This is a genomic window from Streptomonospora nanhaiensis (assembly GCF_026642255.1).
In the GTDB taxonomy this organism is placed as follows: Bacteria; Actinomycetota; Actinomycetes; order Streptosporangiales; family Streptosporangiaceae; genus Nocardiopsis; species Nocardiopsis tropica.
The window spans coordinates 6,627,061-6,738,984 of record NZ_CP113264.1 but is presented as its reverse complement, the minus strand read 5'-3'; the positions used below and the strand labels follow the sequence as shown (position 1 = coordinate 6,738,984).

104 protein-coding genes, 2 tRNA genes and 2 pseudogenes (2 of these 108 cut by a window edge) are annotated in these 111,924 nt (G+C 73.8%); 57 read left to right on the top strand and 51 right to left on the bottom strand.

Annotated elements, in window-relative coordinates; translation table 11 throughout:
* Both OUQ99_RS29115 and OUQ99_RS29110 read right to left on the bottom strand, forming a co-directional pair.
* Positions 1 to 374 carry the 5' end (the start) of a helix-turn-helix domain-containing protein gene (locus OUQ99_RS29115; protein ID WP_267946955.1) on the bottom strand. Its footprint begins 466 nt before the window's first position, so the window shows 374 of its 840 coding nt (coding positions 1–374); it begins with the start codon at positions 372 to 374; its stop codon lies off the left edge, out of view.
* A complete protein-coding gene (locus OUQ99_RS29110; RefSeq protein WP_267946954.1) occupies positions 371 to 820 on the bottom strand; it encodes a hypothetical protein in 450 nt (149 codons plus the stop codon). The genes OUQ99_RS29115 and OUQ99_RS29110 overlap by 4 nt, the downstream gene beginning before the upstream one ends.
* Positions 821 to 1,029: 209 nt before the next feature.
* Here OUQ99_RS29110 and OUQ99_RS29105 point away from each other — a divergent pair, with 209 nt between their 5' ends.
* Positions 1,030 to 2,448: a DUF418 domain-containing protein gene (locus OUQ99_RS29105; RefSeq protein WP_431061468.1), complete on the top strand. Its 1,419-nt coding sequence runs from the start codon at positions 1,030 to 1,032 to the stop codon at positions 2,446 to 2,448.
* Between the two features lie 80 nt (positions 2,449 to 2,528).
* On the opposite strand, the gene OUQ99_RS29100 is transcribed toward OUQ99_RS29105, so the two are convergent.
* Both OUQ99_RS29100 and OUQ99_RS29095 read right to left on the bottom strand, forming a co-directional pair.
* Entirely contained in the window at positions 2,529 to 2,813 is a 285-nt protein-coding gene (locus tag OUQ99_RS29100) for a MoaD/ThiS family protein (RefSeq protein ID WP_267946953.1), read from the bottom strand.
* 1 nt (position 2,814) lies between these two features.
* Positions 2,815 to 3,918 (bottom strand): WD40/YVTN/BNR-like repeat-containing protein, encoded by a 1,104-nt coding sequence (locus OUQ99_RS29095; protein WP_267946952.1) that lies wholly within the window; start codon positions 3,916 to 3,918, stop codon positions 2,815 to 2,817.
* Between the two features lie 444 nt (positions 3,919 to 4,362).
* Between OUQ99_RS29095 and OUQ99_RS29090 the strand changes: the two genes are divergently transcribed.
* From OUQ99_RS29090 to OUQ99_RS29080, 3 genes are all read left to right on the top strand, one after another.
* Positions 4,363 to 4,968, top strand: coding sequence for a TetR family transcriptional regulator (locus OUQ99_RS29090; RefSeq protein ID WP_267946951.1), 606 nt, complete (start codon positions 4,363 to 4,365; stop codon positions 4,966 to 4,968).
* Positions 4,969 to 5,277: 309 nt separating this feature from the next.
* Positions 5,278 to 5,478, top strand: coding sequence for an acyl-CoA dehydrogenase family protein (locus OUQ99_RS29085; protein WP_267946950.1), 201 nt, complete (start codon positions 5,278 to 5,280; stop codon positions 5,476 to 5,478).
* A complete protein-coding gene (locus tag OUQ99_RS29080) occupies positions 5,478 to 6,542 on the top strand; it encodes an enoyl-CoA hydratase/isomerase family protein (RefSeq protein WP_267946949.1) in 1,065 nt (354 codons plus the stop codon). Before OUQ99_RS29085 ends, OUQ99_RS29080 begins: the two co-directional genes overlap by 1 nt.
* A 72-nt stretch (positions 6,543 to 6,614) precedes the next feature.
* Here OUQ99_RS29080 and OUQ99_RS29075 read toward each other — a convergent pair whose 3' ends face one another.
* The 5 genes and pseudogenes from OUQ99_RS29075 to OUQ99_RS29055 all read right to left on the bottom strand — a co-directional run bounded on the left by OUQ99_RS29075 (position 6,615) and on the right by OUQ99_RS29055 (position 8,219).
* Entirely contained in the window at positions 6,615 to 6,809 is a 195-nt protein-coding gene (locus OUQ99_RS29075; RefSeq protein WP_267946948.1) for a hypothetical protein, read from the bottom strand.
* Positions 6,810 to 7,048: 239 nt separating this feature from the next.
* Positions 7,049 to 7,210: pseudogene (locus tag OUQ99_RS29070) on the bottom strand (BldC family transcriptional regulator); the annotation flags it as partial.
* A gap of 174 nt (positions 7,211 to 7,384) precedes the next feature.
* On the bottom strand, positions 7,385 to 7,624 hold the full coding sequence (locus OUQ99_RS29065) for a hypothetical protein (RefSeq protein WP_267946947.1): 240 nt from the start codon (positions 7,622 to 7,624) through the stop codon (positions 7,385 to 7,387).
* Positions 7,621 to 8,025 (bottom strand): hypothetical protein, encoded by a 405-nt coding sequence (locus OUQ99_RS29060; RefSeq protein ID WP_267946946.1) that lies wholly within the window; start codon positions 8,023 to 8,025, stop codon positions 7,621 to 7,623. Before OUQ99_RS29060 ends, OUQ99_RS29065 begins: the two co-directional genes overlap by 4 nt.
* Complete coding sequence (locus OUQ99_RS29055; protein ID WP_267946945.1) at positions 8,022 to 8,219, bottom strand: hypothetical protein; 198 nt, start codon at positions 8,217 to 8,219, stop codon at positions 8,022 to 8,024. The genes OUQ99_RS29060 and OUQ99_RS29055 overlap by 4 nt, the downstream gene beginning before the upstream one ends.
* A 184-nt stretch (positions 8,220 to 8,403) precedes the next feature.
* On the opposite strand from OUQ99_RS29055, the gene OUQ99_RS29050 reads away from it, so the two are divergent.
* The 3 genes from OUQ99_RS29050 (at position 8,404) to OUQ99_RS29040 (ending at position 10,031) form a co-directional block, all read left to right on the top strand.
* Entirely contained in the window at positions 8,404 to 9,255 is an 852-nt protein-coding gene (locus OUQ99_RS29050; RefSeq protein WP_267946944.1) for a helix-turn-helix domain-containing protein, read from the top strand.
* A gap of 11 nt (positions 9,256 to 9,266) precedes the next feature.
* Positions 9,267 to 9,461, top strand: a complete 195-nt coding sequence (locus tag OUQ99_RS29045) for a DUF397 domain-containing protein (RefSeq protein ID WP_267946943.1) — start codon at positions 9,267 to 9,269, stop codon at positions 9,459 to 9,461.
* Between the two features lie 375 nt (positions 9,462 to 9,836).
* The gene (locus OUQ99_RS29040; RefSeq protein WP_267946942.1) at positions 9,837 to 10,031 is read left to right on the top strand and encodes a DUF397 domain-containing protein; all 195 of its coding nucleotides are present in this window, start codon (positions 9,837 to 9,839) and stop codon (positions 10,029 to 10,031) included.
* Positions 10,032 to 10,097: 66 nt separating this feature from the next.
* Here OUQ99_RS29040 and OUQ99_RS29035 read toward each other — a convergent pair whose 3' ends face one another.
* Both OUQ99_RS29035 and OUQ99_RS29030 read right to left on the bottom strand, forming a co-directional pair.
* Positions 10,098 to 11,609: an MFS transporter gene (locus OUQ99_RS29035; RefSeq protein WP_267946941.1), complete on the bottom strand. Its 1,512-nt coding sequence runs from the start codon at positions 11,607 to 11,609 to the stop codon at positions 10,098 to 10,100.
* Positions 11,610 to 12,084: 475 nt separating this feature from the next.
* Complete coding sequence (locus tag OUQ99_RS29030) at positions 12,085 to 13,338, bottom strand: DUF418 domain-containing protein (protein WP_267946940.1); 1,254 nt, start codon at positions 13,336 to 13,338, stop codon at positions 12,085 to 12,087.
* 138 nt (positions 13,339 to 13,476) lie between these two features.
* On the opposite strand from OUQ99_RS29030, the gene OUQ99_RS29025 reads away from it, so the two are divergent.
* Positions 13,477 to 14,229 (top strand): TetR/AcrR family transcriptional regulator, encoded by a 753-nt coding sequence (locus tag OUQ99_RS29025; RefSeq protein ID WP_267946939.1) that lies wholly within the window; start codon positions 13,477 to 13,479, stop codon positions 14,227 to 14,229.
* Positions 14,230 to 14,337: 108 nt separating this feature from the next.
* Here OUQ99_RS29025 and fabG read toward each other — a convergent pair whose 3' ends face one another.
* Positions 14,338 to 15,102 carry a 3-oxoacyl-ACP reductase FabG gene (gene fabG / locus OUQ99_RS29020; RefSeq protein ID WP_267946938.1) on the bottom strand — a complete coding sequence of 255 codons (765 nt, stop codon included), beginning with the start codon at positions 15,100 to 15,102 and terminating at the stop codon, positions 14,338 to 14,340.
* A 454-nt stretch (positions 15,103 to 15,556) separates the two neighbouring features.
* On the bottom strand, positions 15,557 to 16,735 hold the full coding sequence (locus OUQ99_RS29015) for a beta-1,3-glucanase family protein (RefSeq protein ID WP_267946937.1): 1,179 nt from the start codon (positions 16,733 to 16,735) through the stop codon (positions 15,557 to 15,559).
* A gap of 341 nt (positions 16,736 to 17,076) precedes the next feature.
* Between OUQ99_RS29015 and OUQ99_RS29010 the strand changes: the two genes are divergently transcribed.
* On the top strand, positions 17,077 to 17,613 hold the full coding sequence (locus OUQ99_RS29010; RefSeq protein ID WP_267946936.1) for a hypothetical protein: 537 nt from the start codon (positions 17,077 to 17,079) through the stop codon (positions 17,611 to 17,613).
* 110 nt (positions 17,614 to 17,723) lie between these two features.
* On the opposite strand, the gene prpB is transcribed toward OUQ99_RS29010, so the two are convergent.
* Entirely contained in the window at positions 17,724 to 18,617 is an 894-nt protein-coding gene (prpB, locus tag OUQ99_RS29005; protein ID WP_267946935.1) for a methylisocitrate lyase, read from the bottom strand.
* Between the two features lie 303 nt (positions 18,618 to 18,920).
* On the opposite strand from prpB, the gene OUQ99_RS29000 reads away from it, so the two are divergent.
* Positions 18,921 to 19,286, top strand: coding sequence for a hypothetical protein (locus tag OUQ99_RS29000; RefSeq protein WP_267946934.1), 366 nt, complete (start codon positions 18,921 to 18,923; stop codon positions 19,284 to 19,286).
* 273 nt (positions 19,287 to 19,559) lie between these two features.
* Here OUQ99_RS29000 and OUQ99_RS28995 read toward each other — a convergent pair whose 3' ends face one another.
* Entirely contained in the window at positions 19,560 to 21,137 is a 1,578-nt protein-coding gene (locus OUQ99_RS28995) for a serine/threonine-protein kinase (protein WP_267946933.1), read from the bottom strand.
* Entirely contained in the window at positions 21,134 to 22,882 is a 1,749-nt protein-coding gene (locus OUQ99_RS28990; protein WP_267946932.1) for a serine/threonine-protein kinase, read from the bottom strand. The genes OUQ99_RS28995 and OUQ99_RS28990 overlap by 4 nt, the downstream gene beginning before the upstream one ends.
* 201 nt (positions 22,883 to 23,083) lie before the next feature.
* Between OUQ99_RS28990 and OUQ99_RS28985 the strand changes: the two genes are divergently transcribed.
* Positions 23,084 to 24,049: an ABC transporter ATP-binding protein gene (locus OUQ99_RS28985; RefSeq protein WP_267946931.1), complete on the top strand. Its 966-nt coding sequence runs from the start codon at positions 23,084 to 23,086 to the stop codon at positions 24,047 to 24,049.
* Positions 24,050 to 24,054: 5 nt separating this feature from the next.
* The gene (locus tag OUQ99_RS28980) at positions 24,055 to 24,831 is read left to right on the top strand and encodes an ABC transporter (protein ID WP_267946930.1); all 777 of its coding nucleotides are present in this window, start codon (positions 24,055 to 24,057) and stop codon (positions 24,829 to 24,831) included.
* A 4-nt stretch (positions 24,832 to 24,835) separates the two neighbouring features.
* Here OUQ99_RS28980 and OUQ99_RS28975 read toward each other — a convergent pair whose 3' ends face one another.
* The 4 genes from OUQ99_RS28975 to OUQ99_RS28960 form a co-directional block, all read right to left on the bottom strand.
* Positions 24,836 to 25,453, bottom strand: a complete 618-nt coding sequence (locus OUQ99_RS28975; protein ID WP_267946929.1) for a response regulator transcription factor — start codon at positions 25,451 to 25,453, stop codon at positions 24,836 to 24,838.
* Positions 25,450 to 26,775: a sensor histidine kinase gene (locus tag OUQ99_RS28970; RefSeq protein ID WP_267946928.1), complete on the bottom strand. Its 1,326-nt coding sequence runs from the start codon at positions 26,773 to 26,775 to the stop codon at positions 25,450 to 25,452. The genes OUQ99_RS28975 and OUQ99_RS28970 overlap by 4 nt, the downstream gene beginning before the upstream one ends.
* A 70-nt stretch (positions 26,776 to 26,845) precedes the next feature.
* Complete coding sequence (locus OUQ99_RS28965) at positions 26,846 to 27,487, bottom strand: TetR/AcrR family transcriptional regulator (protein ID WP_267946927.1); 642 nt, start codon at positions 27,485 to 27,487, stop codon at positions 26,846 to 26,848.
* Between the two features lie 379 nt (positions 27,488 to 27,866).
* On the bottom strand, positions 27,867 to 28,358 hold the full coding sequence (locus OUQ99_RS28960) for a GreA/GreB family elongation factor (RefSeq protein ID WP_267946926.1): 492 nt from the start codon (positions 28,356 to 28,358) through the stop codon (positions 27,867 to 27,869).
* A 201-nt stretch (positions 28,359 to 28,559) separates the two neighbouring features.
* On the opposite strand from OUQ99_RS28960, the gene OUQ99_RS28955 reads away from it, so the two are divergent.
* Positions 28,560 to 30,200 (top strand): PucR family transcriptional regulator, encoded by a 1,641-nt coding sequence (locus OUQ99_RS28955; RefSeq protein WP_267946925.1) that lies wholly within the window; start codon positions 28,560 to 28,562, stop codon positions 30,198 to 30,200.
* 240 nt (positions 30,201 to 30,440) lie between these two features.
* Here the strand turns inward: OUQ99_RS28955 and OUQ99_RS28950 are convergent, their stop codons facing one another.
* Complete coding sequence (locus OUQ99_RS28950; RefSeq protein ID WP_267946924.1) at positions 30,441 to 31,586, bottom strand: hypothetical protein; 1,146 nt, start codon at positions 31,584 to 31,586, stop codon at positions 30,441 to 30,443.
* A 343-nt stretch (positions 31,587 to 31,929) separates the two neighbouring features.
* Here OUQ99_RS28950 and OUQ99_RS28945 point away from each other — a divergent pair, with 343 nt between their 5' ends.
* From OUQ99_RS28945 to OUQ99_RS28935, 3 genes are all read left to right on the top strand, one after another.
* Complete coding sequence (locus OUQ99_RS28945) at positions 31,930 to 33,279, top strand: GAF domain-containing protein (RefSeq protein ID WP_267946923.1); 1,350 nt, start codon at positions 31,930 to 31,932, stop codon at positions 33,277 to 33,279.
* 124 nt (positions 33,280 to 33,403) lie between these two features.
* A complete protein-coding gene (exaC, locus tag OUQ99_RS28940) occupies positions 33,404 to 34,927 on the top strand; it encodes an acetaldehyde dehydrogenase ExaC (protein ID WP_267946922.1) in 1,524 nt (507 codons plus the stop codon).
* Positions 34,927 to 35,322 (top strand): DUF779 domain-containing protein, encoded by a 396-nt coding sequence (locus OUQ99_RS28935; RefSeq protein WP_267946921.1) that lies wholly within the window; start codon positions 34,927 to 34,929, stop codon positions 35,320 to 35,322. Before exaC ends, OUQ99_RS28935 begins: the two co-directional genes overlap by 1 nt.
* Before the next feature lie 138 nt (positions 35,323 to 35,460).
* Here the strand turns inward: OUQ99_RS28935 and mnhG are convergent, their stop codons facing one another.
* From mnhG to OUQ99_RS28905, 6 genes are read right to left on the bottom strand one after another with little or no spacing between them, the layout of a single operon-like run.
* Positions 35,461 to 35,868, bottom strand: coding sequence for a monovalent cation/H(+) antiporter subunit G (gene mnhG / locus OUQ99_RS28930; protein WP_267946920.1), 408 nt, complete (start codon positions 35,866 to 35,868; stop codon positions 35,461 to 35,463).
* A complete protein-coding gene (locus OUQ99_RS28925; protein ID WP_267946919.1) occupies positions 35,865 to 36,191 on the bottom strand; it encodes a monovalent cation/H+ antiporter complex subunit F in 327 nt (108 codons plus the stop codon). The genes mnhG and OUQ99_RS28925 overlap by 4 nt, the downstream gene beginning before the upstream one ends.
* Positions 36,188 to 36,802, bottom strand: coding sequence for a Na+/H+ antiporter subunit E (locus tag OUQ99_RS28920; RefSeq protein ID WP_267946918.1), 615 nt, complete (start codon positions 36,800 to 36,802; stop codon positions 36,188 to 36,190). Before OUQ99_RS28920 ends, OUQ99_RS28925 begins: the two co-directional genes overlap by 4 nt.
* Positions 36,799 to 38,457 (bottom strand): Na+/H+ antiporter subunit D, encoded by a 1,659-nt coding sequence (locus tag OUQ99_RS28915; protein WP_267946917.1) that lies wholly within the window; start codon positions 38,455 to 38,457, stop codon positions 36,799 to 36,801. Before OUQ99_RS28915 ends, OUQ99_RS28920 begins: the two co-directional genes overlap by 4 nt.
* A gap of 2 nt (positions 38,458 to 38,459) precedes the next feature.
* Entirely contained in the window at positions 38,460 to 39,290 is an 831-nt protein-coding gene (locus tag OUQ99_RS28910) for a Na(+)/H(+) antiporter subunit C (RefSeq protein WP_267946916.1), read from the bottom strand.
* A complete protein-coding gene (locus OUQ99_RS28905; protein WP_267950548.1) occupies positions 39,287 to 42,238 on the bottom strand; it encodes a Na+/H+ antiporter subunit A in 2,952 nt (983 codons plus the stop codon). The genes OUQ99_RS28910 and OUQ99_RS28905 overlap by 4 nt, the downstream gene beginning before the upstream one ends.
* A 248-nt stretch (positions 42,239 to 42,486) precedes the next feature.
* Between OUQ99_RS28905 and OUQ99_RS28900 the strand changes: the two genes are divergently transcribed.
* Positions 42,487 to 42,963, top strand: a complete 477-nt coding sequence (locus OUQ99_RS28900) for a MarR family winged helix-turn-helix transcriptional regulator (RefSeq protein WP_267946915.1) — start codon at positions 42,487 to 42,489, stop codon at positions 42,961 to 42,963.
* A 76-nt stretch (positions 42,964 to 43,039) separates the two neighbouring features.
* Here the strand turns inward: OUQ99_RS28900 and OUQ99_RS28895 are convergent, their stop codons facing one another.
* Both OUQ99_RS28895 and OUQ99_RS28890 read right to left on the bottom strand, forming a co-directional pair.
* On the bottom strand, positions 43,040 to 43,441 hold the full coding sequence (locus OUQ99_RS28895) for a DMT family transporter (RefSeq protein WP_267946914.1): 402 nt from the start codon (positions 43,439 to 43,441) through the stop codon (positions 43,040 to 43,042).
* A complete protein-coding gene (locus OUQ99_RS28890; RefSeq protein ID WP_267946913.1) occupies positions 43,438 to 44,196 on the bottom strand; it encodes an SDR family NAD(P)-dependent oxidoreductase in 759 nt (252 codons plus the stop codon). The genes OUQ99_RS28895 and OUQ99_RS28890 overlap by 4 nt, the downstream gene beginning before the upstream one ends.
* 159 nt (positions 44,197 to 44,355) lie before the next feature.
* Here OUQ99_RS28890 and OUQ99_RS28885 point away from each other — a divergent pair, with 159 nt between their 5' ends.
* Together OUQ99_RS28885 and OUQ99_RS28880 are read left to right on the top strand one after the other, a co-directional pair.
* On the top strand, positions 44,356 to 44,973 hold the full coding sequence (locus OUQ99_RS28885) for a TetR/AcrR family transcriptional regulator (RefSeq protein WP_267946912.1): 618 nt from the start codon (positions 44,356 to 44,358) through the stop codon (positions 44,971 to 44,973).
* Positions 44,974 to 45,154: 181 nt separating this feature from the next.
* Positions 45,155 to 45,556: a helix-turn-helix domain-containing protein gene (locus tag OUQ99_RS28880; protein ID WP_276567175.1), complete on the top strand. Its 402-nt coding sequence runs from the start codon at positions 45,155 to 45,157 to the stop codon at positions 45,554 to 45,556.
* Between the two features lie 201 nt (positions 45,557 to 45,757).
* Here the strand turns inward: OUQ99_RS28880 and OUQ99_RS28875 are convergent, their stop codons facing one another.
* Both OUQ99_RS28875 and OUQ99_RS28870 read right to left on the bottom strand, forming a co-directional pair.
* Entirely contained in the window at positions 45,758 to 46,378 is a 621-nt protein-coding gene (locus OUQ99_RS28875; RefSeq protein ID WP_267946911.1) for an ATP-dependent Clp protease proteolytic subunit, read from the bottom strand.
* The gene (locus tag OUQ99_RS28870) at positions 46,375 to 47,040 is read right to left on the bottom strand and encodes a ClpP family protease (RefSeq protein ID WP_267946910.1); all 666 of its coding nucleotides are present in this window, start codon (positions 47,038 to 47,040) and stop codon (positions 46,375 to 46,377) included. Before OUQ99_RS28870 ends, OUQ99_RS28875 begins: the two co-directional genes overlap by 4 nt.
* Before the next feature lie 461 nt (positions 47,041 to 47,501).
* Here OUQ99_RS28870 and OUQ99_RS28865 point away from each other — a divergent pair, with 461 nt between their 5' ends.
* The 3 genes from OUQ99_RS28865 (at position 47,502) to OUQ99_RS28855 (ending at position 52,894) form a co-directional block, all read left to right on the top strand.
* Positions 47,502 to 50,681 (top strand): BTAD domain-containing putative transcriptional regulator, encoded by a 3,180-nt coding sequence (locus tag OUQ99_RS28865; protein WP_267946909.1) that lies wholly within the window; start codon positions 47,502 to 47,504, stop codon positions 50,679 to 50,681.
* A 498-nt stretch (positions 50,682 to 51,179) separates the two neighbouring features.
* Complete coding sequence (locus tag OUQ99_RS28860) at positions 51,180 to 52,421, top strand: hypothetical protein (protein WP_267946908.1); 1,242 nt, start codon at positions 51,180 to 51,182, stop codon at positions 52,419 to 52,421.
* A complete protein-coding gene (locus OUQ99_RS28855) occupies positions 52,409 to 52,894 on the top strand; it encodes a hypothetical protein (RefSeq protein ID WP_267946907.1) in 486 nt (161 codons plus the stop codon). Before OUQ99_RS28860 ends, OUQ99_RS28855 begins: the two co-directional genes overlap by 13 nt.
* Here OUQ99_RS28855 and OUQ99_RS28850 read toward each other — a convergent pair.
* The gene (locus OUQ99_RS28850; RefSeq protein ID WP_267946906.1) at positions 52,797 to 54,950 is read right to left on the bottom strand and encodes an ATP-binding protein; all 2,154 of its coding nucleotides are present in this window, start codon (positions 54,948 to 54,950) and stop codon (positions 52,797 to 52,799) included. The two genes, OUQ99_RS28855 and OUQ99_RS28850, sit on opposite strands and share 98 nt — an antisense overlap.
* Positions 54,951 to 55,188: 238 nt before the next feature.
* On the opposite strand from OUQ99_RS28850, the gene OUQ99_RS28845 reads away from it, so the two are divergent.
* Positions 55,189 to 55,452, top strand: a complete 264-nt coding sequence (locus OUQ99_RS28845; RefSeq protein ID WP_267946905.1) for a GlsB/YeaQ/YmgE family stress response membrane protein — start codon at positions 55,189 to 55,191, stop codon at positions 55,450 to 55,452.
* A gap of 86 nt (positions 55,453 to 55,538) precedes the next feature.
* On the opposite strand, the gene OUQ99_RS28840 is transcribed toward OUQ99_RS28845, so the two are convergent.
* The 5 genes from OUQ99_RS28840 to OUQ99_RS28820 all read right to left on the bottom strand — a co-directional run bounded on the left by OUQ99_RS28840 (position 55,539) and on the right by OUQ99_RS28820 (position 60,741).
* On the bottom strand, positions 55,539 to 56,450 hold the full coding sequence (locus OUQ99_RS28840; RefSeq protein ID WP_267946904.1) for a Gfo/Idh/MocA family protein: 912 nt from the start codon (positions 56,448 to 56,450) through the stop codon (positions 55,539 to 55,541).
* 98 nt (positions 56,451 to 56,548) lie between these two features.
* The gene (gene galK, locus OUQ99_RS28835; protein WP_267946903.1) at positions 56,549 to 57,685 is read right to left on the bottom strand and encodes a galactokinase; all 1,137 of its coding nucleotides are present in this window, start codon (positions 57,683 to 57,685) and stop codon (positions 56,549 to 56,551) included.
* Positions 57,686 to 57,794: 109 nt separating this feature from the next.
* A complete protein-coding gene (gene galE / locus OUQ99_RS28830; protein WP_267946902.1) occupies positions 57,795 to 58,754 on the bottom strand; it encodes a UDP-glucose 4-epimerase GalE in 960 nt (319 codons plus the stop codon).
* Positions 58,751 to 59,836, bottom strand: coding sequence for a galactose-1-phosphate uridylyltransferase (galT, locus tag OUQ99_RS28825; protein WP_267950546.1), 1,086 nt, complete (start codon positions 59,834 to 59,836; stop codon positions 58,751 to 58,753). The genes galE and galT overlap by 4 nt, the downstream gene beginning before the upstream one ends.
* Before the next feature lie 110 nt (positions 59,837 to 59,946).
* Positions 59,947 to 60,741 (bottom strand): DeoR/GlpR family DNA-binding transcription regulator, encoded by a 795-nt coding sequence (locus OUQ99_RS28820; RefSeq protein ID WP_267946901.1) that lies wholly within the window; start codon positions 60,739 to 60,741, stop codon positions 59,947 to 59,949.
* Positions 60,742 to 60,934: 193 nt separating this feature from the next.
* On the opposite strand from OUQ99_RS28820, the gene OUQ99_RS28815 reads away from it, so the two are divergent.
* The 6 genes from OUQ99_RS28815 (at position 60,935) to OUQ99_RS28790 (ending at position 70,539) form a co-directional block, all read left to right on the top strand.
* Positions 60,935 to 62,233, top strand: a complete 1,299-nt coding sequence (locus tag OUQ99_RS28815) for an ABC transporter substrate-binding protein (RefSeq protein ID WP_267946900.1) — start codon at positions 60,935 to 60,937, stop codon at positions 62,231 to 62,233.
* A gap of 22 nt (positions 62,234 to 62,255) precedes the next feature.
* Positions 62,256 to 63,245 carry a carbohydrate ABC transporter permease gene (locus OUQ99_RS28810; protein WP_267946899.1) on the top strand — a complete coding sequence of 330 codons (990 nt, stop codon included), beginning with the start codon at positions 62,256 to 62,258 and terminating at the stop codon, positions 63,243 to 63,245.
* Positions 63,242 to 64,162, top strand: a complete 921-nt coding sequence (locus OUQ99_RS28805) for a carbohydrate ABC transporter permease (protein ID WP_378554925.1) — start codon at positions 63,242 to 63,244, stop codon at positions 64,160 to 64,162. The genes OUQ99_RS28810 and OUQ99_RS28805 overlap by 4 nt, the downstream gene beginning before the upstream one ends.
* Positions 64,159 to 66,333 (top strand): alpha-galactosidase, encoded by a 2,175-nt coding sequence (locus OUQ99_RS28800; RefSeq protein WP_267946898.1) that lies wholly within the window; start codon positions 64,159 to 64,161, stop codon positions 66,331 to 66,333. The genes OUQ99_RS28805 and OUQ99_RS28800 overlap by 4 nt, the downstream gene beginning before the upstream one ends.
* Before the next feature lies 1 nt (position 66,334).
* The gene (locus OUQ99_RS28795; protein WP_267946897.1) at positions 66,335 to 69,274 is read left to right on the top strand and encodes a glycoside hydrolase family 2 TIM barrel-domain containing protein; all 2,940 of its coding nucleotides are present in this window, start codon (positions 66,335 to 66,337) and stop codon (positions 69,272 to 69,274) included.
* 200 nt (positions 69,275 to 69,474) lie between these two features.
* Positions 69,475 to 70,539, top strand: a complete 1,065-nt coding sequence (locus tag OUQ99_RS28790; protein WP_267946896.1) for a ferric reductase-like transmembrane domain-containing protein — start codon at positions 69,475 to 69,477, stop codon at positions 70,537 to 70,539.
* 228 nt (positions 70,540 to 70,767) lie between these two features.
* Here OUQ99_RS28790 and OUQ99_RS28785 read toward each other — a convergent pair whose 3' ends face one another.
* Positions 70,768 to 70,962: a CsbD family protein gene (locus OUQ99_RS28785; RefSeq protein WP_267946895.1), complete on the bottom strand. Its 195-nt coding sequence runs from the start codon at positions 70,960 to 70,962 to the stop codon at positions 70,768 to 70,770.
* A gap of 134 nt (positions 70,963 to 71,096) precedes the next feature.
* Positions 71,097 to 71,897, bottom strand: coding sequence for a bifunctional hydroxymethylpyrimidine kinase/phosphomethylpyrimidine kinase (gene thiD, locus OUQ99_RS28780; RefSeq protein WP_267946894.1), 801 nt, complete (start codon positions 71,895 to 71,897; stop codon positions 71,097 to 71,099).
* A gap of 244 nt (positions 71,898 to 72,141) precedes the next feature.
* Here thiD and OUQ99_RS28775 point away from each other — a divergent pair, with 244 nt between their 5' ends.
* Positions 72,142 to 72,756 carry a TetR/AcrR family transcriptional regulator gene (locus OUQ99_RS28775; RefSeq protein ID WP_267946893.1) on the top strand — a complete coding sequence of 205 codons (615 nt, stop codon included), beginning with the start codon at positions 72,142 to 72,144 and terminating at the stop codon, positions 72,754 to 72,756.
* A 31-nt stretch (positions 72,757 to 72,787) separates the two neighbouring features.
* Complete coding sequence (locus OUQ99_RS28770; RefSeq protein ID WP_267946892.1) at positions 72,788 to 73,996, top strand: DUF418 domain-containing protein; 1,209 nt, start codon at positions 72,788 to 72,790, stop codon at positions 73,994 to 73,996.
* Between the two features lie 111 nt (positions 73,997 to 74,107).
* Here the strand turns inward: OUQ99_RS28770 and OUQ99_RS28765 are convergent, their stop codons facing one another.
* From OUQ99_RS28765 to OUQ99_RS28740, 6 genes are all read right to left on the bottom strand, one after another.
* Entirely contained in the window at positions 74,108 to 74,590 is a 483-nt protein-coding gene (locus OUQ99_RS28765; protein WP_267946891.1) for an SRPBCC family protein, read from the bottom strand.
* Positions 74,587 to 74,847, bottom strand: a complete 261-nt coding sequence (locus OUQ99_RS28760) for an acyl carrier protein (protein WP_267946890.1) — start codon at positions 74,845 to 74,847, stop codon at positions 74,587 to 74,589. The genes OUQ99_RS28765 and OUQ99_RS28760 overlap by 4 nt, the downstream gene beginning before the upstream one ends.
* A 21-nt stretch (positions 74,848 to 74,868) precedes the next feature.
* Positions 74,869 to 76,080: a beta-ketoacyl synthase N-terminal-like domain-containing protein gene (locus tag OUQ99_RS28755; protein WP_267946889.1), complete on the bottom strand. Its 1,212-nt coding sequence runs from the start codon at positions 76,078 to 76,080 to the stop codon at positions 74,869 to 74,871.
* 9 nt (positions 76,081 to 76,089) lie between these two features.
* Positions 76,090 to 77,346: a beta-ketoacyl-[acyl-carrier-protein] synthase family protein gene (locus tag OUQ99_RS28750; RefSeq protein ID WP_267946888.1), complete on the bottom strand. Its 1,257-nt coding sequence runs from the start codon at positions 77,344 to 77,346 to the stop codon at positions 76,090 to 76,092.
* Between the two features lie 693 nt (positions 77,347 to 78,039).
* On the bottom strand, positions 78,040 to 78,642 hold the full coding sequence (locus OUQ99_RS28745) for a response regulator transcription factor (RefSeq protein ID WP_267946887.1): 603 nt from the start codon (positions 78,640 to 78,642) through the stop codon (positions 78,040 to 78,042).
* Entirely contained in the window at positions 78,639 to 79,796 is a 1,158-nt protein-coding gene (locus OUQ99_RS28740) for a sensor histidine kinase (RefSeq protein ID WP_267946886.1), read from the bottom strand. Before OUQ99_RS28740 ends, OUQ99_RS28745 begins: the two co-directional genes overlap by 4 nt.
* Positions 79,797 to 80,108: 312 nt before the next feature.
* Here OUQ99_RS28740 and OUQ99_RS28735 point away from each other — a divergent pair, with 312 nt between their 5' ends.
* Positions 80,109 to 81,263 (top strand): sensor histidine kinase, encoded by a 1,155-nt coding sequence (locus OUQ99_RS28735; protein WP_267946885.1) that lies wholly within the window; start codon positions 80,109 to 80,111, stop codon positions 81,261 to 81,263.
* The gene (locus tag OUQ99_RS28730; RefSeq protein WP_267946884.1) at positions 81,260 to 81,919 is read left to right on the top strand and encodes a response regulator; all 660 of its coding nucleotides are present in this window, start codon (positions 81,260 to 81,262) and stop codon (positions 81,917 to 81,919) included. Before OUQ99_RS28735 ends, OUQ99_RS28730 begins: the two co-directional genes overlap by 4 nt.
* Before the next feature lie 79 nt (positions 81,920 to 81,998).
* Here the strand turns inward: OUQ99_RS28730 and OUQ99_RS28725 are convergent.
* A tRNA-Leu gene (locus OUQ99_RS28725) sits at positions 81,999 to 82,083 on the bottom strand.
* 143 nt (positions 82,084 to 82,226) lie between these two features.
* Between OUQ99_RS28725 and OUQ99_RS28720 the strand changes: the two genes are divergently transcribed.
* The 6 genes from OUQ99_RS28720 to tmk all read left to right on the top strand — a co-directional run bounded on the left by OUQ99_RS28720 (position 82,227) and on the right by tmk (position 93,285).
* Positions 82,227 to 83,549 (top strand): M20/M25/M40 family metallo-hydrolase, encoded by a 1,323-nt coding sequence (locus tag OUQ99_RS28720; RefSeq protein ID WP_267946883.1) that lies wholly within the window; start codon positions 82,227 to 82,229, stop codon positions 83,547 to 83,549.
* A gap of 225 nt (positions 83,550 to 83,774) precedes the next feature.
* Positions 83,775 to 84,812, top strand: coding sequence for a hypothetical protein (locus OUQ99_RS28715; RefSeq protein WP_267946882.1), 1,038 nt, complete (start codon positions 83,775 to 83,777; stop codon positions 84,810 to 84,812).
* A gap of 160 nt (positions 84,813 to 84,972) precedes the next feature.
* Positions 84,973 to 85,698, top strand: a complete 726-nt coding sequence (locus OUQ99_RS28710) for a chaplin family protein (RefSeq protein WP_267946881.1) — start codon at positions 84,973 to 84,975, stop codon at positions 85,696 to 85,698.
* A 347-nt stretch (positions 85,699 to 86,045) separates the two neighbouring features.
* On the top strand, positions 86,046 to 87,434 hold the full coding sequence (locus OUQ99_RS28705) for a hypothetical protein (RefSeq protein ID WP_267946880.1): 1,389 nt from the start codon (positions 86,046 to 86,048) through the stop codon (positions 87,432 to 87,434).
* A 637-nt stretch (positions 87,435 to 88,071) separates the two neighbouring features.
* Entirely contained in the window at positions 88,072 to 90,915 is a 2,844-nt protein-coding gene (gene topA, locus OUQ99_RS28700; RefSeq protein ID WP_267946879.1) for a type I DNA topoisomerase, read from the top strand.
* A gap of 270 nt (positions 90,916 to 91,185) precedes the next feature.
* Positions 91,186 to 93,285, top strand: coding sequence for a dTMP kinase (gene tmk / locus OUQ99_RS28695; protein ID WP_267946878.1), 2,100 nt, complete (start codon positions 91,186 to 91,188; stop codon positions 93,283 to 93,285).
* Positions 93,286 to 93,430: 145 nt separating this feature from the next.
* Here tmk and OUQ99_RS28690 read toward each other — a convergent pair whose 3' ends face one another.
* The gene (locus OUQ99_RS28690) at positions 93,431 to 93,688 is read right to left on the bottom strand and encodes a hypothetical protein (protein WP_267946877.1); all 258 of its coding nucleotides are present in this window, start codon (positions 93,686 to 93,688) and stop codon (positions 93,431 to 93,433) included.
* A gap of 217 nt (positions 93,689 to 93,905) precedes the next feature.
* Here OUQ99_RS28690 and OUQ99_RS28685 point away from each other — a divergent pair, with 217 nt between their 5' ends.
* The 4 genes from OUQ99_RS28685 (at position 93,906) to OUQ99_RS28670 (ending at position 97,749) form a co-directional block, all read left to right on the top strand.
* Positions 93,906 to 95,087 carry a DNA polymerase III subunit delta' gene (locus OUQ99_RS28685; RefSeq protein WP_267946876.1) on the top strand — a complete coding sequence of 394 codons (1,182 nt, stop codon included), beginning with the start codon at positions 93,906 to 93,908 and terminating at the stop codon, positions 95,085 to 95,087.
* 255 nt (positions 95,088 to 95,342) lie between these two features.
* Entirely contained in the window at positions 95,343 to 96,899 is a 1,557-nt protein-coding gene (locus OUQ99_RS28680; RefSeq protein WP_431061463.1) for an alpha/beta hydrolase, read from the top strand.
* A gap of 142 nt (positions 96,900 to 97,041) precedes the next feature.
* A tRNA-Thr gene (locus tag OUQ99_RS28675) sits at positions 97,042 to 97,117 on the top strand.
* A 272-nt stretch (positions 97,118 to 97,389) separates the two neighbouring features.
* Complete coding sequence (locus OUQ99_RS28670; RefSeq protein WP_267946875.1) at positions 97,390 to 97,749, top strand: hypothetical protein; 360 nt, start codon at positions 97,390 to 97,392, stop codon at positions 97,747 to 97,749.
* A 231-nt stretch (positions 97,750 to 97,980) separates the two neighbouring features.
* Here the strand turns inward: OUQ99_RS28670 and OUQ99_RS28665 are convergent, their stop codons facing one another.
* Both OUQ99_RS28665 and OUQ99_RS28660 read right to left on the bottom strand, forming a co-directional pair.
* Positions 97,981 to 98,136, bottom strand: coding sequence for a hypothetical protein (locus tag OUQ99_RS28665; protein WP_267946874.1), 156 nt, complete (start codon positions 98,134 to 98,136; stop codon positions 97,981 to 97,983).
* A gap of 84 nt (positions 98,137 to 98,220) precedes the next feature.
* The gene (locus OUQ99_RS28660; RefSeq protein WP_267946873.1) at positions 98,221 to 99,054 is read right to left on the bottom strand and encodes an exonuclease domain-containing protein; all 834 of its coding nucleotides are present in this window, start codon (positions 99,052 to 99,054) and stop codon (positions 98,221 to 98,223) included.
* Positions 99,055 to 99,204: 150 nt separating this feature from the next.
* Here OUQ99_RS28660 and OUQ99_RS28655 point away from each other — a divergent pair, with 150 nt between their 5' ends.
* A complete protein-coding gene (locus tag OUQ99_RS28655; RefSeq protein WP_267946872.1) occupies positions 99,205 to 99,423 on the top strand; it encodes a hypothetical protein in 219 nt (72 codons plus the stop codon).
* Positions 99,424 to 99,460: 37 nt separating this feature from the next.
* Positions 99,461 to 99,850, top strand: a complete 390-nt coding sequence (locus OUQ99_RS28650; RefSeq protein ID WP_267946871.1) for a hypothetical protein — start codon at positions 99,461 to 99,463, stop codon at positions 99,848 to 99,850.
* 85 nt (positions 99,851 to 99,935) lie between these two features.
* Here OUQ99_RS28650 and OUQ99_RS28645 read toward each other — a convergent pair whose 3' ends face one another.
* Entirely contained in the window at positions 99,936 to 100,541 is a 606-nt protein-coding gene (locus OUQ99_RS28645; protein WP_267946870.1) for a hypothetical protein, read from the bottom strand.
* Positions 100,542 to 101,085: 544 nt separating this feature from the next.
* Here OUQ99_RS28645 and OUQ99_RS28640 point away from each other — a divergent pair.
* Both OUQ99_RS28640 and OUQ99_RS28635 read left to right on the top strand, forming a co-directional pair.
* Positions 101,086 to 101,322, top strand: a complete 237-nt coding sequence (locus tag OUQ99_RS28640; RefSeq protein WP_267946869.1) for a hypothetical protein — start codon at positions 101,086 to 101,088, stop codon at positions 101,320 to 101,322.
* Positions 101,323 to 101,431: 109 nt separating this feature from the next.
* Positions 101,432 to 102,019, top strand: a complete 588-nt coding sequence (locus OUQ99_RS28635) for a sigma-70 family RNA polymerase sigma factor (RefSeq protein WP_267946868.1) — start codon at positions 101,432 to 101,434, stop codon at positions 102,017 to 102,019.
* A 164-nt stretch (positions 102,020 to 102,183) separates the two neighbouring features.
* Here OUQ99_RS28635 and OUQ99_RS28630 read toward each other — a convergent pair whose 3' ends face one another.
* The gene (locus tag OUQ99_RS28630) at positions 102,184 to 102,714 is read right to left on the bottom strand and encodes an inorganic diphosphatase (RefSeq protein WP_267946867.1); all 531 of its coding nucleotides are present in this window, start codon (positions 102,712 to 102,714) and stop codon (positions 102,184 to 102,186) included.
* A 76-nt stretch (positions 102,715 to 102,790) separates the two neighbouring features.
* On the opposite strand from OUQ99_RS28630, the gene dacB reads away from it, so the two are divergent.
* The 10 genes and pseudogenes from dacB to folK form a co-directional block, all read left to right on the top strand.
* The gene (gene dacB, locus OUQ99_RS28625; protein ID WP_267946866.1) at positions 102,791 to 104,161 is read left to right on the top strand and encodes a D-alanyl-D-alanine carboxypeptidase/D-alanyl-D-alanine endopeptidase; all 1,371 of its coding nucleotides are present in this window, start codon (positions 102,791 to 102,793) and stop codon (positions 104,159 to 104,161) included.
* Between the two features lie 140 nt (positions 104,162 to 104,301).
* Entirely contained in the window at positions 104,302 to 105,384 is a 1,083-nt protein-coding gene (locus OUQ99_RS28620; protein WP_267950543.1) for a zinc-dependent metalloprotease, read from the top strand.
* On the top strand, positions 105,381 to 106,397 hold the full coding sequence (tilS, locus tag OUQ99_RS28615) for a tRNA lysidine(34) synthetase TilS (protein WP_267946865.1): 1,017 nt from the start codon (positions 105,381 to 105,383) through the stop codon (positions 106,395 to 106,397). Before OUQ99_RS28620 ends, tilS begins: the two co-directional genes overlap by 4 nt.
* A gap of 139 nt (positions 106,398 to 106,536) precedes the next feature.
* Entirely contained in the window at positions 106,537 to 107,091 is a 555-nt protein-coding gene (hpt, locus tag OUQ99_RS28610; protein WP_267946864.1) for a hypoxanthine phosphoribosyltransferase, read from the top strand.
* A 261-nt stretch (positions 107,092 to 107,352) separates the two neighbouring features.
* Positions 107,353 to 109,359, top strand: a complete 2,007-nt coding sequence (gene ftsH / locus OUQ99_RS28605) for an ATP-dependent zinc metalloprotease FtsH (protein WP_267946863.1) — start codon at positions 107,353 to 107,355, stop codon at positions 109,357 to 109,359.
* Positions 109,356 to 109,955 carry a GTP cyclohydrolase I FolE gene (gene folE, locus OUQ99_RS28600; RefSeq protein WP_267946862.1) on the top strand — a complete coding sequence of 200 codons (600 nt, stop codon included), beginning with the start codon at positions 109,356 to 109,358 and terminating at the stop codon, positions 109,953 to 109,955. The genes ftsH and folE overlap by 4 nt, the downstream gene beginning before the upstream one ends.
* Before the next feature lie 104 nt (positions 109,956 to 110,059).
* On the top strand, positions 110,060 to 110,965 hold the full coding sequence (gene folP, locus OUQ99_RS28595) for a dihydropteroate synthase (protein ID WP_267946861.1): 906 nt from the start codon (positions 110,060 to 110,062) through the stop codon (positions 110,963 to 110,965).
* Positions 110,962 to 111,402, top strand: coding sequence for a nuclear transport factor 2 family protein (locus OUQ99_RS28590; RefSeq protein WP_267946860.1), 441 nt, complete (start codon positions 110,962 to 110,964; stop codon positions 111,400 to 111,402). The genes folP and OUQ99_RS28590 overlap by 4 nt, the downstream gene beginning before the upstream one ends.
* Positions 111,399 to 111,764 (top strand): annotated as a pseudogene (gene folB, locus OUQ99_RS28585) (dihydroneopterin aldolase); the annotation flags it as partial. The gene OUQ99_RS28590 and the pseudogene folB, both read left to right, overlap by 4 nt.
* A gap of 68 nt (positions 111,765 to 111,832) precedes the next feature.
* On the top strand, positions 111,833 to 111,924 hold the 5' portion of the coding sequence (gene folK / locus OUQ99_RS28580; RefSeq protein ID WP_267946858.1) for a 2-amino-4-hydroxy-6-hydroxymethyldihydropteridine diphosphokinase. The gene runs 445 nt beyond the window's last position; the window shows 92 of its 537 coding nt (coding positions 1–92); its start codon is at positions 111,833 to 111,835; the stop codon falls past the right edge of the window.

The following is a 111,924-nucleotide window of genomic DNA, read 5'->3' as shown; positions in this document are numbered from 1 at the left end:
GCCTCCAGGAGGTTCCAGCGGGAGTCCACGACGACCGCCGGGTAGGGGTCGTGCCCGGCAAGGACCGCCCTCAGGGCGCCGCGCAGGGGCTCCAGCCCGGGGCCGTCGGGGGCGGCCTCGGGGAAGACGGGCGCGAACCCGGCCGCCAGCAGGAGCCGGTTGCGTTCGCGCAGCGGGATCTCCAGGGCCTCGCTCAGGAGGAGCACCATGTCCCGGCTGGGCCGGGAGCGACCGGTCTCCACGAAGCTCAGGTGCCGGGTGGAGACGTCGGCCTCGATGGACAGGTCCAGCTGGCTGATCCGGCGCCGCTGCCGCCACCCGCGGAGCAGGGCGCCGATCGGCTGGGGCCCCGGTACGGCCGTGTCGGTGGTCACGCGTCACCCTTCGAGTCACGGCGCAGGAGGACCGCTTCGGCGACGGTGATGCCCGCCACCGCCGCCGCCTGGGCCAGCACGAATGCTACCCCGAGGGCCGTGGGACCGGCCAGGGCGATGACGGCGGCGCTTCCGGCCACCCAAGCGGCGTTCACGGCGATGACCGCGCGTACACGGGACGGAACGATCGGGGCGGTTGCGGCTCCGAACCACAGAAGGGCGGCGAAGACCAGCAGGAACAGGCCCGAACCGAGCAGGAGGGGGACGGGCAGGCCGAGCGGCGCGGCCAGGAGGGCGGCCCCGGCCGTCAGGAGCAGGCCGGCGCCCGCGCAGGTCACCGCGTCCAGCCGCACGGCGAGGGCGACGCGGTGTCCGGGCCGGGCGGCTGCCCCGTCGGCCGGGCCGGAGGTTCCGGGGGTGCGGGTGCCGGAGAGGTGGGCGGTCATGGGATCTCCTTCGTCGGTGTCGCTGCCGGTCGTCCGGCACGCCCCAAGGGTCCCGCCGGACGGTGCGCGCTGTCGATGACGTCGGAGGTAACGGCCGGAGCCCTCGGCCGAAAGGAGGAGGGGGCCGGGGACGCCGTTCGGCTGTTCGGTCGATGTGCGGGGGAGGGGCCCGGAGCGAGTCTGGAGGTCCGCACACGAGGGGAGCAGACGTGACCGACGTACAGCCGGGCGCCGCCGCGGGGCCGGGGCCGTATCCGCAGCGGGGCCGGTGTCCGGGGGACGCGCCGCAGCCGGAGCGGGCCTCCGCGTCCGGGTACGCGGAGGGGGCCGCGCCCGCGTCGGCCGCCGCACCGCGTCCGGGGCTCGGGGAGCGGAAGGGGCCGGACGGTCGGGCGGGGGACGCGTCGACGCAGGAGGCGCCCCGGCGCGTGGCCTTCCTGGACGTCGCCCGCGCGCTCGCGATGATCGGCGTGGTGCTGATGAACGCGCCCTTCGTCGTGTTCTCGGCGGAGATGGCGGGGGAGCGCGACCGCTCGACCCTGACCTCCCTCGTGGACACCGGGCTGAGCCTGCTGCTGAGCGGCAAGGCGCGGGCGGTGCTGATGGTCCTGATCGGGGTCGGGGCGGTGCTGGCCTGGCGCTCCGCGGTCCGGCGCGGCGGGCGTCCGGCGGCCGTGATGGCGCGCCGCTACGCCGTGCTGGGCCTGCTGTTCGGGGTGCCGCACCTGCTGGTGTTCGACGGCGACATCCTCACCCACTACGCCCTGGCGGCGCTCCTGCTGGTCCCCCTCATGCCGCTGCTGACCGGCGGCTCCCGCGTGCGCCCCCTCGCGGCGGCCCTCGTGCTGTTCGCGGCGGCGCCGTTCGCCGAACTCCTCCTCCACTCCCTGCTGCCCTCGCACAGCTGGACGACGCTGGTCGTCCAGGTGCCGCAGACCCTGGGGTTCTTCTGCGTGGGCGCGTGGCTGGCCCGGCGCCCCGAACTCGCGCCGGGAGCCGAGGGCCTCCCGTCGCGCCTGCCGGTGGTCATGCTGTGGACCGGGCTGGCCCTCGAGGTGCTCGGGTACGGCGCCATGTTCGCCGCCGACGTGTTCTTCCCGATGGAGATGGGCGCCGACGGCGTCCCGGTGCTCGGGGACGACGGCATGCCGGTCGTCCGGCCGGGGTCGTCGCTGCTGGTGTCCCTCGCGTCCACGCTGATGGGCGGGGGCGGCGCGCTGTTCTACCTGGGCCTGGTGTGGTGGCTCGTACGCCGGGGCCGGACGGCGGCCCGCGTGCTGGGTGCCCTCGCCCCGCTCGGCCGGATGACCCTCACGGTGTACCTGGCCAGCACGGCGGTGTTCCTGGCGGTGATGGGGCCGCTGGAGGGCGAGATCCCGCTGCTGGCGCAGTACGGCGTGGCGTTGGCGTTCTTCGTCGCGGCGGCGGCCTTCGCGCGGGTGTGGAGCGGCTGGCTGCGGCTCGGCCCCCTGGAGTGGCTGTGGCGGAGCCTGACGTACCTGCGGCCGATGCCGATGCGCCGCTCCGGTCCCGTGCCCGTGCCGGGGCCGGTACCGGGGCAGCACGGTGCGGGCGGACCCTCTGGGCCCCCTGTATCAAGCGAACCGCAGGCGGACGCCCACCGGTAGGGGCGACCGCGCACCTGTGGACGGCCGGCCCGGCCCCCGCCCCGCCCGGGGCGGGGGCCGGACGGCGTCCGGTGCCGGGGTCAGCCGCCCGCCACGGACGGGAGCACCCGCACGTTCGCGCCGTCGGGGACCGGCGCCGCCAGCCCTCCCGCGCCGCGGCACTCGTCGCCGTCCACGAACACGTTGACGTACCGGCGCAGCTCCCCGCGCTCGTCGCGGATGCGCCGGTCCAGGCCCGGGTGCAGGGCGGTGAGCGCGTCCAGGACCCCGCCCAGCGGGGTGCCGTCCGCGACCTCGACCGGGACGTGGGCGGCGCCGTCGGCGTCGGCCCGGAGCAGCCCCGGCAGGTGCACCGTCACACGCATGTCAGACCTCCGCCGCGCGGACGCACAGGACGTCGGGCAGGTGCGCCGCCACCTGTTCCCAGCTGTCCCCGTCGTCGGTGGAGGCGTAGACGTCGCCGGAGCGGGTGCCGAAGTAGAAGCCCGGCACGTCGGCGCCGTCGGTGCAGGCGCCGTCGCGCAGCACGATTCCGAAGTAGGGGTCCTGCGGCAGCCCCCGGACCGCCGGGCGCCAGCTCCCGCCCCCGTCGTCGGTCCGGTACACCGACAGCCGGTCGCCCGGTGTCAGGTGCACCTCCTGGCTGACCACCGGGAAGTTGAACGCGCTGAGCGGACGGTGCGGGTGGGCGACCACGGCGAACCCGAAGTCGGTGGGCAGCCCCTCCTCCACCGCTGTCCACCCCTCGCCGGCGGGGTCGGCGCTGCGGTACACGCCGTGGTGGTTCTGGGCGTACATCGACCCGTCCGGGGCGACGGCCACCTTGTGCACGCACTGGCCGAACTCGGGCTCCTCCTCGGGCAGGAAGACCGCCGAGATGCCCCGGTTGGCCGGGTTCCAGCTCGCGCCCCCGTCGCGTGTCTGGTAGACACCTCCGGTGGACATGGCCACCGTGATCGCGTCGGGTGAGCGGTCGCCCGCGCCGAGCACGCCGGGCAGGACCGTGTGGATGGCCGCGCCGCCCGCGCCCGGGAACCACTCGGCCCGGTGCGGGTGGTCCCACAGCGCCCGCACCAGCTCGAAGCTCAGGCCGCCGTCGGTGGAACGGAAGAGCGCGTGCGGCTCGACCCCCGCGTACACGGTGCCGGGGTCGTCGCCGAAGGCGAACTGCCAGGCGCGGACGAAGGACGCGTCGGTGTCCTCCGGGAAGGCGATGGGCGCGGACGCGGGCTCGTGCCAGGTGCGGCCGAGGTCGTCGCTGTACCAGACGCTGGGGCCGAAGTGCGAGCTCTCCGCCCCCGCCAGGAGGCGGCCGGTGTGCGGGTCGACGCCGACCGCGTACACCGCGCTCATGCTGGCGTAGTCCGCGGCGTCGATCCGGTGGGGGCCCTCCACCTCCCAGCGCCGACGATCCTCGCTCCGGGCCGTGAAGAGGCCCTTGCGTGTGCCGATGAGCAGCAGATATGCCATGACCAACTCCAGGAACCGATCGATGACTCCACTGTGGCACAAGGGTGTGACAATCCGTGAGGAGACGTGGCCGTGGCGGGTTCCGGACAGGGGAGGGAGTCAATGGTTAGGAACCTGAACGATTTACCGCCGGTGTTTAATGAGTTCCAACCGGAAATGGTTCGCCCCTCGGCGGCATAACCGCCCTGAGAGGGGAACCACTTTCCTGGCGGTGTTCCGTCCCCAGTGGAAGGCGGGTGTCAGACCGAGACTCCTCTGCAATAAAATTCCGGGCCAACCGGTGCACCCGTGCGGATCCGGCCTGTGCCCGCACGGTTGCGTTCCTCGTGAACAACAGGCCAGACGACTTCCCGCTCCCCGGTTCTCACTGTGCGTTTCAGGACTACCGTCCCAATGGTCCCGCGTACCAGGGAGAACCAGGTTCCCACTCGATAGGGTCGCCTCATGCAACACCCCCCGGACACGCTCCACGCCCGCAAACGGCGTAAGGCCCGAGCCATGATCGTGTCAGCCGCCTTCCAACTCTTCGCCGAACACGGATTCGACAACGTCACGGTCGCCTCGATCGCGGAGCGCGCGGAGGTGGGTCGCACCACCTTCTTCCGGTACTTCGGCGACAAGCAGCAGGTGCTGTTCGCCGACGACGACGCCGAGGTCGACCGCATGTGCGCCTACGTGCGGGAGAAGGCCACGCAGCCGATCGGCGACGACCTGCACACCGCGGTGGGCCTGCTCCGGGAGGCCAACGCGGCCACCCGGCCGCACGCCGCGCTGTCCCCCGCCCACTCCGCGGTCCTGGTGCGGCTGCTCGCGGAGAGCACCGAACTGCGCTCCCGCTACCTCCTCACCCAGCACCAGCGGGCCGTCCGGCTGGCCGGGGCCCTGGTGGAGGCGGGCACGCCCGAGAACGTCGCCGTGCTCGCCGCCCACACCGCCATGGCCTGCGAGCTGACCGCCATGCGCCTCTCCGAGACCCCGGAGGCGTTCGGTCCCCGTCTGGACGAGGCCCACCTGCTGCTGCGCGACATCGGAAGGCAGGCGGCCTCCTGAAACGGGGGCTGCCCCTCCGCAGAGCGGGCCCCGGGCCGGCGGTCGCCCGCCGTGCCCGTGCACGGGACGGGTGAGCCGTCCGACGAGCACCACCGTGACGGCCGGGCCCACCGTCCCGACCGGCGCGTGGGGGGCGCGTAGCGCGTCCTCCTGCCCCGGGACGCCGCGAGCGCCGTCACGAGCAGTCCGCCCGCCGCCATGCCCACGGCCCCGGCCCTCCCGGCCGACCGTGCGCATGGCGGCGTCGTTCTTCCCGGTCGCGCCGGGCCCGGTCACCCCGGGCCCCGTGTCCCGGCGCGGCTGTGCGCCGTGGCCGGACGGTTCGCCGCCGGGGCCCGGGCCGAGTCCACGGCCGCGGACCGGGCCCTCCCGCCGCGCGGGGGCCGCGGTTGCCCCACCGGGTACGGCACCGGGAGGATCGTCCTCGACCTGCGGGTGCACCGAACCCTGGAAGGGACCAACGAGACCATGAACCCGATCACCGCCCGCGGCCTGACGGGGGCCGCCTGATGTCCGCCGCCGGAGCCGCCGGGGACACGGTCCTGTCGCGGGTGGAGGGCCGCCTCGGCCGCCTCACGCTCAACCGCCCCCGCGCCATCAACGCCCTCGACCACGCCATGGTGAACACCCTCCGGAGCGCCCTCGCAGCCTGGGAGGACGACGACGCGGTCTCCGCCGTCCTGATCGACGGCGCCGGGGAGCGCGGCCTGTGCGCGGGCGGCGACGTCCGCGCCATCCGCGCCAGCGCCCTCGACGGGGACCTGCGCGCCGCGGCCTTCTGGCGTGACGAGTACCTGCTCAACGCGCACATCGCCCGCTATGCCAAGCCCTACGCCGCGTTCATGGACGGCGTGGTGATGGGCGGCGGCGTGGGGGTGTCCGCGCACGGGTCCGTCCGGATCGTCACCGAGCGCACGGTCCTCGGGATGCCCGAGACCACGATCGGTTTCGTGCCCGACGTGGGCGGCACGTACCTGCTGTCCCGGGCGCCGGGGGAGACCGGCACCCACCTGGCCCTCACCGCCGGGTCGGTCGGCGCGGGCGACGCCCTGTACCTGGGCCTGGCCGACCACTTCGTGCCCTCCGACCGGCTGCCGGGCCTGGCCGCCGCGCTCGCGGACGCGGCCTCCGCCGGGGACGCCGCCGAAGTGGTGGGCCGGTTCGCCGAGGCCGCGCCCGACTCCGAACTGCGCGGCCGGAGGCACTGGATCGACTCCTGCTACGCGGCCGACACCGCGGAGGAGGTCGTGGAGCGGCTGCGCGCCCACGGCGACCCGGAGGCGGCGCGGGCCGCCGCGACCGTCCTCGCCAAGTCGCCCACCGCCGTGAAGGTCACTCTGGCGGCGCTGCGCCGCGCCCGGGAGCTGCCGGGGCTGGAGGCGGTCCTGGAACAGGAGTACCGGGTCTCCTGCGCGGCCCTGGCCTCGCCCGACGTGGCGGAGGGCGTCCGCGCGCAGGTGGTCGACAAGGACCGCTCGCCCAAGTGGGTGCCGGACACCCTGGAGGCCGTCTCCGACGAGGACGTCGCCCGCCACTTCGTCCCCGCGCCGGACGGCCCGCTCGGCCTGGCCTAGCCCGGGTCGGGGGCGAACCCGGACCGTTCCGCTCTCCCGGCCGGGAGAGCGGAACGGCCGTGTCCTGCGGGGTCAGAGGCGTCGGCCCTCGCACCGGCAGGACGGCCAGGGCTGGGAGCAGTCCCGGCAGAACTCCTTCGGCGGGTCCGAGGTGTCCGTCCGGCCGAAGGGTTCCAGCAGCGGCCCTCCGAACTGCTGGGACAGGACCGGGTGCGGCCAGGGGCACCAGGACACGGTGACGGCGGTGTCCTGTCCGAGGGGGACCACGCACACGCAGGCGGGCCAGGGCTGTAGACAGTTCGGGCAGATCTTGTCCATGGCGCTTTCCAGGGCTGGTGGATCCGGAGACGTGGAGCGGTTCGTCCGGGCGGGCGTCACCGGTTCCCGTGGAGTGTGCCGATCAGGTCGGCGATGTGCCCGGCCTCGGCCGTCGCGCCGGTTTCGAGGGCGAGGGCGTGGACCTTCTCCAGGGCGCGGACGACCTCGCCGCCGGCAGGTTCGGTGTTGAGCACCTCGGTGATCTGGCTCCTGGGGTAGCGGCGGTGACCGCCCAGGGTGCGGAGGGAGGTGAGGCGGCCGTCCTTCTCCCAGCGTGTGACGGTCTTGGGGTCCACGCGGAACAGGCGGGCGACCTCGCCGGGCGTGAGGAGTTCCTCGGCGGTGTCCATGAGGGGCTGTACGGGGGTCATCGGTCGTTTCTCCAGCTCGAAGCGTATGCGTAGGCGGATGTTGCGGCGAAGTCGAGGGTGGTCGCGGAAGTAGGACGAGCGGGTGCGGACCGGGGCCGCCGGGCTGTCGCCCGGTGGCCCCGTGCCCTGCGTCCGGCTCGGGTTCCCGGGGCGCTACCCGTCCTCGCGGGCCCGGGTGCTGTCCTCGCGGCTGCTGTCGCCGTTGCCCCAGCGGACGCCGTCCATGGTGGCGGGGACCCGGTGCCCGGCGGCCCGGAGGGCGTTCTCCCAGCGCAGTTCCAGGGCGATCAGCTCGCCCTGGCGGTCGTAGGCGGCCTGCTCCTCGGGGGTGAGCGGGGCGTCGTCGGCGCAGATGCGGGCGGGGCCCCGTCGGGGCGGTCGCTGTCGGTTCACGGGGCGCCTCCCGTGTCGGTGACGTCGAGGACCCGGTACGCGGAGTGTGTGGAAGACGCGGAAGGCGTTGAGGGCGCGGAGGACGCGGAGCGGGCGCGGGGCCGGTCGGGCGGCCGGGAGTGCTTCTGAAGGCTCGCCTCCAGCTGGGCCGGGGTGGGTTCGACCTCGGTGCGCCAGTGGACGTCGTCGCGGTGGGCGGTGGCGATCCACATGCGGCCGGTCCAGATGATGCGGTGGGTGCGGCCCCAGGTTTCCTGGAGGCGGGCGAGGACCGTGCTCGGGGGTTCCCAGGTGCGGGCCTGGTGGTCCATGTGGTCGCCCTCGTGGCCCGCCTCGATGACGCAGCAGCGCGGGATGCCGTTCCGGTCGAGGGAGGTCTCGGCGCAGTGCGGGGGCATCATGACGCCCTCACCTCCAGCCGGTGGAGGCCGTCCAGGACCGCGTTCAGGATGTCGTGCGGCGTCAGGGCGTAGGGCACGAAGCCGGCGGGGGCGTAGGCCCGGACCCGGGCCGCCCGCCGTGGGCGTCGGCGGCGCATGGCCTCCGAGGCGATGTAGCGGGCGGCCACCAGGGCCGAGGGGTTCAGGTAGCGCACAGGGCGCCTCCTTCATCGGGGTGCCGCTGGATGAGGGCGGCTCGGATGAATGCCCTCCTATGATGAACTTAGGAATCTAAAGTTTGCAAGAGCATGACAGGAATCCGATTCCAAGATTCCGAAAGATGCCTGATTGAGAAGTTCTGCCATACGATCGGCACGACCACCCCAGGGGAGAGGCCCGATGACCAGGAGAATCAGCCCCACCGTGCGCCGTCGGCGCCTGTCCGCAGTGCTGCGCCACCTTCGGCATGAGCAGGGCAAGACCCTGGAGGTCGTCACCGACGATCTGGAATGGTCGCGCGGTCGCCTTGCGCACATGGAGGGCAACAAGTGGATCCGCCCCGACCTGGGCAACATCCGCCAGCTGCTCGACTACTACGAGGTGGCCGAGAACGCCGAGCGCGAAGCGATCCTGAACCTGGCCAGACAGTCGAGAGAACGCGGCTGGTGGACCAAGTTCAAGGACGTGTTCGGCACGGACAGTCTGGTCGGCTTCGAGTCCGAGGCGTCCGTGGTCTCCACTTGGCAGCCCGTGGTGGTGCCTGGCCTACTCCAAACAGAGGAGTACGCCGCAGCCAGCGCTCGCGCGTCTCTTGCCAGACCGGCCGCCGAGGTAGATCGAATCGTCGAAGCCCGCATGGCTCGGCAGGAGGTCTTGACCGGCGACCAGCCACCGACCGTCTGGGCCGTGGTCGATGAATCGGTACTTCGCCGTCTGCCAGAGGGGAAGGTCGCCAGCAGCCAGCTTCATCGGCTCATCGACCTCTCGGAAGACCCGGACAACCACGTCACAATCCAGGTGCTTCCGTTCACCGCTGGACTTCATCCTGGTATCAGCGGTCCGTTCGTCCTGCTCGACTTCCAGGACGACCTCGACGGACCACTGGTGTTCCTGGAGTCCCGCACCGATGGCCTGTTCTTGGAGGAGCACGAAGAGGTCGATGAGTACCGGGTGGTCTTCGGCCACCTCCAGGTGACCGCTCTGTCCCAGGCAGACTCTCTCCGCATGATGAAGAAGATGATCACCGACTAGGAAGTCACACCATGCATTCATCCACCGAACTGACCTTCCGCAAGTCCAGCTACAGCAGCACCGCCCGTGACTGTGTCGAGGTCGCCGACCTGGAGGCCGGCGCAGCCGTCCGTGACACTCAGAACCGCCACCTGGGCCATCTGACGATCGCCGACACACATGCGTGGCAGGCCCTGCTCGCCGTCGCCCGCCGCGACCAGGCGTAGACGCGACGCAAGAAGGCCCCGACCGTCGCGGTCGGGGCCTTCTACGCATTCATCCACGGACCACCCTACCCCGGTGGACTCATGCCCGGAAAGTACGCCTTGCTGTCCCCGCCACTCGTTCCCGATCGGGCAGGTGACCGGTTCCGACCAGTTCTGAAGTCTGGACGATCAACGGCCTCGGTAGAAGCCGGGGCCGTCCTACGTCCCGGTGGCGGGCGAGGAACCTGGTTTTGCTCCAGGGGCTGTGGAAGGACGTGCCTCGGCCGCCTGGTGACAGGAAGGGCACCAGTAGGTGCCTGGTTTCCGACGTTCTCCCGCCGTACTCTGCCGAGTAGAGGCCACCGAGCAGCCTCGATTGACTGGAGGACACCGATGATGGCCGCCAGCACTCCCCACCTGATGTTCCGCAAGTCCAGCTACTCCGGCGCGCGCACCGAGAACTGCGTGGAATTCGCTGACGTAGGGGAGGGGACCGCCGTAGTCCGCGACTCCCAGAACCCTGCGGACGGGCACTTCCTCCTGTCCGGCCGTGAGTGGGGAGCGCTCCTCGGCGCCGTCCGCCACGGGTAGGCCCGAGACGCCGACCAGGCCCCGCGCAACACTCGCGTCGCCGAGTGTCTTTCGCCGTCTCCGGGCCTACCCGGGAACCACGTCGCCCTCCCTCCCGGCGGCGTCCCGCTCCCCTCCAGGAGCCTTCCGACGCCGGGCCAGCAGCACGGCCACACCGGCTGTGGCGGCCAGCGACAGAGCCGCGACACCCCAGGAGGCGATGTCCCAGGCCGCCGTGAGGTGTTCGGCCAGTGCCCCGGACCCGGGGCCCGTCAGGTCACCGGCGGTCGCACGTGCGGCGACCTCGACCGATCCGGTGCGGGCGGCGACGACGCTGGTCAGCACGGCCCCGAAGACGGCGATGACCAGGGCCTCGGCGCCGCCGCGCAGAGTGTTGAGGAAGCCCGCCGCCATACCCGCCTTGGCGGAGGGGACCAGAGTCATCGCCTGGCCGTCGGTGATGCCGAACGACAGGCCCATGCCGGTGCCTATCAGGGCCAAGGGCAGGGCCAGCGCCAGTGGGCCGACCTGCGGATGGAGGACGGTGAGCAGGCCGTTCCCCCCGGCGACGAACAGCAGAGCGAGGATGATCAGCCCCCGGGGCGGAACGCCCCTGGTGATGAGCCACCCGCCCAGGAGCGGGGTCACCAGGACCGGTGCCGTGAGCATGAGCATCATCAGGCCGGCGGTCTGGGCGCCCACCCCCTGGACCCCTTGGAGGTAGGTCGGCAGGAAGACCAGCACGCCGAGGAACCCGACCGACGTGGTCAGCGTGGCCAGGCACCACGCCATGAACGGGCCGTTGCGCACCAGGGCCAGGTCGAGCACCGGTTGTGCCACCCGGCGTTCGATGAGGAGGAAGAGCACGAGCAGCACCGCCCCGGCGCCCAGGGCGCCGAGCGCCTCCGGGCTCGTCCAGCCCGCCTCCGGCGCCTCGATGACCGCGAACATCACCAGGGCCAGACCGGCGATGAAGGTCGTCGCCCCGGCCCAGTCGACGCGCGGCCGGTCGGAGGCGCGCGACTCGGTGATGAACAGCGAGCCGACCAGGATGAGCAGGCCGACCGCGGCGTAGACGAGGAACGCCGCCCGCCAGCCCACGGCCCCAACCAGCAGCCCCGACAGGGTCGGGCCGACGGCGATGCCGACCCCGGCCATGGTGCCCATGGCCGCGAAGGCACGGGTTCGCGCGGCCCCCTCGAAGAAGGTCGCCAGCAGCGCTCCGCCGCTGGCCATGATCGCGGCACCGCCGACACCGGCGGCCAGGCGGGCGGCGTCGAGGACGAGGACGTCACCGACCAGGGCGCCGACCGCGTTGCCCGCCGCGAAGACGATCGCCCCGGCGGCGAACAGCAGCCGCCTTCCGAACAGGTCGGCGAGGGAGCCGCAGACGAGGGTGAACGCGGCGAAGGTGAGGTTGTACCCGGCCACCACCCAGTGGAGCGGAGCGCCGGAGGCCCCCAGGTCCGAGCCGATGCTCGGGACGGCCACCGCCGTTCCGGAGATCGACATGGCCACGACCAGCACACCCGTCATGACGACGGCCAACAGCACTCCGGGTCGGGTCGCCCCCTGGGGCGGATCACTTGTCGTACGCACGTCTTTCTCCTCTGTGTCGGTGGACGTGGTCGACATTCTTGAACTTCAACTTAAGTTGAGGTCAAGGGGCGCCGGTCGGGACCCGGACCGGGGTGGGGAGCAGGTTTGCTGCGGCACCGGGGTGCGTGGTGACGGGGCCCGCCGTGACCGCCCTGTCCGGGGATCAGCCACTCCCGGACAGGGCGGTTGCGCAGCTCAGAGCAGGGGCCCGCCCCCGCCCCCTCCCCCCGATGATCTTGTACTTATAGCGAGGTTGGGCGTCGAGAACGTCTATAAGTACAAGATCATCGGGGGTGGGGCCTCTAGATCATCGGGGGAGGGGGCTCTTGGGTCGCACCGGCCGCGGTTCCCGCCCGGTGCGGCCGGCACGCCCCTCGGACGGGTCGGGGCCGGTCGGGGTCGCCTCCTCCTCACGGGTCCCCAGCCCTCACTGCGTCGGGTCGGCAGGCAGGCTGCGGGAACTCGGCGGAAGGGCTCAGGCGGTCTTCCGCGAGCGGCCGTAGGTGAGCCTCCGGAGCAGGACCTCGGCCGGGCCGCGCAGGGAGCGGCGCCGCATCAGGTCGGCGCCGACGACGCTGACGAGCCAGACCACCACCGCGCACCCGACGGCGAAGAGGGTCGGCTCCTCGAACCGGGCGCCGAGCGCCAACGTGTACGGCGACGCCAGGACCACCCACACGACCGACTGGAACAGGTAGCCGCTCAGCGAGCGCTGGCCGAGCGCGGCCAGCGCGCCGACGACGGCGCTGTTCCCACGGGGCCTCCCCGCCCTCGACAGCGCCAGGGAGAGCAGCCCGAACAGCGAGACGTAGCCGATGCCGCCGAACACCCCGGACACCTGGTGCAGCAGCTGGACCCACGTCGCGGCGAACGCGTCGGCGTGCAGCACACCCGCGTTGGCCAGGCCCATAGGCAGCCCGCCCGCGACACCGACGGCGAAACCGCCGACGACGCCCGTCCACAATGTCCGGCGGTGGTCCCCGGGAGCCTCCAGCACGCGGTTCCGGGCCGCCCACGCGCCGAACCAGACCGGCAGCAGGTACCCGGCCACGATGAGCCCGGTGTGCACCGGCCACTCGTTCAGCCGTGCGAGGACGGAGGCCGCGTAGGTCACGGCGTCCAGGGAGGACGCCTCCTCCGGGACCGGTACCGGCGCCGGTTCCCCGGAACCGTTGGCGACGGCCCAGGCGACCAGGCCGCCGAGGCCCACGACGTACACCAGCAGCACGCCCCCGATCCACCGGAGGGCGCGGTACACGCGGTCGCTGCGGCGCAGCAGCACGAGTGTGAACAGCAGGCCCAGCACGCCGTACGCCCCGAGGATCTCGCCGGAGAAGAGCAGTGTCCCGTGCACCAGCCCGAAGGCGACCAGCCAGCCGTTGCGGCGCAGCAGAATCGCGCGCGTCGCCCGGGGGGAGCCGGTGGCGGCGTCCTGCCGTCGCGCGACCTGGACCAGCCCGTAGCCGAACATGATCGCGAACATCGGGATCGCGCGTGCGTCCACCAGCGTGGACATGGCGATCTCGAAGGCACGTTCGGCGACCCCCGTCGCCTGACCGGCGCCGTGTGCGGAGACGAAGAAGAGGCCGGTCGCGTGGGCCAGCGCGATGAGCAGGAGCATGGCGCCGCGTGCGAGGTCGGGGGCGAGCGCGCGTTCGGAGTCCTTCGTCGGCCCCCGGGACGGGGGCGGGGCGGGGGAGGGGGTCGGCGTGGCGCGGGTGTCGGTCATCGAGGGGGCTCCAGGGGGCGTTGAATTGAGTACTTAATACACTGTACGACGTACAGAGTACATCGTTCTATCCTCGGGGCAAGACCGGGACGCCGATCGCCCTGCGGGCGGCGGACCGGGGGAGAGAACGGAGACGCCATGGCGGAGGGACCGGCACTGCCCCCTGTGGTGGCGCGGATGTGGGGACGCGACCCCGTGTCCCGCCACGGGCCGCGCCCGAGCCTGAGCCTGGAGGGCATCACGGCCGCGGCGATCGGGATCGCCGACGCCGAGGGGCTGGCCGGGGTGCGGATGAGCAGCGTCGCCCGCAGCATGGGCGTGGCGACGATGTCGCTGTACCGCTACGTGGGCAGCAAGGAGGAGCTGCTGGTCGCCATGGCCGACGCGGCGGCGCCCGACCCCCCGGAACCGGAGGGGACGGGCTGGCGGGACCACCTCACGGTCTGGACCCGCGCCCACCGGGACTTCCTGCTCGACCGGCCGTGGCTGCTGCACATCACGCGCTTCGCCCCGCCCATGGGGCCGAGGTCCCTGCTCTGGCTCGACCGGGGACTGGCCGCGCTGGACGGCACGGGGCTGGGCGCGGGGGAGAGGATGAACGTCGTCAGCACCCTCACGGGCTACGCCGTCAGCCACGCGGGCCTGGCGCTGGGCGCGGGCGGGCCGGAGCCGCCGGGGGAGGAAGAGGCCGCCGGACTGGCGGAGTACGGCGCGATCCTCACCGAGGTCCTCGATCCCGAGACCTACCCCGCGCTGGCGGCGGCCGTCGGGGAGGACGCCTTCGGCGACGGTGACGAGTGGATCGACGACGGCGACTTCGGCTTCGGGCTCGGCCTGCTCCTCGACGGCGTGGAGGCGCTCATCGCCGCTCGCCGCACGGCGCGTTCCTAGGCGGTTCGCACGCTCCGGAACCGCGTCCAGGGGCAGGGGCCGATCAGGGGCGTGACCGCGGCCGGGCGCGAGGCCCGGCCGCGGTCCCCCGGTTCGGGGCGTGTGGCGTCAGTCCGAGCCGAGGGCCCGGCCGAAGGCCTGGCCGTCCTCGGGCAGCACCTGGCCCCCGTCCACCACGAGGGACTGGCCGGTGATGAAGGAGGCCCCGGCGCTCGCCAGGAACACGCAGGCCGCGGCGATGTCCTCGACCTCGCCGACGCGTCCGACCGGGATGGCCGCGCGCATGCGCTCGAGGTAGTCCGGGCCCATGTCGTCCAGGCCCTCGGTGCGCACGTTGCCGGGGAGCACGGCGTTGACGGTGATGCCGCGGGGCGCCAGCTCCAGGGCGGCGCTGCGCATGAACCCCAGCTGGGCGGCCTTGGTGGCCCCGTAGTGGGACCAGCCCGCGTACCCGGTCAGCGGCCCCGTGATGGAGGACGTGATCACCACCCGCCCCCGGCCGGAAGCCGTCAGGGCCTCCACCGCGGCCTGCACCATCAGCACGGTGCCCTTGACGTTGGTGTCGAGGACCCGGTCGAGCTCGTCCTCGCCCATCGACACCAGCGGCGAGGAGGGGAAGATCCCGGCGTTGGCGCAGAGCACGTCCAGGCCGCCGCTTGCCTCCACGACCTCCTCCACCACGCGGGCGCAGTCGGCGGCCCTGGCCACGTCCCCGACCGCCCACCGCGCTCCCGGGACGCCTTCGGCGGCCTCACGGGTCCTGGCCTCGTCGCGGCCCATGATCACCACCCGGTCCCCGGCCTCCGCGAACCCCTTGGCGATGCCGAGCCCGATGCCCTTGGTACCGCCGGTCACCAGAACTGTTCTGCTCACAGCCGTCTCCCGCCATCCCGTTGGTCACTCACTACCCTCCCGGTGCTCTCGGACGGTGCCGTCCCGCCCACCCCGCCCCGTACTTCCCGGGCGTGCCACCGGGCCCGTCCACGATCCCCCCTCCGGCCGGCGCGGTGGCGGTCGGCCCCCGGGTTCCGTGCCCACAGGATCCGGTTTCCGGAACCGGGTGGGGAAGGAGCGGGCGCGGGGCCGTGTCCGGAGCAAGGGGACGCCCCCGTGCCCGGCGGCACGGGGGCGTCCCCGGTCCCGGCCCACCGCGCCGCCGCGACCCGGCCCCGCGCCCCACACGCGGAACGGGCCCCGGCGACGGCCGGTGGGCCGGGCGTCGGAAGGGCTCGCCCCCGGGCCGGGCACGGGGCCGCCGCGGGCGGCTTCCCGGATCCGATCCCGGCCCGGGAGCCGCCCGCGTGCGCGGGCGGTGCGAGCCTCGGCGTCAGAACGCCGTGAGGGTGATCTCGAACGCGGAGGGCCCGTGGTCCTGGATGTAGGACGCGAAGTCCTCCACGTCGTCGAAGGCGAACCCGTAGGCCTTGCCGTCCACGGTGTTCGCGTGGAAGACGGCGGCGTAGTGGTTGGCGATCTCCGACTGGTAGAAGCCGGCCGGGTCGTCGGTCGGCTGCTGCGCGGCGGTCAGCAGGGTCGCCCTGTTGAACGCCGCGCCCAGGATGGCGGCGACGGGCCCGGTGATCCCGTCGTTGGGGGCGGCCAGGTTGCCGTCGCAGAAGAGGACGTCCCTGGTCGAGGGCCGGGAGATCGGCGCGACGCCCCCGTCGAAGACCAGCTGCTCGCCCTGCACACGGCCGGTGAAGGTCCCGGCGTTCGTGGTGACCGTCAGGTCGGTGGACGCGTAGTGCGACCAGACCTGGTCGATGTAGGGGTCGAAGTAGTCCGAGGGGAACAGCCCCTGGTCGAGGGCGTGCCCGGGGGCGATCACCCGCAGGTCGTCGTAGACCAGCGACGAGAAGACCGGGTCCGCCGAGAGCGTCTCGAACACGGCGGCCCGCCCGCCCGGCTCGAACGTGCCGGTGGTCTGGTCGGCGTCGCCCGTCAGCCGGATGCCGATGGGCACGCTGAACTGGTCGACCATGCTGGTGTTGCAGAACATCCCGGCGTCGTTGTGGGTGAACTCGACCGAGTCGTGCAGCACGTCGAAGCCGTGGTCGCTCTCCACCCAGCCGGCGGGGAGCTGGAGCGCGGGCGTTCCGTCTCCCCCGATGACGATGCGGATGCCGAGCTTGCCGCCGAGCGCGAGGTAGATGCGCCCCGACATGTAGGGGAGCGTCATGCCGGCGAGGGCGTCGAGCGGGATCGAGTAGTCGGTGTACCCGTTGTCGGTGTTGTCGCCCTCGCTGACGGGGTGGGGCGTTCCGGAGGCGTCGACCCACACGTGCTGGTTCGTGGTCAGGTCGGTGCCCACGACGTAGACGAGCACCTCTCCGTCGGCGAACCGGCCGGTGTTGTTGACGATGCTGACCGGGAGCGCTCCCGGGTTGGCCAGGGCGGAGGAGTCCGACCTGAGCGACGCCTGGGTCGGGGCCGGGGCGCAGCCGCCGAGGAGGGGGACCCCCACGGCCAGGGTGGCGCCCCCGAGGAAAAGCCTGCGGTCGATCATGAGGTCTCCTTGGTAGCGGGTCAGAGACTGGAAACTAAGTGATCATTTAGTCACGCTTGAGTCAACAGGGGTAACGGTGCGTGCTTCTGGTGCGGGGGAGTTTTCCGAGGCGGGAGGCAGTATATGTGATGCAGGTCACTCTTCATGGTGGGGGCGGAATGCTCGGACCCCCTGTGGCGGCGCGTCGCGGGCGCGGCCGACCGCTTCCGGGGAGGGGCCGTACCCTCGGGAGGGAACCGTCGGGTGCGCCCCGGAGTCGTATCCCCGGCAACGCCCGCGGAACGTCCGTGATCCCGACGACAAGGAACCTCCCCGTGTATCCCCCTGCTCCCAGACCTCCCATGCCGACCGCCCTCAAGGCGGTCAGGGTCATCCTGATCATCCGGGCGGTCATCGCCGTCCTCCTCTACGGGGCGGCCTTCCTCGGCCTCCTCGTCCTCATGACGCTGCCCGCCGCCGAGGTCGAGGCCGAGGCGGGCATGCCCATGGCGGCCCTCGTGGCGGTCCTGGTCATCGGCCTCCTCATCACCGCCTTCGAGGTCTACGTCATCGCGGACATGGGCAAGGGCGGCCCCCGGGCCCGCAACCTCCTGCGCGTCGTGATCGGCCTCGCGCTGGCCAACGCGGTCCTCAGCATCCTGACCGGCTCCAACCCCGCACTCGGGCTGGGCCTGGCGATCTCCGTGCTGTGCCTGATCGAGAGCCCGTCCTCGAAGGAGTGGTTCCGGGCCACCGACCCGAACGCCCCCGCCGGCCACCCGCCGGTCCAGGGCGGCTACCCGCAGCCGGGCCACCCCGGCCAGGGCGGATACCCCGGCCACCTCGGGCAGCCCGGATATCCGGGGCAGCCGAACCAGCCCGGCCCGGGCGGCCACTAGCCGTTCCGGCGTCCCGGGGAGCCCGCCGTCCGCGCGACGGACTCCCCGGGCGGGACCGCCCGGCAGGGCCCCGCCGATCGCCGTGCCGACCACCGTCCCACCGCGACCGTTCAGACCGTGAAGTCGAAGACGCCGCCGTCGAAGGCGTTGTAGGCGGGGTAGTCGAGCAGTTCGTAGAGGCGCTTGCGGGTCTGCATCCGGTCGACCAGGCCCGCCTGGGTGCCCTCGTCGCGCAGGGTCCGCAGCCCGTCCTCGACCGCGCCCATGGCCAGGCGGAGCGTGGTGACCGGGTAGATCACCATGTTCATCCCGAGGGACTCCAGCTGTCCGGCGGTCAGCAGCTCGCTCTTGCCGAACTCGGTCATGTTGGCGAGCAGCGGCACGTCCACCGCCGCGCGGAACGCCTCGAAGTCGGCGGGTCCGCGCATCGCCTCAGGGAAGACCATGTCGGCGCCCGCGTCCACGTAGGCCCGCGCGCGCTCGATCGCGGCGTCCAGGCCCTCGACCGCGGCGGCGTCGGTGCGCGCGCAGATCACGAACCCGTCGTCGCGCCGGGCGCCCACCGCCGCCCGGATCCGCCGGACCATCTCGTCGGCGCCGACGACCGCCTTGCCGTCCAGGTGGCCGCAGCGCTTGGGGTTCACCTGGTCCTCCAGGTGGCACCCGGCGAGGCCCGCGTCCTCCAGGGCCTGGACGGTGCGGGCCGCGTTCATGGGCTCCCCGAAGCCCGTGTCCGCGTCGATGAGCGTGGGCAGGTCGGTCACCCGGGCGATCTGTCCGCCCCGCGTCGCGACCTCGGACAGCGTGGTCAGACCGATGTCGGGCAGGGCCAGGTCGGCGGCCACGACCGCGCCCGACACGTACGCGCCGTCGAAGCCGAGTTCCTGGATCAGCACCGCGGTGAGCGGGTTGACCGCGCCGGGAACGCGCATCAGGCGTCCCGAGGACAGGGCCTCGCGCAGGACGCGGCGCTTCTCGTGCGGGGCGGTACGGGCGTGCAGCATCAGAGGATTCCTTCCGATCCGTGGAGGGCGCCGGGCACGGTCGCCCGGTCCTCCCCGAAGCACAGCAGACGGCCCTTCTCGGCGGTGGGCCCGGGGTGGCGCCTCGGGGGCCACGGCGGACGGCTCCGTTCCCCGGTTGCCGCCTCTCCGTGAGACGGCCACGCTAGCCTGGGGAGAGTTCGGCCTCCGGCGCACGGGGACGGGCCGCGCAGGTGTGTGCGAGCCCCCGTGGGGCGACTTGCCGTGAACCGGCGGCGGACCGCTGCCCCGGGGCCCTGCTCGCGTCCGGGATCGGGGAATGGGATGGGTTCGGAGACCGCTCGTGGAACTGTCGGCCACGACCAACCGCTGTTCCCGACGCCTCCCCTGACCGAAAAGGCGCTCAGGGACGCGCTTTCCGGGATCGACCCGGCGGAGTCCGTTCGCTTCGACGCCGAGTTCCACCGGGCGTCGCACGAAGCGCTGCGGACCGGCAGCGCCGTTCCCTTGCACACCTGTCTTTTCCGATGGGCGGTGTTCGTCGAACTCCGGAGCTGTCGTCGGCGTGCCGACCGCCTCCGCGAGCTGGAGGGGATTGTGGGCGGGGCCTCCGATGCCGACGCGGCCCGGGACGCGGCGAAGGAAGCCGCGCAGATGATCGGCGAGGCCGCCCAGCGGGTCGGCCGGTGACGGGCCGGGGTCGGGCGCGCCTTCCCGACGCCGGACACCTTGTGGCGGGCACGGATCCGGGCGACCGGATCCTTCGCCACGACCCGCGGGCCGGAGGGTACGTGGCGCACGCGGTGGGCGTCGGGGCGGCCTCGCAGGGCGAGACCGAGGAGGAGGCGCTGGCCGCTCTCGCCGAGGCGTTGGAGCTCTACTTCGAGGACGACGGGCCAACCGGGTGACCGCTGAGGAGCTGCGCGTCCTTCCCGTCGGCGAGGACACCGGTGCCGTCACGCCCTACCCGGTGGCGGTCCCCCCGTCGCACGAGGAAAGGTCGGAGGACAGGGGCCGCTCGGACGCGTCGTAGCAGAGCCCGGTCGGCGGGACCCCGGACACGTTCGGGACGTAGCCCGGGCTCGCGAGGACGAGCAGGCCCTCGTCGGGCGCCCCGTCGAAGGTGACCGCGAACGCGCTGCCCGCCCCGATCTCCCCGTCGGCCTCCACCCCGGACGGCGCCAGTGGCTCCTCCCCGGCGGTGACGGCGAGCATCGACGGGACGTCGTCGCCGAGCGCGACCTCCATGAGGTCGACGGTGAACGCGAACCGGACGCCGCCGGGGGTCGCGTCGACCGAGTCCACGGACATGCTGAACGTGCTCTCGAACGAGTCGGGCGAGGCCGCGAAGGACGGCCGGTCTTCGGGGGCCGCCTCGGCGGGGTTCACCACCAGGTCGGCGCCGGTCCGGGACTCGGCCCACCACTCGACGTTGTGACCGTCCGTCCGGACGTCCGACCGCGTCCAGCCGGCGTGCGCCTCCGCGTCGGCCCCGGCCGCGTCCGGCGCGGGCCCGTCCGCAGCTCCGCCCGGCCCGGCTCCGGGGGCGAGGACGCGGGCCGCCACCGTACCCGCCGCCACGGCCAGTACGAGGAGCAGGGCGGCGCCCGCGGCGAGGAGCGCGCGGGAGCGCCGGGGCCGGGGCGCGGCGGGGAGGACCGCCCGGATCTCACGCCAGGAGCGGTCCAGGGCCCTGTCGACGCACGCCGCCACCTCGTCCGAGGGCAGGTCGGCGGGGGTCCCCGTGAGGGACGACACCAGCCGGGCCGCGGTGGGCCTGCGCCCCGGCTCCTTGCCCAGGGCGGCTGCCACGAGCGGGAGCAGCCGGGCCGGGACCGCGGACAGGTCGGGCTCCTCCCTGAGCACCCGGTACACGAGCGCGTCCGCCGGCCCCGTCCCGAACGGCGGACGCCCGGACGCGGCGTGGGCGACCAGCGCGCCCCACGCGAACACGTCGGCGGCGGGGGAGGGCGGCGCTCCGCGCAGCAGCTCGGGCGCGATCCACCCGGGCGTGCCGAAGAGCCCCCCGGTCCTGGTCAGCACGGTCTCGTCCAGGGCCCGCGAGATGCCGAAGTCCAGCACCTTCGGCCCCTCGGGGGAGAGCATCACGTTGCCGGGCTTGAGGTCGCGGTGGACGATCCCGGCGGCGTGGACGGCGCGCAGCGCCTCGGCGGTCCCGACCGCCAACCCGTCGAGCGGGGGGCCGGTGAGCGGCCCGTGGCTCCGCACGTGGTCGGACAGGGTCCGGCCGGGCACGAACTCCGTGGCCAGCCACGGGTTCCCGCCGTCGGCACCGGCCGCGACGAAGGAGGGCACGGCGCGGCTGCGCACGCGTCGGAGCAGGCGGACCTCGCGCGTGAAGCGGTCCCTCAGGGCGGGGTCCTCCGCCAGGTCGGCCCGGATGACCTTGACGGCGACGTAACCGCCCCGCCCGGCCGTGCCCGCGTAGACGGTGCCCATGCCCCCGCTGCCGATCCGGCCCACGACACGGAAGGCGCCCACGGCGGCAGGGTCGCCGGGGCGGACGGGTGCGAAGCTCACAGGCCCTCCTCGCCCGCCACCGAGTCGAAGGTGGGGCAGGGGTCGCCGTCGAACGACCCGTCCATGGTGCTCGTCGAGATCTGGGTCCAGGCGGTCCCGCACATGTAGGCGCCCTGGCTCCGCACCGCCGCGTACTCCCCGCTCGGGGCCTCCCCGGGGTCGGGGCGGTAGGCGACCAGGACGGAGCTGGGCGCGTCGGGCACGTCGAACGAGAACTCGGCGGTGGGGTCGGACGGCGTCAGCTCCGCGAGCGTCCGGCCCTCCACGCGGTAGCCCTCCCTGCCGTCGTCGGGGTCCTCGGGCACGGACTCCAGGCCGGGGCCGACCTCGTAGAGGGTGATGTCGTCGGAGCGGAGCGTGTAGCCGCCGCTCTCGGGCAGGTAGGTGATGTCCCCGCTGACGGTGAGGCCGTCCGACTCCTCCATGGCGGCGGTGTCGAGGTAGGTGACGTAGATGTTCATGGTCGCGATGGCGTGGTCCTCGCGGGCGAACCCCTCGGGCGGCTCGTACGTCCACCCGGCGAACCCGTCGGCGGCCCCCATGCCCCCGGAGGGGTCCGCGAGGACCATCATCACGTTGTCGCCGGGGACGGTCACCGCCAGCTCCCCGGAGGGGGAGGCCGGGGCGCCGTCGCCCCCGTCGTCGCCCTCCGCGGCCTGGCCCGCCCGGCCGAAGCGGTCCCCCGCGTACCAGGAGCCCCCGACGACCAGCACGAGCGCGGCGAGCGCGGCGCCGACCGCCGTCCACGGGCGGCCCCCGCGACCGGGACGTCCGGGCGGACGGCCCGCTCTCCGGGCGGGGGGCGCGGAGGGGCGGGTCGGGGGAGGGGCCGGTACGGCCGTGGCCGGCGGCGCCTCCCATCCGTCCGCGATCACCACGGTGACCAGGGCGGTCGTCTCCTCGTGGCCGGCGCCGGCGTCGAGGCGCGGCCCGAGGAGGCCCGCCAGGAGCGCGGGGACGGTGAGGCGTCGGCCGGGGTCGCGGGCGAGCGCGCCCCGCACGAGTCCGAGCAGGTTCTCCGGCACGCCGTCGAGGTCGGGCTCGCCCTCCAGGACGCGCAGGGCGGCGGACTCGGCGGACCCCGCCCCGAACGGGGCCCGGCCGGTGGCGGCGAAGGCCACCAGGCCGCCCCACGCGAACACGTCGGCGGCCGGGCCGGGCGGCGCTCCGCGCAGCAGTTCCGGGGCGACCCACCCCGGAGTGCCGAACAGGCCGCCGGTGCGCGTGATCGCGGTCTCGTCCAGGGCGCGGGCGATGCCGAAGTCCAGCACCTTGGGCCCGTCCCCGGAGAGGACGACGTTGCCGGGCTTGAGGTCGCGGTGGACGATCCCGGCGGCGTGGACGGCCCGCAGCGCCTCCGCGACACCGGTGGCGAAGGCGTGCAGCGGGGCGCCGGACAGCGGCCCGTGTTCGTCCACGTGCCGCCGCAGGGTCGGGCCCGGAACGTACTCGGTGGCGAGCCACGGCTGCGCGGCCCGGGTGTCGCTCGCCACGAACCGCGGCACGCAGGGGCTGAGCACCCGTCGGACCAGTGAGGCCTCCCGGTGGAACCGGGCCCGGAAGTCGCGGTCGGCGGCCAGGTCGGCGTGGACCAGTTTGACGGCGACCAGCCGGCCGGAGGGGTCGGCGGCGGCGTAGACCGCGCCCATGCCCCCGCTGCCCAGGCGGCCGACGGTGCGGTAGCCCCCGACCGTCCGGGGGTCGCCCGGGAGGAGGGGAGGGAACGGCGGGTGGTGGGGCGACACGGGACTCCGATGGGACCGGCGAAGGGGTGGGCGGGGGTCAGAATGCTACCCCCGGCCCAGGGGGAGCCGGGCCCGGGGGAGCGCAGCCCCGCCCGGGGCGCCGCGGCGCCCCTGACACCTGTCACGGTCACCTCCTGACGGACGGCCTACGCCCTCCCCTCCGATCCGGGACAGCCTGGAGGCAGACACCGGAGGAGAGCGATGATCAGCGTTCGCGGACTGACCAAGAGGTACGGGGAGAACCTGGCGGTGGACGGCCTGACCTTCACCGTGGCCCCCGGCCGGGTGACGGGCTTCCTCGGCCCCAACGGGGCCGGAAAGAGCACGACCCTGCGGATGCTCCTGGGCCTGGACACCCCCACCTCGGGGGACGCCCGGATCGGGGGGACCGCGTACCGGCGTCTCGCCGCGCCCGCGCGGGAGGTCGGGGCCCTGCTCGACCCCGCCGCCGTCGACCCCGGGCGCACGGGGGCGAACCACCTGCTCTGGCTGGCCCGCGCGGGCGGCATCGGCCGCGCGCGGGTGGACGACGTGCTCGGCCTCGTCGGCCTGGAGGAGGTCGGCGGACGCCGGATCCGCCACTACTCGCTCGGGATGCGCCAGCGGCTCGGCATCGCCGCCGCGCTGCTCGGGGACCCGGGCGTGCTCCTGCTGGACGAGCCCCTCAACGGACTGGACCCCGAGGGCATCGTCTGGACGCGCCGCCTGCTGAAGGGGTTCGCCGAGGAGGGGCGCACCGTCCTCCTGTCCAGCCACCTGATGAACGAGATGGAGGCCACCGCCGACCACGTGCTGGTCATCGGCGGCGGCAGGCTCGTCGCGGACGTCGGCCTCGCCGAGCTGGTCGCCACCGGTGCGGGAACACGGGTCGAGGCCGTCTCGCCGCGCGCGGACGAACTGGCCGCCCTGCTGCGCCGCGAGGGCGCGACGGTGGACGGCGGACGGGGCGGCCGGATCGCCGTGACCGGGGCCGACGCCGCCCGGGTGGGCGACCTGGCCGCCCGGCACGGGATCCCCGTGCACGAGCTGGTGCCGGTCCGGGCCCGGCTGGAGGACGCGTTCATGGCCCTCACCCGGGGCCGGGGCCGACACGAGGGCCGGACCGGGGAGCCCGGCGCCGCAGACGCGAACACCCGGAAGCCGCAAGGAAGGGGAATGGTCCGATGACCGCCGTGGACCACCGTCGACCCACCGCCCGGGACACCGTGGCGGCGGAGTGGACCAAGTTGGCGGGCCTGCCCCGCAACCGCCGGACGGCGGCGGGAGCCGTCGCGCTCGCGCTCCTGGTCGCCGCCCTGTTCTGCCTGACCTTCGGCGCCACGACCGGCGTCCCGCTGGCCGAGCAGCCCGTCTTCGACGTGCTGACCGCGGGACTGCTCGGCGTCGACGCCGCCGCCCTGGTGCTGGCGGTGCTCGCCGCCTCGGCCACGGGGGGCGAGTACGCGACGGGGATGATCCGGACGACGTTCACGGCCACGCCCTCCCGGGGGCGCGTGCTCGCCGCCAGGGCCCTGGTCGCGGCAACCGCCTCCTGGGCGGTGTCGCTCGTGGCGGCGGTCGGCGCGGCCCTGGTCAGCCTGCTGGTCCTGTGGCTCTCCGGGCTCCCGGCCTGGGACGCGACCGACCCGGCGGTGTGGCGGGTCGTGCTCGGCGCCTCGCTGATGGGCCCGTTCTACGCGTCGGCCGCGGTGGCCCTCGCCGACCTCGCCCGGTCCACCGCGGGCGGCGTGGCGGGGGTGGCGGCCCTGCTGGTCGCGCCCACCGTCGCGGGCTGGCTGCCGGGAGGGCCGGCGGTCGTGCCGTTCCTGCCGGGGGAGGCCGTCCACGTGCTCGCGGGGATCGCGGGACCGGGCCACGCGAGCCCGTGGTCCGCGCTGCTGGTCCTGGCGGTGTGGGCTGTCGCGCTCCTCCTGCTCGCCCACGGCGCGAACCGGCGCAGGGACACCTGAGGGCTCAGAGCCAGCCGTTGCGCTCGGCGACCCGGGCCGCCTCCGCGCGCGTCCGGGTCCCCGTCTTGCCGATCGCCGACGACAGGTGGTTGCGCAGCGTCCCCCGGCTCATCCCGAGGGAGCGGGCGAGCGCCGCCACGTCGTCGCCCCCGCCCGCCACGGCCGCCAGGACCTCGCGCTCGCGGGGGGTCAGCGGGCTGGTGCCGTGCGCGAGCGACTCCACCGCCAGGGCGGGGTCCACCACGCGCAGCCCCCGGTGGACCCGGCGGACCGCGTCCACCAGGTCCTCGGGGGAGGCGTCCTTGACCACGAACCCGGTCGCCCCCGCCGCCAGGGCCCGGGACAGGTAGCCGGGGCGGCCGAACGTCGTGCACATGAGCACGCGGCAGCCGGGCAGGGCCGCCACCAGCTCGGCGCAGACGCCGATCCCGTCCCCGTCCGGCATCTGCACGTCCAGCACGGCCACGTCGGGCCGGACGCGGCGAGCCTCGGCGAGCGCCGTCGCGCCGGACCCGGCCCGCGCCACGACCTCGATGCCGGCCTCCAGGTCCAGCACGGTGGCGAGGGCCCCGCGCACGAGGGCCTGGTCGTCCGCGACCAGCACCCTGATCGTCCCGCTCATCCCCGCTCCCCGCCGCCGTCGGCGCCGCGCGCCGTGTCCTGTGCCGTCCCGTCCGGGGGGACGCCGGGGGCGCCCGCGTCCCCGGACCGCGCGCCGGGCGCGCCGTCCGACCGGGGGACCTCCTCCCCGGAGCCGTCCGGGCCCGCCGGGAACTCGGCCCGGACGAGGAGCCCGCCCCCGGGCCGCGGCTCCACGGTCAGGGCGCCGCCCGCCCCGGTGACGCGGTTCTCCAGCCCGCGCAGGCCGTCGCCGGGCACGACCCCGCCGGGCAGGGCGCGGCCGTCGTCGCCGACCTCGATCCAGCCCGGCCCCAGGGCGACGCGCACCCGGGACGCACCGGAGTGGCGGACCACGTTGGTGACCGCCTCCCGCAGCACGAACCCCAGGACCTCGTCGACCTCGTCGGTGCCGCCCGAGGCGCCGGTCCCGTCGCGGCGGAGGACGGCCGTCCCCGCGGTCCCGGCGGGAGCGGGACCCGCGGGGTTCGCGCCCGGCGACAGTTCGAGGGCGACGTCGGCCGCGCGCAGCACCGACTCGGCGCGCAGGAGCTCGGCCGACAGGGTGACCCGGCGCGACCCGGAGACGGCGGCGCGCACCTCGGCCAGCGACCGCCGGCCCAGGTCCTCCAGGTCCCGCAGCTCCGCCGCCGCCCGGTCGGCGTCACCCGTGGATTCGAGGATCCGGCGGCCCACGCCGGCCTTGAGCACGATGGTCGTGAGGCTGTGGCCGAGCAGGTCGTGCAGGTCGCGGGCGAAGCGTTCGCGCTCCCGGAGGACGGCGAGCTGCGCGGCCTGGTCGCGGGCGCGGCGGAGCTCGGCGTTGGCCTCCACCAGCCGCACGGCCAGGGCCGTGGCGACGGTGACGGTGGTGATGATGACGAGGTTGCCGAACTGCTCGCCCACCCGGCCGGTGGCCAGCGCCACGGCGGTCACACCGACCACGGCGAGGACGGTGGCCCACAGCGTGGGGCGCAGGGGCAGGATCGCGGCGGTGACGGCGAGCCCGAAGACGAGGACCCACGAGTGCGGCAGCCCGAGGACCGCGAACAGCGCGCAGCCCAGCAGGAGCAGGGCGGCGCAGGCCAGGTGGCGTGCGCCGCTCCCCAGGCGCGGGGCCAGGGGGACGGCCGCGGCGCACCCGGCGACGTAGGCCGCCGCGAGGACGGCGGCGAGCGTGCGCAGGGCGGGGGAGCCGGCGCCGTCGAGGGCGCGGAGCCACTCGGGCAGGATCACCGCGTTGAACAGCAGTGTCAGGCCGACCGACAGCACCAGGGTCCGGCCGGGGCCGGGCTCCTCCGACACCGTTTCCGCAGCCTCGCCCATGCGTCGCATCCTATGGGGCGTGGCCCTTCGCGGGTGAGCGGGCGTGCCGGGGCGCCGCTGCGGCGGGCCCCTACCCCTCCGCGGGCGCGTGGCCGTGCAGAAAGGTCCGCACGCCCTCGGCCGCGAACCGCGCGGCCTCCTCGCGGCCGCGCGGCCGCGAGTGGCCCGACGGGTCCGGGAGGCTCACGAGCACGCTGAACTGGAGGGCGGCCAGCTCCGGGTCGTCCACCCGCAGCAAGCCCCGGGCGGCCAGGTCCTCCAGGCGCCGGGCGAGCGCCGCGCGGACCCGCACGGGACCGTTCCGGTACCACTCCTCCAGGGTCTGCTCCGGGATCTCCGGGACGCTCCTGCTCTGGCGGAACAGCGCGAAGTGCGCCTCGTGCTCGGGGCGGTCCGAGGACCAGTCCACGGCGAGGTCGGTGAGGTCGGTCCGCAGGTCGGTGACCTTGCGCAGGTGGCGGTCGATCAGCGCGATGTGGTGCGCGGAGACGGCCTCGGTGCTGGCGGACACCACCGCCGCGTACAGCTCGGTCTTGTCCCGGAAGTGGTTGTAGATGGTGCGGGTCGAGACGCCCGCCTCCTTGGCGATGACGTCGACGCTCGCGCGGGGGTAGCCGCACCGGGCGAACACGCGCAGGGCGCCGTCGAGGATCATGGCGTGCTTGTCGGCGCGGCCGCCCCGGGGTGCGGGCCTGGCCTCGGCGGTGCTCACGGGTGCGCCTCCCACAACAAAGTACAACGATGGTTTTACATTGTTGCACGGTGCGGGGCTGCGGGGCCCGTGGGCCACCCGTCCCCGCCGGAGCCCGTCGCCGGTCCTGCCGGGCCGCCGGACGCGTCCTCCGGCCCCGCTCCCGCCGAGGTCCGTCCGTGCGGGCGCCCGGGGTCGGGCGCGTGCGTCCGAGGGCGGCGCGGCGGACGGCCGCGGCCCGGCCGGGGAGCGGCCGTGGGAGGGGAACGGGGGCGGCCCCGCCTCCGGAGAGGAGGGGCCGCCCCCGTGTCGGCCCGTCCGCCCTCCCAGTCGGGCGGACGGGCCTGGGGGCGGTCGCCCGCTTTCCCGGGGGCGGCCGCCCGGTCGATGGGGCCCGGCGTCAGCCCGCCACGAAGGCCCGGTACGGTTCCGCGCCCAGCAGGGTGACCCCGATGACCGCGCCGCGCGGAGAGGTGAACGTGCGCCGCTCGCCCCGGCGGGCGCCCAGCAGGGACGCCCCCAGCGGCGACTCCGGCGAGTACACCGTCATCCGGTCCGCGACGGACGCGTCCCGCAGGCCCAGCAGGAACTCCTCGGCCTCGTCCTCGCCGTCGTAGCGGATGGTGAGCACCTTGCCCGGCGCCGCGATCCCGTCGTCGGGGGCGGCCTCGTCCACCACGGCCTCGCTGAGCAGGCGCTCGATGGTGTGGACGCGGGCCTGCCGCACCGCCGGGTCGTGAATGTAGCGGGGCGCGGGGACAGTGCTCCCCGCGCCCCCGTCCGCCCCGGCGGTGTCCGGGTCGTCGTCGGGGAGGCCGCGCAGCACTCGCAGCTCCTCCTGGAGGCGTTCGTAGCCCTCCCTGGTCATCCATCGGTCGGTGGTCCTGGTCATGGAACGTTCCTTGTCTTCACGGGCCCACGCCACGGCTCGGTCCGTGGGTGGAGAAACACAGCGAGGGCCGGCGAGGGGGGTGCTGCCGCTCATTACCGAGTGTGTCCACGGCGGAGGGGGACGGGGTTATCCTGGGCCGACATTCCCGTGACCTGGTTTTGTCGAGATCCGACAACATCGTGGTGGGAGGGGGAGCGGGAGATGATCAACCTCGACCGGCTCGTCAACGTGCTGGGCGGGTACGGCGCCAGGCTGGTGGGCGCCGAGGGCCTGCGCCGCAGGGAGCTGCGCAGCGTCGCCATGCACGATCCCACCGACGACGCCCCGCCCCTGGGCGACGCGTTCCTCGCGGTCGGGGTGGACTCCGCGGCCGAGGCGGTCCGCCTCGCGGAGCAGGCGCGCGCCACCGTCGTCCTCCTCCGCTCCGCCGCGGACCCCGCGGACGACGTGCGCGAACACCTCCGGGCGCGCGGGCTGGCCCTCCTCGTCGTCGACCCCGCGGTGTCCTGGAGCCAGATCTCCGGCGTCGTCTACGGCCTGGTGCTGGAGGGCCGCGAGACCGAGGCGGGACGCGGGCCGAGCGACCTGTTCACCCTCGCGGACACGGTCGCGGCCGAGGTCGGCGGACCGGTCACGATCGAGGACCGCTCCTCCCGCGTCGTCGCCTACTCCGCCTCCCAGGGGGACACCGACCGGGTGCGCCGGGCCACCGTGATCGACCGGAGGGCCCCGGAGGAGGTCCGGGAACGCCTCGACGCCGACGGGGTGTTCGCCGGGCTGGCGGCCTCCGCCGAGCCCCGCTTCGTCCCCGGAGTGCCCGAACTCGGGCTGGGCGGGCGCACGGCCGCGCCGATCCGGGTGGGGCGCGAACTCCTGGGCTCCCTGTGGGTGGTGTGCGACGCCCCGCTGGACGCCGGGCGCTCCCGCGCCCTGCGCGAGGGAGCGCACACCGTGGGACTGCACATGCTGCGTGCGAGGGTGAGCAGCGACCTGGAACGCCAGGTGGAGTCGGAGTCGGTGATCGACCTGCTGGAGGGGTCGGCGGACCCGGCGCAGACGGCCGGCCGCCTCGGCCTGCCCGCCACGGGCCTGCGGGTGATCGCGTTCCAGGCGAGGGCCAGGACCGAGCCGGAGGCGGCGATCCTGCACCTGTTCGAGCTGGTCACCACGGGTTTCGGGTGGTCGCGTCCCGGTCGCAGCACCCTGCTCGGAACGACCGTCTACACGGTGCTGCCGTGCGGGGACGACCCCTCGCCGGCGGTGGAGTGGGTGCGGTCGACGGTGCGCGGGCTGCCGGACCAGCTGGGCGTGGCCGCCGGCGTGGGCGGCGCCGCCGACCCCTCCGGACTCCCGGCCAGCAGGCAGGAGGCGGACGAGTGCCTGACCCTGCACGGCCGTGGGGTGCGCACGGCGCCCCCGGGGCGGAGCGGGGCGCGCGGGGCGCCGGCCGCGGGGCCGGGGTCGCCGGGGACCGCCGGGCCGGTGGTCTACGACGACGTCTGGCACGCGGTGCTGTTGCGCCGCCTGCGGCTGGTGGCCGAGACCGGCAGGCTGCCCACCCGCAACCCCGTCGCGGAACTGGTGCGCCACGACGCCGTGCACGGGACGGACTACGCGAGCACGCTGCGGGCGTGGCTGTACGCGCACGGCGACCTGGGACGGGCCGCGGAGGAGCTGGACCTGCACCCGAACACGGTGCGGTACCGGCTGCGCCGCATGGGCGGGGTCGCGGACCTGCCGCTGGGCGACCCGGAGGCGCGGGTGGCGATGACCATCGCGCTCGCCGCACTGGTCGAGGAGCCCTCCGCTCCCCCGGCCGGGCGCGGCCCCGGGCCCGCCTGAGGCCGGCCGCGCGCACGGTCCCGGAAGGGAAGGGACTCCAGGGGGAGGGGCTCGGGCGCCGGGCCGCTCCACGCCGTGGCGGGGCTCCCGGCGCGGCAAGGAAGGTTCCGGGCGCCGGGGGCGCGACGGGTGCGGGCCGGACGGCCCGGGCCGGGGTGCGGCGCCGGCGCCCGGCCGCCCTCGCACCGCCGGACGGGAAACGACGCCCGGGCCGGAGAAGGCTCTCCGGCCCCGCCGACGTCACTCCGGCCGCGGCCGGCCCTCCGGGGCAGGGGGGACGATGGTGATGCCGTGGTCCCGGTAGCGCGGGTCCGCGCCGCCTCCGGCCGCAGGACCGGCCGGGGGGCCGGGGGGTGCGGCCGGGCCGGGCCGTCCGTCGGAGGCGCCGTCCGCCTCCCGCCCCGCCTCCTCGCGCAGGCGGGCCTCGCTCCGGCCCCGCCTGACCGCCGTCACGACGATGACGACCGGTCCGGCGACGATCCCCGCCAGGGACAGCAGCAGCAGGGCCCAGAGCCCGGAGTCCCGGCGGGAGTTCGCGGCCTCCGCCGTGGCGATGTCGCCCACCGCGTAGGAGACGCCCGGGTCCCCGTCGCAGACGAGCGTGTACTCGCCCGGGACGGGGGTGTCGATGGCGTCGACCAGCCTCCAGCCGTCGGACTCGTAGGAGAGGCCGGGGAAGCTGAAGGGGTGGTCGGCCGGGTCGCTCCCCTCCACCGTGCAGTCGTAGTGGTGGGAGGCGTCGCCGGGCGACACCCACAGCCCCCAGGCCCCGTCCTCTCCCTCGGCCGCCTCGAACGCGATCTCGCCGCGGGACTCGACCTGTCCGGCGAAGTCCGGGAGCGCACTGCCCGAGGCCGTCACCGCCCACATGGCGAGGGCCCCGGCCGCGATGCCCCCGGGGACGCACAGCCCGCCGATCCAGAACCACCGGGGACGGGGGCGGATCGCCCTCCGGTCGATCCGGGGACGGAACGGGGGAGGCGGCGGTCCCGCGTGGACCGGGCCGGCGCCGTACGCCCCGTGCGCGGCGGGCCCTCCGTGGGCGCCCGGCGGGTACGGGTGCGGGTACCGCGCCCGGCGGAGCGCCGCCTCCCGGCCGGCGCGCACCAGGAAGACGACCAGGAGGACGACCAGGCTCGCGATGAAGCCGAGCACCGGCGTCACGATCCCGAAGAAGATCTCCGGCGGCGTGTCCTCCTCGCCCGAGAGGAGGAGGACGCCGAAGAGGAGGGTGGCCGGGAAGACCAGGCCGCCCACCCAGTACCAGTGCTTGCCGGGGCGCAGCGCGGGCTCGGGGGAGGCGGGACCGCCCCGGGACGGTCGGACCGGGGGCTCGCCCGCGCCGTGCGGCGCCGGGAGAGAGGAGGGGGAAGGGGGAGAGGACATGGCCCGTATTGTGCCACCGGGCGACGACGGAGCGTGGACGTCCGGACGGCGGCGGGCCGCCGCGTTCCGCCGTCCAGGGCCGCTGCCTGCGGGAATCCCGCCCGGACACCCGCCGCATCCGCCGTGCGCGGGGCGGCACGACGGCCGGCACGCGCACGTCCGGGCCCCCGGACCGTCCCGGGCCGCTTTCCTCCCCCCAGGGCCCTGCTGCCCGGACCGGGACGGACCTCCGTCCGTTCTCGCGGAACCACTTGTCAGGAGGGGCGGGCGCGGCTTCAATCGGGGTGTCGGGGCGGTCCGCCGGCACGGTCCGCCGTCGTCTCGACGAAGGGGAGCGCCGTTGATGTCCGGGACGTGGAACGCGTGGTCGTGGGACACCGACCCCGAGGCCGTGCGCCGCGACGTGGCCGCCGCACACGAGCGCTTCACCGGCTCCGGCCGGGTCAGCGGCCCCGTCCGGGCGGTCGTCGGCGAGTCCTGGAGGCGCAGCGTCCTGCACGGCGTCGACCCCGACACCACCGTGCCCCGGATCGAGCTCGCCGGGCACGCCCTGCGGGACCACCGCGACGCCCACCCGCTGGCCGCCGCCATGCCGCTGCTGCGCCGGCTCCTGGTCGACACCGCGCCCGGTCCGCAGATCGTCGCGGTCGGCGACGCCGCGGGACGCCTGCTGTGGGTGGAGGGCGACCGCCGACTGCGCGACAGCGCGGAGGACATGTGCTTCGTGGAGGGCGCCAACTGGCACGAGCGGTCCGCGGGGACCAACGCGCCCGGCACCGCCCTGGCCCTCGACCACGAGGTCCAGGTGTTCGCGAGCGAGCACTTCTCCAGAGGCGTGCAGCGCTGGAGCTGCTCGGCCGCGCCCCTCCACGACCCCTGCACCGGCGAGGTCCTGGGCGTCCTCGACATCACGGGCGAGGACCACCTCGCCTCCCCGCAGGCCCTCGCCCTGGTGCGGACGGCCGCCACCGCGGTGGAGATGGAGCTGCGGGCCCTGCGCCTCGGCGCGCGCCCTCCCCGCTCCCGGACCGCACCCGGGGACCGCGGCGCGCACCGCGCCCCGGGTGTGCGGGAGGCCGTCGGCGCCCGTCCCGCGCCGCCCCCGGGACGGGGCCCGTCGGCGGGCCCCGCGCTGCGGGTCCTGGGCCGCGCCGGGGCCCTGGTCGCCCTCGACGGCCGGGAGGCGGAGCTGAGCGTCCGCCACTCCGAGATCCTCCTCCTGCTCGCCCGCAGTCCGCGCGGCCTCACCGGTGAGGCACTCGGGGCGCGGCTGAACGAGCACGACGCCTCCCCGGTCACCGTCCGCGCGGAGATGTCGCGGCTGCGCCGACTGCTCGGCCCCGGCCTGCTCGCGTCACGCCCCTACCGCCTGCTCCGCCCGCCGTCCACCGACATCGACGAGGTCCGGCGCCACCTGGCGGAGGGCTCCTACCGGAGGGCGCTGGAGGTCTACGCCGGACCGGTCCTGCCCCGGTCGGAGGCGCCGGGGGTGGCGGAGATCCGCGACGCCCTCCAGGCGGAGGTGTGCGAGGTGCTCGGGGCCAACGCCCCGCCGAGCGTGCTCCTGGCCTGGTCGGAGGACCCCGAGTGGCGCGACGACCCCCGGGTGGTCACCGCGGCGCTGCGCTCCCTCGACCCCGGGTCCCCACGCCACGCCGCCCTCCGGGGAAGGCTGCGCTGGCTCGGCGGCTGAACCCGCCCCGCCCCGCTCCCGCAACGTGGTCGCAACGTCGCCGTGACTAGCGTCACCGGCCCCAGACCCCTCGGAACCGGGCGCCGGCCGCACCACCGGCGCCCCACCGAAGAAGGAGGCCACCATGGCGGTCTACGCTCCCCCCGGACAGCCGGGGAGCATCGTCGAGTACGCGCCGCGCTACGACAACTGGATCGGCGGCGACTGGGTCGCGCCCGTGCGGGGCCGCTACTTCGAGAACCCCACGCCCGTCACCGGGCAGACCTTCACGGAGGTCGCGCGCAGCGGTGCGGAGGACGTCGAGCTCGCGCTCGACGCCGCCCACGGGGCCGCCCCCGCCTGGGGCCGCACCTCGCCGGCCGAGCGGGCCCTCGTCCTCCACCGGATCGCGGACCGGATCGAGGACAACCTGGAGAGGCTGGCCGTCGCGGAGTCCTGGGAGAACGGCAAGCCCGTGCGCGAGTGCCTGGCCGCCGACCTCCCGCTGGCCGTGGACCACTTCCGCTACTTCGCCGGGGCGATCCGCGCGCAGGAGGGGCACAACTCCCAGATCGACGGCGACACCGTCGCGTACCACTTCCAGGAGCCCCTGGGCGTGGTCGCGCAGATCATCCCGTGGAACTTCCCCCTGCTCATGGCCACCTGGAAGCTGGCGCCCGCGCTCGCCGCGGGCAACGCCGTGGTCCTCAAGCCCGCCGAGCAGACCCCGGCGTCCATCATGCTCCTGGTCGGGCTGGTCGCCGACCTGCTGCCGCCCGGCGTGCTCAACGTCGTCAACGGCTTCGGCGTGGAGGCGGGGAAGCCGCTGGCCGCCAGCCCCCGGGTGCGCAAGGTCGCCTTCACCGGCGAGACCACCACCGGGCGCCTGATCATGCAGTACGCGTCGGAGAACCTCGTCCCGGTCACCCTGGAGCTGGGCGGGAAGAGCCCCAACCTCTTCTTCGCCGACGTCGCCGCGGCCGAGGACGCGTTCTACGACAAGGCGCTGGAGGGCTTCGCGATGTTCGCCCTCAACCAGGGCGAGGTGTGCACCTGCCCCTCCCGCGCGCTCGTGCAGGACTCCTTCTACGACAAGTTCATGGGCGACGCCCTGGAGCGGGTCGGCCGGATCGTGCAGGGCGACCCGCTCGACACCGGCACCATGCTCGGAGCGCAGGCCGGCAACGACCAGATGGAGAAGATCCTCTCCTACGTCGACATCGCCCGGCGGGAGGGCGCCGAGGTGCTCGCCGGGGGCGAGCGGGTCGACCTCGGCGGCGACCTCTCCGGCGGCTACTACATGGCCCCGACCGTGTTCGCGGGGCAGAACGGCATGCGCGTCTTCCAGGAGGAGATCTTCGGCCCGGTGGTGTCCGTCGCCCGCTTCGACGGCTACGACGACGCCGTCAAGACCGCCAACGACACCCTGTACGGGCTGGGGGCGGGGGTGTGGACGCGCGACGGCAGCACCGCCTACCGCGCGGGCCGCGACATCCAGGCCGGCCGCGTGTGGGTGAACAACTACCACGCCTACCCCGCGCACGCCGCGTTCGGCGGCTACAAGCAGTCGGGCATCGGGCGCGAGAACCACAAGATGATGCTCGACCACTACCAGCAGACGAAGAACCTGCTGGTCAGCTACTCGGACCAGGCGGCGGGGCTCTTCTGATGGGCGCCCCCGGCAGCGGCGAGGAGGTGGAGCGGGTCGCCGTCACCGAGGAGGCCGCGGCCCTGCTCCGCGAGCTGCGCGACGAACACGGGCCGCTCATGTTCCACCAGTCCGGCGGGTGCTGCGACGGCAGTTCGCCGATGTGCTACCCGGCGGGGGAGTTCCGCACGGGCGACTCGGACGTCCACCTGGGCGACCTGGACGCGGGCACGCCCGAACCGGTGCCGGTGTGGATGTCCCGCTCGCAGTTCGCGGTGTGGAGCCACACCCACCTGACCATCGACGTCGTCCCGGGGCGGGGCGCGGGCTTCTCCCTGGAGGCGCCGACCGGCCGCCGGTTCCTCGTGCGGTCGAGGCTGATGACCGACGGCGGGGCCGGACGCCCCGCACGGTGACCCGTGCGCGCGGACCCCGGTCCGCGCGCACGCGCGGCCGCCCGCTGGGGCGCGGTGGGCGGCGGCACGCGGAACGGCCGGGGGAGGACCTCCTCCCCCGGCCGTTCCCCTCTCCGGCGCGGACCGGGTCCCCCCGGCTCAGGCCCGTGTCTCGGGAGGCCCCCCGCCGCCGTCGGCCCGGCGCTTGGCGGCCAGCCGCTCGGCCAGCTCGTCGCGGACGATCAGGTCCGCGTGGACCCGCCCGGTCCGGTAGGCCACCCGGGCGGCGATGTGGCCGGCCACGGGGACCGTCACCACCTGGAACAGGCCCACCAGGATCAGCGTCCCGATGTTGAACACGTTGGTCTCCTCCGGGATCAGCCGGATGCCGATCCCGACCAGGACCAGCAGGAGCCCCAGCACCTGCGGCTTCGCCGCGGTGTGCATGCGGGAGAGCAGGTCGGGGAAGCGGATCAGGCCCACCCCGGCGACGAGGGAGAGCAGCGCCCCGGCCAGCAGGCACAGGATCGCGATCCAGTCCAGGACGGCGACGACCTGGTCGCTCATGACGAACCCCCTTCCTCAGGGGCCGGGGCCGGGGCCGGGGGCTCGGTCGGCGTGGCCACGTGCTCCTCCGGGCGGCGGGCGACGAACTTGGCGATGCTGATCGAGCCGATGAAGCCCAGGAGCGACAGCACCAGCAGGGTCGGCAGGACCGTCGGGTCGCGGTGGAAGGCCGCGTAGGCGCCGATGCCGGTCAGCGCCGAGGCGAGCAGCACGTCCACGGACAGCGCCCGGTCCAGGATGCTGGGGCCGATCACCATACGGGTCACGCCCAGCAGGACGGCCGCCCCGAGCAGGAGGCCGATGGCGATCCACAGGATGTTCACGCGTCCTCCCTCCGGTCGTCGACGGTCGGTCCGGCACGGAGCGCGTCGACGTCCTCACGGGTGCCCAAAGCCATCACGATCCGCTCCTCCAGCTTCCAGATGTCCTCCCGGCCGGCCTCGATGCCCTTCTCGTCGTCCGCGCCCAGCAGGTGCACGTACAGGATGTGGTTCGGCTGGGAGACCTCGACGATCACACTGCCGGGGATGATCGAGCTGGCGATCGCCGTGCACACCAGCATGAGGTCGGCCTCGGTGCGCAGCGGCACCGCGACCACCGAGCTGCGCACGGGGCCGGGGGAGAGGGTCTGCACCGTCACCCGGAAGCTGGCCACGGCCATCCTGCCGAACACGTACACGAGCATGCGGACCAGGTACACCGGCCGGAACCGGAACCCCGGGGTGATCGGCGGCAGCGGGAAGACCAGCATGATCACGACCGACACCAGGAACCCCAGGACCAGCAGGCCGAGGGACTCGAAGCGCAGCCGGAAGCCGTCGAACAGCAGGAGCCACACCAGGGTCATGCCGAGCGCCACCGGGACCTGGACCTTGCCCAGGCGCCGCCGCAGTGCGGCCAGACCCATCCTCTTCTTCGCCTTCAGGTCGATCACCGGGCGCCTCCGAGAACCGCCTCGACGTACGGGGTCCGGGCCATCAGCTCCACCGCCGCCTCCGAGGAGTAGTGGATCAGCGGGCCCGCGAACACGGTCAGGGCCAGGCCGAACGCGACCAGCGCGACCGTGGCGCCGACCATGCTCTTGGGCAGGACCACGGACGTCACGACCGGGCCCGCCAGGGTCGAGGTGTCGCCGAGTCGGGAGGACGGGCCGACCGCCTCGCCCGGCCCCAGGGCCGCGGTCGACGCGTCGTCGGCCTCGACGTCCTCCAGCACGGTGCCGGGCTCGGCCACCATGCCCTCGGAGGGCGTCCGCCAGAACGCGTAGTTCCACACCCGCGCGATCACGTACAGGGTCAGGAGGCTGGTGAGGACCGAGGCCCCGACCAGCGTGTAGGAGAGCGGCGTGCCCGCCTCCACACCGGCCTGGAGCAGGCCGATCTTGCCCAGGAAGCCGGACAGCGGCGGGATGCCGCCCAGGTTCATCGCGGGGATGAAGAACAGGACCGCCAGTACCGGCGCGATCCGACCCAGCCCGCCCAGCTGGTCCAGCGACGTCGACCCGCCCCGGCGCTCGATGAGCCCCGTGACCAGGAACAGCGTCGTCTGCACGGTGATGTGGTGCGCCACGTAGAACACCGCTCCGGCCAGGCCGTGCTCGCTGCCGAGCGCCACGCCGAACAGCATGTAGCCGATATGGCTGATCAGCGTGAACGACAGCAGACGCTTGATGTCGGTCTGCGCGACCGCGCCGAGGATGCCCATGATCATGGTGGCCAGGGCCACCCACATGAGCAGGTCGTTGAGGACCTGGCCCGGGAAGAAGAGCGTCTGGGCGCGGATGATCGCGTACACGCCCACCTTGGTGAGCAGGCCCGCGAACACCGCCGTGACCGGCGCGGGGGCGGTCGGGTAGGAGTCGGGGAGCCAGGCGGCCAGCGGGAAGACCGCCGCCTTGATGCCGAACGCGAACAGCAGCATCACCTGGAGGACGACCCTGAGGTCGGGGGAGATCTCCGGGAGGCGCTCGGCGAGCTGCGCCATGTTGACCGTGCCGGTGGCCCCGAAGATCAGCGCGATGGCGATCAGGAACAGCACCGACGACACCAGCGACACGACCACGTAGATGGCGCCCGCACGCATCCGCGACTGGGTGCCGCCCAGGGTCAGCAGCACGTAGCTGGCGGTCAGCAGGATCTCGAACCCGACGTACAGGTTGAACAGGTCACCGGCGAGGAAGGCGTTGGAGACGCCGGCCACCAGGATCAGGTAGGTCGGCTGGTACACCGACAGCGGCGCGACCTCGGCCTTGCCCGCCATGCCCTGGCCGATCGAGTAGACGAGCACGGCGAGCGTGATCGCCGCCGAGACCGTCACCATCAGGGCGGACAGCTGGTCGGCGACCAGGGTGATGCCGATGGGCGCGTCCCAGCCGCCCACCTGCACGGCCTGCGGTCCGAACTCGTAGGCGCCCAGCATCAGCGCGAACCCGATGATCAGCACGAGGGCCAGCGAGATGACGCTCAGCCACTGCTGGACCCGCGGCCAGCGGATGCCGAGGGCCAGCTTGACCCCGGCCGCGAACAGCGGGAGCACCACCGGCAGGGGAATGAGGTAGTGCACGAAACCGACGAGGTATTCCCCATCCATGATCAGTCACTCCCTTGCAGGTCGCTGTCCTCGGCGCGGGCCAGGCGCTCGCGCTCGGCCGACATGGTCTGGCGCGCCTGGCGCCGCTGCGAGCGGATGCGGCGGCGCAGCTCGCGCCACAGCTCGCGCTCGGCGGCCCGGTCGGCGCGGCGGTGCTCGCGCAGCCGCCTGCGTCCCAGGCGGATGCGCCCGCGCAGCTCCTGCACCTGGGCGGTCATGCTCTCCGTGCGGTCGGTGAGCCTGCGCATGGTCTCCTGCGACCGCTCGTCCGGCCCGCTCTCCTCGGCCTCGACCTCGTAGCGGGCCAGTTCGGCCTGGGCCGCCGCGATCTCCGCCTTGATGCGGGCCTGCTCGGCCAGCTCCTGGGCGTCGGCGGCGGCGATGGTCGCCTGGAGCTCGGCGCGCTGGCGGCGGATGTCGGCCTGGAGCCTGCGGCGCTCCTTGGCGAAGCGCTGCCGCACCGCTCGGCGGCCCTCGCCCTGCACGATCCTGATGTCCTCGGCGTCGTCCTGGACCTCGTCGTTGCCCTCGAGCTGCCAGTTCCGGTACGCCATCGCCAGCAGGAACGCGGTGATGCCGAGGGTGATGACGATCGCTGTCAGGATCATCGCCTGCGGCAGCGGATCGGTCATCTCCTCCGGCTCGGACAACCACAGGATCGGCGGCTCGCCGGCCTCCCCCGCCATCGACAGGATCATCAGGTTGACGCCGTTGCTCATCACGATGAAGCCGAGCAGCACACGGGTGAGGCTGCGCTCCAGCAGGAGCACGACCCCCACCGCGACGAGCACGCCGACGAGGACGACGAGGATCAGGCTGGGTGACTCGTTCACGAGGTGACCTCCTCGGCCCGGGCCAGCGCGTCTGCCCTGGCGTCCTCTTCCGCGTGTGCGGCGTCCCTCTCGATCTGTTCGTCGATACGGGCGCCGAGGCTGCGCAGGATGTCCAGGATCAGGCCGATCACCAGCAGGTACACGCCGATGTCGAAGATCATGGACACGGTGACGTGGGCCTCGCCCAGGATCCAGAGGTCGATGTAGGCGTCCCCTCCCGCGAGGACGTCGGTGCCGAAGATCGCCCCGCCCAGCGCCGTGCCGGTGGCCAGCGCCAGCCCGGCGCCGATCAGGGCCCCCGGCTGCACCCACGCCGTGGCGTACAGCTCGAACCGGCCTCCGGCGAGGTAGCGGACGATGAACGCCAGCCCGGCGACGATGCCGCCCGCGAACCCGCCGCCGACCGCCGTGTGGCCGGTGAGCAGCAGGTACACGGAGATCACCATGATCACCGGGAAGAGGAAGCGCGAGACGACCTCGAAGATGACCGACCGGCGCTCGGTGGGCAGGGCGTCCGCGCCCGGCAGCCAGGCGTTGTTCCACCTGGGCTTGATGTGCATGCTGTCCGGTGCCATCCGCAGCTCGCCCAGGTCGATGCTGCTCCGGTCGCCGGCGGGCTCCGGGGACTTGGTGACGGACACCGCCATCACGCCGCCCGGAGCCTTGCGGGGCTGTGCCCGGCGGCGCACGAACATGAGGCTCGCGACGCCGGCGGCCGCGGCGGCGAGCACCGAGATCTCGCCCATGGTGTCCCACGCGCGGACGTCGACCAGCAGCACCGAGATGATGTTGTACCCGCCGGCCTCCTCGGCGGCGGCGGGGTACCCCTCGGAGACCGAGGGCGCCTGCCGCGCGGCGAGGGCGAACCAGGTCATCGTGGCGACCAGGATGCCGGTGGCGGCGCCGATGGCCATGTTCCACACCCGGCGGCCGCGCAGCGCGGGCGCCGAGAAGAGGGAGGGCAGCCGGCGCAGGACCAGGACGAAGACCACCAGGCTGACGGTCTCCACCAGGAACTGCGTGAGCGCGATGTCCGGCGCGCCCATCAGGTAGAAGAGGGCGGCGATGCCGTAGCCGCCGGTGCCCACGAGGATCACCGCGAACAGCCGCCGCCGCACGAACAGGGCCAGCAGGGCCGTCCCGGCGACGATCACCGCCGGGATGACCTGGACCGGGGTGTCCCAGAGGCGCACCTCGGGGTGCGGCCCCTCCCAGATGCGGCCGCTGACCATCCACCAGCCCGCGGCGACGACCAGGGAGACCAGGACGGTGCCGAGGTAGACCGGCAGCGAACCGCGCTGGGTCCGCCCGGTGACCTGGAGCGCCAGGTTCTCCAGGGCCGCGAGCATCCGCCGGTAGACCCGGTCGGGGTCGACGAAGGAGGTGCGGGTGCCGATCCACACGACCTGGTGGCGGAAGTAGAACAGCACGAGGCCGAGCGCGACGCAGACGGCGGACAGCAGGAGGGGGAGCTCGAAGCCGTGCCACAGCGCCAGGTGCGTCGTGTACGCGCCGGGCGCCAGGGGCACCGTGTCCGCGTAGCGGGCGAGGAGGGAGTCCAGGAGGAGGGAGAGCGGTCCGCCCAGGAGGCCGAGCGCGGCCATGGCCGCGGCGGGCGCCAGGAAGAGAGCTCCGGGGGCGTGCACCGGGGTGTCCGGGACGTCCTCCTTGACGGCGAACGCCCCCCACAGGAAGCGCAGGCTGTAGGCGACCGTGAGGACGGAGCCGGTGACGATGCCGACGAGGACGGCGGTGTCGAAGGGACCGCCCTCCGTGAAGGCGCCGAAGGCGAGCTCCTTCGCGGCGAAACCGAGGGTGGGGGGCAGGCCCGCCATCGAGGCGAGCGCCAGGACCGAGATCCAGAAGGTCCCGGGCATGGAGGTGCGCAGGCCGGAGAGCTCACGCAGGTCGCGGGTGCCGGTGCTGTGGTCGATGATGCCGACCACGAGGAACAGCGGCGCCTTGAACAGCGAGTGCGCGATGAGCATGGACACGCCGGCGAGGGCCGCGGCCCGGGTGCCCGCGCCGAGCAGGACGATGAGGAAGCCGAGCTGGCTGATGGTGCCGTAGGCCAGGACGAGCTTGAGGTCGTACTGGCGCAGCGCCTTCCAGCCCCCGAGCAGCATGGTGAGCACGCCGAAGAACAGCGCCGACCAGGTCCAGACGGCGGAGTCGGGGAAGGCCGGGGTGAGCCGGGCGACCAGGTAGACGCCGGCCTTGACCATCGCCGCGGCGTGCAGGTAGCCGGAGACCGGCGTGGGCGCGCGCATGGCGGCGGGCAGCCACAGGCTGAACGGGAAGAGCGCCGACTTGGACATCGCGCCGACCATCACGAGGGCGAGGGCGACCTCGACCAGGGTTCCCGAGGGCGGGGCGGCGACGAGCTCGGAGATCACGTAGGTCCCGGCGGTCTCGCCGAGGATGATCATGCCGACCAGCATGGCCAGGCCGCCGAAGGTGGTGACGGTCAGGGCCGTCATCGCCGAGCGGCGGCTCTCCTTGAGCTCCGTGTTGTGCCCGATGAGGAGGTAGGAGAAGACCGTGGTCAGCTCCCAGTACACGAAGAGCTGGATGAGGTCGTCGGCCAGGACCAGGCCGAGCATGGCCCCGGCGAAGGCGACGAACACCCCGGCGAAGCGGCCCAGGCCGGGCTCGGAGTCGTTGAAGTAGCGGGCGCAGTAGACCAGGATCAGTGTGCCCACGCCGGCGGCGATGAGCGTCATGACCAGCCCGAGCGTGTCCATGTACAGGCCGAGCCTGAGCGAGAACTCGGGGGCCCACTCCACGGAGGCCGAGAGCTCGCCGCCGCGCAGGACGGCGGGGGTCTGGAAGAGGGCCCAGACGGTGGACGCGCCGGGGACGACGGCGAGGGCGAAGAACGCGTTGCGGCCCCACTGGCGTACCAGTAAGGGTGCGATCGCCGCTGCGATGAAATGCGCGATCAGCACTGTTGTCAATGCGCCCCTCCCGGACCGGTCCGGGCCCGCCCGGTGCCGGGCGGACGTCCACTGCCCCCAGCGGCGGTCCTCGTCGTCCACAAGCGGACGCGTGGACGGGGTGTCGCTACGGTTTGTGGGGGCATGGATGCTTATGAACTTGCGTGCCTAAGCTATTTAATAGTTAGACTACACAAACGTCAAACCACCGCGCGGGTCGGAGGACCCGCGGCGCCCGCCCAGCCTGCGAGGACCGTTTCGTGCCCGACGAGACCCACGAGCCAAGTGCCGAGCAGCCAAGTGCCGAGCTCGAAGAGTTCCAGCGTGCCTGGACCGAACTGATCAACGCGGCCATACACGCGCGCTCGCGCAGCGGCCACGGACACCGGGGTGCCGAAGAACTCACTCTGACGCAGGCCCTGCTCATGGAGGCGGTGCGGGGCATGGACAACCCGAGTGTGGGCGCCGTCGCCCAGATCGTGGGCGTCTCCTCTCCTTCCGCCACCCGCATGATCCAACAGCTGGAGCGCAAGGGCATGATGGCGCGCCGCCGCTCGGAGCGGGACGAGCGCAGCACGGTGGTGGCGCTCACGGAGGAGGGTGAGCGGGTCCTCGCCATCCGGCGCAAGGAGATGGAGCGCAAGCAGCGGCAGGTCTTCGACGCCATAAGGCCTTCGCTGCGACCCGTCGTGCTCACGCTCCTGCGGGACCTGCGCGCGGCGGTGGACGACACCTGACCCGCGGTCGGCGGACCCGACGGGCGCCGGCCGCCGCCCGCGGTCGGCGGACCCGCCCCTCCGCATGGGGCCGCGGTCAGCCCCGGTCGCCGGAGGCCTCCGGCGACCCCTCCCGCGAGGGCGGCGCCGCCCCCTCCACGAGGTGCAGACCCGCGACGCCGACCAGGATCAGCACGACGAAGCCGATCCGCAGCGGGCTGACGGCCTCGCCGAGGAGCGCGATCCCGGCCAGGACCACCCCGGCCGCGCCGAGCCCGACCCACACCGCGTACGCCGTGCCGACGGGCAGGTCGCGCAGCGCCAGGGACAGCAGCGTGAAGCTGGTCGCGGCGGCGCCCACCGCCAGGGCGCTCGGCCAGAGCCGGGAGAAGCCGTGCGACTCCTTCATCGCCAGCGCCCACACCACCTCCAGGGCGGCGGCGGCCAGGAGCAGCGCCCAGGGGAGAGGGAGCCACTCGGAAGGGTGCGGCGCGCTCACGCGTTGGCCCCGGCGTCGACCAGGATCGACGTCCCCGTGATGCTCCGCCCGCCCGGCCCGGCCAGGTGGGCCACCGACGCCGCCACGTCCTCCGGGTCGGTGTAGCGCCCCAGGGCGGTCAGCGCGCGCTCGGCGTCCGCGCCGGGGCCGTCGGCCGGGTTCATCTCCGTGTCGGTGGACCCCGGGTGGACGAGGTTGACGGTGATCCCCCGGGGGCCCAGCTCGCGGGCCAGCGAGCGGGTCAGCCCCACCAGGGCCGCCTTGCTCGTCGTGTACAGGGTGGCCTCCGGGAGGGAGGCGCGCTCGCTCAGGTTGGTCCCGACGCCGATGATCCTGCCCCCCGGCCCCATGTGCCGGACGGCGGCCTGAGCGGCGACGAACGCGGCGCGGGCGTGGACGGCCATCGACCGGTCGAACTCGGCCACGGTGGCGTCGCCGAAGGGGCCGAAGACGGCGATCCCCGCGTTGTTCACCAGGATGTCCGGTCCGCCCAGGCGCGCGTGGACGAGGTCGACCGCCTCGCGGATCCGGTCCGGTTCGGCGGAGTCGGCGCGGACCGCGAGGGCGCGGACCCCGGCCGCCTCGGCGTCGCGGACCAGCGCCTCGGCGCGCTCCCGCGCGTTCAGGTAGGTGAACGCCACGTCGGCGCCGTCGGCGGCCAGCCTGCGGACGATCGCTGCGCCGATCCCGCGGCTGCCGCCCGTGACGAGCGCGACCCGTCCGGCGAGGGGACTCCGTGTGCTGTCGTGGGCCATGTCGGCTCCCTGGTGCGTTGCTGGGGGTGGTGTGTCCGGGGAGGGCTCCCCGTGCGGCCGATACTAAGTGGAATTTTTTCCACTTACAAGGGGATGGCGGGGTTCTGGCTATACTCGCCGCGTGTTCGCAGGTCACCAGGAACCCCCGCAGGCGTCCCCGTGAGCGGCCCCGGGCCGCGGCGCCGGACGCTCCCCATGGCCGGAGCGGCGCGCCCCGAGCGCGCCGACGCCGCCCGCAACCGCCAGGCCCTCCTCGCCGCCGCACGCGAACTCCACGCCGAACACGGCACGGAGGGCCTCACCCTGGAGGCCGTGGCGGCCCGCGCGGGCACCGGGGTGGGCACGGTCTACCGGCGCTTCGGCGACCTGGCCGGGCTCACCCACGCGATGGTCGACTCCCAGGAGTACGAGTTCCAGAGGGGCTTCCTCGAAGGCCCGCCGCCCCTCGGGCCGGGAGCGCCGCCCCTTGAACGGCTGCACGCCTTCGCCGACGCCTTCGTCGACCGCCTGGAGGCCCAGGCCGAACTCCTCGCCGTCGCCGAGACCGCCTCTCCCCGGGCCCGCTACCGGAGCGGGGCCTACGCCGCCCACCACGCGCACCTGGTCTCCCTGGTCGCGGAACTGCGCCCGGACGCCGACCACGCCTACCTGGCGGACGCCCTGCTCACCCCCCTGGAGGCCGCGCTCCACGTGCACCAGCGCCAGGAGCGCGGGATGTCCGAGGAGCGGGTCCGCGCCGGGGTGCACGGGGTGGTCGACCGCATCGCCCGCCCCTGAGCCCGGGGGAGGGCCGTGCGCGGCCCGGACGGCGGGAAGGTGCCGGAGGGTCCCCGGGCGCGGTGGCGCGTCCGTCCCCGGCCGGTTCTGCCTTCCGCAGAAGGGCGCCGTGCGCCTCCCGGCCGCGCCGGGCACGGCGTACGCTCGGAGGAGACCACCGCTCACCCACCGGGAGGACCCGATGACCGACGTCCTACGCTCCCTGGACGAGGCCCGGAGGGGTCACCGCGCCGAGGAACCGCCGGAACCGCTCATGCGGGACCTCATCGGCGACCTCCTGCGGCGGACCCGGACCGAGCAGGGCCGGACCCTGCGCGAGGTGGCGGAGGACGCCCAGGTCTCCCTCCCCTACCTGTCCGAGATCGAGCGCGGGCGCAAGGAGGCCTCCTCCGAGGTCCTCGCCGCCGTCTACCGCTCCCTCGGCCTCAGCATGGCCGACGTGCTCGCCGCACTGTACGAGCGGACCGTGATGGTCCCGCTCACGCGAACACGCACCGGCCCGGGCGACTTCCGGCGCGCGCCGGTCACCCCCGTCGCCGCCCCCGCCCACCAGGCCGGGGTGGTCCTCTCCCTGGCCGCGTAGCGGCCCGCGGTGGGCCCGCCGAGGGCGCAGCCGCTCTTCGCTCTCCCCGGCCGCGCAGCGGTCCTGCTCCGCCCCCCGGCGAGGTCGGGGGGCGGAGCGCGTCCGGGGCGACCGGTCCGTGCGGGGCCCGGTCCGCGCGGACCGGCGCCGGGAGGCCCCGGGGCCGGCGGCACGCCCGCCGGGCCCCGGGCCCACCGCCCCTCAGGACGCGCCGACGGCCTCCGGTGCGACCTGGCGGGTGGTGATGATCCCGTCCACCAGGCCGTACTCCTTGGCCTGCTGCGCGGTGAAGATCTTGTCCCGGTCGGTGTCGGCGCGCAGCCGCTCCACCGTCTGCCCCGTGTGCCGCGCCAGGATCTCCTCCACCTGCGAGCGCACCCGCAGGATCTCGCCCGCCTGGATCTCCAGGTCGGCGGCGACGCCCTGGCCCTCGCCCGAGGGCTGGTGCAGCAGGACCCGCGCGTGCTCCAGCGCGAGCCGCTTGCCGGGCGCGCCCGCCGCGAGGAGCACCGCCGCCGCGGAGGCCGCCTGGCCCATGCACACCGTGGCGACGTCGGCGCGCACGAACCGCATGGTGTCGTAGACCGCCGTCAGCGCGGTGTTCGAGCCGCCCGGCGAGTTGATGTACAGCTGGATGTCGGCGTCGCTGGACTCGTAGTCGAGGTGGAGCATCTGCGCCATGACCACGTTCGCGACGTCGTCGTCGATCGGGGTGCCCAGGAAGACGATCCGCTCCGACAGCAGCCGGCTGAAGACGTCGAAGGACCGCTCGCCGTGGGGCGTGCGCTCCACGACCATCGGCACCGTGTACCGCCCGCTCATCGGGTTCCCCCCGCCGTGCCCGTGGCGAAGCCGGGGGCGTGCGTGCCCAGCCGGATGCCGCCGCCGTCGACCTCGGCCACGGACGCGACCACGTGGTCGACGAACCCGTAGTCCCTGGCCTCCTCCGCGGTGAACCAGGCGTCGCGGTGCTGGTCCCGGGAGATGGTCTCCTCCGACTGCCCGGTGTGCCGGGCGATCAGCCGCACCATGGTCTGCTTGGTGTGCGCGAGGTTCTCCGCCTGGATGGCGATGTCGGCGGCGGTCCCGCCGAGCCCCCCGCTGGGCTGGTGCATCATGATGCGCGCGTGCGGGAGGCTGTAGCGCTTCCCGGGGGCGCCGACGCAGGCCAGGAACTGGCCCATGCTGGCGGCGAACCCCATGACCAGCGTGGACACGTCGTTGGGGATGAAGTTCATCGTGTCGTAGACGGCCAGCCCCGCGGAGACGGAGCCGCCGGGGCTGTTGACGGCCAGCGTGATGTCCTTGTGCGGGTCCTCGTCGGCGAGCAGCAGCAGCTGGGCGCAGACCCGGTTCGCGCTGGTCTCGTCGACCTGGGTGCCCAGCAGCACGATGCGGCTGCGCATGAGGCGCGCCGCCATCTGGTCGTCGAAGGCCGCCCCCGCCGCCTCGTGCGAGGCGACGGGAAGTGGGTGGATGGACATGGAACCCTCCTCGTCCGGCCCTCCGTGGCGGGATGGTCGCCCGCCCGGCCGGTGGTTCCAGCCTGAGGCCGCGGCCCCCGCGGCTTCCACTGTTTCGGCCCGCCGCAGATCTGCCCCTGGCAGACCCCGTTCCGCGCCCGAAGGGGGAAGGGGCCCACGTCCGGGGGTGTGCACGTGCGAACAGGCGTGCATCGGTTTATGCGGTGGAATGCGCCGATGCCCGTGTGTAATTGTCGTGCATGCGGGGAGAGCTTATAGATTTCCGATCGAAATGTATACCCCGGGGTGATACATCCCTGTCCCGAAGGGGCTTCTCGGGGTTATTGTTCATCTATTTTCGCTGTTCAGGGCTCTTCTCATAGCTCTCTGTCAATCGGTGTCCGTATTCGTGATCCTGGTAATCCTTAATGCGGGGTGCGATTATGGGCCGGTGTGGAAGGTGACCATTGGGTGGTGGCCGGTTGGAGATAAAGATCCTCGCCCAGGAGCCCCGGATACTGGTCGGCGGCAGACCGGTGGAGATGGGGCCTCCTAAGGAACGGCTCCTCCTCGCTGTCCTGGCCCACTCGGCGGGAAAGGTCGTGTCCGTCCAGGCGTTGATCCACCGTGTGTGGGGTCAGGACACACCGGCCTCGATCCGCACCAGCCTCTACTCGCACATCACCCGCATCCGGAACCGTGTGCGTGACCTCGGAGCGGTCCTGCCCCTCGTCTCCCGGGCACCGGGTTACGTCCTGGACGTCGATCCGGACTCGGTGGACCTCAACCGCGTGAACCGGCTGTACAAGGAGGCGGGCAAGCGGATCGGCGCGGGCGAACGCCGACTCGCGGTGAACCTCCTCGCCCAGGCCCTGGAGCTGTGGGACGGTGATCCGCTCTCGGAGGTCCGGGGGGAGTGGGCGGCCTGCGCCAGGAAGGAGATGGAGCAGACCCGTGTGAGGGTGCTCGTGCGCTGGGCCGAGGCCCAGGCAGGTCTCGGCGAGTACGAGGCGGTGCTGGACCGCCTGGCGGACGCCTGTGCGAAACACCCCGGGAACGACTCGCTCGCCTACCACCGGATGCGCGCCCTGGCCGCGACCGACCGCCAGACCGAGGCCGTCGAGTGCTACAACGAATTGAGGGACTACCACCGGAGGGAGAACGGGGCCGACCCCAACGAACGGACGCAGAAGCTCTTCCACGAGATCCTCGAGGAGGAGCGGCGGGCGCACGTCCGACCGGTCTCTCCGCCGGGGGTCCTGCCCGGGCCCCCTCATCCGCTTCGGGAGGCGCTGCCCGCACCGCCCTTCCCAGAGGCGGTCTCCCGACCGGCGCCCGTCGTCTGGGACAACCTCGAACTGGGGGCCCTCGACTTCGTCACGCGTGAGAGCGAGCTCGCCGGCCTGCTGGCCCGGGTCCGCTCCGGTCGGGGCTCCACGGTGGTCGAGGTCGTCGAGGGGACCCCCGGGGTGGGGAAGTCGTCCTTCGTCCTGCACGCGGCCCACCTGCTGCGGGACGAGTTCGACATCCGCGTGCACCTGCGTCTCCACGGGGACGGCAGACCGGTCGACCCCACCCACCTGCTGTACCGGTTGCTGAGCGGTATCGGCGTGCCGAAGGAGGAGATCCCCCTCGAACCGGACGCCCGTGCCGAGCTGTGGCGGGTCCGGGCCGCCCGCCACAGGGTGCTCCTCCTCGTGGACGACGCCGTCCCCGGCCAGGTCGGACCGCTCCTGCCGAGCACTTCCGGGAGTGCGGTCCTGGTGACGAGCCGCACGACCCTGACCGACCTGGACGGTGCGCACCGCCTCGTCCTCGGCCGTCTGGACGCCGCGGACTCGGCAAGGATGTTCGAGGCCTTCACCGGCATGCCGCCGGACGGGGAGGCAGGACGACGGCTGCTGTCACTGCTGGGGGGCTTGCCCCTGGGGTTGCGCCTGGTCGCGGGGAGACTGCGCAATCACCGTACGTGGACCCTGGACCACCTCGCTGACCGTATCGTCCGGAACGGGATCTCCGAGGTGGCGGTGGGAGACCGCAACCTGGCGTCGGTGTTCGACCTGGCGTACTCCGATCTCGACGCGTCGGCCCGCTCGGCGTTCCTCGCGACGGGCCTGCACCCGACCGGGGAGGTGTCCCTCCACACCCTGGCGGCCATGTCCGGGTCGTGGGCCCGGGCGGAGAGCGCGGTCGAGGATCTCCTGGGAAACCACCTCGTGGAGGAGACCTCTCCGGGAACGCACCGGATGCACTCCCTCCTGCACGACTACGCCCGGCGGCGCGCGGCCGTGCTGCTCCACCCGGCGGAGTCCCGGGGCATCAGACGGAGATACCTCGACCACACCCTCGCGGTCGCCGACGCGGCCGACCGGGCCGCCCTCCCCGGCAGACGGAGGTGGGAGTCGGCCCCGCTGTGCGAGTACGTGCCGGAGTTCCCGGACGCCCGTGCCGCACGGGCCTGGTTCGCCACCGGCCTCTCCGCTCTGGAGGAGTCGGTCTCCTACGCGCAGGACCACGGGTTCACCGGCCACGTCGCCCGGATCCCGCTCGCCGCCGCGGGGCTCATGGACACGGACGGGCCGTCGGACCGGGCGGAGGCGCTGCACGCACGTTCGGTGGCGGCCTGGCGGCTGATCGGCAGCGGCCCCGGGCTGGCCCAGGCGCTCTACGAGCTGGGTCGTGCACGAGGGCGGCTGCACGACCCCTCGGCCGAGGAGGACGTGCGTGCTGCTCTGGAGGTGTGGGAGCGGTGCGGGGCCGAAGGGCGGTACGGCCGGTCCCTCTCCCTCGACCAGCTCGGTGTCATCCTCCACAAGGCCGGTGACACCGAGGGGGCGCTCGGGGCCTATCACCGGGCGTTGGCGGGGTTCGCCGCTCTGGGGGAACAGGAGGGCATGGCGCGCGCCCTCAACCACATCGGTGTGAGCCAGAACCGACTGGGACGGTACGAGGCGGCCGAGGACGCGCTCACGAGGGCCATGACCCTGTACAAGGCACTCGGCGACCTGCGCTCCGAGGCACAGGTGCTGGTCAACGCGGCCATGATCCACTTCCACCGCGGGCGCCACCGGGAGGTGCGGCGGATGTGCGAGCGCGGACTGGAGGCGTTCCTGAGCCTGGGCGACGTGAGGTCCGTCGCGCAGACCCTGAACAACCTGGGGCAGCTCGCCGAGTACCTTCAGCGCTATGACGAGGGCCTCGCCCGGTTCCGGGAGGCCAAGGAGCTGCTCGCAAGGGTCGGTGACACCGCGGAGGAGTTGAACACCGACGCGGGCATCGGATCGACGCTGCTGGGCCTGGGCCGTGTGGCGGAGGCACACGAGGTGGTGACGGCCGGGCTGGAGCGGATCAGGGTCTTGCGCGACCCCCTGGTCGAGGCCCACCTCCTGGTGGTGCTGGGCGACGTCCACGTGGCGCGACGCAGGTACGCCGAGGCGAGGTTGCAGTACCGCAACGCGCGGGAACTCGCCGGCGGCGGGGTCTCGCGGCTGGACGAGGGGCTCGCCTGGGACCGCCTCGGAGACCTGTACTCGCGCGAGGGGTGTACGAGCAAAGCCGACGAGCACTGGGAGCAGGCGGTTCTCATCCTCGATACGGTGCCGACACCCCACTGCGCATCCATCAGGATGAAGTTGGAGATCAGTGGTCTGATGGGCGCATAACGGAACATTGCGCGTGTCTCAGGAAATGTTCGCTGGAATCCTGAAACGCCTGATACCCCTGGGTCCGGTGTGGCATGCTGCGGTCAGGTGGGCTCCGGGCTGACCCCGCGCGATCTGACGCGTCTCAGGGGTCGGAGAGCACCTCTCGCCGTGTCTCCCTCCAGATGAGGAACAGATCGTGATGCTCGCTGCCGTCAGGACGCTACTCGTGGTGCTCCTTACCGCTTTCGCTGGCTTCCTCCTGCCGGACGCGGTTCTGCGGGCCGATACGGCGGCGAACCACGGGGGGCTTCCGGCGGAGTCCGCCCGGCCGACGGCGAAGGGATGGTCGGAGTTCGTCTGAGCCACTGGCGCAAGGACGCCGCAAGGCGTCCGCAAGGTCGTGGTCGGCTCCGGGCCGTCGCCTCAAGACATCCGCCAACGCCTCGCCAGGATCCGGTCCGGCGGGGCGGCGAACGTGGTCCGGGACCCGAGACGCGGGTCGGGAGGAGGACCACGATGGGGCACAGCGATTTCTGGCGGGGCGGCGGGGACGGGCCGGTGTCACCGGTCACGTGGCCGAGCCGCAAGACGGTACTGGCACTGGTCCACAACTACCAGGCGGGAGACAGGCTCTCCGAGTTCATGCAGGTCGTCGAGGCGGACCCGCGGGTCCAGGTCGTCTACACCCAGCCGCCCGGGTCCATGTTCGAGAAGAGCGGGGCGGAGTACCTGCGGCGCCTGGACGGCACCGTGCTCCCCTGGGAGGAGGCCGTCCGGTTCCGCTTCGACGCGGGGGTGGCGGCCAACCACGGCCACCTGGAGCAGGTGCGGGCCCCGGTGCTGGTCCTGCCGCACGGTACGGGGTTCTCCCGGATGCCCGCGCGCGGCTACGGCTACGGGCCCCCGGCGGAGCGTGCCGTGGGCGGAGCCGTGCGTGGAGCGCTGGTGCGCTACGGCCGGGTGGTGCCGGCCGCGATAGGTGTCGCGAGCGGGTGGCAGCGCTCGACCCTCCTCGCGGCGGTTCCGGAGGCGGCCACCGTCGCCCACGTGGTCGGGGACCCCTGCTACGACCGCGCGAGGGCGTCCCTGCCGCAGCGCGAGCGGTACCGGAGGGCCGCCGGCGTGGGCGCCGGGGAACGCCTGGTGGTGGTCGCCAGCACCTGGGGGACCCACGGCCTCCTCGGAGCCCACCGGGACCTGCCGGAGAGGCTCGCCTCGGAGCTCCCCCCGGGCCACGTGGCCGCGGCGCTCCTCCACCCCGGCGTGTGGTGGGCGCACGGGCCCCGACAGGTCCGGGCGTGGCTGGCCCCGGCCCGGCGCCGGGGGCTGCGCCTGCTCGCGCCCACGTCGCCCTGGATGGGACTCCTGGTGGCGGCGGACGTGGTGATCGGCGACCAGACCTCCGGCGTCAGCTACGCCGCCGGGCTCGGGACCCCCGTGCTCCTGGCCGACGGCGGACCGGCCGAAGTGGCCCCGGGCTCCCAGGTCGAGGCCCTGCACCGGTACGCCCTCCACTACGACCCGGAGGTCCCGCCGGGGCCGCAGGTGGAGGCGGCCGTCGCCCGGCACGACCCCGGCTGGGCCGCGGCGTTCGACTCCCTGGTCACCTCCGCCCCCGGCCGCTCGGTGTCCCTCATCCGCTCGCACCTGTACCGGTTGATGGACCTGCCCGAGCCCGCCACGGCCGCGGAGGCGGAACCGCTGCGCCTTCCGAGGTTCGTCGGCGAGGACGGGGAGGAGCGGGCATGGGCGGCATGAGGGCGCGGACGGCGCCGGTGTCGCGCTGCCGGGTCACGGCGGTCCGCCCCGGGGACCGTGCCGTGCGCGTGGTCGACGACCACGTCGTCGCCCTGGCGGGGACCGGGACCGGGAGGAACTGGCTCCTGGCGGCCGACGTCGTCCACCTCCCGGGCGGGGCGCCGCTGGGGCCCGAGGACGTGTTCGCCGCGCTGCCGGGCTGCCTGGTCGTCACCGACCTGGGGGAGAGCCCGTCCGTGAGGGTCAGGGGAGGCTCCGGCTCCGTGGGCGTGCCGTCCCCCGACCTGGCCTGGCTGCTCGGCTCCGTCGCGCACGCCTGGCTGACCGAGAGCGGCGGCGGTGACGGGCTCGCGGCCCTCGTCGGCTCCGCGGAGATCACCCTCCAGGGGCGCGGGGGAGGGATTCCAGGCGTCGCCGCGTCTCTCCGGTCAGGGGATCGGAGATCGCGGTTCGTGTGGACAGCGCACGGGTGAGCAGCTCGCGGGCCTCCTCCGTCCGGCCGTCGGCCAGGGCGAGGTCCGCGAGCATCGCCTGCGCCCCGGCCTCTTCGGCCCGGGCGCCGATCCGCCCGCTGATCCGGAGGACCTCCTCCAGGACCCGCCCGGCGGACTCCGCGGAGCCGTCGGCCAGGAGGCTCGTGGCGAGGCCGACCAGTGTGCGGGTCCTCATGTACGGCTCCTCGTCCTCGGAGAAGAAGGCGAGCGCTCGGGCGAAGTACGCGGCGGCCCCCGCGTGGTCGCCCGTGTCCCGGGTGGCCTCGCCGAGCCGCCTCAGCATCAGGGCGACGCCCCGGGGGCGTTCGAGCTCCTCGTGGACGCGCAGCGCCCGGCGGAAGTGTTCCAGGGCCCGTTCCGGACGGTCGCGGGCCAACTCGCACACCCCCGCGCCCTCCAGCGAGGAGGCCCGGCCGAGGAGGTGCCCCGCCCGGGACCACAGCGCCAGGGCCCGGTGGTGGAGTTCCCCTGCCCGCCCGGGGTCTCCCAGGGACAGGTGGAGCCCGGCGAGGGCGTTGGCCATCTGGGCCTGGGCGGCGGGGTCGTCGATGGCCTCGGCGGAGGCCAGGCCGGTCGTGTAGGCCTCCTCCCAGGCGGTGTAGTGCTTGCGCAGCATGAAGAGGTTGCGCAGGGCCTCGCACAGCTGCCAGCACACGGAGTGGCGGCCGGTGCCGTGGGCGAGGCGCACGCACGCGCGCAGGCACTCCAGTTCGGCCTCCAACCAGTCCAGGGCCTCGGCGCGCGAACCGAACACGCGCCGGGGCGGCCGGTCGAACACGGGCGCCAGGTGCCAGCGGCCCGGGTTGAGGGTCCGGTCGGCGGCGGCGGACGTCTCCAGGTAGAAGTCCAGCACCCGGTCCACGGCGGCCTCGCGTTCGGAGCCCTCCCCGCAGCCCTCCTCCGCCAGGGCCCGGGCGTGCAGCCGCGCGAGGTCGTGCTGCCGGAGCCGCCCGTCGGCCCCCTCCTCCAAGAGGCTGGCGGCCACCAGGTCCGTCAGCAGGTCCTCGGCGTCGTCGTCCGGCACGCCGGCGAGGGCCGCGGCGGCCTCGGGGGTGAGGTCCCGGCCGGGCGCCAGGCCGAGCAGCCGGTACATGCGCCGGGCCGGTTCGGACAGGAGGGCGTAGGAGGCGTTGAACGCGGTGTCCACGGACAGCTCCCGTGTCTGGCTGAGCGCGGCCAGGCGCCCGTGCTCCCCCGACAGCCGCGACACCAGTCGGCTCAGCGGCTGGTGGGGGCGGTCGGTGAGGCCGCTGACGGCCGCCCTCAGGGCCAGCGGCAGCCGCCCGCACAGGTCCACCAGCTCCCGGGCCGAGGCGGGTTCGGCGCCGGTGCGGCCGTCGGAGAGCATGAGCGACACCAGGCGGACGGCCTCCGGCTCGTCCAGGGGCCGCACCTCGAGCAGTTCGGCGCCGTCGAGGCGGAGCCCGGCGAGGTGCAGGCGGGACGTGACCACGACCAGGTGCGGCCCCCGGCCCGGGAGGAGGGCGCGGACCTGGGCGGCCGAGAGCGCGTTGTCCAGCAGGACGGAGATCCCCAGGCCGTGGGTGCGGGAGCGGAACGCCGCCGCACGCGCCCCCGTGTCGTGCGGGATGGCGCCGGGGTCGACGTGCAGGGCCCGCAGGAACCCGTCCAGGACGTCGCCGGTGTCGGCGGGGCCCGGCTCGCCGAACCCCTGGAGGTCGGCGTAGAGCGCCCCGTCGGGGAAGGCCCCGGCGTTCTCCTCCAGGAAGTGGGTGGCCAGAGCGGTCTTGCCGACGCCGCCGGTCCCGCTGAGCACGACGACGCGCCCTCCGCCCCCCTCGCGGGCCTGCCGGCCGACGGAGTCCAGGAGGCGGGACTCCCGCTCGCGGTCGGTGAAGAACCGCGGGGTGTGCGGGATCTGCCGGGGGACCCTGTGCCGGTGCGGCGGTCCCGCGCCCACGCCCACGCCGCCGTACACGGTGCCCACCTGGATCACCGTGCCGTGGTTGTCTCCGGTGACGCTGTTCCCGGGGGGCCCGGGTCCCGTCCGGTCGCGGTCCTTCTCGGGGGGCATGGGCTTCTCTCGATGCCAAGAGGCCGACAGAGGGAAGACCTACCCCCTGCCGTTCCCGGTCAATCCCCCCGCTGCTCCCGGGCGGTCCGCGGCCCCCGTACAGGCCCGGGTCCTGCCGGGAAGAGGGGGGAAGGGGGCAAAAAAAGCGGCAAAAGAGTCGTTCAGGGGATGGACTCGCCGTGTTTTCCCCTCCCGGCAATGGGCACGGGGAGAGGGCATCTACGTGGGGGAGGAACCTGTGGAGATCACCGGAATCATCAGTGCGATCATCGTCGGCCTCATCATCGGAGCACTGGGCCGCCTCGTCGTGCCGGGGAAGCAGCATCTGCCGATCTGGCTCACCCTGCTCCTGGGCATCGTGGCCGCCTTCCTCGGCGGCTGGATCGGGGCGATGATCTGGGACCAGTTCCTTTTCATCCTGGTCATCCAGGTTCTTGTCGCCGCGGGAATCGTCTACCTGGCGGACGGGATGTACTCGAAGAACGCGAGGGGGACCGCCTAGCGGAACCGCCCCGGCCGGTGCTCCCGGCCGGGGCGGTCCTCCCGGGGCCGTGGCCCCGGGGCACACGTCCGGAAGGCCACCGGGTCCTACCCGGTGGCCTCGTCCACGCCCACGGCCCGGCCCAGCGACACGGACCTCTCGGCGGCCTCCAGCACCGCGACCACGTCCCGGCCGAAGCGCACGTCGCACGGCTCCTCCGCGCCGCCGATCCGGGCGGTCAGCCGGTCGACCGCCGTGCCGAACGCCTCCACCGCCGACCGGTCGCCGCCCGGCGCCGGGACCCAGCCCCGTTCGCCGTGCAGGACGATCTCGAAGGCCTTCGCCTCCGGCGGGGCGTCGAGGGTCACCGCGAACGAGCCGACGGCCCCGCCCTCGTGCTGGGTGAGCATGTGCGTGGTGTGCCTGGGTCCGGCCAGGGCCGTCACCCGGGTGACCGGGCCGAGCACCGGCAGCACCACCGACAGCACGTGGGGGCCCACGTCCCACAGGCCGCCCCGCTCCCGGCGCCACGGTGAGGCGCCGTACGGGTTGCCGGGCTGGAAGATCGACGCGAACAGGGTCGCCCGGACGCCGTGCCACCCGCCCTCGGCGGCGGCCGAGCGCACGAACTCCTCGACGCTGTCCGAGAAGCGGTTGGTGAAGAACACCACCGACGCCAGGTCCCGCGCCGCGACCTCGGCGGCGAGTTCTCCGGCGGCCGCGGCCGAGAGCGCCACGGGCTTGTCGAGCAGGAGGTGCTTTCCGGCCCGCGCCGCGCGCAGGGCCAGCTCGGCCTGCACGTCGGGCGGCAGGGCGATCGCCACGGCGTCCACGTCGGCCAGCAGCGCGTCCACGTCGTCGTACGCGCGGGCGCCGTAGCGGTCGGCGAGCGCCGCGGCCTTGGCCGGGTCGCGTCCCCACACACCGGCGAGGACGGCGCCGGGGTGCGCGTCCAGTGCCGCGCCGTGCGTCTCCGCCGCCCAGTGGCCGGTGCCCAGCAGTCCGAACCTGAGGCCCATACGGTTCTCCCTTGTTGTCGTTCGGCCGCCATTGTGCAGGGGGGCGCCCCCGCCCCGGACGACCGGCCCCTCGCTCCCGCGCTGCGGCCCGGGAGGTGTCAGACGACGCGGCGCGCCCCCGCGGAGGGGACGGCCTCGAAGACCCCGGGTTCGGCGAAGCCCCGCTCCCGGTAGGCCTCCCGTACGGCCTCCTCGCAGCGTCGCGCCCCGTCGGCCGCCACGAGCGCGATCACGCAACCGCCGAACCCCCCGCCGGTGATCCGCGCGCCCAGCGCCCCGGCGGCCAGGGCGGCGTCGACGGCGGTGTCCACCTCGGGCACGGTGACCTCGTAGTCGTCGCGAAGGGAGGCGTGCGAGGCGGTCAGCAGCGGGCCGACCGCGCGCACGTCGCCGGAGCGGAGCAGCGACACGGCCTCCAGCACCCGCGCGTTCTCGGTCACCACGTGGCGCACCCGCCTCCGGGACAGGTCGTCCGGCAGGGCCGCCAGGGCCCCCGGCAGGTCGGCGACGTCGCGCAGGGCCGCCAGCCCCAGGGCCCGGGAGGCGTCCTTGCAGGCGCGGTGCCGGTCGGCGTAGTGGCCCTCCACCAGCCGGTGCGGGGCGCGGGTGTCCACCACCAGCAGGGAGAGCCCGTGCTCGCCGGGGGCGAAGGGCACCTGCTCGGTGTCCATGGTGCGGGTGTCCATGAACAGGGCGTGGCCCTCGGTGGAGAGCATGGACGCCGACTGGTCCAGGATCCCGCAGGGCATCCCCACGAAGTCGTTCTCCACCCGCTGGGCCAGGCGGATCACCCGGTCGGGCGGGAGGTCGGCGCCGTGCAGGGCGGCCGCGGCCATGACCACCGCGCACGTGAGCGCGGCGGAGGACGACAGCCCCGCGCCGGTCGGGACGGTGCTGTCGACCAGCAGGTCCAGCCCGCCCACCGGGTACCCCTCCCGCCCCAGGACCCACAGGGCGCCGGCCGGGTAGGCGGCCCACCCCTCGACCGCGCCGGGGACCAGCTCCGCCAGGGAGGCGCGGAACTCCCCGGCCGTCTGCCCGGACCGGAACCGCACGGCGCCGTCCGGGCGCCGGGAGGCGGCGGCGGTCAGGGCGAGGGGGAGGGCGAGCGGGAGCACGAACCCGTCGTTGTAGTCGGTGTGCTCCCCGATGAGGTTGATGCGGCCGGGCGCGGTCCACACGCCCTCCGGGCCGTGGCCGAACGCCGCGCGGAACGCGGACGACACGTCGCTCATGTGGTGGTGCCCTCTCGTCTGTCGGAGGCATCGTGCCCCGTGTGCCGACCGTGTCCCCGTCCCGCCCCGGTCTCCCGCCGCGGGCCGTGTCCGGGGCCGTCCGCCGGCTTCACGGGCGGGGGAGCGCGCGGGCGAACGCCCACGCGTCGGCGACGGTCTCGTCCAGCGTGCGGGTCGGGGTCCAGCCCAGGTCCCGCCGCGCCCGATCGTTGGCGGCGACCAGCACCGCCGGGTCGCCGGGCCGGCGCGGGGAGTCCACCGCCGGGACCGGGTGGCCGGTGGCCCGCCGGACGGCGTCGAGGACCTCGCGCACGGTGTGCCCGCCGCCGGTGCCCAGGTTGACGGCGCGGTGGGTCCCCGGGACCACCCGCTCCAGGGCCCGCAGGTGCGCGTCGGCGAGGTCGGCGACGTGCAGGTAGTCGCGCACCGCCGTCCCGTCCCGGGTCGGGTAGTCGGTGCCGTACACGCGTGCGCTGTCCCGCTCCCCGGCGGCCACGCGCAGCAGGTTCGGGATCAGGTGGGTCTCGGGGTCGTGCCGCTCGCCCAGGCCGAGGTGGGCGCCGGCGACGTTGAAGTAGCGCAGGCTCACGGCGCCCAGCCCGTACGCGCGGGCCCAGGACGCCAGCATGTGGTCCACGGCGAGCTTGCTCGCCCCGTACGGGTTGGTGGGCACGGCGGGGTCGGTCTCCGCGATCGGCCCGGGCGACACGGGCTCGCCGTAGACGGCGGCGCTGGAGGAGAACACCATCCGGCGGACGCCGTGGCGCCGTACCGCCTCCAGGAGCGCGAGGGAACCCGCCACGTTGGTGCGCCAGTAGGCCCCGGGGGCGTCCACGGACTCGCCGACCAGCGACTTCCCGGCGAAGTGCAGGACGGCCTCCACCGACGGGTCCAGCACGTCGGCGGCGTCCGCCAGGTCGGCGACCACCAGCCGCGCGTCCCCGGGGACGGCGTCGCGGTGACCCGTGGACAGGTCGTCCAGCACCGTCACCTCGTGTCCGGACCGCAGGAGCAGTGCGGTCACCACACCGCCGATGTATCCGGCTCCGCCGGTGACGAGCAGTCTCACTGTGCGACCTCCCTGAGGCGCCGGGCGGTGGTCTCCGGGGCGACGTCGTTGATGAACACGCCCATGCCGGACTCGGTCCCGGCGAGGTACTTGAGCTTGCCCGGCGCCCTGCGGACGGAGAACAGCTCCAGGCGCAGGCGCGCCAGGCCGCGCCGGGGGTCCCGGACCGGGGCCTGGTGCCAGGCGGAGATGTAGGGGAGGGGCGCGTCGTACAGGGCGTCGAAGCGGCCCAGCACGTCCAGGTACAGGAGGCCGAAGTCGTCGCGTTCGGCGCCGGTGAGCGAGGGCAGGTCGGGCACCGCCCGGTGCGGGTACAGGTGCACCTCCACCGGCCAGCGCGCGGCGGCCGGGACGAACGCCGTCCAGTGCTCGGTCCGGGCCACGACCCGGCTCCCCGCCTCCTGTTCGGCGCGCAGGACGTCGGCGAACAGGTCGCCACCGGTGCGCGCCCGGTACTCCTCGGCCGAGTCGAGGGTGCGCAGGGTGCGGGGGGTCACGAACGGGAGGGCGTAGATCTGGCCGTGGGGGTGGTGGAGGGTCACCCCGATCTCCGGCCCCCGGTTCTCGAAGCAGTAGACCTGCTCCACGCCCGGCAGGGCGGACAGGGCGAGGGTCCGGTCGACCCAGGCCTCCATCACGGTGCGGGCGCGCTCCGGGGAGAGGTCGGCGAACGACGCGCGGTGGTCGGACCCGAACACGAGGACCTCGCAGCGGCCCGCGCCCACCCTGCGGGAGGGCTCCAGCTCGCCGACGTCCTCCAGCTCCCGGCCGTGGTCGGGGACCAGGGAGGGGAAGCGGTTCTCGAAGGCCACCACGTCGTAGGAGGCCGCCGGGATCTCGGTCGCGCGCCCGCCGACGGAGGGGCACAGGGGGCAGTCGTCGCTGGAGGGCAGGTGGGTGCGCCCCTGCCGGTGGGAGGCGACGACCACCCACTCGCGCAGCAGCGGGTCCCAGCGCATCTCCGAGCCGGTGGCGGACGGCGGTAGGTCGCGCGTGTCGGGCGCGGGCTCGCGGGCGGCGCCGCCCTCGTCGAAGTAGACGATCTCGCGGCCGTCGGCCAGCTTCGCCGGGGTCCTGCGCAGGGGGCGGGCGGGTCCCGTGCCGGCGGGGCCGGGGGCCTCCCGCCCCGCGCCCACGTCCGCGGCGCCCGATCCGTGCCGGCGCCCGGCCGGGCCGTCCTGCGGAGCGCGCGTCATCCCTGCTCCGTCCGGGGCCGCACGTCGGTGACCACGAGGCGGCCGACCCGCTCGGAGAGCGCGGCTCGTGCCGCGTCGGGGATCCCGGAGTCGGTGACGAGCACGTCGCAGCGGTCCAGCGGCGCGATGGTGCTGATCCCGACGGTGCCCCACTTGCTGTGGTCGGCGGCCACGACGAGGGTGGCGGCGGCCTCCACCAGGGCGCGGTTGGTCTCGGACTCCATGAGGTTCGGGGTGGTGAACCCGGCGCGCTCATGCATGCCGTGCACGCCCAGGACCAGGGTGTCCAGGTTGAGGCCGCGGATCGAGGCGAGCGCGAGCGGGCCGACGAGCGCGTCGGAGGGCGTGCGGAAGCCGCCCGTGAGGGCGACGGTCTGGTCCGGCCGGGCGGTGCGGTGGAACACCTCGGCCACGTGCAGGGAGTTGGTGACCACGGTCAGCCCCGGGGTGTCGGCCAGGTACTCGGCGACGAGGGCGGTCGTGGTGCCGGCCGACAGGCCGACGGCGCTGTGCGGTTCGACCAGGCCGGCGGCGGCGCGGGCGATCGCGTGCTTCTCGTCCTCCTGGCGGGTGGACTTGGCCTCGAAGCCCGGCTCCTCGGTGCGGGGGCCCTCCGGCGCGACGGCGCCGCCGTGCACCTTGCGCAGGGAGCCGCGGTGTTCCAGGACGTCGAGGTCGCGCCGGACGGTCATGTCCGACACGGCGAGGCTCTCGACGAGGTCGGCGACCCTGACGCCCCCGGTCCGCCTGACCTGTTCGAGGATCAGCTCCTGCCGTTGCGCGGCCAGCATCCGTCCCCCAAGCGATGAGTGGAAATGTTGAAAGGTGTTCGATCCAGTGTTGCAGGTTCCGCGTTCGTGTCAATAGGGGCGGTAGTGCGTGGTTTTCTGTTCGGAAAAGTTGACAAGTGTTGACAAGTGGGAGTGATGTACCGAACATGTGGAGAACTGTGATCGCCTTCACACCTGTTCGGAGGAGTCCTCGATGCACCACAGACCTCCGGGACCGCCGGGCCTGCGGCGCCGCGCCCTTCTGGGCGGCCTGGCCGGGGCCGGGGCGCTCCTGGCCCTGCCCGGCCTCACCGGGTGCGGCGCCGCGGGCCGCGACGACCCGAACACGGTCAGGATGGCCTCGAACCGGGCCAACCCCGCCCAGCGGGAGGCCGTCCGGGAGAGCCTCGGCGTGTACGAGGCCGCCTCCGGACGGACCGTCGAGGTCAACACCTTCGACTCCACCTCCTTCCAGGAGAGCATCAACAACTACCTGCAGGGCACCCCGGACGACGTCATCGGCTGGTTCGCCGGGTACCGGATGCGCTTCTTCGCCGAACGGGGCCTGATCAGCGACGTCACCGACGTCTGGGACCGGCACTTCGAGGGGGCCTTCACCGACCAGGTGAGGAGCCTGTGCACGGCCCCCGACGGCAGGCAGTACATGGTCCCCGACTCCACCGCGCCCTGGGCGGTCTTCCACCGCAGGAGCCTGTTCGAGCGCAACGGCTACGAGGTCCCCGCCACCAGGGAGGAGTTCGTCGGACTGTGCGAGCGGATGCGCGCCGACGGGCTCGAACCCCTCGCCTCCGGGATCCGCGAGGGCTGGCCCGCGATGGGCATGTTCGACCACCTCAACCTGCGCATCAACGGCCCCGAGTTCCACCTGGAACTCCTCGACGGCGACCACTCCTGGGACTCGTCCGAGGTCAGGAGCGTCTTCGGGGCCTGGGCCGAGCTCCTGCCCCACCACCAGCCCGACCCCCTGGGCCGGGGGATCAACGAGGCGCAGACCTCCCTGGTCCGCGGAGAGGCCGGGATGATGCTGTGCGGCATGTTCATCACCCACGTCTTCCCCGAGGGGGAGGACCTGGACGACCTGGACTGCTTCGCCTTCCCCGAGTTCGACCCCGAGATCGGCGCCGACGTGGTCGAGGCGCCCATCGACGGGTTCATGGTCTCCGGCGACCCGCGCAACCCCGAGGGCGCCCGCGAACTCCTCGGCCACCTCGGCTCGCTGGAGGCGCAGGAGATCTACACCGCGATCGACCCGCAGGCGCTCCCCACCCACCTGGACGCGGGCACCGGCGGGTTCAGCCCGCTCGACGCGAAGGTCAACGACATGGTCGCGAGCGCCGGCGCGCTCACCCAGTACATGGACCGCGACACCCGGCCCGACTTCGCGTCCGTCGTCATGATCCCCGCCCTCCAGCGCTTCCTGCGCCAACCCGACGACATCGCCGACCTGACCGGCACGATCCAGCGCCAGAAGCTGTCGATCTTCGGCCGGTGAACCAGAAGTGAAGGAGACAGGCATGGCGTCGAACGGCCCCCCGCCGCCCCCCGCCGCCAGGACGGACGGGCCCCCGCCCCCCGCCCCGGCGCGGCGCACCGGACGCGCCCGGCGCCCGGGGACGGGTCCCCGCCACGGGCGCGCCGACCGCGCCGCCCTCGCCCTCATGCTGGGCGTGCCCGCCCTGCTCGTGGTCGGCCTGGTGTGGCTGCCCGCGGCGGCCACGGTCCTGCTGTCGTTCACCCGGTGGGACGGCATCGGCGGCCTGGACACCATCGAGTGGATCGGCGTCCAGAACTACACGGACGCGTTCACCATCTATCCGCCGTTCGAGCCCGCACTGCGCAACAACCTCGTGTGGCTGGTGGTCCTGTTCACGGTCCCCACCCTGCTCGGGATGTTCCTGGCGGTGCTGCTCGACCGGGAGCTGCGCGGCGGCTCGGTGTACCAGAGCATCTTCTACCTGCCCGTGGTGCTGTCGCTCGCCCTCATCGGGTTCGTGTGGCAGCTCATCTACTCCCGCGACCAGGGGCTGCTCAACGCGTTCCTCGCCATGGTCGCCGACGCGCCCGCCGTGGACTGGTTCGGCAACCCGGACATCAACCTGTACGCGGTGCTGGTCGCGGCCGGATGGCGGCACACCGGGTACATCATGCTGCTCTACCTGGCCGGGCTGAAGGCCGTCGACCCGTCCCTGCGCGAGGCCGCCGCCATCGACGGAGCCGGACCCGTGCGCACCTTCACCCGGGTCGTCTTCCCGGCGCTGCTCCCCATCAACCTGGTCGTGGTCGTCGTGACCGTCATCGACGCACTGCGCGCCTTCGACATCGTGTGGGTCATCAACCGGGGCCGCAACGGCCTGGAGCTGATCTCCGCGCTGGTGACCTCCAACGTCATCGGCGAGGCCAGCAGGGTGGGCTTCGGCTCCGCGCTGGCCGTGGTCATGCTGGTGATCTCCCTGGTGTTCATCGTCGTCTACGTGTCCACCATGCTGAGAGGGGCCCAGAGGTGACCGCCGAGACCCTCCCCGAGACCCGGCGCACCGGGCCCCCGACGCGCCGGAGCCCCGCCCGCCGGCGCCTCCGCCCGGCACGTGTACTGCTGCACGCGTTCCTCGTCGTGACGGCGCTGGCCTGGCTGTTCCCCGTGCTGTGGGCGGTGGTGAACTCCTTCCGCGACTACGACTACACGGCGGTGCACGGCTACCTGTCCCTCGGCGGGTTCACCCTCGACAACTACGCCAACGCCTGGAACCAGGGCGAACTGCCGGGCTATTTCCTGAACTCCCTGGTCATCACCGTCCCCGCGGTGCTGCTCACCCTGTTCCTGTCGTCGTGCGCGGCGTTCGTGCTCTCCGCCTACTCGCGCCGCTTCAACCTGGTGATGCTCGCGGTGTTCCTCGCCGCGAACCTCCTGCCGCCGCAGGCCCTCCTCGTCCCGCTGTTCCGCCTCTACAACGCCGTTCCCCTGCCCTACTGGATCAGCGGGTCCGGGTCGCTCTACGACAGCCACCTGGGCGTCGTCCTCATCCACACGGCGTTCCAGATCGGCTTCTGCACGTTCGTCCTCAGCAACTTCATGAGGGCGATGCCCGCGTCGCTCCTCGAAGCCGCCAGGGTGGACGGGGCGACCGTCTTCCAGCAGTACTGGAAGGTGGTGCTCCCGCTGTGCCGCCCGAGCCTCGCGGCCCTGGCCACACTGCTGGTCACCTGGATCTACAACGACTTCTTCTGGGCGCTCGCGCTGCTGTCCAGCGGCGACAAGCTGCCCATCACCACCGCGCTCCAGAACCTCCAGAGCGCGTTCTTCGTCGACTACAACCTGCTGTCGGCCGGGTCGGTCATCGTCGCCCTGCCCACACTGGTCGTGTTCTTCGTGCTGCAACGCCACTTCGTGGCCGGACTGACGCTGGGAGCGAGCAAGGGATGACGTACCGCACCGTCCGCCTGAACGCGGCGGGGACCGCGCTGGTCGTCGGGGTCCCCGACGACGGCCTGCCCCACGTGCTGCACTGGGGCGCGGACCTGCCCGACGACACCGGGCTCGCCGCCGCCGCGTCGCCGCCCGCCGCCCACAACGGGATCGACGTCCCCACCTGGATGTCGCTGGTGCCCACCCAGGGGGAGGGCTGGCGCGGCCACCCCGGGATCGCCGGGCACCACGAGGGCCGGGTGACCTTCCCCGCCTGGACCGTCCGCTCCGTGACCGTCGACCCGCCGGAGGGGCCGGACGGCGGCGCGGGGGCGGGCGCCCCCGGGGACGGCGCGGGGGGCGCGGTCACCGTCCTCGCCGGGGCCGCGGGGCTGGAACTGCGCTGCGAGCTGAGGTTGGAGCCCTCCGGGCTGGTCCGCGCCCGCAACACCGTCACCAACACCGACGACGCCCCGTGGACCCTGGACTCCCTCCTGGTCACCATGCCCCTGCCGCGCGAGGCCGGGGAGGTCCTCGACCTCACCGGGCGCTGGTGCCGCGAACGCGCGCCCCAGCGCCAGGACCTCTCCATGGGCACGCGCATGCGCGCCTCCCGCCGCGGCAGGACCGGGCACGACGCCACGCTGCTGCTCACCGCCGGGACGCCCGGGTTCGGGTTCCGGCACGGCGAGGTGTGGGGGGTGCACACCGCCTGGAGCGGCGACCACGTCCACCTGGCCGAGCGCCTGCCCGAGGGGGCCGGGCACGCCGACGCGGTCCTCGCGGGCGGCGAACTCCTCCACCCCGGCGAGGTCCGGCTCGCCCGGGGCGAGTCCTACTCCACGCCGTGGGTGTTCCTGTCCTGGTCCGACCGGGGGCTGGACGGGATGTCCTCACGGATCCACCGCTGGCTGCGGGCCAGGCCGGGCCACCCCTCCACGCCGCGACCGGTCGTCCTCAACACCTGGGAGGCCGTCTACTTCGACCACGACCTCGACAAGCTCGAGCGGCTGGCCGACACGGCGGCCCGGATCGGCGCCGAGCGGTTCGTCCTGGACGACGGGTGGTTCCGGGGCCGCCGCGACGACACCGCCGGGCTCGGCGACTGGACGGTGGACACCGGGGTGTGGCCCGACGGCCTGCACCCCCTCTTCGACCACGTCCGCTCCCTGGGGATGGAGGTGGGGCTGTGGGTCGAGCCGGAGATGGCCAACCCCGACTCCGACCTGCTGCGCGCCCACCCCGAGTGGATCCTGGCCGCCGAGGGCCGCCTGCCCCCGCCCAGCCGCAGCCAGCAGGTCCTCGACCTGTCGCGGCCCGAGGCCTTCCGGCACGTGTTCGAGCACCTGGACGCCCTGGTCACCGAGTACCGGCCCGACTACCTCAAGTGGGACCACAACCGCGACCTGCTCGAACCCGTGCACGCCCCCACCGGCGCGGCGGGCACGCACCGGCAGACCCTCGCCGTCTACGAGCTCCTCGACCGGCTGCGCGAGCGCCACCCCGGCCTGGAGATCGAGTCGTGCTCCTCCGGCGGCGGACGGGTGGACCTGGGCGTCCTGGAGCGCACGGACCGCGTGTGGGCCTCCGACTGCAACGACCCCCTGGAGCGGCTGGCCCTCCAGCGCTGGACCTCCCTGCTCCTGCCCCCCGAGCTGGTGGGCAGCCACGTCGGCGGCCCCGTCTCGCACACCACCGGCCGGGCCGCGGACCTGTCGTTCCGCTGCCTCGCCGCCCTCCTCTCCCACACGGGGATCGAATGGGACATCACCGCGTGCACCGAGGACGAGCTCGGCGCCCTGGCCTCCTGGATCTCCCTCTACAAGGAGCTGCGGCCCCTCCTGCACTCGGGCGACCCCGTGCACGCCGACGCGCCCGACCCCTCCGAACAGCTCGACGGGGTGGTCTCCCGCGACGGCGGCGAGGCGGTCTTCCGGTACTCCCGGCTGACGACCTCCGCCCGGGCCCTCCCGGGACGGGTACGCCTGCCCGGCCTGCGCGAGGACCGGGTCTACCGGCTGGCGTGGCGCCGGGAGGCGGGACGGCCCTCCACCCTGCAGCAGGCGCTCCCGGCGTGGTTCTCCGAGGGGGAGGCCGCCGTCTCCGGCGCGGTCCTCGCCCGCTCGGGGGTGCAGCTGCCCAACCTCAACCCGGCCCAAGCCCTGCTCCTGCACCTGAGGGAGGTCTGACATGACCGAGACCCGCAAGCCCGCCTACCTGGAGGACTTCGCCCCCTCCGCCGGGGCCCGCGCGCCCCGCGCCCGCTTCGACGGCGACGCCCCCGCCCTGGACCTCAACGGCACGTGGCGGTTCCGGATGCTCCCCGGGGCCCCGGCCGGCACGGACGGTTTCGAGCGGCCGGACTACGACGACTCCGGGTGGGAGGGGCTGCCCGTCCCCTCCCACTGGCAGCTGCACGGCCACGGGGCCCCCGCCTACACGAACGTCGTCTACCCCTTCCCCGTGGACCCCCCGCACGTGCCGGACGAGAACCCCACCGGGGACCACCGGCGGGAGTTCGACCTGCCGGAGGACTGGCCGGAGGGGGCCGCCGCGCTGCGCTTCGACGGCGTGGACTCCTGCTTCCGCGTGTGGCTCAACGGCACCGAACTGGGCTTCTCCACCGGGAGCCGCCTGGCCGCCGAGTTCGACGCCGGCCACCTGCTGCGCCCGGGCCGCAACGTCCTGGCGGTCCGCGTGCACCAGTGGTCGGCGGCCAGCTACCTGGAGGACCAGGACATGTGGTGGCTGTCCGGGATCTTCCGCGACGTCACCCTGACCGCCCTCCCCGAGCGGGGGATCGGCGACGTCGCCGTCCACGCCTCCTACGACCACGAGGACGGAACGGGCACCCTGCGCGTCGACGTGGCCGGATCGGCGGAGGCGCTGGTCAGCGTTCCGGAGCTCGGCCTGGTGGACGCCCCGGCCGGGGTGGAGCACGCGGTCGGCCCGGTGGAGCCGTGGACGGCCGAGGAGCCCCGCCTCTACGACGCGGTGGTCGCCGCGCCGGGGGAGCGGGCGCGGCTGCGCGTCGGCTTCCGCACCGTGGAGGTCTCCGGCGGCCTGCTGCGCGTGAACGGCAGGCCGCTGCTGCTGCGCGGCGTGAACCGCCACGAGTGGCACCCCGACCACGGCCGCGCCGTGCCCCGGGAGACCATGCGCGAGGACGTCCTGCTGATGAAGCGGCACAACGTCAACGCCGTGCGCACCAGCCACTACCCGCCCCACCCCGACTTCCTCGACCTGTGCGACGAGCTGGGCCTGTGGGTCGTGGACGAGTGCGACCTGGAGACCCACGGCTTCGAGCTGGTGGGGTGGCGCGGCAACCCCTCCGACGACCCGCGCTGGAGTGACGCCTACCTCGACCGGATCGCCCGGACGGTGGGGCGGGACCGCAACCACCCGAGCGTCGTCCTGTGGTCCCTGGGCAACGAGTCGGGGACCGGCCGCAACCTGGAGGCCATGGCCGCCTGGGTGCGCGAGCACGACCCCTCCCGGCCGGTCCACTACGAGGGCGACCGCGACAGCTCCTACGCCGACGTGTACTCGCGCATGTACCCGCCGCACGACGAGGTGGACGCGATCGGCCGCCGCGAGGAGGAGGCCACCGACGACCCCGGGGCCGACGCCCACCGGCGGGGGCTCCCGTTCGTGCTGTGCGAGTACGCGCACGCCATGGGCGCCGGCCCGGGAGGGCTGGAGGAGTACCAGGAGCTGTTCACGCGGCACGAGCGACTCCAGGGCGGGTTCGTCTGGGAGTGGATCGACCACGGGATCCGCCGCCGCGGACCGGACGGCGCCGAGTGGTTCGCCTACGGCGGCGACTTCGGCGAAACGGTGCACGACGGCAACTTCGTCGCGGACGGCCTCCTCCTCCCCGACCGCACGCCCGGGCCCGGGCTGCACGCCTACAAGAAGACGATCGAGCCGGTGCGGGTCGTCCCCGACCCGGCCGCGGGGACGGTGGGGATCGCCAACACCTGGGACTTCCGGGACACGTCCGGGCTGGTCCTCCGGTGGCGCGCGGAGGAGGAGGGCGTGCCGTTCGCGGAGGGTGTGCTGGACATGCCGGTGCTCGGCCCCGGGGCGGACGCGGACGTCCCCCTGCCCGGGATGCCCGAGCCGCCCGGCGGCGGCGAGGCGTGGCTGACGGTGTCGGTCCACCTGGGCGCGGACCAGCCCTGGGCCCCGGCCGGGCACGAACTGGCCTGGGGGCAGGCCCGGCTCGCCACCGGGAGACACGGCGCTGCCGGGACGGCCGGGGCCCCGGGGCCGGTCGGGACCGCCGCACCCGCCGTCGGCACGGAGGGCGCCCTGCTCCGACTCGGCCCGGGTGTCCTCGACACGGGAACGGGCGCCCTGCTCTCCGTCGGAGGACTGCCGGTCGGGACCCCGGCGGTGGACCTGTGGCGCGCGCCGACCGACAACGACCAGGCGCGCCACGGGGTGTCCGTCGAGGTCCCCTGGCGGGCGGCCGGGCTCGACCGGATCACCTCGCGCCGCCTCTCCGCCGGGCGGGACGGCGACGCGTACGTCGTGCGCGACCGGCTCGCCCCGGCGGGAGCGGACTTCGGGATGCTCGTCGCCTACCGCTGGACCGCGGAGGGCGGGCGCCTGCTCCTGGACGTGGACGCCGAGGCCGAGGGGGAGTGGCCCTGCCCCCTGCCGCGCTTCGGCGTGCGCATGGACGTGCCCTCCTCCCTGGGCGGGGTCGAGTGGTTCGGGCGCGGCCCGGGCGAGGCCTACCGCGACGTGGACCAGGCCGCGAGGGTCGGCCGGTTCGCCAGCTCGGTCGACGGGCTCCAGACGCCCTACCTGCGGCCCCAGGAGAACGGCAACCGGGCCGACGTACGGTGGGCCGTCCTGCGGGCGGAGGACGGCACGGGACTGCGGATCGACGGGGACCCGGTCTTCGGCCTCTCCGCGCGCCGGTGGGACACGGCCGCCCTCGACGCGGCCCGGCACCCGCACGAACTGGTGCCGGACGGGCGGATCCACCTGCACCTGGACCTGGAGCACCACGGCATCGGCTCGGCCTCCTGCGGCCCGGGCGTGCTGCCCGCGCACCGGCTGGCCGCCGGCCGGCACCGGCTCCGGCTCGGGTTCTCCCCGGCGGCCCCGCCCCCCTGAGGCCTGCCCCCTGCGGCCCGCCTCCCGGGAAGCGCGGCGGCGGGGAGGTGCCCTGCCCGGGGCGCCCTCCCCGCCGAGGGGCGAGCCGTCCGGGGGGACCGGTCCGGACCGGTCCCCGGACACCCCGGGAAGAGGGGTGGCCAGGCGGGGGAAGCGCTGCTGTCATAGGGGTTCCCTCTCACGAAAGGCACCCCCCGCCCATGGCCGACACCACCGGACCCGAACGCGCCCGCCCCGGGCGCAGACCCTCCCGGATCGACGGCGCGGCACTCCGCGCCGACCTGCGGCGCGTCGTTCCCGACAGCGCCGCCGCCCTTGTCGTCACCCTCGTCATCTTCTTCGTCGTCTACGCACGCATCGAGGCGGGGACCTCGATGACGCTCATGGTCATGCCGTTCCTGTCCGACGCCGGGGAGTACTGGCTGTACTGGCTCTGCCAGGCCTTCGGGTGGTCGGGGCTCCTCTGGGCCTGGATCACCGTCATGCTCGGGCTGCTCCGCTCCACCGCGCCCCCGGCGCGGGCCCCCGTCCCGCACGCCCGCATCGAGCGCTGGCACCGCGTCACCAGCCTCACCACCATGGGACTGATGTTCGCCCACGCGTTCGCGTTCTTCCTCGAACTCGTGCGGGACAACGAGGAGGGGCTGGCCTGGGGCGGACGCCTGCTGTCCGCGTTCGTGGACGTGTTCGTGCCCGGCGGATACGCCACCGGGACCGGGCAGGTCGCGATCCTCATCGGGCTGATCGCCCTCTACCTGGCCGTGCCGCTCAGCCTCGCCTACTACTTCCGGTTCCGGACCGGGACGCGCACGTGGCGGGCGCTGCACCGGTTCGTCATCGTCGTCTACGCGCTGAGCGTCTGGCACACCCTGCTCTACGGCACGAACGTGTGGTTCGACGGCTGGTTCCGCACGTTCGTGTGGGCCCTCCAGCTCCCCGTGGCCCTGCTGCTCCTGGCCCGGCTGCTGGCGCCGCTGCGCGCGGACGAGCGCTTCACGCTCCGTGACCTGGCGGGCGGGCGCAGGCTCCGGGCGCTCGCCCGGCTCGGTGCCCGGCTGGCGGCCGCGGCGACCGTCGTCGTGCTGCTCGCCGTGACGATCACCGGCCGGGACGGGGGCCGGACCCCCGGGGCCGAGGGCGGGGAGCTGCTGATCGGCCAGGACATGGTCTGGGGCGGGCTGGCCGTCCTGCTGACGGTGATCGGCGCCGTCGTGCTGTCCCTGCGCCGCCGCGAGCGCCCGGAACGGGGGGCGCGCGTGGGATAGCGGGCCGTCCGGATCCGCCGCCGGTGCGGCGCGGGCCCCGCCCCGGTGGTCTCGTACCCGTGGCCGGTCCCGGCGCCCGGCCCCGCCACGGGTACGAGGCCTCGGCGGAGGAGCCGGGGACTTCCGCGCTCCCGGGCGCCCGGGCCGGAGCGGAGCCCCGGGCGGGCACGGCACGCGGCGGGGGCGGGGCGGCCCGGGGCCGCCCCGCCCCCGCCGTCCGCGCGGGTCCTACGGAGCCTTGGGTTTCTTGTCCGAGGTGAGGGCGTCCTTGGCCTTCTCACCGGCCTGCTTGAGCTTGGACGTGGTCTTCTCGGTCTTGCCCTCGGCCTGCCACTGCTCGTTGCCGGTGGCCTTGCCGAGGGACTCCTTGGCCTTGCCCTTGTACTCGTCGGCCTTGTTGCCGGCGCGGTTCTGCTCGGACATGTCAACCTCCTGCTGGGCATTCGGTCCTGGTCCCTGCCCTCACCGCTGTGGCGGCTCCCAATCATGATCCGCAGAAAAAATCTTCCCATAGGGGACGAATTCTCCTGAAATCCTGGGTCGGGAGGCCGTGCGCGTCAGCCGCGCGGGGCGACCGGCACCACCGAGGCGAACGGGGCGTGCGTGGTCAGCCGCCTCTCGATCCCCTCGCGGACCATCGCCTTCGCGGTCGCGACGGCGGCGCCCACCTCGGCGCCCTTGGCCAGTTCGGCGGTGATCGCGGCGGCGAAGGTGCACCCGGCGCCGCTCACGCGCTCCTCGCCGATCTTCGGGGCGCTGAGGACCGTCACCTCCTCGCCGTCGAAGTACACGTCCACCGCGTCCGGGCCGGGGAGTTCCGTGCCGCCCTTGACGACCACGTGCTCCGGGCCGAGTTCGCGGATGCGGCGGGCGGCCTCGACCAGGTCGTCCACGGAGTCGATGCGCTCCATGCCCGCGAGGGTGCGCGCCTCGAAGTGGTTGGGGGTGATCACCGTGGCCAGCGGGAGGATCTGGGCGGTGAGCGCCTTGTCGGTGTCCAGGGCCGCGCCCGCCTCCTGGCCCTTGCAGATCAGGACCGGGTCCAGGACCACGTGCCGCCACGGCTGCCGCCGGAGGGCCTCGGCGACCACGTCGATGGTGTCGGGGGTGCCGAGCATGCCGATCTTCACCACGTCCAGGTCGTGGCAGGCGGTCGCCGCCTCGATCTGGTCGGCGATGACGTTCGGGGCGACGGGGACGAACCGGTGGCCCCAGCCGTTGCCGGGGTCGAAGGAGACGATGCAGGTGATCGTCCCCATCCCGTAGACGCCGAGCTCCTGGAAGGCCTTGAGGTCGGCCTGGATGCCGGCGCCGCCGGTGGCCTCCGATCCTGCGATCACGTACGCGCGGTCGGTCATGGGGGACCAACCTCCCTCTGTCGATGTGCTGTTGCCGGTCTCGGGATCCCTCGCGGGTTCACGAACCCGTTGTTATTGCATCACAAGCGCAGGTCCCGGGCGTTCGCGGAGTCCGTGGCGGGCGTCACGGGCGCCGCGACGCGGTCGCCCGGCGCCGGTGGCCGCGCGGTCCCGGGGGCGGCGCGGCCGGTCCCGGCCACGGGACCTGTCGCCATATTAAAAAATAGTGTCGTATTATTTTTTCATGGCGAGAACGGCGGACCACGACGAGCGGCGACGACAGGTCGCCCGGGCACTCCTGCGCTCGGTGGGGAGGCGGGGACTGGCGAGGACCACCCTCGCCGACGTCGCCGACGAGGCCGGGGTGTCGGTCGGGCTGGTGCAGAGCTACTTCCGCACCAAGTCCCAGCTGCTCCGGTTCGGGGTGGAGTACATGTACAAGCAGGGCGAGGCCCGCCTCCTGGCACTCGCCGCGGGCGAGGGGCCCGCCACCGTCCGGGAGTGGGTCCTCCGCGCGGCGGAGACCCTCCTCCCCCTCGACGACGAGCGGCGCCTGGAACTCACCGTCTGGCTGGAGTTCCTGCCGGCCACCATGGCCGACGCGGAGATGTCCCGGCTGCACAGGGCCACGACGCGGCAGCTCGTCGACGCGTTCGAGCAGGCGTTCGGCGAGGGCCTGCGGGCGGGCGAGCTGCCGCCCGGCACGGGCGCCCGAGCGGAGGCCGCCGCCCTCGTCGCCTTCGTGGACGGCCTGACCGTGCACCACCTCGTCACCGGCGGGGACTTCTCCGAGGCCCCGGTCCTCGCCTCCCTCACCACCTACGTCGACCGGCTCTTCGCGGACCCCGAGAGCTCGTGACCCACGTCCGACCGAGAGCTGGGATGTCCGCATGACCACGACCGATCCGCAGACCGGGACCCCCGCCCGGGCGGGGGCGCGCCTCCCCCTGCTCGACGTCCTCCGGGGCGTCGCCATCATGGGCACCCTCGCCACCAACGTGTGGCTGTTCACCGCCCCCGGCTCCGAGGCGAGCTTCCTGTTCGGGGCGCAGTCCCTCGGCACCCTCGCCGACTTCCGGGAGTCGCCGTCCGCGGCCTCCCTGGGGGAGGGGCTGTTCCTCTTCCTCGCCAACGGCAAGTTCCTCGCCCTGCTCACCCTGCTGTTCGGCGTGGGCCTGGCGATCCAGTTCCGCTCGGCGGCCCGGCGGGGGGAGCGCTGGCCCGGCCCCTACAAGTGGCGGGCGCTGTTCCTGTTCACCGAGGGCCTCGTGCACTTCACCCTGGTCTTCGCCGCCGACGTCCTCATGGGCTACGCGGTCACGTCCCTGGTGGTCGCCTGGCTGCTGACCCGCTCCCGGAGGGCGCGGGACGCCGTGATGTGGACGGCGGCGGCCCTGCACGCGGCCCTCATCGGGCTCCTCACCGCGGTGATGGTCCTCGACCCGGCCGCGGCGGGAGGGGAGACCCCGCCCGAGGTCGTGGACCTCTACGCCCACGGGAGCTACCTGGACCAGGTCGCCTTCCGGCTCGACCACGTGCTCCTCTTCCGGGCCGAGCCGATCCTCACCTTCGCCCTGATGGTGTTCATGTTCCTGCTGGGCGTGCGGCTGTTCCGCGCCGGGGCCTTCGGGGACGACGCCGCCGGCCGCCGCATCCGGGGCCGCCTGCTCGTGTGGGGCCTGGGCGTCGGGGTGCCGTTCAACCTGGCCACGACCCTGGCCGGGCCCGGGCTGGCCCTCCTGGACCGCTACGTCGCCGCCCCGGTGGTGGCGCTCGGCGTGATCGGCGCGGTCGGCTGGGTGCTGGACCGGGCGAACCCCGGGGGCCGCGCGGTCACGGCGGTGTCGTCCCTCGGCAGGACGGCCATGAGCGGCTACGTGGCGCAGAACCTCGTCTGCGTGCTGGTCCTCCACGGCTTCGGCCTGGGCCTGGCCACCCGCCTCGCCGATTCGGGCCCCTGGTGGGTGATGGGCCTGTGGGCGGCGCTGTGCGCGCTGCTCCTCACCGCCTCCACGCTGTGGCTGCGCCGGTTCCGCGCCGGTCCCCTGGAGGCCCTCCAGAAGGCGGTGCTGGCGCGGGCCCCCGGACACCGCCGCTGACCCGGCCCGTCCCGCCGGGCCGTCCTGCGGCCCGGCGGGCCCCGGGGCCTCCGGGCGCCGGCGCGACCGCCGGGGCCGCGCCGTTCCGAAGGCCCCGGGGCCCGGGCCCGGTCAGGCGACGGGGTTCTCCGCCATCGCCATCGCCCTCGCCTCGACCCTCTTCTTGATCAGCCCCATCTCGACCGGGGCCTCCCGGTTGATGTTGGCGGTGATCTGCTCGTCGCTGTAGGGCGAGTCGGGCTTCATGGTGAACTCGTTGCGCCAGGTCATGAGGACCCCGCCCGAGACCTCCTCATAGGTCCAGTGCAGGTTGATGAACTCGAACGCCCCGGTCTCCACGCGCCGGGCGCGCACCTCGCCCGCGGCGCGGTCCATGACGCGCTCGGACACCCAGCTCCACACGCGGCCCTGGTCGTCCGGGAACTTGGTGATCCGGAACCGGACGGTGTCCCCCTCCCTCTCGAGGACCTCCACCTCGGCGTACTTGGGGAAGAAACCGGTCCACTCGCCCAGGTCGTTGGTCATCTCCCAGACCAGGTCGAGGGGGGCGTCGATGACGATGCTGTTCTCGGTACGCGAGGGCACGGCCGTCACGCTCCTTCCATGTGGGCGGGGACGTCCCCGTTGACCAGGGCCATGAGTGCGGCGGGGGAGGGCGCCTGCTCCGCGTCGGCGCCCAGCTTGAGGCCGGTGCGGCGCTCGATCTCGGCCACGATGCCGAGGACGCCGAGGGAGTCGACCCCCAGCTCGTCGAAGGTCTGCGAGGACGCCGTCTCGACGTCGGTCCTGATCCCGGCGCAGGCGGAGATCAGCTCCACCTGTTCCTCGATCGTGATGCGGCTCTCGGCCATGGGTCTCCTTGTTGTCGTGTGTCAGACGTGGTCGGGATGCTGGAGGACGAGCGCGGAGTTCCCGCCGCCCACGCCCCGGGACAGCACCAGCGCGGAGCGCAGGCGTGCGGGGCGGGCGACCCTGGTGACCAGGTCCAGGCCCAGGGGCGCGTCCGGTACGTGGGGGGTGGGGGGAACGACCTGGTGTTCCAGGCTCAGCACCGCGGCGGCCACGTCCAGGGCGCCGGCCCCGGCGTAGGCCCGGCCGAAGCCCGCCTTCGGCGCGGTGACGGCCACGCCGTCGGGGAAGAGCCGCCGCAGCGCCGCGACCTCGTCGGCGTCGGCCTTGGGGAGGCCGACGGCGTCCGCGAAGACGACGTCCACCCCCTCCGGGCCCACCCCGGCGCGGCGCATCGCCTCCTCGGCCGCGCGCAGGAGGCCCTCACCGCCGGGGTCGAACGCGCCGACGCCGCCGAACGTGCTCGCGTGGCCCGCGACGACGGCCCGCACCCTGGCCCGGCGCGCCCGCGCGGTGGCCGCGTCCTCCACCAGCGCGACGGCCGCGCCCTCCGCCGGGACGAAGCCGCACGCCCCCTCCGTGAAGGGCGCGTACGCCGTGCCGGGGTCGCCGCCCTCGCTCAGGACCCCGCTGCCCAGCTGGGTGGCCAGGGCGAACGGCGAGCCCAGCGCCGCGTCGCTGCCGCCGACCAGCATCGCCGGGGTTCCGCGCCGGAGCGCCTGCCGGCTCTGCCCCAGGGCGTCGAGCATGCCCGGCTCGTCGGTGGTCAGCACACCGCACATGCCCTTGAGGCCGTTGCTGATCGACACCTGGCCCGTGCTGGCGGCGTAGAACCAGGCGATGGACTGGTAGGGGCCGACGAACTCCGGCCCCCGCCCCCACAGGGCGGCCAGTTCGCGCTGGCCGAACTCGTTGCCGCCGCTGCCGCTGCAGATGAGCACCCCCGTGGCGTAGGGGTCGGCGGCGACGTCGACCCCCGAGTCACGCAGGGCCTCGTCGGAGGCCACCATCGCGAACCAGCTGAACGCGTCGGTCCGGACGACGTAGCGGCCCTCGATGTGCTCGTACGGGTCGAACCCGGGGACCCTGCCGCCCAGGCGGACCGGGTAGCCCCGGGCGCCGACGTCGGGGATCGGCGTCAGGAGCGTCCGACCCTCCACCAGCGCGGCCCAGTAGGCGTCGGTGCCCGTTCCCGCCGGGGACACCGTGCCCAGGCCCGTGATCACCATGGTCATGGCCGCTCCTCACTCTCCCCGGTCCAGGACGACCGCCGACTGGAACCCTCCGAAACCGCTGCCCACGGACAGCACCACGTCGGTCCTGTGCTCGCGCGCGGTCACCGGGACGTAGTCGAGGTCGCACTCGGGGTCGGGTGTGGCCAGGTTGGCCGTGGGCGGGACCACGCCGGTGTCCATGGCCAGGACGCAGGCCACGAGCTCGATCGAGCCGATCGCGCCGAGCGAGTGCCCCACCATCGACTTGATCGAGGTCATGGGGACCCGGCGGGCGTGCTCGCCGAGCGCGCGCTTGACGGCGTCGGTCTCGTGCCTGTCGTTCTGCACGGTCCCCGACCCGTGCGCGTTGACGTAGTCCACGTCGGTGGCGGAGCGCCGGGCGTGGTCCAGCGCGGTGGTGACGGCGCGCGCCATCTCCGTCCCCTCGCGCCGCAGGCCGGTCATGTGGAAGGCGTTGCCGTGGTTGGCGAAGCCCGCCACCCGGCAGCGGACGCGGGCGCCGCGCCGCCGCGCGGCCGACGCCTCCTCCAGGACGAGGACGGCCGCGCCCTCGCCCATGACGAAGCCGTTCCTGTGGCGGTCGAAGGGCCGGGACGCGCGCCCCGGGTCGTCGTTGCTGTCCGACGTCGCCTTGATGGCGTCGAAGCAGGCCATGGCGATGGGCGAGATCGGCGACTCGGCCGCCCCGGCGACGACCACGTCCGCGAGGCCGTCCTCGACGGCCTGGGCGGCGTAGCCCACCGCGTCCAGCCCGGACGTGCACCCGGTGGAGACCGTGCGCACCGGGCCGCGGGCGCCGACCAGCTCCGCGATCTCCCCGGAGAGCGTGCTCGGCATCAGCGCGAGGTGCGAGTGGGGCGCGGTGGCGGTGTGGTCGACCACCCAGTCCGCGCCGCCGCGGCTCGTCACCGCGTACTCCCGGTCCAGGCGGGTGGTGCCGCCGACCGCCGTGCCCATGCTCACCCCGACACGCCAGGGCGGGACGCCGGCCAGTGGGGCGCCGCTGTCGGCCAGGGCCTCGGCGGCTGCGACGGCGGCGAACTGGACGTACCGGTCCATGCGCGCGGTCCGCTGCTCGTCCAGGCCGTGCGCGGCGGGGTCGAAGTCGACCTCGGCGGCGATCCGGGAGCGGTAGCCCGCCGGGTCGAACAGGGTGATGCCCCGGGTGGCGGTGCGACCCGCGGTGAGCATGTCCCAGAACGCGGCGGCGCCGATGCCCCCGGGGGCGACCACGCCCACGCCGGTGACGACGGCCTCACGCTTCACGGCGCGCCCCCCTCGCGGCGGAGTCGCGGCGGGTGCGGCGTAGCGGACGCGTACGGGTCTCGGAGGAGGCGTCGCGGTGCCGCCGCGGCGCCCGGTGGGAAGTGCCGGACGGAGGTGTGACGCGCCCCGGTGACACCGGGGGACGGCAGATCTGGGTCAAGGGTGTCTTCTCCACGAGTTCAGGGATATCGACCGGGGCCGGTCGCGGGGCGTGATGCCGAACGGTCCGCGGGTGCTGTGCCGCGCTCGGGCGGGTCGGGCGACGGACAGCGGGCGAGAGCGGCCGCGGAGTGACGGGTCGGAGGCGGTGCGGCCGGTCACGGGAGACCGCAAACGGCCGACATCGCTACTTTCTGTGTTTGTGATATCACGATGTGGAGTCGATCTGGCGTTGGCCATGCCCCTGACGACGACCTGGTCGGCCAGGTTCCCCGTTTTCCCCGCGGCCCCCGAGCGGCTTGTCCGGCTGTTCGGTATTTGTTCGCCCTCCGGAGCGGCGCACCCGCCCGGCGAACGGGAAACCCCGGGTCCACGACCCGGGGGCGACCGGGATCCGGTGTGCGGACCGGCGCGCTCCGCCTCCCCCACCCTGCCCGGCTCCCGCCGCCCGGGGCCGCGGGCACGGTCCGGTCCCGGGCGGGCGCCCGACGGCGGCCGTGCCCGCCGGAACCGCGGGCGTGTCCGTCCGGACCGCTACAGCCAGTCGTGCTCGCGCGCGTACCTGGCCGCCTCGTGCCTGGTGCGCGTCTGGGTCTTCTGCATGGCGTTCGAGAGGTAGTTGCGCACCGTGCCCTCCGCCAGGTGCAGCCGGGCGGCGATGTCGGCGGCCGAGTACCCCTCGCCGGTCGCCCGCAGGACGTCCACCTCCCGGTCGGTGAGCGGGCAGTCGTCGATGACGGCGAGCGCGGACACGTCCGGGTCGATCCACCGCTTGCCCCCGTGCAGGGTCGCGACGACCGAGGCGATGTGCGCCGGCTCCGCCGACTTGCTGACGAAGCCCTGGACCCCCAGTCGCAGGGCCTTGCGCAGAACCCCGGGCCTGGCGTGCCGGGTCAGCATGAGGATCACCTGGTCCGGGAGCTCCCGGCGGATCGCCGCGACGGCCCCGAGCCCGTCCGTCCCGGGCATCTCCAGGTCGACGACGAGCACGTCGGGCCGGTGGCGGAGCGTGGCCTCCACGGCCTCCTCCCCGTCCTCCGCCTCGGCGAGCACGGTGATCTCCCCCTCCATGGGGAGCAGCGCGGCCAGCGCCTTGCGGAGCAGGGCCTCGTCGTCGGCGAGCACCACGGTGGTCATCGGTCGTCCTTCCGTGTCGGTGCGGGGCGGTGCGGCAGGGGGGAGGCGCCGGCGGCCGTGCGCGGGAAGCTCGCGGCGGTCAGGAACCGTCCGTCCTTGCGCTCCACCGTGAGTTCGCCGCCCTCGCCGGCCACGCGCTCGCGCAGGGTCGCGAGCCCGCCGAGCCCGGTGGGCGGGCCCTCCTGCGCGCCGTCGTTGACGATGGAGATGCCGGTCCCGGAGAGGGTGATCCACACCTGCCCGGCCTGGGCGTGCCGCAGGATGTTGGTGGTCGTCTCCCGCAGGACCTGGCCGAGCATCTCGCCCGCGCGGGCCTGGACCCCGCCCTCGCGGCGCACCTGGACGCGGATGCCGGCGGCCTCGAAGAGGTTCTTGGCGTTCTCCAGCTCCGCCGACAGGTTGAGCCGCCGCTGCGCGTGGGCGAGCGCCTTGGTCTGGGCGATGGTGTCGCCGACCAGGGCGTGGATCTCGCCGAGCTCCTCCTCCGCGCGGTCGGTGTCGGTGCGCACCAGCCGGCGGGCCAGCGCGGTCTTGAGCTTGACCACGTGCAGCGTGTGGCCCTGGATGTCGTGCAGGTCGCTGGCGAAGCGCATCCGCTCCCGGGCCACGGCCAGCTCGGCCTCGCGCTCCCTCGACTCCTCCAGCTCCGCGACGAGGCGCGAGACCATCTGGGTGAGGGAGGTGAGGACGACCGCCACCACGGCGATGCCCGCGGAGCCGACGACGTACTCCAGCAGGGTGTCGACGACCTCCCCCGGCGCGACCGCCAGCCTCGCCGCGAGGACCGCGGCCACGAAGCCGGCCAGCCCCAGCACGGCCGCCGTCCGGCGGCGGTGCGCCTGGTGCACGGCGACGGTCCCCACGACGGCGAAGCCGTAGGACGCGGTCGGTGTCTCCGCCACCAGGACCCCGAAGAGCCACACGGCCCCGGTGACGGCGAGGGCCGGGAACGGGACACGGGGGACGCGGCCCTCCGCCCACCGCGTGACGGTCACCGCCGCCGTCGCCACCCCCAGGGCCAGGACGAGGGCCTGCCACCAGGTCGGCGCGTCGATCACCACCAGGAGCGCCCCCACGGTGGAGAGCGAGGCGAACACGATGCCGAGGTTGACGGTGCGCAACTCCCCCCGGGACGCGTCGGCGTGCTCGGACATCGTGCTGGCCCCGGACCGGGACGGCGTCACCGGTACCCGCCCGGGGCGCGGACCGGGGAGGCCGGGAGGGGGCGGGGCCCCGGGCGGACGGGCGGACCCGCGGCCGCGGCGACCGCCGGCGGAACGCGCGGGCGTCTGGTGTCCATGCGGGGCTCTCCGGGATCGGCGGCGGGATCTCCCCCAGTATTCCCCCCGCCCGGCGGCGCCACCAGTGACACCGCGTCACGGGTCCGCCCGGGGCCGGGCGCACGGCGCGGCGGCCCCGTCCCCCGCCGCGCGGACGGGGGCGGATCCGCCACTACACTTCCTCCGGTGATCGATCTACGGCGGGCCGCGGAACTGTGGCGAGGCCTCGACGTCACGGTCCGGGACCTCCCGCTGGGACTGGTGTTCTTCGCCGCGTCGTTCGTGCCGTCGCTCCACAACCACGGGACGATGCTCGGGGGCGTCCCCGACCGCCCCTTCGACCTGCTCGCCGTCGTGGCGATCGCCCTCCAGTGCCTTCCGCTCGCCCTGCGCCGGCGGTGGCCGGCCGCCTCCCTCGCCCTGGTGTCCGCGGGCTTCGCCGTCGACCAGCTCATGGGCTACCACACGCTCGCCGGCACGGGGCTGGCCATCGCGGTGCTGAGCGCGGGCGCCCACCTGGAACGGCGCCGGCGCGCCACCGTGCTCGTCCTGACGGCCGCCTACGCGGTGCTGTGGGCGGCGCTCGCGCAGCTCGGCACGGGCGAGACGCCGGTCGGCTTCGCGACGTTCTACCTGGCGCTGGCCTTCGTGTGGGGCATCGGGGCGTGGCTGCGGTCCACCCGGGCCATGGAGGCCGAACGCCGCCGCCGCGTCGCCGAGGACACCCGCACCGCCGAGCGCACCCGCATCGCGCGCGAGCTCCACGACGTCGTCACCCACCACGTGACCGCGATGGTGGTGCAGGCCGAGGCGGCGCGCTACCTGACCGCGGACCCCGAGCGGCTCGACGGTTCGCTGACCGCCGTCACCGACACCGGCCGCAGGGCCATCACCGACCTGCGGAGCCTGCTCGACCTCCTCAACCCCGACCACGGCACCGGGGCCAGGACGCCCCCCGTCGGCCGGGTCCTCACGCTCGTGGAGCAGACGCGCCGGGCCGGGCAGCCGGTGGAGTTCTCCGAGGAGGGCGCCCCCGCCGAGTCGACGGGCGGCGCCGACCTCGTGGCCTTCCGGGTCGTGCAGGAGGCCCTGACGAACGCCCTCAAGCACGCCCGGGGCAGCCGCACCTCGGTCCTGGTGCGCCACGGCGAGAAGGAGATCACCGTGGAGGTCGGCACGGAGGGCCCCGGCCCGCGGACCGGCTCCCCCGGCGGGAGCGGGCGCGGCCTCGCCGGGCTCCGCGAGCGGGTCGACGTCCTGGGCGGCGACCTGGAGGCGGGACCCGGGCCGGAGGGCGGCTTCGTCGTGAGGGCGCGCATACCCGCGGGGAGCCGCTCGTGACCGCGCCGATCCGGGTCCTGGTCTGCGACGACCAGGTGCTGATCCGCACGGGGCTGGTGACGATCATCGGTGCCCAGCCCGACATGGAGGTCGTGGGCGAGTGCGGGGACGGGCGGACCGCGGTCGACCTCAGCGGCCGGCTGGGTCCGGACGTCGTGGTGATGGACGTGCGCATGCCGGTGCTCGACGGCATCGGGGCCACCCGCCTGCTGGCCGGCGCCGGGGTGCGCGCGCCCGTCAAGGTGCTCGTGGTGACGACGTTCAACCTGGACGAGTACGTCTACGAGGCGCTGCGCGCGGGGGCGAGCGGGTTCCTGCTCAAGGACGCGCCGCCCGGCCAGCTGCTGCACGGCATCCGGACCGTGGCCTCGGGCGCGGCGCTGCTGGACCCCGGGGTGACCCGCCAGCTCGTGGGAAGGTACGCCGCCCGTGTCCGGCCGACCGGGGGCTCCCCGGACGACACCCCGCTGACCCCCCGCGAACTGGAGGTCCTGCGCCTCATCGCGGACGGCCTCTCCAACAGGGAGATCGCCGGGGCCCTCGTGATCAGCCAGGAGACCGTCAAGACCTTCGTCTCGCGCATCCTCGCCAAGCTCGCGCTCCGCGACCGCGTCCAGGCCGTCGTCTACGCCTACCGCCACGGCCTGGTGGCCTGAGGGGCCGCGGGCCCGCCGCGGGTCCGGCCGACAGGGCCCGGGCAACAAAAAAGGCCCTGGTACCAGGGCCTTCTGTTTGTGTCCGAGGGGGGACTTGAACCCCCATACCCTTAACGGGCACTAGCACCTCAAGCTAGCGCGTCTACCTATTCCGCCACCCGGACCGGGTGTCCGGCGCCTGCCGCGCCGTACAGGTCAACCATAGCAAAAGTCTGGGGTGGCACGAACCAGGTTTTCCGCCGGGGGGCCTCCATGGCAGGGTCGGGGTGACAGCACGGCAAAAGGTGCGGCTGGACGGGAGCGTCAGATGGCAGAGCCAGACAGGGTCCTGAGCGCGGCGGAGGTGGAGGTCGTCGACCTGTGCCGGGAGCTCATCGAGTTCGACACCTCCAACTACGGCGACCATTCGGGGCCGGGGGAGCGCAAGGCGGCGGAGTACGTCGCCGCCAAGCTCGACGAGGTCGGCGTCGAGTCGAGGATCTACGAGAAGCACCCGGGGCGCAGCAACGTCGTGGCCCGGATCACGGGGGAGGACTCCACCCGCCCCCCGCTGCTCATCCACGGCCACCTGGACGTCGTCCCCGCGGCGCCCGAGGACTGGACCCACCACCCCTTCGCGGGGGAGGTCGCCGACGGGTGCGTGTGGGGCCGCGGCGCGGTCGACATGAAGAACATGAACGCGATGGTCCTGGCCATGCTGCGCCAGCGGCTCCGTGAGGGACGCCGCCCCCCGCGCGACATCGTCCTGGCCTTCCTCGCCGACGAGGAGGCGGGCGGCACCTGGGGCGCCCAGTACCTCGTGGACGAGCACCCGGACCTGTTCGCCGACTGCGACTCGGCGATCAGCGAGGTCGGCGGGTTCTCGTTCACGGTGAAGGAGGACCGCCGCCTCTACCTGGTGGAGACCGCGGAGAAGGGCATCGCCTGGATGAAGCTGACCGCGCGCGGCACGGCCGGGCACGGTTCGATGACCAACAGGGACAACGCCGTCACCGAGCTGGCGGAGGCGGTCGCGCGGCTGGGCCGGCACGAGTTCCCGCTCGACCTCACCCCGACCGTGCGGACCTTCCTGGAGGAGATCTGCGAGGAGTTCGGCATCCCCTTCGACGAGAAGGACGTCGACGCCACGGTCGCCCGCCTGGGTCCGATCTCCCGCATGATCGGCGCCACCCTCCGCAACACCCTCAACCCGACGGTGCTGGGGGGCGGGTACAAGGCCAACGTCATCCCGGGCGAGGCCACCGCCCAGATCGACGGCCGCTTCCTGCCGGGCACCGAGGACGCGTACTTCGCGAAGATCGACGAGCTGCTCGGCCCGAAGGTCGACCGCGAGTTCATCCACCACCTGCCGGCCGTGGAGACGCCCTTCGAGGGCGGCCTGGTCAACGCCATGTCGGAGTCCCTGCTGGCGGAGGACCCGGGGGCCAAGGCCGTCCCCTACTGCCTCTCCGGCGGGACCGACGCCAAGAGCTTCTCCCGCCTCGGCGTGCGCAACTACGGCTTCGCGCCGCTCAAGCTCCCCCCGGAGCTGGACTTCGCGGGCATGTTCCACGGCGTGGACGAGCGGGTCCCGGTGGACGGCCTCCAGTTCGGCGTCAGGGTCCTGGACCGTTTCGTCGGATTGAGCTGACCTCGACGCGTTTTGCGGTGTCGTGCCTGGTGAACCGCGCCGAAAACTTTTTCGGCGCGGTTCACGTTTCGGTGTTGCATCACCCAACGTGATGCTACGGTTGCTTTGAGTTCGAGGGTGTCGTGGTTCTCCCTCCCGCCTCCGTGCGGGTCGGAGCGGCACCGGTACGACCGTGGCGGCCCAGCCGCACGGGACCGTCCAGCGGCAGCGAAACGAGAGGGCGTCATGGTGCTCACGGGCAGGGGGTGGCTGGTGTCGACCGGTCGCGCTGCCTGTGTGTCCCGCAACGCCTGCGCCCGTCTGCTGCTCCTGTCCGGCATCGTCGCCGTCGCTTGGCTGGCCGGGGGGATCGGTGTCGCCCACAGCGACACCGCTCCCGGCTCCGACGGCCTCGTCGACCGCGTCATGGGCGTCGGCGACACCGCGGAGGACGCCGGCCGGGCCGCGACCCAGGAGCTTCGGAAGACCCGGGTCTCCGACGCCGCCGCCGGTGCGGGCTCCGCGACCGGTTCGCTGACCGGGGCCGTGGCGCCCCGGGCCGCCGCCCTTCCCTCCCGCGCCCTGGACGAGACGGGTGTCTCGTCCGCGCTGGAGGAGAGCAGGGCGGGAGCCGCGGCGGCCAGGGTCGTGGACGACACCGCGGCCACCGTGGACGGGACCGCCCGCGGCGCGGGAAGCCTCGTCGGCGGCATCGCCCGCACCGGTCAGGACGTGGTGCGGTCCACCGACGGCTCGCTGCGCGACAGCGGACTCGTGGACACGGTCGCCGCCGGGCTGACCGAGTCCACACGGGTCGTCCAGGGCGGCATCGACGGGGCCGCGAACGCGACGGCCCCCCTGGGCCTGCCCGTCCTCGCCGCCACCGACGAACTCCCCATCGACCCGGCCGGCCCCGCCGTCGAGCGCGCCGCCGCCGAGACCGCTCGGGGCGCCGATGCGCCCCGTCCCGGTACGGCGGTGGACACCAGCGCTTCCGCGGTGCCGTCCGCATGGAGTTCGGCCGCCGTCGAGGCGGCCGAGCGGGTGCATGACGACGACCCCGGTGAGCGCATTCGCCTCATCGGCGGAGGCGGCTCGCACCATTCGGCCGGAGCGGACGCCACCGGCGCCGCCGCCCCGTCCTTCCCCGCGCCCGGCGCCGCCGGGTTCCTGATGGCCCGGGCCGCCCACCTGGCTCCCCGTGCCCAGCGGGTCGCCCTTCCCGGCGACCCCACCCTGGTCGTCCGCGACGCCGCGGACGACCCCAGCTTCGCCCCCGACTAGCCGCGTCCCCGACCGCGGCCGGTCCGTGCGCTCCCGCACGCAGCCGTCCCGCCGACTCCGGCGGGCGTGCCTTCTCACCGGCTTTCCCAGAGCCTGAAGCTCTCCGACCGCGGTCACACGTGTAGCCAGCCGATCCTTCTCGCTGACATAAGGACACGCGATGACCCACGAGACACAAGCACGTATCGCCGCCCTGGTGACCGCCGGCTTCATCGCCGCCACGGCCGCCGCCACCGCCGGAACCGCCTACGCCGACACCGTCACCAGCGGAAACGGCTCCATCGGCGGAGGCAACCAGCTCAACGCCGACCTCGACGTCCCGCTGAACGTCTGCGGGAACGCGATCGCGATCCTCGGCCTCGCCGGCGCCCAGTGCACGGACTCCGGAGCCGCCGTCATCGAGGACAAGTCGTCCTCCGTCCGAGGGCCGAAGGGCGGCTACGAGGGCGCGGAGGAGGCCCCCGGCGGGGAAGCCCCCGGCGAAGAGGCCCCCGGCGGGGGGTCCACCGAGGGGGAGAACCCCGGGGAGGAGGCCCCCGAGGGTGAGGACCCCGGCCAGGGTGTCCCGCCCGAGGTCCCCGAGGACCGTGAGGGGCTCGCCGAGGAGAGCTCCGCGCCGGTGGACGAGCAGCCCGCGCCCGACCCGTCCGCCTCCCCGGCCGGACCGTCCGCGGAGCAGCCCGGCCAGCAGTCCTTCGAGCAGTCCGCGGAGGAGCGGTCCGAGCAGACCTTCGGGCAGCCCGCCGAGCAGGGCCCGGGTGCGGAGCTCGCGGTCACCGGCACCGACTCCACCGGCCTGTTCGGCCTGGTCGCCGCCGCGGTCGCCGCGGTCGCCGCCGGGGCCGGCCTGGTCGTGGCGGGGATGCGGCGCAGGGCCCGCTCCTGATCGGCTCCCCGGGCCGCCCCGCGCGGCCCGGGGGCTGACGCGAGTCCCGTAGCACCGGCCGAGGCCACGTGCTCGGGGTTCACGTCAGCCGCCGCCCAACCAGGGCGGAGCTGATCGACGGGGCGCGCGCGTCACCCGCAACCAGCGGGCGCCGACCGCGGCGCGCTCTCCTGAACCGGCCGGCACGCACCGCCCAGGTGTGAGGCCGTCCGGATGATCCCCGGCCCCGGCCGGAGGCCTGCACCCCACCCAGGGATGTGGCACGGCCTGTTGCCCGAGCACAAGCACGCACAAGCACACCTGTTCTCTTCAACATGTCTTCATGTCTTCTCGAAAGGACTCCCCACATGCGTAAGTGGGCCAGCATCTCCGCGAAGTCCGCGCTCATGGCGGCGGGATTCGTCGCTCTGGGCACCGGCGTGGCCTTCGCCGACACCGAGCCCGTGACCTCGGGCAACGGTTCGATCCTGGGCGGCAACCAGGCGGTCGCCAACCTCGATGTCCCGGTCAACGTCTGCGGGAACGCGATCAGCGCCGTCCTGGGCACGTCCGGCGCCCAGTGCACGGACTCCGGCGCCGCCGTGGTCGACCACCACAGCGGCGAGGTCGCGACCTCGGGCAACGGCTCCGTCCTGGGCGGCAACCAGCTCGTGGTGGACGGCGACGTCCCCGTGAACGTCTCCGGCAACGCGATCGCCGCGGTGGGCGGCATCGCGGGCGCCGCGGCCACCGACACCGGCGCCCTGGTCCACGAGGGCGGCCACCACGGCCACCACGGTCACCACGGTCACCACGGTCACGACGAGCGCGGCCACGCCCACCAGCAGGGCCACGACGGCTACGACGTCGTGCACCAGGGCCACGAGCACCACGGGCACGACCACGACCCGGACGTCGCCACCTCGGGCAACGGCTCGGTCGCGGGCGGCAACCAGCTGGTCGCCGACCTGGACGTCCCGGTCAACGTGTCCGGCAACGCGATCAGCGCCGTGGCGGGCGTCGCGGGCGCCGCGGCCACCGACACCGGCGCCCTGGTCCACGAGGGCGGCGGCCGTCACCACCAGTCCGCCCCCGCCGGGCTCACGGCGATGGACCTGGTCAACGAGGCCGTCTCGAACGCCAGCATCCTGCCCGACACCTCCGGCGTGGACGCGGGCATCCTGCGCCAGTCGGCCGAGCGCGAGCACCAGTCGGGCGTCGCGACCTCCGGCAACGGCTCGCTCGTGGGCGGCAACCAGCTGGTCGCGGCCCTGGACGTCCCGGTCAACGTGTCCGGCAACGCGATCGGCGCCGTGGGCGGCGTCGCGGGCGCCGCGGCCACCGACACCGGGGCACTGGTCCTGGAGGAGGAGCCCCACGTCGCCACCTCGGGCAACGGCTCGGCCGTGGGCGGCAACCAGCTGGTCGCGCACGCGGACGTCCCCGTCAACGTGACCGGCAACGCCGTCGCCGCCGTCGCGAGCCTGGCGGGCGCCAGCTCCACCGACAACGGCGCCGCGGTCGTGCACCAGAGCGCGACCGAGCACCAGTCGGGCGTGCTGCAGGACGCCCCGGTCGTGCGCGACCTGCCCGAGATCCCCGTCTCGCAGATGCTGCCCGTCGACTACACCCTGAGCGAGACCACGCACCAGGCCGTGGCGGAGCACGCTCCCGAGCACGTGGACCAGCTGCCCGCTCCGGCTCCGAGCGTGGACCCCGTCGGCGCCCTGCTCGGCGCCGCGGGCGTCGGCCTGTAGCGACCATCGTGGGGTGGGCCCGGGGGCCCGCCGACCGGCCTGGAGGGTGACGGCGCCTCGTTCCGTTTGGAACGCGGTGGACTGCGAGGTGCCCAATCCCACAGGACGGCGGTGGCCCCCGGGCGGGACCCCGCTCCGGCACACCGGTGCCGTGTGCGTCCGCAGAGCAGGTTGAGTCGCCTCCGCACTCCCGTTCCGTTTGGAACGCGGTGGACTGCGGGAGGGTGGAGGTGACGACGCCGGCTCAGGACGTGAGCCGAGTCCTCCCGGGAATATCCGGGAGGACTCGCCGCATTCTGGGGGATATCGGCACTCGGACGTTTGTAAGTGTGACCGAAGTCACTCGCAAGACGGGTTCCGGGTGCTCGACGAAGGCGGCGACCGTTGACCGACGGGCGTTGCCAGGACCGCTCGCGTACGCTACGGACCGGTACCGGTGCGCGAAGCGCTTATTCTGCGGATGCCGGTGGGTGTGAGCCGGGCGCCCTGCCCGGGGCGGTGGACCCCGCACACGCGGAGAGGGCCCCGCACGCCCATCGACGGGGGAGTGCCTGGAGTTTCGGTTACTGTCGGTTCCCACGGGAACCGACAGACCGCGGCCGGATAGATCACGTAAGGCTAGACGTAGGGGAACAGCGTGCCACCCACGAAGGGCAGCGCCGGCAAGAACGGCTCGAAGGACAGCGGACGGCAGGGGGCGGGCACCGCTCTGGTCATCGTCGAGTCGCCCGCCAAGGCGAAGACCATCGCCGGTTATCTGGGGCGCGGCTACGTCGTGGAGTCCAGCATCGGCCACATCCGCGACCTGCCCAACAAGGCCGCCGAGATCCCCGCCAAGTACAAGGGGGAGTCCTGGGCCCGGCTCGGCGTGGACGTCGACGGCGACTTCGAGCCGCTCTACGTCGTCAACGCGGACAAGAAGTCGCACGTCAGGAAGCTCAAGGAGCTCATGGCGGACGCCGACCTCCTCCTGCTCGCCACAGATGAGGACCGCGAGGGCGAGGCCATCGCCTGGCACCTGCTGGAAGAGCTCAAGCCCAAGATCCCCGTCCGCCGCATGGTGTTCAACGAGATCACCAAGGACGCCATCCAGCGCGCGGCGAGCAACACCCGCGACCTGAACACCCGCCTGGTCAACGCACAGGAGACCCGGCGCATCCTGGACCGCCTCTACGGCTACGAGGTCTCCCCCGTGCTGTGGAAGAAGGTCATGCCGAAGCTCTCGGCGGGCCGCGTCCAGTCCGTGGCCACCCGGCTGGTGGTGGAGCGCGAGCGCGAGCGCATGGCGTTCACGTCCGCCGAGTACTGGGACCTCAAGGCGCTCTTCGACGCGAGCGAGGCGGGCGTCCCCGAGGGGCCGGCGACCTTCCCCGCCACCCTCGTCTCCGTGGACGGCACCCGCGTCGCCGTCGGCCGCGACTTCACCCCCCAGGGCGCGCTGCGCTCGGACCGCGGGGTCCGCCAGCTGGACGAGGCGACGGCGCGCGGCCTGGCCGAGCGCCTGGCGGGGGCCGGGTTCTCGGTCCGCTCGGTCGAGCGCAAGCCCTACCGCCGCTCCCCGTACGCCCCGTTCCGCACCACGACCCTCCAGCAGGAGGCCTCGCGCAAGCTCGGGCTGTCCGCCAAGCAGACCATGCAGGTCGCCCAGCGGCTGTACGAGAACGGCTACATCACCTACATGCGCACCGACAGCACCACGCTGTCGGACAGCGCCGTCGGTGCGGCCCGCTCCCAGGTGCGCAGCCTGTACGGCGGCGACTACCTCCCCGAGAAGCCGCGCGTGTACGCCAAGAAGGTCAAGAACGCGCAGGAGGCGCACGAGGCGATCCGCCCCGCGGGCGACGCCTTCCGCACCCCCGCCTCGACCGGCCTCTCCGGGCCCGAGTTCCGGCTCTACGAGCTGATCTGGAAGCGCACCGTCGCCTCCCAGATGAAGGACGCGGTCGGAGAGTCGGTCACCGTGCGCATCGAGGGGACCTCCTCCACCGGGGAGGTCGCCGAGTTCAGCGCGACCGGCAAGATCATCACCTTCCACGGCTTCCTCAAGGCCTACGTGGAGGGGTCCGACGACCCCGCCGCCGACCTGGACGACCGCGAGCGCCGCCTGCCCGCGATGGCCGAGGGCGACCCGCTCAAGGCGCAGAACCTGGAGGCGGAGGGGCACAGCACCCGGCCGCCCGCGCGCTACACCGAGGCGTCGCTCGTCAAGGAGCTGGAGGAGCGGGAGATCGGCCGCCCCTCCACCTACGCGTCGATCCTCGGCACCATCCTCGACCGCGGCTACGTGTTCAAGAAGGGAACGGCGCTCGTGCCGTCCTTCCTGGCCTTCGCCGTGGTGCAGCTGATGGAGCGCCACTTCGGCAACCTGGTGGACTACGAGTTCACCGCCCGCCTGGAGGACGTGCTCGACGACATCGCCCGCGGAGAGGCGGAGAGCCTGCCCTGGCTGCGCCGCTTCTACTTCGGCGGGGAGGACACGGAGGGCCGCCGGGAGACCGGTCTCAAGGAGCTCGTGGGCGACCACCTCTCCGAGATCGACCCCAAGGAGGTCAGCTCCGTGCCCCTCCCCGGCACCGACATCGTGCTGCGGGTGGGCCGCTACGGCCCCTACCTGGACCGTGACGGCGTGCGGGTGAACGTGCCGGAGGACCTGGCGCCGGACGAGCTGACCGAGGCCAAGGCCGAGGAGCTCTTCGCCCAGCCCAGCGGCGACCGCGAGCTGGGGACCGACCCGGAGACCGGCCGCCCCGTCGTGGCCAAGACCGGCAGGTTCGGCCCCTACGTCACCGAGGTCATCGAGGAGCCGGAGGAGGCCGAGGGAGAGGCCAGGCCCAAGCGCGCCAAGGCCAAGGCCAAGCCCCGCACCAGCTCGCTCCTGAAGTCGATGAGCCTGGACACCGTCACCCTGGAGGACGCGCTGCGCCTGCTGTCGCTGCCCCGCGTGGTCGGCGAGATCGACGGCGAGGAGGTCACCGCGCAGAACGGGCGGTACGGCCCCTACCTCAAGAAGGGCACCGACAGCCGCTCCCTGGAGACCGAGGAGCAGATGTTCACGGTCACCCTCGACGAGGCGCGCGCGATCTTCGCCCAGCCCAAGCAGCGGGGACGCCGCGCGGCGACCCCGCCCCTGCGCGAGCTGGGCGAGGACCCGGTGTCGGGCGCCAAGATGGTCGTCAAGGACGGCCGCTTCGGCCCCTACGTCACCGACGGGGAGGTCAACGCCTCCCTGCGCAAGGACGACCAGGTCGAGTCGATCACCGACGAGCGCGCCTCGGAGCTGCTGGCCGAGCGCCGCGCCAAGGCGCCCGCCAAGAAGAAGCCCGCGGCCAAGAAGGCCCCGGCCAAGAAGCCGGCCGCCAAGAAGGCGACGGCGGCGAAGACCGGCACGACCACCAGGACGGCCGCCAAGAAGGCCCCGGCCAAGAAGACCGGCGTCCCCCGCGCCTCCGCCGAGGAACCGGCGGAGGGGAACGGCCCGTAGCCGCCGCAGGGCCCCTCCTCCGGCCGCGGCCACAACCGAAGAACACCGCTCACCCGGGCGTCCCCCGAAGGGGAGCCCGGGTGAGTACTATCTCCGTGTCCGCACCGGGTGGGCCGTCTCCACCCCTGTTCGGCAATGATCTTCCGTACTAGTGTGGGCGTGACTCCCGAGGACGCAGAATCGTGTGCGCCCCCCGGCGTCATCCACCGAATTCTGGGACGGATCCCGTGTCCGTCGTTCCCTTTCCCCCTCACCGATATCTTGAGCGCTATGAGCAGATCTGCACCCGGAGCGCCAGTCGAGGCGCGAAACGTCCTCGCGATCACACCCTTCCGCAGGCTGTGGATCTCGCTTTCCCTCTCCAGCCTGGGCGACTGGCTGAGCCTCCTGGCCCTGATGTCCCTGGCGGCGATCTTCACCGCCGGCGGTTCCACGCTCGTGCAGTACGCGGCCGTCAGCGGCGTCGTGGTGATCAAGCTCGCCCCGCCGATCCTGCTGAGCCCGCTGGCCGGGGCGGTCGCGGACCGCCTCGACCGCAAGTGGACGATGGTCGCCACCGACGTCCTGCGCGGCCTCCTGTACGTCTCGATCCCCGTCGTGGGCCTCCTCGTGCCGGGCTTCGCCCTGGAGTGGCTGCTCATCGCCAGCCTCCTGGCGGAGCTCGCCGCCCTGTTCTGGACGCCGGCCAAGGACTCCGCCGTCCCCGGCCTGGTCCCCCGCAGGCTGCTGCCGCAGGCCGAACGGCTGAACCTGCTCACCACCTACGGCACGGCCCCGGTCGCGGCCCTGCTGTTCGCGGCCCTCGCCTCGGTCGGCAACGTGCTCGGCGCGCTGCTGCCCTCCATGGCGAGCCCCGAGGCCGACATCGCCCTCTACCTCAACGGCCTCACCTTCTTCGTCGCGGCGGCCGTCGTCGCCGTGCTGCCGATCCCCGGGCACAAGGCCTCCGGGGACGGCGGGAGCGGCATCCGCGACAGCGGGATCCTCCGCGCCGTGGCGACGGGCCGCCGCCCCGGGGGCGAGTCGCTCCCGCGCGGCCTCGTGGCGGGCCTGCTCGGATCGCTCGCGGGCGGCGCCGCCGTCATCGGCGTCGCGCGCGTCCACCTCGAGGCGCTGGGCGCGGGCAACGCCGGTTTCGGCGCCGTCTTCGCGGCGGTCTTCGCGGGCATGGCCCTCGGCGCGCTCGCCGGGCCCCGCGTCCTCAAGCAGTTCAGCCGCAGGCGCCTGCTCGGCCTGAGCGTCGCCCTCTCCGGCCTGGCCCTGCTGTTCACGGGCGCCGTCGGGGACACGGTGCTCATCGCCGTCCTCGCGGGGCTCCTCGGCGTGGGCGCGGGCATCGCCTGGGTCACCGGCCTGGCGCTGCTCGACGACGAGGTCGGGGACGAGAACCGGCAGGGCGCGGTCGTCTTCGTGCACGGCGCCGCCCGTGTCGCGCTGCCGGCCGCCATGGCGCTGGCGCCCCTGCTCGCCGGGCTCGTCGGCGACTACGCGATCCCGATCGGCCCGCTCACCTACGACCTGCGCGGCGGCGGCGTCGTCCTGATGGCCTCCGGCCTGCTGGTCGTCCTCGTCGCACTGTTCTGCTACCGCCTGATGAACAAGGACCGCCCCGACGCCGGCCCCGGCCTGCTCCCCGAGCTCTTCGCCGCCCTGCGGGGCGTCGCGGTCAGCGACGGCGAGGGGGAGGCGGCCGTCCACTCCGGCGCGTTCATCGTGGTCGAGGGCGGTGAGGGCGCGGGCAAGTCCACCCAGGTGCGCGAGCTGACGGTGTGGCTGCGCGAGCAGGGCTTCGAGGTCATCGGCACCCGCCAGCCGGGGGCGACCAAGCTGGGCATGCGCCTGCGCGGTCTGCTCCTGGACCGGGAGAACTCGCACATCACCCCGCGCGCGGAGGTGCTGCTGTACACCGCGGACAAGGCCGACCACGTCGAGCAGGAGATCCTGCCCGCACTGCGCCGCGGCGCGGTCGTCATCAGCGACCGCTACGTGGACTCCCTGCTCGCCTACCAGGGCGCGGGCCGCGACCTGTCCGTCGAGGACATCCGCGACATCAGCTCCTGGGCCACCCAGGGCCTGGTCCCCGACCTGACGGTACTGCTGGACGTGCGGCCCGAGGACGGGCTCGCCCGCCTGGGCGGTCCCGCCGACCGCATCGAGTCCGAGTCGGTGGAGTTCCACTCCAGGGTCCGCAAGGGCTTCCTGGAGCTGGCCAAGGCCGACCCCGACCGCTACCTCGTGCTGGACGCCCGGGAGCAGCAGGACAAGATCACCCGCGAGATCCAGCGCCGGATCCGCTCCGTCCTGCCCGACCCGGTGCCGAGCGGCGCCGAGGCCGTCACGGGCATGATCCCGGTGATCAGGGCCGACTGAGGGGGACGCCCGGCCCGGAGGGCCGGGACACGACGGACGGGGGGAGGCCCCGGCGGACCGCCGCCGGGGCCTCCCCCCGTCCGGTCCGCCGGTCCGGGACGGTGCGTGCCCGGCGCCCCGGAGGGCGCCGGGCACGGGTGGTCCGTCAGACCGGGAGGAGGACGGCGACCCCGATCGCGACGAGGGCGACGAGCGCCACGACCACGCAGCCGAGGACGATCGCGGCGACCCGGTCGGCGGCGGACATCCCGCGCCGCGGGGGCTCGGGCGGGGCGAACGAGGGGCGGCCGGAGCCCTCCCCGAAGGGCGACCCGCCCTCGTGGAGGGAGGCGTCCAGCCCGGGGCGGGACCCGGGCTGCGGCCGGAAGGAGGGGGAGGGGGAGGGGGAGGGGGAGTGCGTCAAGGGGGACTGCTCCGGATCTTCTGCGGGGGACGGTGAGGAGGGGTGTGGCTGGACCGCGGAGGTCGGGGGACCGCCGCGGCGGCCGTACGCGGAGCGGGCGCCGGGCCGTGACGGCACTACGCTATCCACCCCCTGCGGGCCTGTGGACGACGGCCCGGGCGTCGGTGGCGACTCCTATCCTGGGAGCAGACATCAGCGGTGGTTCTCGGGGGGAAGCGTGACGGTCTTCGACGACCTCATCGGCCAGCAGGCCACGGTGGGCCAGCTCCGACGGGCCGTGGCCGGGGCGTCGGACCTCGTCGCCGGGGGCCGGGGCACGGGCATGACGCACGCCTGGCTGTTCACCGGCCCGCCCGGATCGGGCCGCTCGGAGGCGGCCCGGGCCTTCGCGGCCGCGCTCCAGTGCCCCGACGGCGGCTGCGGACACTGCCCCTCCTGCCACCAGGTCCTCGCCGGAACCCACCCCGACCTGCTGTACGTGCGCCCCAGCGGTCTGAGCTTCGGCGTCGCAGCCACCCGCGACCTGGTGCTGCGGGCGGGCTCCAGGCCCTCCGGCGGCCGGTTCCGCATCGTGCTCTTCGAGGACGCCGAGCGCGCCACCGAGGCCGCCTCCAACGCCCTGCTCAAGGCGGTGGAGGAGCCCTCCCCCCGGACGGTCTGGCTGCTGTGCACGCCCGCGCCCGACGACCTGCTCGTCACCATCCGCTCCCGCTGCCGGCTGGTCACCCTCGCCACCCCCGGCACCCGGGAGCTGGTGGACGCCCTGGTCCGGCGCGACGGGGTCGACCCCGTGCTCGCCCAGGCGTCGGCGGTGGCCGCGGCGGGCCGGATCGACAGGGCCCGGCAGCTGGCCACCGACCCCGAGGCGCGCAGGCGCCGGGAGGAGGTGCTGTCCATCCCCGCCCGCCTCGACGGGCTCGGCGCGTGCGTCACCTCCGCCGCCCGGCTGTACGAGATCGCCGAGGAGGAGTCCAAGGCCCTCACCACGGCCCTGGACGAGAAGGAGAAGGACGAGCTGAGGACCGCGTTCGGCGAGGGTTCCACCGGCAAGGGCGTGGCCAAGGCCATGCGGGGCTCCGCCGGCGCCATGAAGGACCTGGAGGAGCGGCAGAAGCGCCGTGCCACCCGGATCAAACGGGACTCCTACGACCGCGCCCTGCTCGACCTGGCCGCCTTCTACCGGGACGTCCTGGCCCTCCAGCTGGGGGCCTCGGTCGAGCTGTCCACCGGAGAGCGCTCCGGCGACCTGGACCGCGTGGCGCGCTCCAGCACCCCCGAGACCACGCTGCGACGGATCGACGCCATCATGGAGTGCCGCGGACGCATCGAGGCGAACGTGCACCCCCAGATCGCCATGGAGGCCATGACCTCCGCACTCCTGGTCGACGGGAGAGCGTGAGCCGGGACGGTCCGGGGCGCCCCGGCGGGGCGCCGACCTGAGCGGACGCCCGCCTCCGGTACCCGCGCGCACGGCCGCGGCCGTCCGGATCCGGACCGGTCCGGAGCGGCAGGAGGCGGCCCCGGCCGCGGGTCGCGACCACCCGGTGGCCGCGACCCCGGGGCCGTGGGTGGACAGAGCCGCACGGCCGGGCCGGTGCGGAGCAGACGACGCGCCGGCCACCAGCGGCCGGCGGAAACGAGAGGGCGGACATCCGTGGCGACGAGAGTTCGGGGGGCACTGGCGGCGGCACTGGCCGGTGCGGTGCTGCTGGCGACCGGGTGCACGGGCGGGGAGGGCGCCCCCGAGGAGGGGAGCGTCGCAGCCCCCGACCCCGCACTGACCGACTTCACCGAGCAGGGCCTCGACTGGGGTGAGTGCGAGAGCGGGGCGGACGGCGCGGAGTGCGCGGTCTACGAGGTGCCCCTGGACTACGACGAGCCCGGCGGCGACCGTGTCGAGATCGCGGTCAAGCGGTTCCCCGCCGAGGGCGGCGACCGCATCGGCTCCCTGCTGGTCAACCCCGGCGGTCCGGGCGGCTCCGGCTACGACTACGTGGACCACGCCGCCTTCACGGTCAGCGACGCGGTGCGCCAGAGGTTCGACGTGGTCGGGTTCGACCCGCGCGGCGTCGGGCGCAGCTCACCGCTGACCTGCCTGGACTCCGAGGGGCTCGACGAGTTCCTCGGAGGGGTGGACAGCGTCGAGGGCGACGGCGACATGTCCGAGGTCACCGAGGCCGAGCTGGCCGAGCTGGAGGAGGACAGCCGCGGGTTCGTCGAGGCCTGCCGGGCCAACGACCCCGAGCTGATGCTCCACATGGGCACCGTCAACGTCGCCCGCGACATGGACATCCTGCGCGCCCTGGTCGGCGACGAGCAGCTGACCTACCTCGGCGCCTCCTACGGCACCCACATCGGGGCGCAGTACGCGGAGGAGTTCCCCGACCGGGTCCGCGCCCTCGTGCTCGACGGCGCGGTGGACCCCAGCCAGGAGCAGCTCGACCTCAGCGTCGCGCAGGCCACCGGCTTCGAGACGGCGCTGCGGGCCTTCGTGGAGGACTGCCTCGGACAGTCGGACTGCCCGCTGGGCGCGTCCGGGGACAGTGTGGAGGACGGCGTCGGGGCGCTGAGCGACTTCCTGGCCGACACCGCCGAGGAGCCGCTGTCCAACAGCGCCGACGACCGCGAGGTCAACCGGGCCCGCGCCGAGCTCGGCGTCCTCGCGGCCCTGTACTCCGAGAGCTGGTGGCCCCGGGTGCGCGAGGGGCTGGCCGAGGCGATGGAGAACGGCGACGGCACCGTGCTGATCCAGCTCGGCGACGACCTGTACAGCCGCGAGGACCCGGCCGCCTACGAGAACTCCACGGCGGCGCTCATCGCGGTGAACTGCTCCGACTCCCCGAGCCCGCGCGACGTCGACGCGTATGTCCGGGCCGCGGCCGAGGCCGGCGAGGAGTCGCCGATCTTCGGTCCGACGCTGGCCTGGGGGGCCCTGCCGTGCGCCTACTGGCCGGAGGAGGCGGTCACCCCGACCACCGGCCTGGACGGAGCGGGGGCCGCCCCCATCATGGTGGTGGGCACCACCCGGGACTCGGCCACCCCGTACGCGTGGGCCGAGGCGCTCGCGGGCCAGCTGGAATCCGGGTTCCTGGTGACCCGCGACGGTGACGGCCACACGGCCTACCGCATGGGCGACCAGTGCATCGACGACATCGTGGACGCCTACCTGGTCGACCTGACCGTTCCCGAGGACGGCATGGCCTGCGCCTGACCGACGGGGCCGGGGGCCGCCGCCCCCGGCCCCCGCGCCCCGCTCGCGGAGGCGGGACCGGCATGACCGCAAACGTGTACACGGCACCCGTCGGAAGGCGTTAGACTGGGACCGCTTCGCCGCGTGTGACACGCGGCGTCGCGCCGCCTTAGCTCAGTCGGCAGAGCGATTCACTCGTAATGAATAGGTCGTCGGTTCGATTCCGACAGGCGGCTCCAGCACAAACGCCACCCCGGACCGGGGTGGCGTTTCGCGTTGGTGGCCAATTGGGTGGCCAACGCCCGTTCGGCGAACAGGCCGCCCGTGGCGCCGGTCCCCGCGCCTCGCGCTCCGCGCCGGGGACCGGGGGCGCCAGGACCATGGCTCCGGCGCTCCGGCCCGGGGACGCGGTTCCGGGCCGACGCCGTCGACAGCCCTTGGTCAACAGATGATTACCCGCCGTGTCGGCGGCGTGGGGCTGTGCCGACGGGGACGCGGGTAGGTGCACGCCATGAGCCTGATGTTCATGCTGTTCGCGCTGCTCGGGTCCATCGTCGTGCTCGCCGCGGGTTCCCTCGCGCTGCGCCGCGTGGTGGCCTACCTGAACGACCGGCTCGTGGTCGAGGAGGCGACGGCGCCCCGGGTGGAGCCCGAACAGCATGTGGGCGGATACGTTCCCGCGCCGAGGGGGCAGGAGGACCTGCCGCACTCCCTGCGCACCCGCGTGCACGACCTGGTCGCCCTCGGTCGGGACGAGGAGGCGGTGCGGATGGTCCGCGAACGCCTGGGCGCCGACGAGGTCCGCGCCCGGCGGATCGTCGCCGGGCTCGGAGGCGACGGGACCGGCTCCAGGCGGGCTCTGGAGCCCTAGGTGTACCGGCCTGAGGGGCCGGTGGCCCGGGAGGGCCGCCTCCGGCCGCGCTGACCGCGCCGCCCGCGCTCGGACAGCCGGATCCGGGTCGGCCTTCGCCACCCGTCCTGCGGGAGGTGCCCGGCGACCGCTCGCGGCGATCGGCGCACACGGTTCCGTCACGGGCCGCGGGGGCGCGGTCAGGCCCGCGCCCCCGCGGTCGCCGCCTCGCGGTCCCTCCCGGCCCGGACCTCAGGCGCGCTGCCGGTTCTGGAGCCACCCCCACACGGCGGTGGCGACGAACAGGATCGCGCCGATGACGGCGAGCCAGACCAGCCCCTTGATCACCACGCCGATGATGGTGAGGATCAGCCAGATCGCCAGCAGTACCAGGATGAGGTAGACCATGTCGCCTCCTGAGGATGTGCGTTCTGTGGGGGTGGCCTACCCGTTCGCCGGGGTTCCGCACATCACGGGCCGCGGGGAGGGCCCTCAGGGCCAGGTGCCGTCCACCACGGTCCCGTGGTCGGGCTTGTTGCTGTCCATCCACGCCTGGCGGTTGCGGGCGTAGGAGAGGGCCCAGTCGACCTGGCGCCGGTGCAGCTCGGCGAGGTCCGCCGAGGCGAGCCCGGGGTGGCGGGCGCCGATCTCCTCGGCCAGGGCCAGTGCGGCGGAGGCGTCGCCCCGGGCCGTGTGGGCATCGGTCAGCTCCACCCCGTAGTACTCGCACATGGCGCCCAGGTTGCGCTTGCCCTTGCGGTAGGGCTCCACCCCGCGGTCGATCACGAGCGGGTCCACCACGGGGGCGGGAGGCCCGCCCAGGCGCTCCTCCAGGGAGGCCAGGCCGTACCGTCGCAGTTCGCAGGAGAGGACCCGCAGGTCGTAGGGGGCGTTGAAGACCACGAGGCCCTGGCCGGCGGAGAGCTGGTCGGCCAGGGCCCCGGCGATCTCCTCCAGGCACTCGGCGGCCGGTCGTCCCTCGGCGCGGGCCCGTTCGGTGCTGATCCCGTGGACCGCCACCGCTCCCGCCGGGATCTCCCGCTCGCCGGGGCTCACCAGCCAGGTGCGGGCCCTGCCCTCGCGGTCCACGAGGGCGGCCGACACCAGGAAGGCGGTGTCGGGGTCGCGGGAGGAGGTCTCGGAGTCGAAGCCGAGCAGGGGGGTGGTGTGCCAGCCGGGGTGCGCGCCCCGGGAGGGCGGGACGGGGCGCGGCTCGTGCTCGGCGCAGTAGGTGAGCCAGCGGCCGTCCCCCTTGAGGACGATCCCCTCGCCGGTACCGACGGCGACCTGGCAGGTGGTGCATGTCCCGGGGTAGCGGTTGCGCATGGATTCCTCTCGGCCGGATGGTCGGCACTGCTGTGAGCAGCGGCGATGTTCCATCGTAGAGCGGCTCTGCGACAGTCGGGGAGGGGGTGGGAGGGGCGGTGCCGGTGGGGCGCGTGTGTGCGGGGGCCTTCTTCTGGGGAGGGGAAGGGCATGAGTTTGGAAGAGGCATCACGTCAGCTGGAAGCAGCCATCCACGACGCACGGGTTTCCTTCGACTGCATCCTGTTGGAGGAGCTCGACCGCGCGCACACGAACGCGATCACCGCCAGAGCCGCGGTCGACGCGGCGGAGCAGGCCATCAGGGTGGAGTTCGAGAGGCGGGAGGCCGCCAAGGAGGACTCGTCGGAGACGACGGGGACCGCCGACTGACCCGCCGTCGAATCGAACATATTTTCGATCAAAGGGTATGCTGGTCGGCATGCCCGATCAGCCGCTGACGCCGGACTGGCCCGCGAGTGTTCACCCGCCCGGGTCGGACTCCTTCGAGCAGACCGCCCTCGTGTGGCTGTTCGACCACGTGCCCGCCGACTACCGGCTGCACGGGGTCCTGCGTCGTCATCCCGTAGCCCTCTCCCGGCTGGCCCGCCAGTACGTCTCCGCGGCGCTGGAGGCCGCCCGGGAGGGGTACCGGACCGCACGGGTCGACCTCCGCGACCACCTGCCCCCGCACGCGCTCGACCAGGTGATGAACGCCTACCTCGCGGAGGGGCAGCGCATGGCGGGGGTCCTGCGGTCGGTCGAGGCGGTCGACGCGGCGCTCCGCTCGGCCACCGGAGAACGGGGCGCGGATGTGTGAGCGCCCCGACGCGGGACCGCGCACGGGGGCGTTGTCCGGGCGCGGACGCCCCGGACACGGGACGGCGGCCGCCGCGCGCGGGCGATCAGGCGGTCACCCGGACCACCACGGCCACCTCGTCCCCGGTGTTCACCAGGAAGTGGTGTCCCCGCGCGGCCCCTCCCACGGGTGCGCCGACCACGCGGGCCCGGCCCTCGGCCAGTTCCGAGGCCGAGCGCATCTGACCGTCGGGGGCCGACGCGATCAGATGGGCGCGACCGCTGACCAGGTAGAGGACCTCCATGCCGTGCGGACGCGCGGGGTGGTCGGCGGGGCCGGACACGAAGCTGTTGGGTTCGAGGGCCACGGTGGTCACCCGCAGCCGGCCGCTCGCGTGGCGGCGGGCGGCGCGGGGCGCCGGCTGCCAGTGCCCCCGCCGGGTCGGCCACAGGGTGGGTCGGCGCAGCGAGGTCGCGGCGCCGCGGGCGGCCGCCACCAGCCGGCCCAGGGTCGGCAGACGTCGTTCGCCCAGGTGGGCATAGCCGGAAGGACGTCCGGCGTCCACCACGTCGCCGATCCCCTCCAGCGAGACCGGCCCGGGGGCCGGGGACGGGGTGTCGGAGGGGCGGCGGGCGGCCGGCGCCGACACGGCGGACGGCGGGGCCTCGGAGGACGGGAGAACGGCGGTGGGGTCGAGAGTGCGCTGGGGCATCGTGAGAGGATCTTTCCCGTGTGCGCGCCCGTGTGTCGGGAACGCGCGGATGTCGTCGGTGGGTCCCGGCGGGCCGGGCGGCAGGTGCGAGGTCTCCGCGCCTACGCGTGGAGACGGGAATCACCCTGCGGGATGCGCCCCGTGTCCGGACCACACGCCGAGGTGGTCGGATCGGAGGGGCACGCGGTCGAGCGACGGCGTACGGAGACGCCTCAGAATCGGCTCAGCGACGACAACACGGACACGCCGCACAGGCCAGGTGGCAGGGGGCCCCGGGGGCCGTGCGAGCCGTGGCGTCGGTGCGGGTGCGCGGATACATAGGTGCAAGGACACCAGCAAAGTCCGGGAGGAGTCAAGCCATCGTCGGGAATCGCGCGTGTCGGCCACCTCACCCCGGAGGAGCGCCGGGTGTGTTGCGGGTGGCGCTGCGCGGTGGTGACATGTGGAGCCCGAGTACGGCGTGCGAACACCGCCGGAGCGGGCACCATCCCCCAGCCGTAGTGACAGGAGCGGCCGTTATGGCATACCTCCCCAGAAGGCACAGTTGAACCCCGAGACCCCGGGGCTGTGGGCGCGTGTGCTCGTGCGCGCGCTCGTCGTCGCGGCCGCCGCGGTGATGGCGCTCGGCTTCCTCGGACCGGGCGCGGCCGTCCTGGTCGCCGCGCTGACCGCGCTGACCTTCGTGCTGCTGTGGCTGCGCGCGCGCCACCAGAGGTCCTCCCGGCCCCCCGGCGGAGCCCCCCGCCCCCCGGAGCCCCGGGGTCCCCGGGACGCGGACTGAGGGGCCCGCGCGCACCGGTTCCTTCGGTTCGACGGGCGGAGTGCAGGTACGGCACGTCTTTCGACAAAGGGGGATGTGCCGCCCGCCGCGCCGCGTAGATTCTTGGTCTATGACGGACCAGGATCTCCTCCACGCCCTGCGCTCCAGTCGCATACCGCGGGCCGACGCCTACGCGAGGCTGCTCGACGCCTACGGGGAGGAGCTCTACCGGCGCTGCATCCTGGTCCTGCGCGACCGCGACGCCGCGCACGTGGTGCTCAGGGACACGCTGATCGCCGCCCGGGCGCACATCGGCCGGCTGGAGGAGCCCGAGCAGCTGGGGGAATGGCTGCACGCCCTGGCGGAGGCGGAGTGCGCCAGGCGGCTCGCGTCCGGCCTGCGGACGGCCGCGCCGGTCGGGATGTCCATGCCCGAGAGGACCGCGCTGGTGCCGGTCCGGGTGCTCAACGGGATGAGCGGGCCCGAGCTCGACGGGTACCGGGCCCACGTGGCCGCGCGCGCCGACCACTTCGACCGGAACGGGTTCCCGGTGCGGCCCGACGGCCCCCTCCGGCTGCGGGGGGTGGTGGCCCTGGCCCCCGTCGCGCTGGCGGTCGTGTGCGCCCTGCTCCTGGTCGCGTTCGCCGGTTTCGTGCTCGCCCGGGACCACGCCCCCGAATCCGCCCCGGGGGAGGCGATCCCGCAGAGCCGGAGATGACGCCGGCCGTCCACAGCCCCTACCGGGGCGGGGCGAACCGGGGTTTCATGGATACAGGGGGGCCGCCGGTCCCGACGGCACCGGCGTGCCCCGACGGCGGAGGGCCGGTGGGAACGTCCCCACCGGCCCTCCGCCGGCACAGCCGGACCACGCGTCGGCGACGCCTACTTGTCGCCCTCGGTGTCGGAGATGTGCGAGCTGTCGCCGTGCGCCCCCGCCTCCTCCGCGCGCTTCACGGAGGCCACGATCTCCTGCTCGGCCTCGTGGCGGCCCACCCAGCTGGCCCCCTCGACGGACTTGCCGGGCTCCAGGTCCTTGTACACCGTGAAGAAGTGCTCGATCTCCAGGCGCTCGAACTCGTTGACGTGGTGAATGTCACGAAGGTGCTCCTGGCGCGGGTCCGTCGCCGGAACGCAGAGCAGCTTGTCGTCACCACCGGCCTCGTCGCGCATCCGGAACATGCCGATGGCGCGGGCCCTGATCAGGCAGCCCGGGAAGGTCGGGGCCTTGAGCAGGACGAGGGCGTCCAAGGGGTCGCCGTCCTCGCCGAGGGTTCCCTCGACGAAGCCGTAGTCCGCGGGGTAGGTGGTGGAGGTGAACAGCATGCGGTCGAGGCGGATACGACCGGTCTCGTGGTCCACCTCGTACTTGTTGCGCTCCCCCTTGGGGATCTCGATCGTAACGTCGAATTCCATGCTGATCTCGGCTCCCAATGCGACTAATGTCGCCGTATAACAACAACGTCAGGCCGCGACACCGAAGGAAGGGCAGGTGCCCCGGGTGCGACGGGTACGAGGCGAGGGGCTCCTCGCACTGGCCCTGCTCAACATATTCGTGCTGATTGCCGGGTTCGTAGCCCTCGACGTGATCGAGGCTCGGCCGCTTCCCGCAGTGCCCAACCCGGTCACGAACGCCGAGGGCGTGGCGGCGGCGGAACCCGCGGCCTCGACTCCGGCGGACCCGGAACGGATCGCGGACATCCTTGATGATCCCATGTCGTCCCCGGGGCTCGAGGAGGGCCTCTCCGGTTACGTCGTCGACGGAACGACCGGTGAGACGCTCTTCGAGAGTGACGCGGACACGCCCGTGACCCCCGCTTCGACGACCAAGATCGCCACGGCCGTCGCCGTCCTGGACACCGTCGGCCCCGATCACGTGCTGCGCACCGAGGCGTACCTCGACACCGGCGCGAACCGGGTGGTGCTGCGCGGAGGGGGCGACACGACCCTGACCGCGACCGCCGACTCCGCAGCTTACCCGCAGGTAGCCACACTGGAGGAGCTCGCGGCGCGCACGGCCGAGGCGCTGGCGGCGGAGGGCGTCGACGCCGTCTCCCTGGGCTACGACGACTCGCTGTTCGCCGGCCCCGGGACCCCGGAGGGCTGGAAGCCCAACTACGTCCCCGAGGGCAACGCGGCCCCGGTCACCGCACTGATGCTCGACTCCGGCCGGGTCTCCCCGGAGGCCAGCGGTTACGGCTCGCGCACGACGGAGCCGTCCCTGCACGCTGCGCGGGCGTTCGCCGAGCAGCTGGAGCGGGCGGGCGTCGAGGTCGAGGGCGAGCCGTCGGAGGCCACCGCCTCGGGCGAGCCCGTGGCGTCGGTGGAGTCGGCGCCGATGGCCTCCCTGGTGGAGTTCATGATGCTCGCCAGCGACAACATCCTGGCCGAGTCCATGGGCCGGATCACCGCGATCGAAACGGGGGAGGAGCCCACCTTCGACGGCGCCACGGCGGCCACCGAGCGGATCGTGTCCGGGCTGGGCGTCGAGGGCGTCTCCCTGACGGACAACAGCGGCCTCAGCACCCGCAACCGCATCACGCCGCGCGCCCTGGTCGAACTCCTGGAGCTGGTCGCGAGCGGCGAACGCCCCGACCTGGGCGCGGCGGTGACCGGGCTGCCGACCGCCCACGCCACCGGCACCCTGGCCGGGCGCTACACCGAGGGCTCCTCCGCCCACGACGCCGCGGGCCTGGTGCGCGGCAAGACGGGCACGCTCAACGGGGTGGCCACCCTCGCCGGAACGGTCCACGACCGCGAGGGCAACGTGTTCGTCTTCGCCTTCATGGCCAACAACCCGGCGGCGAGCGGCTACCAGCTCGACTCGCTGCCCGCGGCGCTCAGCCGCTGCGGCTGCTCCTGACCGCTGCCGCCCCTCCGCTCCGGGCGCCCGGAGCGGAGGGGCGATTCGGCCGGTCTCAGGGGTATCCCTGGGGGCACCCGGAATTCCGACCCTGATCCCCGTGCCCTCCGCCGCTGCGTGGGTAGGCTGGCGGTGTGACTGTGATCGACTGGGACGTAGCCGTCAACACCGGTGTTCGCCTCGTGCGGCCTGGGCCGCAGGTGGACCTCTCCGACGCACGGCAGGCCGTGGCGCAGTTGCGCGAGCTCTCCACCGTGGCGGCCGGGCACGTGCGCGACTTCACCGGAATGAACCCCCTCGAACCAGCGGGACCCGCGGCCGTCGTGGACCGCCCCGGCTGGATCCGAGCCAACGTCGACGGGTTTCGAGTGGTCATCGAACCCGTACTCGAGCAAATGGGCGCCGACCGGCTCAACAACAGCCCCGCCGGGAACCTGACCAGCGCGGTCGGGTCCCGGATCACCGGGATGCAGCTGGGAGCGATGCTCTCCTACCTGGCGGGGAAGGTCCTCGGCCAGTACGAGCTCTTCCTGCCACCGGGCCCCGACGGCGCCGTGTCGACCGGCCGTCTGACCCTGGTGGCGCCCAACATCGTCAACGCCGAACGCGAGATGGACGTCGACCCCCGGGACTTCCGGCTGTGGGTGTGCCTGCACGAGGAGACCCACCGCATGCAGTTCACGGCCACGCCGTGGCTGCGCGGGCACGTCCAGGGGCTCATGCAGGAGCTCCTGCTGTCGTCCGACATGAACGCGGGCGACCTCATCGACCGGCTGCGCGCGGCCGGCGAGGCCGTCGCTGACGCCGTCCGCGGGGGCGGGGAGACCAGCCTCATCACCGCGATCCAGAGCCCGGAGCAGAGCGAGATCATGGACCGCGTCACCGCGGTCATGAGCCTGGCCGAGGGGCACGGCGACTACGTGATGGACGCCGTCGGACCCGAGGTGGTGCCGACCGTCGCCACCATCCGCGCCCGCTTCCAGAAGCGCCGCGAGTCCGTCAACCCCCTCGACCGGATCATGCGGCAGCTGCTGGGCATGGACATGAAGATGCGCCAGTACGAGGAGGGCGCCGCCTTCGTCCGCGCCGTCGTGGCCGACGTCGGCATGGCGGAGTTCAACAAGGTGTGGACCTCGCCCGAGACCCTCCCCACCCTGGAGGAGATCCGGAACCCGCACACGTGGGTCGCCCGGGTCGTCCGCCCCGCCGCCATCACCGAGTGAGCGGGCCGCCCCCCGCCGTGGCCGCGGTGCGCTCGGCGGTCCGGCGGGCGCTGTCCGCCCTGCCCTCCGGCGCCACGGCGCTGGTGGCGTGCAGCGGCGGTGCCGACTCCCTGGCACTGGCGGGGGCGGTGGCCTTCGAGGCGCCGAGGTCGGGGAGGGCCGCGGGCGCGGTCACCGTCGACCACGGGCTCCAGGAGGGGTCCGCGGCGCGGGCGGAGGCGGTCGCCCGCGTCCTGCGCGGGCTCGGGCTCGACCCGGTCCTGTCCAGGAGGGTGGAGGTGGGCGCGGACGGGGGGCCGGAGGCCGCCGCGCGCCGTGCCCGCTACGACGCCCTGGAGGGCGCCGCCGCCGCGCACGCCCCCGCGGTGGTGCTGCTCGGCCACACCCTCGACGACCAGGCGGAGACGGTCCTGCTGGGGCTGGCGCGGGGGTCGGGGGCCCGCTCCCTGGCCGGAATGGCGCCGCGCACCCGCGGCTACGCGCGCCCCCTCCTCGACCTGGACCGCGCCACGGTCCGCGAGGCGTGCGCCCTCATGGGCCTGGACCCCTGGGAGGACCCGCACAACCTGGACCCCCGCTTCGCCCGGTCGAGGGTGCGCCACGACGCGCTGCCCGCCCTGGAGAGGACGCTGGGGCCGGGGATCGCCGCGGCCCTCGCCCGTACGGCGGCGCTGCTGCGGGCCGACGCCGACACCCTGGACTCCTTCGCCGACGCGCTGTACGCGCAGGCGGCCGAGACGCCCGCCTGCCTCCCGCCGGTCCCCGCGGCCCCGGTCGGGCCGGAGCTGGCGGTGGCCCCGCTGGAGGCGGCCCCCGACGCGCTGCGCACGCGCGTGCTGCGCCGCGCCGCACTGGCGGCCGGCTGCTCCGCGAGCGCGCTGACCGCCCGGCACGTGCGCGAACTGGACCGCCTGGTCGTCGACTGGCGTGGCCAGGCCCACATCGACCTGCCCGGGGGCATCAGGGGGCGGCGCGCCGCGGGCCGTATCCGGTTCGAGGCCGGAGCCCCCTGAACCCTCCCCGCCTGCCCGGCATGTCCGACCTGCGCGGACGCCGAGGGGACCGGGGGCCGCCGGTCGGGGGCCGTACCCGTGTTCGGCACGTTTATCCTGGTTGCCGCAAACGGGGAACCCAGCAGCGAGGACAGTGAGCGTGGACGCTAAGGACATGGGTCGGGACCTGGAGAAGGTCCTGGTCACCGAGGAAGAGATCAACGCGCGCCTGGCGGAGCTCGGTGCGCGGATCGACGCGGACTACGCGGGCAGGGACCTGCTGATCGTCGGAGTGCTCAAGGGCGCGGTCATGGTGATGGCCGACCTGGCCCGGGTGCTGCACAGCCCCGTCTCCATGGACTGGATGGCGGTGTCCTCCTACGGCGCGGGGACGACCTCCTCCGGTGTGGTGCGGATCCTCAAGGACCTGGAGACCGACATCAAGGACCGCGACGTCCTGATCGTCGAGGACGTCATCGACTCGGGCCTGACGCTCTCCTGGCTGGTGGGGAACCTCAAGTCGCGCGGGCCCAGCTCGGTCGAGGTCTGCACCATGGTCCGCAAGCCGCTGGCCTTCGACGTCGACCTCGACGTCAAGTACATCGGCTTCGACCTGCCCAACGAGTTCATCGTCGGCTACGGCCTCGACTACGCGGAGAAGTACCGCAACCTGCCGTTCATCGGCACTCTCGCCCCGCACGTCTACGAGGAGTAGCCCCCCGGGAACGCCGCCGCGCGGCCCCCGCGCGGCGGTGGGAACGCTCACGGGAACAACCGGGCGGGGTGCCGTCGTTGCTCTCATGACGACCCCGCGTCCGGCTTGCCGAGCGGTGCTCCCGCCCGGTGGGGTGCGGTGTACCGTCGAAGGTCCCGGCGTTCTCGCGGGGAGCCACGTGTCCGTTTGGTCCTGCTTCGGATAGTCCTCTGGGGCGGGCGGCCTGGTCAGGAGGGACGGACCCGACAGGGTTCCGCTCACATGAATCTGAAGCGTTTTTTCCGCGGCCCGTGGATCTGGGTCCTGGCCGTCGGCCTCATGCTCATCATCGGTTTCCGCGTCTTCGACGTCGGTGGCGGACCACAGCCCACGGAGACCGACACCTCGACCGTCTACCAGCTCATCGAGCGGGACGAGGTCGACAACGCCGAGATCGTCGACCGCGACCAGCGCATCGTGCTGACCACGACCGACGACGAGATCTACGAGGCGTACTGGGTGGAGGGGCAGGGCCTCCAACTGGCGGACATGCTCCAGGAGTCCCTGGAGACCGAGGGCAGCAGCCTCGAGTCCTACGAGGTCACGGTCGCCACGACCTCCGTGTGGACCACCGCCCTGTTCAGCCTGCTGCCGCTGATCATCATCATCGTCATCTTCTGGTTCATCTTCAGCCAGATGCAGGGCGGCGGCTCCCGGGTCATGAACTTCGGCAAGTCCAAGGCCAAGCTCATCACCAAGGACACGCCCAAGAACACCTTCTCCGACGTCGCCGGCGCGGACGAGGCGATCGAGGAGCTCCACGAGATCAAGGAGTTCCTCCAGAACCCGTCCAAGTTCCAGGCGATGGGCGCCAAGATCCCCAAGGGCGTGCTCCTGTTCGGCCCGCCCGGAACCGGTAAGACCCTGCTGGCCCGCGCCGTCGCGGGCGAGGCCGGGGTCCCGTTCTACTCCATCTCCGGCTCGGACTTCGTGGAGATGTTCGTCGGTGTCGGCGCCTCCCGTGTGCGCGACCTGTTCGAGCAGGCCAAGGCCAACGCTCCCGCCATCATCTTCATCGACGAGATCGACGCCGTCGGCCGCCACCGCGGCGCGGGCATGGGCGGCGGCCACGACGAGCGCGAGCAGACCCTCAACCAGATGCTGGTCGAGATGGACGGCTTCGACGTCAAGGGCGGCGTCATCCTGATCGCCGCCACGAACCGCCCGGACATCCTCGACCCGGCGCTGCTCCGCCCGGGGCGCTTCGACCGGCAGATCGTCGTCGACCGCCCCGACATGGACGGCCGCCGCGACATCCTCAAGGTCCACTCCAAGGGCAAGCCGCTGGCCGACGACGTCGACTTCAACGTCATCGCCCGCCAGACCGCCGGGATGACCGGCGCCGACCTGGCCAACGTCATCAACGAGGGCGCGCTGCTGTCCGCCCGCGCGGACAGCACGGTCATCACCCACGCGGTCCTGGAGGAGGCCATCGAGCGCGTCATGGCCGGTCCGGAGCGCAAGACCCGGGTCATGTCCGACCAGGAGAAGAAGATCATCGCCTACCACGAGGGCGGCCACGCCCTGGTGGGCCACGCGCTGCCCAACTCGGACCCGGTGCACAAGATCACGATCCTGCCGCGCGGCCGTGCCCTCGGGTACACGATGTCGGTGCCGACCGAGGACAAGTTCCTCACCTCGCGCTCCCAGATGATGGACCAGCTCGCCATGATGCTCGGCGGACGCGCCGCGGAGGAGCTCGTCTTCCACGAGCCCACCACCGGCGCGGGCAACGACATCGACAAGGCCACCAACCTGGCCCGCAACATGGTCACCGAGTACGGCATGAGCGAGCGCCTCGGCGCGCGCAAGTTCGGCTCCGGCAACACCGAGCCCTTCCTGGGCCGGGAGATGTCGCACGCCCGCGAGTACTCCGAGGAGATCGCCTCCATCATCGACGAGGAGGTGCGCCGCCTCATCGAGTCCGCGCACGACGAGGCCTACGAGGTCCTCGTCGAGTACCGGGACGTCCTGGACGACCTGGTCGTGGCCCTGCTGGAGAAGGAGACCCTCACCAAGACCCAGGTGCTGGAGATCTTCGCCCCGGTGACCGAGCGCCCGTCGCGGGGCTCCTACACCGGCTACGGCAAGCGCCAGCCCTCCGAGCGGCCCCCGGTGCGCTCCAAGAAGGAGCTGGCGGTCCTCAACGGGGCGGAGGTGCAGACCCCGTCCGCCAACGGCCGCCTGCCCGAAGCCCCCTCCACCGGCACCGAGGGAGGCGACGCGTGAGCGGAGCCGGCGAACTGCCGCCCAGACCGGTGGACCGTCCGCGCATCGAGCGCGCGGTGAGGGAGATCCTCATCGCGATCGGCGAGGACCCGGACCGCGACGGCCTGGTCAAGACCCCGGAGCGGGTGGCGCGCGCCTACGAGGAGCAGTACGCGGGGCTCGGCCAGAAGCCGGGCGACGTGCTCACCACGGTCTTCGAGGCCGACCACGAGGAACTGGTCCTGGTCAAGGACATCGAGCTCTACTCCACGTGCGAGCACCACCTGGTGCCGTTCTACGGGGTCGCGCACGTGGGCTACATCCCGGGCGCCGACGGCCGCATCACGGGCCTGAGCAAGCTCGCCCGGCTGGTGGACGTGTACGCGCGCCGCCCGCAGGTCCAGGAGCGGCTCACCGGCCAGGTCGCGGACGCGATCATGGACCACCTCCAGCCCCGCGGCGTGATCGTCGTGGTCGAGGCCGAGCACCTGTGCATGACGATGCGCGGGGTGCGCAAGCCCGGGGCCCAGACCGTCACCTCCGCGGTGCGGGGGATCTTCCGCAGCAGCGACCGCACCCGGTCCGAGGCGATGAGCCTGATCCTCGACCGGCGCTGAGGGCGCTCCGGGGGCGGAGCCCCCGGAAGTGACGTCGCGGACACCCGGCCGGGGGCCGGGGGCACGAGCCCCCGGCCCCCGGCCGTACGCGTAGGGTGATCCTTATGGGGCCGAAACACACACTTCCGGGCCTGCCCGACCGCGGGCGGTGCCTGGTCATGGGGGTCGTGAACGTCACCCCCGACTCCTTCTCCGACGGCGGCGCGTGGTTCGATCCCGACAGGGCGATCGAGCACGGCCTGCACCTGGTCGAGGAGGGCGCGGACATCATCGACGTGGGCGGTGAGTCCACCCGCCCCGGAGCGCAGCGCGTCTCCGCGCAGGAGGAGCTGCGAAGGGTGGAGCCCGTCGTGCGCGAACTCGCCTCGCGCGGTGTCGCCGTCAGCGTGGACACCATGCGCGCGGAGGTCGCGGAGCGGTCCGTCGAGGCCGGCGCGGTGCTCGTCAACGACGTCAGCGGGGGCCTCGCCGATCCGGCGATGGCACGCCTTGTCGCCTCTTCCGGCGTTGCCTACGTGTTGATGCACTGGCGTGGGCATAGTCATGACATGCAGAGCCGTGCCGTGTACACGGATGTCGTCCAGGAGGTCCTCGATGAGCTCCGCGACCGTATGGAGGCCATGATCAGTGCAGGTGTCGATCCGGGTCAGATCGTTCTGGACCCGGGACTGGGATTCTCCAAACGCCCCGAGCAGGCGCACAACTGGGCGCTTCTCCACGACCTCGAACGCTTCCACGAACTGGGGCGGCCGGTACTGGTGGCCGGTTCGCGCAAACGCTTCCTGAGCCGGCTCCTCGGCGACGCCAAGGGCGAGGACCGCCCGTTCGCCGAGTGCGACGCCGCCACGGCCGCCGTCACCACGCTGTCCGCCGACCGCGGGGCGTGGGCCGTGCGGGTGCACGACGTGCGGCCCAACGCCGACGCCGTGCGCGTCGCCGCCGCCTGGGCCGACGGCGGCGCCGGCCTGGACGAGGGGCGCTCCGAGCCGCTGGACCGGGGCGGCCGGTGAAGTCGCGCCAGGAGGTCATGGAGCGCGTGGCCGAGGCCAACGCGCAGTTCTACAGCGCCATCGAGAACGGCGACATCGACCTGATGCGCAGCGTCTGGGCCGAGGAGCACGAGGCGCCCGACCTGGTGTGCGTCAACCCGGGCTGGCCGCTGCTGCGCGGCCGGACCGAGATCATGAGGGCCTGGTCGCTGATCATGGCCAACGTGACGTACATCCAGTACGTGCTCACCGAGACCCACATCGGGGTCGGGGGCGACATCGCCATGGTGACGTGCGAGGAGAACGTGCTCACCGCCGAGGACGGCAGCCCCGGCTTCGTCGCCGGGGGCCAGGTGGTGACCACCAACCTGTTCGTGGACACGGAGCAGGGATGGAGGCTGTGGTCGCACCACGCCTCTCCCGTGCTGATGGAGGACGACGAGGAGGGCGAGGAGTGACGCGGGACCGCATCGCCCTCCGCGGCCTCCGCGCGCGCGGCCACCACGGGGTGTTCGGGTTCGAGCGCCGCGAGGGCCAGGACTTCGTGGTCGACGCCGTGCTCCACCTGGACACCGCGGCGGCGGCGGCCTCCGACGACGTCGGCGACACCGTCCACTACGGGCTGCTCGCCGACCGGCTGGTCGCGATCGTGACCGGTGAGCCGGTCAACCTGATCGAGACGCTCGCCGAGCGCCTGGCGGACGCGTGCCTGGCCGTGCCCCTGGTCGACCGGGCCGAGGTGACGGTGCACAAGCCGTCCGCGCCCATCGACCACGAGTTCGCGGACGTCGCGGTCACCGTCGTCAGGGACCGGACGGGTCCCGGGGGCCAGGGGGAGCCCGGCGCCGCGGAGCCCGCCCGTGTCCCGGACGGACGGGGGTCGCGGAGGTGACCCGGGCGGTGCTCTCCCTGGGGTCCAACCTCGGGGACCGGATGGCGACCCTCCAGGGCGCGGTGGACACCCTGCTGGGCGGGCCGGG

Excerpts from the sequence above, each read along its gene's own strand:
- prpB (WP_267946935.1), bottom strand. The coding sequence starts at position 18,617 with ATGCTGCACGCCCGTACCGCCCCGCACGAGAAGCGCCGCGTCCTGCGC.
- OUQ99_RS28975 (WP_267946929.1), bottom strand. The coding sequence starts at position 25,453 with ATGAGCGGGACGATCAGGGTGCTGGTCGCGGACGACCAGGCCCTCGTG.
- OUQ99_RS28880 (WP_276567175.1), top strand. The coding sequence starts at position 45,155 with ATGACCGACGTCCTACGCTCCCTGGACGAGGCCCGGAGGGGTCACCGC.
- OUQ99_RS28875 (WP_267946911.1), bottom strand. The coding sequence starts at position 46,378 with ATGAGCGGGCGGTACACGGTGCCGATGGTCGTGGAGCGCACGCCCCAC.
- OUQ99_RS28890 (WP_267946913.1), bottom strand. The coding sequence starts at position 44,196 with ATGGCCCACGACAGCACACGGAGTCCCCTCGCCGGACGGGTCGCGCTC.
- OUQ99_RS29095 (WP_267946952.1), bottom strand. The coding sequence starts at position 3,918 with ATGGCATATCTGCTGCTCATCGGCACACGCAAGGGCCTCTTCACGGCC.
- OUQ99_RS28840 (WP_267946904.1), bottom strand. The coding sequence starts at position 56,450 with ATGGGCCTCAGGTTCGGACTGCTGGGCACCGGCCACTGGGCGGCGGAG.
- OUQ99_RS28770 (WP_267946892.1), top strand. The coding sequence starts at position 72,788 with ATGACCACGACCGATCCGCAGACCGGGACCCCCGCCCGGGCGGGGGCG.
- OUQ99_RS28630 (WP_267946867.1), bottom strand. The coding sequence starts at position 102,714 with ATGGAATTCGACGTTACGATCGAGATCCCCAAGGGGGAGCGCAACAAG.
- OUQ99_RS29015 (WP_267946937.1), bottom strand. The coding sequence starts at position 16,735 with ATGATCGACCGCAGGCTTTTCCTCGGGGGCGCCACCCTGGCCGTGGGG.
- mnhG (WP_267946920.1), bottom strand. The coding sequence starts at position 35,868 with ATGAGCGACCAGGTCGTCGCCGTCCTGGACTGGATCGCGATCCTGTGC.
- OUQ99_RS29100 (WP_267946953.1), bottom strand. The coding sequence starts at position 2,813 with ATGCGTGTGACGGTGCACCTGCCGGGGCTGCTCCGGGCCGACGCCGAC.
- OUQ99_RS29010 (WP_267946936.1), top strand. The coding sequence starts at position 17,077 with ATGCCGACCGCCCTCAAGGCGGTCAGGGTCATCCTGATCATCCGGGCG.
- OUQ99_RS28915 (WP_267946917.1), bottom strand. The coding sequence starts at position 38,457 with ATGGATGGGGAATACCTCGTCGGTTTCGTGCACTACCTCATTCCCCTG.
- OUQ99_RS28670 (WP_267946875.1), top strand. The coding sequence starts at position 97,390 with ATGAGCCTGATGTTCATGCTGTTCGCGCTGCTCGGGTCCATCGTCGTG.
- thiD (WP_267946894.1), bottom strand. The coding sequence starts at position 71,897 with ATGACCGACCGCGCGTACGTGATCGCAGGATCGGAGGCCACCGGCGGC.
- OUQ99_RS28790 (WP_267946896.1), top strand. The coding sequence starts at position 69,475 with ATGGCCGACACCACCGGACCCGAACGCGCCCGCCCCGGGCGCAGACCC.
- OUQ99_RS28870 (WP_267946910.1), bottom strand. The coding sequence starts at position 47,040 with ATGTCCATCCACCCACTTCCCGTCGCCTCGCACGAGGCGGCGGGGGCG.
- OUQ99_RS28960 (WP_267946926.1), bottom strand. The coding sequence starts at position 28,358 with ATGACCAGGACCACCGACCGATGGATGACCAGGGAGGGCTACGAACGC.
- OUQ99_RS29110 (WP_267946954.1), bottom strand. The coding sequence starts at position 820 with ATGACCGCCCACCTCTCCGGCACCCGCACCCCCGGAACCTCCGGCCCG.
- OUQ99_RS28935 (WP_267946921.1), top strand. The coding sequence starts at position 34,927 with ATGGGCGCCCCCGGCAGCGGCGAGGAGGTGGAGCGGGTCGCCGTCACC.
- OUQ99_RS28850 (WP_267946906.1), bottom strand. The coding sequence starts at position 54,950 with ATGCCCCCCGAGAAGGACCGCGACCGGACGGGACCCGGGCCCCCCGGG.
- OUQ99_RS28955 (WP_267946925.1), top strand. The coding sequence starts at position 28,560 with ATGATCAACCTCGACCGGCTCGTCAACGTGCTGGGCGGGTACGGCGCC.
- OUQ99_RS28660 (WP_267946873.1), bottom strand. The coding sequence starts at position 99,054 with ATGCGCAACCGCTACCCCGGGACATGCACCACCTGCCAGGTCGCCGTC.
- OUQ99_RS29090 (WP_267946951.1), top strand. The coding sequence starts at position 4,363 with ATGCAACACCCCCCGGACACGCTCCACGCCCGCAAACGGCGTAAGGCC.
- OUQ99_RS28740 (WP_267946886.1), bottom strand. The coding sequence starts at position 79,796 with ATGTCCGAGCACGCCGACGCGTCCCGGGGGGAGTTGCGCACCGTCAAC.
- tmk (WP_267946878.1), top strand. The coding sequence starts at position 91,186 with ATGAGCAGATCTGCACCCGGAGCGCCAGTCGAGGCGCGAAACGTCCTC.
- OUQ99_RS28720 (WP_267946883.1), top strand. The coding sequence starts at position 82,227 with ATGGCAGAGCCAGACAGGGTCCTGAGCGCGGCGGAGGTGGAGGTCGTC.
- OUQ99_RS28755 (WP_267946889.1), bottom strand. The coding sequence starts at position 76,080 with ATGACCATGGTGATCACGGGCCTGGGCACGGTGTCCCCGGCGGGAACG.
- OUQ99_RS28815 (WP_267946900.1), top strand. The coding sequence starts at position 60,935 with ATGCACCACAGACCTCCGGGACCGCCGGGCCTGCGGCGCCGCGCCCTT.
- OUQ99_RS28710 (WP_267946881.1), top strand. The coding sequence starts at position 84,973 with ATGACCCACGAGACACAAGCACGTATCGCCGCCCTGGTGACCGCCGGC.
- OUQ99_RS29050 (WP_267946944.1), top strand. The coding sequence starts at position 8,404 with ATGACCAGGAGAATCAGCCCCACCGTGCGCCGTCGGCGCCTGTCCGCA.
- OUQ99_RS28985 (WP_267946931.1), top strand. The coding sequence starts at position 23,084 with ATGATCAGCGTTCGCGGACTGACCAAGAGGTACGGGGAGAACCTGGCG.
- OUQ99_RS29040 (WP_267946942.1), top strand. The coding sequence starts at position 9,837 with ATGGCCGCCAGCACTCCCCACCTGATGTTCCGCAAGTCCAGCTACTCC.
- OUQ99_RS29060 (WP_267946946.1), bottom strand. The coding sequence starts at position 8,025 with ATGATGCCCCCGCACTGCGCCGAGACCTCCCTCGACCGGAACGGCATC.
- OUQ99_RS28950 (WP_267946924.1), bottom strand. The coding sequence starts at position 31,586 with ATGTCCTCTCCCCCTTCCCCCTCCTCTCTCCCGGCGCCGCACGGCGCG.
- OUQ99_RS28655 (WP_267946872.1), top strand. The coding sequence starts at position 99,205 with ATGAGTTTGGAAGAGGCATCACGTCAGCTGGAAGCAGCCATCCACGAC.
- OUQ99_RS28945 (WP_267946923.1), top strand. The coding sequence starts at position 31,930 with ATGTCCGGGACGTGGAACGCGTGGTCGTGGGACACCGACCCCGAGGCC.
- OUQ99_RS28800 (WP_267946898.1), top strand. The coding sequence starts at position 64,159 with ATGACGTACCGCACCGTCCGCCTGAACGCGGCGGGGACCGCGCTGGTC.
- OUQ99_RS28795 (WP_267946897.1), top strand. The coding sequence starts at position 66,335 with ATGACCGAGACCCGCAAGCCCGCCTACCTGGAGGACTTCGCCCCCTCC.
- galK (WP_267946903.1), bottom strand. The coding sequence starts at position 57,685 with ATGAGCGACGTGTCGTCCGCGTTCCGCGCGGCGTTCGGCCACGGCCCG.
- OUQ99_RS29045 (WP_267946943.1), top strand. The coding sequence starts at position 9,267 with ATGCATTCATCCACCGAACTGACCTTCCGCAAGTCCAGCTACAGCAGC.
- OUQ99_RS29080 (WP_267946949.1), top strand. The coding sequence starts at position 5,478 with ATGTCCGCCGCCGGAGCCGCCGGGGACACGGTCCTGTCGCGGGTGGAG.
- OUQ99_RS29000 (WP_267946934.1), top strand. The coding sequence starts at position 18,921 with ATGGGTTCGGAGACCGCTCGTGGAACTGTCGGCCACGACCAACCGCTG.
- OUQ99_RS28665 (WP_267946874.1), bottom strand. The coding sequence starts at position 98,136 with ATGGTCTACCTCATCCTGGTACTGCTGGCGATCTGGCTGATCCTCACC.
- OUQ99_RS29025 (WP_267946939.1), top strand. The coding sequence starts at position 13,477 with ATGGCGGAGGGACCGGCACTGCCCCCTGTGGTGGCGCGGATGTGGGGA.
- OUQ99_RS28775 (WP_267946893.1), top strand. The coding sequence starts at position 72,142 with ATGGCGAGAACGGCGGACCACGACGAGCGGCGACGACAGGTCGCCCGG.
- folP (WP_267946861.1), top strand. The coding sequence starts at position 110,060 with ATGGGGCCGAAACACACACTTCCGGGCCTGCCCGACCGCGGGCGGTGC.
- OUQ99_RS28760 (WP_267946890.1), bottom strand. The coding sequence starts at position 74,847 with ATGGCCGAGAGCCGCATCACGATCGAGGAACAGGTGGAGCTGATCTCC.
- exaC (WP_267946922.1), top strand. The coding sequence starts at position 33,404 with ATGGCGGTCTACGCTCCCCCCGGACAGCCGGGGAGCATCGTCGAGTAC.
- OUQ99_RS28970 (WP_267946928.1), bottom strand. The coding sequence starts at position 26,775 with ATGGGCGAGGCTGCGGAAACGGTGTCGGAGGAGCCCGGCCCCGGCCGG.
- OUQ99_RS28715 (WP_267946882.1), top strand. The coding sequence starts at position 83,775 with ATGGTGCTCACGGGCAGGGGGTGGCTGGTGTCGACCGGTCGCGCTGCC.
- OUQ99_RS28855 (WP_267946907.1), top strand. The coding sequence starts at position 52,409 with ATGGGCGGCATGAGGGCGCGGACGGCGCCGGTGTCGCGCTGCCGGGTC.
- OUQ99_RS28650 (WP_267946871.1), top strand. The coding sequence starts at position 99,461 with ATGCTGGTCGGCATGCCCGATCAGCCGCTGACGCCGGACTGGCCCGCG.
- OUQ99_RS28745 (WP_267946887.1), bottom strand. The coding sequence starts at position 78,642 with ATGACCACCGTGGTGCTCGCCGACGACGAGGCCCTGCTCCGCAAGGCG.
- OUQ99_RS28645 (WP_267946870.1), bottom strand. The coding sequence starts at position 100,541 with ATGCCCCAGCGCACTCTCGACCCCACCGCCGTTCTCCCGTCCTCCGAG.
- OUQ99_RS29030 (WP_267946940.1), bottom strand. The coding sequence starts at position 13,338 with ATGACCGACACCCGCGCCACGCCGACCCCCTCCCCCGCCCCGCCCCCG.
- OUQ99_RS28635 (WP_267946868.1), top strand. The coding sequence starts at position 101,432 with ATGACGGACCAGGATCTCCTCCACGCCCTGCGCTCCAGTCGCATACCG.
- ftsH (WP_267946863.1), top strand. The coding sequence starts at position 107,353 with ATGAATCTGAAGCGTTTTTTCCGCGGCCCGTGGATCTGGGTCCTGGCC.
- OUQ99_RS28785 (WP_267946895.1), bottom strand. The coding sequence starts at position 70,962 with ATGTCCGAGCAGAACCGCGCCGGCAACAAGGCCGACGAGTACAAGGGC.
- OUQ99_RS28860 (WP_267946908.1), top strand. The coding sequence starts at position 51,180 with ATGGGGCACAGCGATTTCTGGCGGGGCGGCGGGGACGGGCCGGTGTCA.
- OUQ99_RS28820 (WP_267946901.1), bottom strand. The coding sequence starts at position 60,741 with ATGCTGGCCGCGCAACGGCAGGAGCTGATCCTCGAACAGGTCAGGCGG.
- OUQ99_RS28705 (WP_267946880.1), top strand. The coding sequence starts at position 86,046 with ATGCGTAAGTGGGCCAGCATCTCCGCGAAGTCCGCGCTCATGGCGGCG.
- OUQ99_RS28810 (WP_267946899.1), top strand. The coding sequence starts at position 62,256 with ATGGCGTCGAACGGCCCCCCGCCGCCCCCCGCCGCCAGGACGGACGGG.